At 37.7% G+C, this 115,343-nt stretch carries 83 protein-coding genes, 3 tRNA genes and 2 rRNA genes (2 of these 88 running past the window's edge); 51 read left to right on the top strand and 37 right to left on the bottom strand.

The features are described 5' to 3' along the window. Positions 1-673, bottom strand: the beginning of a protein-coding gene (locus tag AAY42_RS06525; protein WP_055393484.1) for a SusC/RagA family TonB-linked outer membrane protein. It extends 2,381 nt beyond the left edge of the window; only the first 673 of its 3,054 coding nucleotides appear in the window; it begins with the start codon at positions 671-673; its stop codon lies beyond the left edge, outside the window. A 307-nt stretch (positions 674-980) separates the two neighbouring features. Continuing rightward, on the bottom strand, positions 981-5,144 hold the full coding sequence (locus AAY42_RS06520; RefSeq protein ID WP_055393482.1) for a hybrid sensor histidine kinase/response regulator transcription factor: 4,164 nt from the start codon (positions 5,142-5,144) through the stop codon (positions 981-983). A gap of 310 nt (positions 5,145-5,454) precedes the next feature. Between AAY42_RS06520 and AAY42_RS06515 the strand changes: the two genes are divergently transcribed. Further along, complete coding sequence (locus AAY42_RS06515) at positions 5,455-6,597, top strand: formylglycine-generating enzyme family protein (RefSeq protein WP_055393481.1); 1,143 nt, start codon at positions 5,455-5,457, stop codon at positions 6,595-6,597. Between the two features lie 116 nt (positions 6,598-6,713). Here AAY42_RS06515 and AAY42_RS18405 read toward each other — a convergent pair whose 3' ends face one another. Next, positions 6,714-7,007: an EF-hand domain-containing protein gene (locus AAY42_RS18405; protein ID WP_055393479.1), complete on the bottom strand. Its 294-nt coding sequence runs from the start codon at positions 7,005-7,007 to the stop codon at positions 6,714-6,716. A 541-nt stretch (positions 7,008-7,548) separates the two neighbouring features. On the opposite strand from AAY42_RS18405, the gene AAY42_RS18125 reads away from it, so the two are divergent. The 23 genes from AAY42_RS18125 (at position 7,549) to AAY42_RS06400 (ending at position 37,198) form a co-directional block, all read left to right on the top strand. After that, positions 7,549-7,758: a hypothetical protein gene (locus tag AAY42_RS18125; RefSeq protein ID WP_139063672.1), complete on the top strand. Its 210-nt coding sequence runs from the start codon at positions 7,549-7,551 to the stop codon at positions 7,756-7,758. Beyond that, positions 7,755-8,657, top strand: coding sequence for a ThuA domain-containing protein (locus AAY42_RS06505; protein WP_055393477.1), 903 nt, complete (start codon positions 7,755-7,757; stop codon positions 8,655-8,657). The genes AAY42_RS18125 and AAY42_RS06505 overlap by 4 nt, the downstream gene beginning before the upstream one ends. 28 nt (positions 8,658-8,685) lie before the next feature. Then, the gene (locus AAY42_RS06500) at positions 8,686-11,097 is read left to right on the top strand and encodes a peptide-binding protein (protein ID WP_139063670.1); all 2,412 of its coding nucleotides are present in this window, start codon (positions 8,686-8,688) and stop codon (positions 11,095-11,097) included. A gap of 151 nt (positions 11,098-11,248) precedes the next feature. After that, a complete protein-coding gene (locus AAY42_RS06495; RefSeq protein ID WP_222836834.1) occupies positions 11,249-12,805 on the top strand; it encodes an outer membrane protein assembly factor BamB family protein in 1,557 nt (518 codons plus the stop codon). A gap of 10 nt (positions 12,806-12,815) precedes the next feature. Beyond that, positions 12,816-13,736 carry an alpha/beta hydrolase gene (locus tag AAY42_RS06490; protein WP_175288736.1) on the top strand — a complete coding sequence of 307 codons (921 nt, stop codon included), beginning with the start codon at positions 12,816-12,818 and terminating at the stop codon, positions 13,734-13,736. 208 nt (positions 13,737-13,944) lie between these two features. Continuing rightward, positions 13,945-15,558 (top strand): sulfatase family protein, encoded by a 1,614-nt coding sequence (locus AAY42_RS06485; protein WP_101956439.1) that lies wholly within the window; start codon positions 13,945-13,947, stop codon positions 15,556-15,558. A gap of 7 nt (positions 15,559-15,565) precedes the next feature. Continuing rightward, positions 15,566-17,134, top strand: a complete 1,569-nt coding sequence (locus AAY42_RS06480) for a sialate O-acetylesterase family protein (RefSeq protein WP_222836833.1) — start codon at positions 15,566-15,568, stop codon at positions 17,132-17,134. Between the two features lie 70 nt (positions 17,135-17,204). After that, positions 17,205-18,731, top strand: coding sequence for a sulfatase family protein (locus AAY42_RS06475; protein ID WP_082433560.1), 1,527 nt, complete (start codon positions 17,205-17,207; stop codon positions 18,729-18,731). Between the two features lie 34 nt (positions 18,732-18,765). Next, positions 18,766-20,574: an arylsulfatase gene (locus AAY42_RS06470; RefSeq protein WP_055393473.1), complete on the top strand. Its 1,809-nt coding sequence runs from the start codon at positions 18,766-18,768 to the stop codon at positions 20,572-20,574. Between the two features lie 73 nt (positions 20,575-20,647). Continuing rightward, the gene (locus tag AAY42_RS06465; protein ID WP_055393471.1) at positions 20,648-22,123 is read left to right on the top strand and encodes a sulfatase family protein; all 1,476 of its coding nucleotides are present in this window, start codon (positions 20,648-20,650) and stop codon (positions 22,121-22,123) included. Positions 22,124-22,177: 54 nt separating this feature from the next. Continuing rightward, positions 22,178-23,005, top strand: coding sequence for a 3-keto-disaccharide hydrolase (locus tag AAY42_RS06460; protein WP_055393470.1), 828 nt, complete (start codon positions 22,178-22,180; stop codon positions 23,003-23,005). Continuing rightward, positions 22,983-23,729 carry a ThuA domain-containing protein gene (locus AAY42_RS06455; protein WP_055393468.1) on the top strand — a complete coding sequence of 249 codons (747 nt, stop codon included), beginning with the start codon at positions 22,983-22,985 and terminating at the stop codon, positions 23,727-23,729. Before AAY42_RS06460 ends, AAY42_RS06455 begins: the two co-directional genes overlap by 23 nt. Before the next feature lie 149 nt (positions 23,730-23,878). Beyond that, the gene (locus AAY42_RS06450) at positions 23,879-24,742 is read left to right on the top strand and encodes an AraC family transcriptional regulator (RefSeq protein WP_055393467.1); all 864 of its coding nucleotides are present in this window, start codon (positions 23,879-23,881) and stop codon (positions 24,740-24,742) included. 108 nt (positions 24,743-24,850) lie between these two features. Next, entirely contained in the window at positions 24,851-26,191 is a 1,341-nt protein-coding gene (locus tag AAY42_RS06445) for an L-fuconate dehydratase (protein WP_055393465.1), read from the top strand. Beyond that, positions 26,181-26,954: an SDR family NAD(P)-dependent oxidoreductase gene (locus AAY42_RS06440; RefSeq protein ID WP_055393464.1), complete on the top strand. Its 774-nt coding sequence runs from the start codon at positions 26,181-26,183 to the stop codon at positions 26,952-26,954. Before AAY42_RS06445 ends, AAY42_RS06440 begins: the two co-directional genes overlap by 11 nt. Positions 26,955-26,970: 16 nt before the next feature. Further along, positions 26,971-27,825, top strand: a complete 855-nt coding sequence (locus AAY42_RS06435; RefSeq protein ID WP_055393462.1) for a fumarylacetoacetate hydrolase family protein — start codon at positions 26,971-26,973, stop codon at positions 27,823-27,825. Next, on the top strand, positions 27,825-28,655 hold the full coding sequence (locus AAY42_RS06430; RefSeq protein WP_055393460.1) for an amidohydrolase family protein: 831 nt from the start codon (positions 27,825-27,827) through the stop codon (positions 28,653-28,655). The genes AAY42_RS06435 and AAY42_RS06430 overlap by 1 nt, the downstream gene beginning before the upstream one ends. Before the next feature lie 20 nt (positions 28,656-28,675). Continuing rightward, complete coding sequence (locus AAY42_RS06425) at positions 28,676-30,118, top strand: alpha-L-fucosidase (RefSeq protein WP_082433345.1); 1,443 nt, start codon at positions 28,676-28,678, stop codon at positions 30,116-30,118. 1 nt (position 30,119) lies between these two features. Beyond that, positions 30,120-30,899 carry an L-fucose dehydrogenase gene (locus AAY42_RS06420; protein ID WP_055393459.1) on the top strand — a complete coding sequence of 260 codons (780 nt, stop codon included), beginning with the start codon at positions 30,120-30,122 and terminating at the stop codon, positions 30,897-30,899. Positions 30,900-30,916: 17 nt separating this feature from the next. After that, complete coding sequence (fucP, locus tag AAY42_RS06415; protein ID WP_055393457.1) at positions 30,917-32,227, top strand: L-fucose:H+ symporter permease; 1,311 nt, start codon at positions 30,917-30,919, stop codon at positions 32,225-32,227. 9 nt (positions 32,228-32,236) lie between these two features. Continuing rightward, positions 32,237-32,566 carry an L-rhamnose mutarotase gene (locus AAY42_RS06410; RefSeq protein ID WP_055393455.1) on the top strand — a complete coding sequence of 110 codons (330 nt, stop codon included), beginning with the start codon at positions 32,237-32,239 and terminating at the stop codon, positions 32,564-32,566. Then, complete coding sequence (locus tag AAY42_RS06405; protein WP_055393454.1) at positions 32,563-33,720, top strand: alpha-hydroxy acid oxidase; 1,158 nt, start codon at positions 32,563-32,565, stop codon at positions 33,718-33,720. The genes AAY42_RS06410 and AAY42_RS06405 overlap by 4 nt, the downstream gene beginning before the upstream one ends. A 25-nt stretch (positions 33,721-33,745) precedes the next feature. After that, positions 33,746-37,198, top strand: a complete 3,453-nt coding sequence (locus tag AAY42_RS06400) for a pyruvate carboxylase (protein ID WP_055393452.1) — start codon at positions 33,746-33,748, stop codon at positions 37,196-37,198. 30 nt (positions 37,199-37,228) lie between these two features. On the opposite strand, the gene AAY42_RS06395 is transcribed toward AAY42_RS06400, so the two are convergent. The 14 genes from AAY42_RS06395 to AAY42_RS06330 all read right to left on the bottom strand — a co-directional run bounded on the left by AAY42_RS06395 (position 37,229) and on the right by AAY42_RS06330 (position 61,385). After that, on the bottom strand, positions 37,229-38,503 hold the full coding sequence (locus tag AAY42_RS06395; protein ID WP_055393451.1) for a TRAP transporter large permease: 1,275 nt from the start codon (positions 38,501-38,503) through the stop codon (positions 37,229-37,231). Next, the gene (locus tag AAY42_RS06390) at positions 38,500-38,958 is read right to left on the bottom strand and encodes a TRAP transporter small permease (RefSeq protein ID WP_055393449.1); all 459 of its coding nucleotides are present in this window, start codon (positions 38,956-38,958) and stop codon (positions 38,500-38,502) included. The genes AAY42_RS06395 and AAY42_RS06390 overlap by 4 nt, the downstream gene beginning before the upstream one ends. Then, a complete protein-coding gene (locus AAY42_RS06385; RefSeq protein ID WP_055393447.1) occupies positions 38,942-39,937 on the bottom strand; it encodes a TRAP transporter substrate-binding protein in 996 nt (331 codons plus the stop codon). The genes AAY42_RS06390 and AAY42_RS06385 overlap by 17 nt, the downstream gene beginning before the upstream one ends. A gap of 11 nt (positions 39,938-39,948) precedes the next feature. Next, on the bottom strand, positions 39,949-40,926 hold the full coding sequence (locus AAY42_RS06380; protein ID WP_055393446.1) for a cyclase family protein: 978 nt from the start codon (positions 40,924-40,926) through the stop codon (positions 39,949-39,951). Between the two features lie 223 nt (positions 40,927-41,149). After that, positions 41,150-42,721 carry a solute:sodium symporter family transporter gene (locus AAY42_RS06375; RefSeq protein WP_055393444.1) on the bottom strand — a complete coding sequence of 524 codons (1,572 nt, stop codon included), beginning with the start codon at positions 42,719-42,721 and terminating at the stop codon, positions 41,150-41,152. 15 nt (positions 42,722-42,736) lie between these two features. Continuing rightward, positions 42,737-43,615: an inositol oxygenase family protein gene (locus AAY42_RS06370; protein WP_055393442.1), complete on the bottom strand. Its 879-nt coding sequence runs from the start codon at positions 43,613-43,615 to the stop codon at positions 42,737-42,739. Positions 43,616-43,747: 132 nt separating this feature from the next. After that, the gene (locus tag AAY42_RS06365; RefSeq protein WP_055393440.1) at positions 43,748-47,827 is read right to left on the bottom strand and encodes a hybrid sensor histidine kinase/response regulator transcription factor; all 4,080 of its coding nucleotides are present in this window, start codon (positions 47,825-47,827) and stop codon (positions 43,748-43,750) included. 45 nt (positions 47,828-47,872) lie between these two features. After that, the gene (locus AAY42_RS06360; protein WP_055393438.1) at positions 47,873-49,702 is read right to left on the bottom strand and encodes a metallophosphoesterase family protein; all 1,830 of its coding nucleotides are present in this window, start codon (positions 49,700-49,702) and stop codon (positions 47,873-47,875) included. A 12-nt stretch (positions 49,703-49,714) separates the two neighbouring features. Continuing rightward, positions 49,715-50,785 carry a phosphatidylinositol-specific phospholipase C1-like protein gene (locus tag AAY42_RS06355; protein ID WP_082433344.1) on the bottom strand — a complete coding sequence of 357 codons (1,071 nt, stop codon included), beginning with the start codon at positions 50,783-50,785 and terminating at the stop codon, positions 49,715-49,717. 31 nt (positions 50,786-50,816) lie between these two features. Continuing rightward, entirely contained in the window at positions 50,817-52,106 is a 1,290-nt protein-coding gene (locus AAY42_RS06350; protein WP_055393436.1) for an alpha-L-fucosidase, read from the bottom strand. 60 nt (positions 52,107-52,166) lie between these two features. After that, the gene (locus tag AAY42_RS06345) at positions 52,167-54,488 is read right to left on the bottom strand and encodes a GH92 family glycosyl hydrolase (protein WP_055393435.1); all 2,322 of its coding nucleotides are present in this window, start codon (positions 54,486-54,488) and stop codon (positions 52,167-52,169) included. 4 nt (positions 54,489-54,492) lie between these two features. Further along, the gene (locus AAY42_RS06340; RefSeq protein WP_055393433.1) at positions 54,493-56,556 is read right to left on the bottom strand and encodes a glycosyl hydrolase 115 family protein; all 2,064 of its coding nucleotides are present in this window, start codon (positions 56,554-56,556) and stop codon (positions 54,493-54,495) included. A 120-nt stretch (positions 56,557-56,676) separates the two neighbouring features. Continuing rightward, positions 56,677-58,326 (bottom strand): RagB/SusD family nutrient uptake outer membrane protein, encoded by a 1,650-nt coding sequence (locus AAY42_RS06335; RefSeq protein ID WP_082433343.1) that lies wholly within the window; start codon positions 58,324-58,326, stop codon positions 56,677-56,679. Between the two features lie 14 nt (positions 58,327-58,340). Next, entirely contained in the window at positions 58,341-61,385 is a 3,045-nt protein-coding gene (locus tag AAY42_RS06330; protein ID WP_055393430.1) for a SusC/RagA family TonB-linked outer membrane protein, read from the bottom strand. A gap of 350 nt (positions 61,386-61,735) precedes the next feature. On the opposite strand from AAY42_RS06330, the gene AAY42_RS06325 reads away from it, so the two are divergent. From AAY42_RS06325 to AAY42_RS06315, 3 genes are read left to right on the top strand one after another with little or no spacing between them, the layout of a single operon-like run. Then, on the top strand, positions 61,736-63,124 hold the full coding sequence (locus AAY42_RS06325; RefSeq protein ID WP_055397749.1) for a 3-keto-disaccharide hydrolase: 1,389 nt from the start codon (positions 61,736-61,738) through the stop codon (positions 63,122-63,124). A 5-nt stretch (positions 63,125-63,129) separates the two neighbouring features. Next, a complete protein-coding gene (locus tag AAY42_RS06320; RefSeq protein ID WP_055393428.1) occupies positions 63,130-64,479 on the top strand; it encodes a Gfo/Idh/MocA family protein in 1,350 nt (449 codons plus the stop codon). 48 nt (positions 64,480-64,527) lie between these two features. Continuing rightward, positions 64,528-65,718, top strand: coding sequence for a Gfo/Idh/MocA family protein (locus AAY42_RS06315; protein ID WP_055393427.1), 1,191 nt, complete (start codon positions 64,528-64,530; stop codon positions 65,716-65,718). Positions 65,719-65,724: 6 nt separating this feature from the next. On the opposite strand, the gene AAY42_RS06310 is transcribed toward AAY42_RS06315, so the two are convergent. After that, complete coding sequence (locus AAY42_RS06310; protein ID WP_055393425.1) at positions 65,725-66,396, bottom strand: NUDIX hydrolase; 672 nt, start codon at positions 66,394-66,396, stop codon at positions 65,725-65,727. Positions 66,397-66,532: 136 nt separating this feature from the next. On the opposite strand from AAY42_RS06310, the gene AAY42_RS06305 reads away from it, so the two are divergent. The 6 genes from AAY42_RS06305 to AAY42_RS06280 are packed head-to-tail and all read left to right on the top strand — an operon-like array spanning position 66,533 to position 72,726. Beyond that, the gene (locus tag AAY42_RS06305) at positions 66,533-67,354 is read left to right on the top strand and encodes an SDR family oxidoreductase (RefSeq protein WP_055393423.1); all 822 of its coding nucleotides are present in this window, start codon (positions 66,533-66,535) and stop codon (positions 67,352-67,354) included. A gap of 9 nt (positions 67,355-67,363) precedes the next feature. Then, on the top strand, positions 67,364-68,539 hold the full coding sequence (gene uxuA / locus AAY42_RS06300; protein WP_055393422.1) for a mannonate dehydratase: 1,176 nt from the start codon (positions 67,364-67,366) through the stop codon (positions 68,537-68,539). A gap of 3 nt (positions 68,540-68,542) precedes the next feature. Continuing rightward, positions 68,543-69,961, top strand: a complete 1,419-nt coding sequence (gene uxaC / locus AAY42_RS06295) for a glucuronate isomerase (RefSeq protein WP_313777875.1) — start codon at positions 68,543-68,545, stop codon at positions 69,959-69,961. Continuing rightward, entirely contained in the window at positions 69,958-70,926 is a 969-nt protein-coding gene (locus AAY42_RS06290) for a TRAP transporter substrate-binding protein (RefSeq protein WP_055393420.1), read from the top strand. The genes uxaC and AAY42_RS06290 overlap by 4 nt, the downstream gene beginning before the upstream one ends. A gap of 2 nt (positions 70,927-70,928) precedes the next feature. Next, entirely contained in the window at positions 70,929-71,420 is a 492-nt protein-coding gene (locus AAY42_RS06285) for a TRAP transporter small permease (protein WP_055393418.1), read from the top strand. 1 nt (position 71,421) lies between these two features. Continuing rightward, on the top strand, positions 71,422-72,726 hold the full coding sequence (locus AAY42_RS06280; RefSeq protein WP_175288735.1) for a TRAP transporter large permease: 1,305 nt from the start codon (positions 71,422-71,424) through the stop codon (positions 72,724-72,726). A 149-nt stretch (positions 72,727-72,875) separates the two neighbouring features. Here AAY42_RS06280 and AAY42_RS06275 read toward each other — a convergent pair whose 3' ends face one another. After that, positions 72,876-73,769: a hypothetical protein gene (locus AAY42_RS06275; RefSeq protein ID WP_055393417.1), complete on the bottom strand. Its 894-nt coding sequence runs from the start codon at positions 73,767-73,769 to the stop codon at positions 72,876-72,878. Between the two features lie 167 nt (positions 73,770-73,936). Between AAY42_RS06275 and AAY42_RS06270 the strand changes: the two genes are divergently transcribed. The 4 genes from AAY42_RS06270 to AAY42_RS06255 all read left to right on the top strand — a co-directional run bounded on the left by AAY42_RS06270 (position 73,937) and on the right by AAY42_RS06255 (position 86,360). Continuing rightward, on the top strand, positions 73,937-78,052 hold the full coding sequence (locus tag AAY42_RS06270) for a hybrid sensor histidine kinase/response regulator transcription factor (RefSeq protein WP_082433342.1): 4,116 nt from the start codon (positions 73,937-73,939) through the stop codon (positions 78,050-78,052). Positions 78,053-78,295: 243 nt separating this feature from the next. Further along, complete coding sequence (locus AAY42_RS06265) at positions 78,296-81,352, top strand: SusC/RagA family TonB-linked outer membrane protein (RefSeq protein WP_055393414.1); 3,057 nt, start codon at positions 78,296-78,298, stop codon at positions 81,350-81,352. A 19-nt stretch (positions 81,353-81,371) separates the two neighbouring features. Further along, positions 81,372-82,913: a RagB/SusD family nutrient uptake outer membrane protein gene (locus AAY42_RS06260; RefSeq protein WP_082433341.1), complete on the top strand. Its 1,542-nt coding sequence runs from the start codon at positions 81,372-81,374 to the stop codon at positions 82,911-82,913. A 120-nt stretch (positions 82,914-83,033) separates the two neighbouring features. Further along, positions 83,034-86,360, top strand: a complete 3,327-nt coding sequence (locus AAY42_RS06255) for a CRTAC1 family protein (protein ID WP_245625598.1) — start codon at positions 83,034-83,036, stop codon at positions 86,358-86,360. Position 86,361: 1 nt separating this feature from the next. Here the strand turns inward: AAY42_RS06255 and AAY42_RS06250 are convergent, their stop codons facing one another. From AAY42_RS06250 to AAY42_RS06240, 3 genes are all read right to left on the bottom strand, one after another. Then, positions 86,362-87,537, bottom strand: coding sequence for a glycoside hydrolase family 5 protein (locus AAY42_RS06250; protein WP_055393410.1), 1,176 nt, complete (start codon positions 87,535-87,537; stop codon positions 86,362-86,364). A 188-nt stretch (positions 87,538-87,725) separates the two neighbouring features. Next, positions 87,726-88,793 (bottom strand): alpha/beta fold hydrolase, encoded by a 1,068-nt coding sequence (locus AAY42_RS06245; protein WP_055393408.1) that lies wholly within the window; start codon positions 88,791-88,793, stop codon positions 87,726-87,728. Beyond that, positions 88,774-89,418 (bottom strand): hypothetical protein, encoded by a 645-nt coding sequence (locus AAY42_RS06240; protein ID WP_055393407.1) that lies wholly within the window; start codon positions 89,416-89,418, stop codon positions 88,774-88,776. The genes AAY42_RS06245 and AAY42_RS06240 overlap by 20 nt, the downstream gene beginning before the upstream one ends. A 358-nt stretch (positions 89,419-89,776) precedes the next feature. Between AAY42_RS06240 and AAY42_RS06235 the strand changes: the two genes are divergently transcribed. After that, positions 89,777-90,697 (top strand): helix-turn-helix domain-containing protein, encoded by a 921-nt coding sequence (locus tag AAY42_RS06235; RefSeq protein WP_055393405.1) that lies wholly within the window; start codon positions 89,777-89,779, stop codon positions 90,695-90,697. Between the two features lie 101 nt (positions 90,698-90,798). Here the strand turns inward: AAY42_RS06235 and AAY42_RS06230 are convergent, their stop codons facing one another. Both AAY42_RS06230 and AAY42_RS06225 read right to left on the bottom strand, forming a co-directional pair. Beyond that, positions 90,799-91,503, bottom strand: a complete 705-nt coding sequence (locus tag AAY42_RS06230; RefSeq protein ID WP_055393404.1) for a LytR/AlgR family response regulator transcription factor — start codon at positions 91,501-91,503, stop codon at positions 90,799-90,801. Beyond that, positions 91,500-92,510, bottom strand: a complete 1,011-nt coding sequence (locus tag AAY42_RS06225) for a sensor histidine kinase (protein WP_055393402.1) — start codon at positions 92,508-92,510, stop codon at positions 91,500-91,502. Before AAY42_RS06225 ends, AAY42_RS06230 begins: the two co-directional genes overlap by 4 nt. A gap of 200 nt (positions 92,511-92,710) precedes the next feature. On the opposite strand from AAY42_RS06225, the gene AAY42_RS06220 reads away from it, so the two are divergent. Continuing rightward, on the top strand, positions 92,711-95,095 hold the full coding sequence (locus AAY42_RS06220; protein ID WP_055393400.1) for a TonB-dependent receptor: 2,385 nt from the start codon (positions 92,711-92,713) through the stop codon (positions 95,093-95,095). Positions 95,096-95,230: 135 nt separating this feature from the next. Here the strand turns inward: AAY42_RS06220 and AAY42_RS06215 are convergent. Next, a tRNA-Lys gene (locus tag AAY42_RS06215) sits at positions 95,231-95,303 on the bottom strand. 126 nt (positions 95,304-95,429) lie between these two features. Here AAY42_RS06215 and AAY42_RS06210 point away from each other — a divergent pair. Then, positions 95,430-95,945 (top strand): shikimate kinase, encoded by a 516-nt coding sequence (locus AAY42_RS06210; RefSeq protein ID WP_055393398.1) that lies wholly within the window; start codon positions 95,430-95,432, stop codon positions 95,943-95,945. On the opposite strand, the gene AAY42_RS06205 is transcribed toward AAY42_RS06210, so the two are convergent. Then, entirely contained in the window at positions 95,937-96,434 is a 498-nt protein-coding gene (locus AAY42_RS06205) for a phosphoribosyltransferase family protein (protein WP_055393396.1), read from the bottom strand. The two genes, AAY42_RS06210 and AAY42_RS06205, sit on opposite strands and share 9 nt — an antisense overlap. Positions 96,435-96,470: 36 nt before the next feature. Continuing rightward, positions 96,471-96,842, bottom strand: a complete 372-nt coding sequence (locus AAY42_RS06200; RefSeq protein ID WP_055393394.1) for an RNA-binding S4 domain-containing protein — start codon at positions 96,840-96,842, stop codon at positions 96,471-96,473. A 79-nt stretch (positions 96,843-96,921) separates the two neighbouring features. Between AAY42_RS06200 and AAY42_RS06195 the strand changes: the two genes are divergently transcribed. Beyond that, positions 96,922-97,887 carry an FKBP-type peptidyl-prolyl cis-trans isomerase gene (locus AAY42_RS06195; RefSeq protein WP_139063667.1) on the top strand — a complete coding sequence of 322 codons (966 nt, stop codon included), beginning with the start codon at positions 96,922-96,924 and terminating at the stop codon, positions 97,885-97,887. 49 nt (positions 97,888-97,936) lie between these two features. Here the strand turns inward: AAY42_RS06195 and AAY42_RS06190 are convergent, their stop codons facing one another. From AAY42_RS06190 to AAY42_RS06180, 3 genes are read right to left on the bottom strand one after another with little or no spacing between them, the layout of a single operon-like run. After that, the gene (locus AAY42_RS06190; protein WP_055393389.1) at positions 97,937-98,548 is read right to left on the bottom strand and encodes an outer membrane beta-barrel protein; all 612 of its coding nucleotides are present in this window, start codon (positions 98,546-98,548) and stop codon (positions 97,937-97,939) included. A gap of 51 nt (positions 98,549-98,599) precedes the next feature. Beyond that, on the bottom strand, positions 98,600-99,553 hold the full coding sequence (locus AAY42_RS06185) for a transketolase family protein (protein ID WP_055393386.1): 954 nt from the start codon (positions 99,551-99,553) through the stop codon (positions 98,600-98,602). A gap of 17 nt (positions 99,554-99,570) precedes the next feature. Further along, entirely contained in the window at positions 99,571-100,416 is an 846-nt protein-coding gene (locus tag AAY42_RS06180) for a transketolase (protein WP_055393384.1), read from the bottom strand. 156 nt (positions 100,417-100,572) lie between these two features. Here AAY42_RS06180 and tgt point away from each other — a divergent pair, with 156 nt between their 5' ends. From tgt to AAY42_RS06155, 5 genes are all read left to right on the top strand, one after another. Further along, positions 100,573-101,703, top strand: coding sequence for a tRNA guanosine(34) transglycosylase Tgt (gene tgt / locus AAY42_RS06175; RefSeq protein WP_055393382.1), 1,131 nt, complete (start codon positions 100,573-100,575; stop codon positions 101,701-101,703). Next, positions 101,703-102,785, top strand: coding sequence for an LptF/LptG family permease (locus tag AAY42_RS06170; RefSeq protein ID WP_055393380.1), 1,083 nt, complete (start codon positions 101,703-101,705; stop codon positions 102,783-102,785). The genes tgt and AAY42_RS06170 overlap by 1 nt, the downstream gene beginning before the upstream one ends. 106 nt (positions 102,786-102,891) lie before the next feature. Beyond that, positions 102,892-103,845: an acetyl-CoA carboxylase carboxyltransferase subunit alpha gene (locus tag AAY42_RS06165; protein ID WP_055393378.1), complete on the top strand. Its 954-nt coding sequence runs from the start codon at positions 102,892-102,894 to the stop codon at positions 103,843-103,845. A gap of 167 nt (positions 103,846-104,012) precedes the next feature. Continuing rightward, positions 104,013-105,557: a replicative DNA helicase gene (gene dnaB / locus AAY42_RS06160; RefSeq protein WP_055393377.1), complete on the top strand. Its 1,545-nt coding sequence runs from the start codon at positions 104,013-104,015 to the stop codon at positions 105,555-105,557. Next, positions 105,529-106,848 (top strand): asparagine synthetase B, encoded by a 1,320-nt coding sequence (locus AAY42_RS06155; RefSeq protein WP_417935075.1) that lies wholly within the window; start codon positions 105,529-105,531, stop codon positions 106,846-106,848. The genes dnaB and AAY42_RS06155 overlap by 29 nt, the downstream gene beginning before the upstream one ends. A 16-nt stretch (positions 106,849-106,864) precedes the next feature. Here the strand turns inward: AAY42_RS06155 and AAY42_RS06150 are convergent, their stop codons facing one another. The 3 genes from AAY42_RS06150 to AAY42_RS06140 form a co-directional block, all read right to left on the bottom strand. Beyond that, positions 106,865-107,551, bottom strand: a complete 687-nt coding sequence (locus AAY42_RS06150; protein ID WP_139063665.1) for a hypothetical protein — start codon at positions 107,549-107,551, stop codon at positions 106,865-106,867. A gap of 145 nt (positions 107,552-107,696) precedes the next feature. Next, entirely contained in the window at positions 107,697-108,200 is a 504-nt protein-coding gene (locus AAY42_RS06145; protein WP_055393372.1) for a cupin domain-containing protein, read from the bottom strand. After that, entirely contained in the window at positions 108,197-108,988 is a 792-nt protein-coding gene (locus tag AAY42_RS06140; protein WP_055393370.1) for an HAD family hydrolase, read from the bottom strand. Before AAY42_RS06140 ends, AAY42_RS06145 begins: the two co-directional genes overlap by 4 nt. A gap of 72 nt (positions 108,989-109,060) precedes the next feature. Here AAY42_RS06140 and AAY42_RS06135 point away from each other — a divergent pair, with 72 nt between their 5' ends. After that, positions 109,061-109,483 carry a secondary thiamine-phosphate synthase enzyme YjbQ gene (locus AAY42_RS06135; protein ID WP_055397745.1) on the top strand — a complete coding sequence of 141 codons (423 nt, stop codon included), beginning with the start codon at positions 109,061-109,063 and terminating at the stop codon, positions 109,481-109,483. A gap of 75 nt (positions 109,484-109,558) precedes the next feature. Here AAY42_RS06135 and rplT read toward each other — a convergent pair whose 3' ends face one another. The 4 genes from rplT to thrS form a co-directional block, all read right to left on the bottom strand. Further along, positions 109,559-109,903, bottom strand: coding sequence for a 50S ribosomal protein L20 (gene rplT, locus AAY42_RS06130; RefSeq protein WP_055393369.1), 345 nt, complete (start codon positions 109,901-109,903; stop codon positions 109,559-109,561). A 90-nt stretch (positions 109,904-109,993) separates the two neighbouring features. Continuing rightward, positions 109,994-110,191 carry a 50S ribosomal protein L35 gene (rpmI, locus tag AAY42_RS17930; protein ID WP_073181711.1) on the bottom strand — a complete coding sequence of 66 codons (198 nt, stop codon included), beginning with the start codon at positions 110,189-110,191 and terminating at the stop codon, positions 109,994-109,996. A gap of 45 nt (positions 110,192-110,236) precedes the next feature. Beyond that, on the bottom strand, positions 110,237-110,788 hold the full coding sequence (gene infC, locus AAY42_RS06125) for a translation initiation factor IF-3 (RefSeq protein ID WP_262491960.1): 552 nt from the start codon (positions 110,786-110,788) through the stop codon (positions 110,237-110,239). Between the two features lie 35 nt (positions 110,789-110,823). Continuing rightward, positions 110,824-112,764, bottom strand: a complete 1,941-nt coding sequence (gene thrS, locus AAY42_RS06120; protein ID WP_055393364.1) for a threonine--tRNA ligase — start codon at positions 112,762-112,764, stop codon at positions 110,824-110,826. A gap of 444 nt (positions 112,765-113,208) precedes the next feature. Between thrS and AAY42_RS06115 the strand changes: the two genes are divergently transcribed. From AAY42_RS06115 to AAY42_RS06100, 4 genes are all read left to right on the top strand, one after another. Beyond that, positions 113,209-114,730 (top strand): 16S ribosomal RNA (locus AAY42_RS06115). 90 nt (positions 114,731-114,820) lie between these two features. Beyond that, positions 114,821-114,894, top strand: a tRNA-Ile gene (locus AAY42_RS06110). Positions 114,895-115,021: 127 nt separating this feature from the next. After that, positions 115,022-115,095 (top strand) — tRNA-Ala (locus tag AAY42_RS06105). A gap of 179 nt (positions 115,096-115,274) precedes the next feature. Beyond that, positions 115,275-115,343 (top strand): 23S ribosomal RNA (locus tag AAY42_RS06100) (it continues 2,758 nt past the right edge of the window). The 16S and 23S rRNA genes sit together here with 2 tRNA genes alongside, the layout of an rRNA operon.

Genomic DNA, 115,343 nt, shown 5'->3' with positions numbered 1-115,343 from the left:
TTGTGGTAACAATAATAACTCCATTGGCAGCTCTAGATCCATAAATGGCTGCTGCAGATGCATCTTTCAAGATTTGAACGGATTTAATGTCCGATGGATTTAAAAAATCCATATTATCTGTAAATACCCCATCAATTACAAATAGAGGATTGGAATTGGTTAAAGATGAAACCCCTCGAATTACAATATTGGTCGGAGCACCAGGGCTACCTCCAACTGATTCTACTCTTACACCTGAAACTCTACCGAGTAATAATTGTGATGGATCTGCAACCTGCAATTTGTCCAATCCCTCACCTGACAAAGAACCAATAGCTCCTGTTAAATCAGATTTTTTCTGAGTTCCATATCCGATAACCACAATCTCATCGAGCTTTGCGGCATCTTCCTGCATGGTAATGTTTATTGTGCTGTTATCACCTACTGTTGCTGATTGGGTTTTCATACCGATATACGAAAAGGTAAGAACATCACCAGAACTGGCTTGAATGGTATAATTACCATCAAAATCAGTCTGTGTACCATTGATAGTTCCTTTTACAAGGACATTGACACCTGCAAGAGGAACTCCACTTTCATCGACAATTGTGCCCTGAATTGTGGTCTGTCGATTTTGGGAGAATCCCAAAAGGGAAATGGTAAGTAAAAGAAAAAAGGTTAATTTTTTTTTCATAATCATTTGTTGAGAATTTAGTTGTTAAATAGTCTTGGATGGTTGGACCAAATGTATTTTATAATTAATATTAAGACTTTCTCTTATCACCCATTCCGTTGCTTATTTCTACCATTTGGTTGCCCATTTATTGTGCAAGAAATAAGCAAAGCCTAAATACCATAGGGTTGACATCTCTTTAATAGAAACCTTATGACTAGTGAGTTATAAGGGTTTTGAATCAAACATATTTATCCTTTTTGCCTTTGATGCGGAAAGCAGCAGGGTATCAATCAATACAATGAAACATATAACTGAGTAGGAAGTCCTAGGCCTTTTTTAGATATTCCGAAGGAGACACGCCATGTAATTTTTTAAAGGATGTAGAGAAATATGAATTTGATTCAATACCAATTTGATACATGACTTCTGCCACGTTAAGGCCTTCATTATTTTTCAACAATTCGGCGGCCCTTTGCAAACGATAGTTTCTTAGATAAACATTTGGAATCTGTCCCGTGAGCTGTTTTAATCGCCGGTAAAAATGAGAAGTACTCAATCCTATTTTTGAAGCCAATTCTTCAATCCCAAAATTTGAATTGGAAATATTATTTTCTATAATATCTATTACGTTGCTCAAAAACTCCTTGTCCCTTTTTGAAATCCCAATATCCTTCTTTGGTAGAGTGCTATTCTTTGAAAAATATTCTTTTAATTGGACATTGTTTTGAATGAGCTTTTCAATTCGAAGTTCTAGGTGTTTTATTGAAAAAGGCTTACTTATATATTCATCGGCACCAAATTCCAATCCTTTAATGATATCTTGATTTTCTCCCAAAGCTGTCAACAACAATACGGGAATATGACATGTTGTAGTATCAGATTTTATTTTTTCACAAAACTCAAATCCATCCATTTCGGGCATCATAATGTCGCTAATGATTAAATCAGGTTGTTGCTGCTTAATTTTTTGCAGACCTTCAACACCATTATTTGCTAGGGTAACATTGTAAGTTTCTGATAAAGTACCCATTAAAAATGTTTGCACATCTACTTCATTTTCTACCACCAAAACGGTATGTTCTTTCAAAATTCCGTTTTTAGATACTACAGGTTCTTTCTGAGTTACCTCCGAAGACAAAGGCACCCAGTCTTTAATAAAGGATTTTTCGGAAATAGTTATTACATCTTCATTTTGTTCTTTTGCAAGTCTTGAAGGAATTGTGATGGAAAAACGTGTTTCAATATTGGGATTACTTTTTACGGAAATATCACCTCCCAATAAATCTATCAAGGATTTACAAAAAGCCAAACCTATTCCTCCACCACTAATGTTTCCATTTTTGTTGCCAAGTTGATAAAAGCGTTCAAAGATGTTTTCAAGGTCAGATTCAGGAATTCCTTTTCCTGTGTCTATTACATCAATTTTTATCATTTTTTGACCAGAGACATTGGTTATCCCTGACTCGATACTAATATTTCCACCTGGCGGGGTATTTTTAAAGGCGTTGGATAAAAGGTTGAAAATAATACGTTCAGACTTTTCTACGTCAATCACAATTTCTTCATTCGGGGAATTTATTTTATAGAAAAAGTTGATGTTTTTTTCAATAGCATAATCTTCAAAAGCTTCGGTAGTCGGATACATAAAACCACCCAAGGTATTCTTGCTTAAATTTAGATTAATATGTCCCTGTTCTGCTTTTCTGAAGGTAATTAATTGATCCGCAAGACTAAGAAGCCTTTTTGTGTTCTTTTGTATGATTGCAAGGTACTTGTAATTGTTTTCGTCCGTGTTGTGATTCATCACCTTTTCCAATGGGCCAGCTATTAACGTCAATGGGGTTCTAAATTCATGGGATAGATTGGTGAAATAGCGAAACTTACCTTGATTGATGGTATGTATTCTTTCTTTATCCAATTTTTCATATTTAAGCCGTTGCTTTAAGCGTTCATGCTGCACAAAATAGATAATTATTCCAGCGCAGATGGCAATGGCCAACAGTGAGAATATCAAGTAACTCCACCAAGTCCGGTACCATGGGGGAAGTATCTCTATATTAAGCACTTTTGTTTCCGTACTCCATACCCCATCTCCATTGGCCGCTTTTATGCGTAATACATAGCTTCCAGCAGAAAGGTTTGTATAGGTCACTGTTGTTTTTCCGGTATTCTCTTCTATCCAAGAATCGTTAAACCCATCCAATTTATAGGCAAGCCTATTTTTAGATGGTGCTGAGGTATGTTTAACAGCCACATTAAAAGCCATTATTTGTTGATTTTGGCTTATAACTATATTTTCTGTTTCTGAAATGGATTTTTTTAAGACAAACCTATCATTCAGTTTTGCTCCAATCTCAACCTTTTTATTGTTAATTAATAAATCGGTGATTAAAATTTCCGGCGGCTGGTCATTCAACTTTATTTCTTCAGGTTTAAAAATTGTTAAACCATTTAATCCACCAAAATAAAAGTATCCGGATTTCCCTTTAAAATAGGATGACTGTCTAAAATTATTTTGTGGTAAACCGTCATGTACATCAAAGACATCAACTTTATTATTATCCAAATGAAACCTTACCAATCCCATATCGGTACTTATCCATAATTTTTTGTCTCCCTCTTGAAGAATTCCATATATGGCATCATCGGGCAGTAGATTATTTTTTCTGAAGTATTCCACTTTTACTGGATTCCCTGCATTATCCAGTGACAATCTATTTAATCCACCACCAAAAGTTCCTATCCAAATATTTTGGTCATCACTTTTATGTATGGAGAAAATATCATTATAACTTAGTTTTATTTCCCCCTCTTGTTTATCTGTGATTATAGTATCAAAATCAAATTTTTGTCCATCAAACTTGCCGTGAAATAGACCTTCAGAAGTGCCAAACCAAAATGAATTGTTTTGATCGCTTAAAATGGTCCGAGTTCTCACGAGACCTAAATCGACAACAGAATTGGTTGAAATTGAAGGGTAGTTATGTGCTTCAATTTGTGACCATGGGTTTTCCAAAATCCGAATCTTATTTCCGGCTAGAAGAATATTTTTTTTATCTATTTGATATATATCCCCTGTGTATTGATCTGCGGCTGGGACCTCATTTTCGTTTATTTGTAATTCTTTGAACACATCTTTTTTAGGATTGTAGACAACAACAGTAGAATCCGTCCCAAACCATAAATACCCTCTGTCATCTTCATAAATACGTCTTACAATATCCCCATTGACTAGTGGGAACCTGCTTTCGAGATTCTCAAATTTCAGGTTCTGTACAGTATTTTCATTGACCAAATTGGTACTTCTATAGAGTGGTTTATTATAACCTGATATCCATAGTCTTCCCTTGCGATCTTCAATGATGGATGTTGTTAGGTTATCTGCTATAGAACTTTTGTCATATGGGTTGTTTGTATATGTAAAAAAACGCTTTTGGGTTATATCCAGTTTATTGATTCCTCCTTGGGCTGTGCCTATCCATAGAACATTAAAGTTGTCTTGGAAAATTGCATTGATAAACGGACTACTTAGGCCCAGTTCATTTTTAGGGTCAAAATCAAGGTGCTCAAAAATATCTTCTTCTTGGTTATAGATGAAGAGTCCTTTGTCTATTGTACCAACCCAAATTGAACCAGAATCGTCTTCAAAAATAGTATTGACCATTAAAGGAGAATTGGCAGATTCTTTTGCCGTCGAATCGCCAAAACTTTGTATGACGTGAGCTCGGGTTCTATCAATGGTAATCTTGTGCATTCCCTCAAAAGTGCCTACCCAGAATATATTTTTTTGGTTTAGGATTGATGTAATTTTTTGGTCTTTTAAAAAATTAAAGTGGTGTGCCGCCTTTACGCTTGAAAAATTGCCCAATGAATCTGTTCCAAAAGACAGCTCTTTTAAACCTTTTGAAGTTGCCAGTAATAGCGTATTTTTTTCCTTAAAGCTAAATTCATTGACGGATGCGATTTCAGGTTGTGATTTTAATAGGTTTTCGGAGATCTTAAAAACACCATTTTCAACATCAATAAGATTACAAGTGTATAATTGGTTTTCGCCGGAAAACCAAACTTCCCCATTTGGACCACCACTAATATGGGTTATTTGGATTTCATCAGGTATCGGAACGGTATAGAATTTTTCATACGATGGAACGTATGCGTTTAGTCCAAGGTTTGTTCCAATCCATAGAACACCGTTTACATCATTATGAATATATGTAATACTGTTACTTAGTATTTTGCCATTTGTGTTGGACTGTGTTGTATAGGTCTCAAATTCATAACCATTATACCTGATGAGCCCATTTGGTGTGCCAAACCACAAAAAGCCATATTTATCTTGCTCAATTGTGTTGATTGTGTTTTGATTGAACCCTTCTTTATTGGAAAAACGTTCAAAATTTTGTGCGGAAATAGACCATACACTAAACAGAGTAAATAGCAGTATTTTAAGAGAAAATACCGTTTTTTCTATATTAGAATATTCAATCATAATACAAGATTTCACTTAGATGTAAGGTCGAGGATTCTAAAAAATAGAGAGTTAGAACCACATAAAATATACTACAATTATAATGGAAATTTAATTGTCCGAACAATATAATACTAGTTACAAAATTAACTTTATTCTATTGTAGAGACCCAGAAATGTTGTTTTCGTAAAATACGTTAACGGATAAATATGCGTAATTTTGAATTTGGGGTTGTTCTTTTGAAGGGTGCTTGTTTTTTAAACCCTTCCACTTAAAATAATACCCTTCAGCTTTTAAAATTCATATTTAATTTTCTTTAATAGGTATAGTATGTTCAACACGGTTAAATGGTCTTTTTTGCTATCGTTACTAGTTGTTTTTAGCGGATGTAAGGATAAACAAAAACTAAAGTCAGAAGAGGTAAAACCTACTAATACAGTTGAAGCTACCGAGATTGTTGAGAAGGAAATAGTTCTTTTAAAAGAGAAACCTGAAGGGATGGAAGTTCCGGAAGGAATGGTATGGATTCCGGGAGGCACATTCAATCAGGGGGCGGTACCTCATGATAAAATGGCGATGGGCCATGAGAAGCCGGCGCATAAAGTTTCTGTAAATGGTTTCTTTATTGATATTACGGAGGTAACGAATGCAAAGTTTAAAAAATTTGTAACAGAAACAGGCTATGTTACAACTGCTGAACGGGCCATTGATTGGGAGGTTATGAAAAAACAACTGCCTGAGGGAACACCAAAGCCACACGACAGTATTATGCAGCCAGGCTCGTTGATTTTTAAAAAGCGAAAAAATGGTGTAGCCAATCTTTATGACTTCTCTCAATGGTGGGAATGGCGCATAGGAGCAGATTGGAAACATCCAAGTGGGCCAGGGACTTCAATAAAAGGAAAGGATAATAGTCCAGTAGTACATATAGCTTATGAAGATGCCAAAGCTTATTGCAATTGGGCAGGAAGACGCCTTCCTACTGAAGCTGAATGGGAACTAGCAGCCAAGGGCAACCAAGAAAACACTATTTACTTTTGGGGTGACGATGCCAGTGAACTGTCTAAAAGAGGAAATACATGGGAGGGGAAATTTCCTGTTTCCAATAGCAAATTAGATGGCTTTGAAGGTGTTGCACCCGTAAAGACCTATCCGCCAAATGATTTTGGTCTTTACGATATGGCCGGTAATGTTTGGGAATGGACAGATGATTGGTATAATTCCAAATATTATCAGGAAATGGTGTCTTCCAAAAAAGTTCTGTTGGATCCAATAGGAGCAGATATTCCTTTTAACAAAGACAACCCTTATGCTAAGGAAAAAGTAATCAAAGGAGGTTCTTTTTTATGCAATGCTTCCTATTGCGCCAGTTATCGTATTTCAGCAAGAATGGCCACTAGCTTGGATTCTTCTTTAGAACATTTAGGATTTAGAACGGTCGCAACTGTTGGGATGCTTCAAGAGGGGAACTAATCTATATTTTATCATGGTTGAGAGTTCCCCGTTAGCAATTTGCCTTTTGCGGTAGCATCAATCTTACGATTTAATTCTTAAATCGAGTTTTTGAGGCAAAAAAACTTTAAAAGCGATTATTCTTCTCTTCTTTTAGGTCTTTGTTCATGAAACTTCTTGAACTCATCTAAATCGATAAACCCATCTGAGTTTGTATCAATTTCATCAAATTTTTCAGCAAGTCTTCCTCTTTTCGCCTTACTAGCCTCCTCTTTGCTCAATTTTCCATCTTCATCAGTATCAAGGCGTTCCATAATTTTCTCAGGATCTGGCCTACCTTTTTCTCTATCGGTGTTTTCTTGGGCAACTCCTATAGCTGAGGTTAACAATGCAATGGTAAATAATAACGTGGTAAATGTTCCTTTTTTCATTTCGGTTTTCTTAAGATTTTGTTTTACACCTAATTTGATACAAAATGCACCAAAAGGTTTAATGGGCTAGTGTTTTTTATTTAAAATAGAGTTATATCCTTGAATTTAAATTAGTCAAAGTAAAATAGCATCTTCAAAAAGGTATGGACTACTCTAAATACCTTTTAGTTAAACTAATTATGATAACATATTTATGCAAGATTGTCATTTTACACCAAAGAAAATTATACAATCTACAACCGAGGCAAAAAAAGTATTAGTATTTGTCTTTTTTTTGGTGGTGAAAGACTTTGTCTAGGACTAATTTTATCTTGATAAACCTTAATGATTTAAATTACACAGTTTAGCGTTGGTAAGGCAATAAACTGTTAAAAATAATTAGTAGAGTTAGTTTTATTTGAGTTAGTTATTTTGGAGCGTGTAAAAATACACGCTCCAAATTATTCTTATTAAATCTCAGATGTATTTTTTGGCATAATGTTGAAATTATCCATTGCTGAAAATAACCAAGAAGCACTGTTGTAATTGTAAAGTTTCTTAAATGACAAAAAATCATCAATCACATCAAAGAAAAGACTCTTTGTATGACCATGGTTATTTTCCATTGTTCATTTCCTTAATCCCATGGTACGAAAAGAACAATGAACAAGATTGCCATTATGGTTTGATTGATACTAGGATACGACATGGTGAATGGAAAGTGATTGTCATAGATGCCCCAAGTAGAATAGAACTTTATAAGTTGAAATGAACCTATTTGGAATACATAACCCGATTGTCCTCTCAGTTTTCATATTGTTTTCTAGTTTGGTTATTGGCCAGGAGCGGTCTACAAAGACAAATGTGCTAATTGTTGATGGTTTTAGTAATCATGACTGGAAGCAAACTTCCTATATGGTTAAGACTATTTTGGAAAACAGTGGTTTTTTTGAAGTAAGTATTTCAACCATCCCTCTAGAATCCAAAACATGGAGGCCAAAGTTCAAAAAGTACGATGTTGTAATTCAAAATTCGAATAACATTCACGATAAGAACTTAAGGTGGCCAACAAAAGTTGAAAAAAGCCTGGAGAAATATGTAAAGTCAGGAGGTGGTCTATACATTCTTCACTCAGCGAACAATGCCTTTGCCGATTGGCCAGAATACAATGTAATGATTGGATTGGGGTGGAGAACTGCCAAGGAAGGCGTTGCATTGCAGGTTGAAGAAAGCGGTGAGGTTGCCCAAATACCAATTGGAGAAGGCAAAGCCACATATCATGGCCCCAGAAATGATGAGGTCATAAACATTCTTACGGACCACCCTATCAATAATGGCTTTCCAGAGGCATGGAAAACCCCAGATATGGAGCTTTATAAATACGCTAGGGGTCCTGCTCAAAATCTTATAGTGTTATCTTATGCCAAAGAAGAAAAGACAAATATCAATTGGCCAGTTGAATGGGTGATTGCTTATGGAAAAGGAAGAGTGTACAACTCCAGTATGGGCCATTTATGGAAAGGGGAGACTTATCCGGTTAGCTATCAATGTGTAGGATTTCAAACTACGCTGATTCGAGCCACTGAGTGGTTGGCGAAAGGAAGTGTTTCCTATCAAGTTCCAGATAATTTTCCAAGCGCATCTGAAATAAGCTTAATTGAAAAAAAGTGAGTCAATTCAAAATAAGAGTATAACGTTAATGAAATTTAAAATCAACATAGCATTTGGATTATTGATATTAGCATTTTTATCATGCAATCAAAAAAAATCGGAATTATATGTTTCGGTTAATGGTGATGATACTGCTGTTGGCACAAAGGAACAACCAATACGGACCATCGAAAGGGCAAAGGATATGGCATCATCCCTAAAGGGAAAAGTAGATATTGTTCTTCAGGATGGTACTCATTATCTATCCAAACCTTTGATTTTTGAAGCCAATGATTCTGGAACGGAAAAATATCCCGTAACCTATAGAGCTGCAAATGATGGTAAGGCGATTATTAGTGGTGGAAGCCTTCTTGAACTGCAATGGGAACCCTTTAGAGATGGAATTTATAAAGCTTCGGTTTCTGCCGATATAAAAGAGATTGATCAATTGTATGTAAATGGTATCAATCAAAGAATGGCAAGATTTCCTAATGCAATAGAAGGTAAAAATGTATTCGATACTTGGGATTTACATCATACAAAAAAACCTGACCCTGAAAATGATCCACTTGAAACCGAACGTATTGCCTCATGGAGCGACCCTACGGGAGCATATTTACATGCCATGCATGCCGCCCTTTGGGGTGATATGCACTGGTTGGTTAAAGGAAGAAAAGATGATGGTTCTCTTGATTTGGAAGGAGGGTGGCAAAACAACAGGCCTTCACCCATGCACCCCAGGTATCGAATTGTTGAAAATGTTTTTGAAGAACTTGATGCTCCCCATGAGTGGTATTTCAATAAAGAAGAAAGAACACTTTATTATTATCCGGAAGTCGATATTGACCTTCAAAATTCTAAAATAGAAGTAGTTCGTTTAAAGAACCTGGTTGAATTTAGGGGAACAAAAGAAAATCCGGTCAGGTTTATCAATTTTGAAGGACTTGTTTTTAGGCACGCGGCAAGAAGTTTTATGGAAAATAAAGAACAATTGCTTAGAAGCGATTGGACAACATATAGAGGCGGCGCTGTAAAATACAATGGAGCAGAAGATTGCATGATTCTGGATTGTGAATTTGATCAATTGGGCGGTAACAGTATTTTTGTAAATAATTATAACCGCAGGCTTACTTTTAAAAGTTGTTACATCCATCATTCTGGGGCAAGTGGTATTGCCTTTGTGGGCGATCCAGCCATGGTGCGGAGTCCATTATTCAGATATGGCCCACAAGATTATGAGAGCATGGATAGAACTCCCGGTCCAAAAGGAGATAATTATCCAGAAGATTGTAGCGTAATAGATTGTCTAATTACCATGACCGGGCGTTTTGAAAAACAAACTTCTCCCGTGCAAATATCCATGTCTTCACGAATTACGGTTAATCATTGTTCTATTTATGATGTTCCACGGGCAGGAATCAATATTAGCGAAGGCACATTCGGAGGCCACATCATAGAGTATTGCGATGTGTTCAATACTGTGTTGGAGACCGGAGACCATGGAAGCTTTAATTCATGGGGAAGAGATCGTTTTTGGACCCCGGACATTGTGGAAACGGCTGCCCAAGTATCAAAAGATTCAACCTTGCCTTTTCTTGATATTCTTGAACCCAACATTATTCGCAATAGTCGATGGCGCTGCGATCATGGGTGGGATATTGATTTGGATGATGGGTCATCACACTATCGAATTTATAACAACTTACTCCTAAATAGAGGTTTGAAAATGCGCGAAGGTTATGACAGAATCGCCTATAACAATATCATTATTAACAATAGTTTACACCCTCATGTTTGGTATCCGAAAAGTGGGGATGTTTTTAAAAACAATATTGTTTCCGCAGCATACAAACCAGCCATTATGAACAGGGGCATTGTAGAAAATGGAAAGTGGGGAAAACAAATAGATTCCAATTTATTTATTACGAATGAAGCGGATAAAACTAAGTTTTTACAAAACCAAACAGATGTAAACTCAATAGTGGGTAACCCTATGTTTTATGATGGGAAAAATGGCGATTTTAGGGTAAAAGAACAATCACCAGCATTAAAAATGGGTTTCAAAAATTTTCCAATGGATGAATTTGGGGTGATATCGGAAAAGTTAAGAAAAATAGCAAAACAACCAAAGATTCCTGAGGTAATGGCAATGGACTTAAACCAGGAAAATGAGGTTTTTGAATTGTATATGTGCAAGGTTAAGAATGTGAAAACGATGGAAGAACGTTCCGCAGCAGGTTTGTCAGCTACGCAAGGAGTTATGTTTATCAGTATTCCAGGCTATTCCAATCCAGGAAGATCAGGTTTTAAGACTGGGGATGTCATCGTATCATATGGTGATATTTTGATTAGGGATTTTAAACATTTGCAAACTATCATTAAAGAAAATCAAGCAGCAAAGGAATTGACTTTTGGTGTAATGCAAAATCAGGAAAAAGTTCTCATCAAACTTGAACTATAACATTTATAATGATACATCCAATTCAATTTTCCAATCTAAAAAGTTTGTGTTCAAATTAATTGAAATGATGATAGCAGGTGGTAATTTAAGGTTGGTTCGAAATTTTTTTGGTTCCCCCTTTTTGATTTGTATGATTTTATGTTTTATACAAATGGCTTGTTCAACACATAAGCAGACAGCCAATAAATCAAATTCAGCATACTGGCCCCAATCTTCTGGCCCCAATGCAAGCTGGGCTGTTGAAACGGATAAGGAGATTCCAAATGATTTCAGTGTGCGAACCGGAGCTAACATACTTTGGACGATGGATCTTCCGGAAGTTGGCCAAGGAGGTATCACGGTTTGGAAGGATAAGATTTTCTTAACGGTAATGAAACCACTTTACAAAGTTCTTGAAAAACAAGATTTAAAGACCAATACTGTCCTTGCTTTATGTATCGATGCCAAAGAGCGAAAAATTCTCTGGCAGAAAGAATTGGTTGGAGCAACTGAAAGTCCATATTTCTATGGATTTAGTGATTCCACAAGCCCTTCTCCGGTTACAGATGGTACGTATGTTTGGTTTTTTAATGCCAGTGGAAAGATTGTCTGTTTTGATATGGATGGAAAACAAATTTGGGAACGAAGCTGGATACCCATTGATCAATTGGATGATGTACATTACCCTTTCAACAAACAATTTGAACCTATTCTTCATGGCGATTTGTTGATCAATATGGAAACCTATTGGAAAAAAGATGGGGTACGGGAATATGGTTGGAACTACCTCTATGGATTGAACAAAAGAACAGGTGAGGAAGTGTGGATTTCAGAAGGAAGCCTTACTCACTATTGTACCCCTACCTTCAACACAACTGAAAGTGGAGTGTCTGCGATGCTAATTGGAAGAGGCGCCCATCACAAGGTGCCAGAATCTCCAAAGGGTTATTCATTGATCGATTTAAATACGGGGAAGTCGCTTTGGAATTATGAAACTGATGAGGGTATGGCAATGTATAACGCTATTTGGACTCCGGAATATGCGCTTTGGTTTACAGAAAGAGAAAACAATGTGCACAAGGTGGACGCGAAAACAGGAAAACTGATTGAAAAAATATCCCTGAGTGAAAATATAAGTATACGAACATATGATGCCATCAATCAAAAGTATCAGCTAAAAGAGAATTTTAGTTTTCAAGATCCCTTCTTTGTTTTCCCGGCTTGGTACACCAACATCATAGTCAATGATAAATGCTATTTCATGTGTTTTAAGAAAAGTGACAAGTACAGGTTGAAAAACGTAAAACCAGAATACTCATTTGGTCGGATCGATCTAAAAACTAAAAAGGTTGAATATCTTGAGGTACCCGTGCAATACGAATTGGTTGATGGGGAAAAGCACTATTTATGGAATGTTGATATAAGAACGGAAACAAGGAATGTACGGGAGCTGGATGTTGCCTTTGACAAACGTTCACAAAGAGATGGTTGGGTCTGGAATTTCAATCCCAACCCAATACTTGTCAATGAAAAGTTGTTTTTTACGACCATGTCGGGATTGGTGTATTGTATTGATACCTCAAGGGAGAAATTTGATGGCGAGTCCTTGTTGAGCATCAGTGACCTTGGGCCAAAAGGAAAAACATGGACCTTGAACACGCCTTCATTTTCAGAAGGAAAAATGTATCATAGAACTAGCAAAAGTTTAATTTGTATCGGTAAAAACTAGAAGAGATAGTATGAAGAATGTATTTAGGGATTATTTGGTTGTAAAATATTACAAGTCTACTGGGGCGCAAATTTTTAGCGCAGTGTTTTTATGGATATTTATGCTCTCTTTTAGCATTCATGGTCAAGATGTACCGGTTGTTGAGGATTTTATTCCTGATCAGGAATTTATATACAAAACAATTGATAGTGTTGATTTGAAACTATATGTTTTCAACCCTGATGGCCATAAATCAGATAATCAAGCACCTGTAATTGTTTTCTTTTTTGGTGGAGGATGGGCTGGAGGTACACCAAAACAGTTTTACCAGCAGTCGGCCTATTTAGCTGAAAAGGGAATGGTAGCTATATCTGCGGATTATAGGGTAAGAAGTCGTAACAAAACAACTCCATTTGAATCGGTGAAAGATGCCAAGTCTGCGGTTCGCTGGATTCGAAAGCACGCTAAGGAGCTGGGCATTGATTCCAATAAAATAGTGGCCTCTGGCGGATCAGCTGGTGGACATATTGCCGCTTGCACGGGAATCATTCAGGGAAATGAGGAAAAAGGTGAAGATCTTTCCATTAGTTCTTTGCCCAATGCAATGATACTTTTTAACCCAGTTCTGGATACAACAGTAAAGCGGTTTGCGGAAAGGGTAGGGGAATCCCGAAAGACTGAAATATCTCCGGTTCATCATGTTAGGAGCGGTTTGGTTCCAAGTATTGTTTTTCATGGCACGGCAGATACAACGGTACCCTTTGAAAATGCCCAACGTTTTACAAGTTTGATGAAGAAAGCAGGAAATGATTGTACTCTGGAGGCCTATGAAGGAAAAGGTCACGGTTTTTTTAACGGGAATTTTTTCAGACCAAAATCAACGGACATCATGCCATATAAAGATACCATGAAAAAAAGTTGGACTTTCTTGATTCAAAGGAAATTTCTATAGCGAAAGTAATTGATGAATCATCTAAAGGGATTACATATAAGAAGATTGAAAAAAGAGTGCCTCATCATTGTTTTTTTAATGATTGCGAGTCTATCTACAAATTGACAGGAGTTGAGGTTTTCAGAAGTTCCCGATAATCATGATCCTACTAATAGATTCTATCTTAAAGCATATTAACAGATTAGTAAAACATCAAAAAAAATAAAAAATGAGATTAATGATACAATTGAACCAACATAAAAAATGGTATATGGTCTTTATCATTTTAAGTTGTGTTTTATTGACCGGTTGTAACTCTCAATCGCAAATTTCTGCAAAGCCCAACATCATTATTATTTATACAGATGATCAGGGGTACGGAGATGTCAGTGCATTGAATCCTGAAGCCAAGTTCCGAACACCCTATATGGATAAACTGGTAAATGAGGGTTTAGCTTTTACAGATGGGCATAGCAGTGATGCTGTATGTACACCTTCCAGATATTCTTTGCTTACCGGACGGTACAGTTGGAGAACCTCCTTGAAAAAAGGAGTACTTGGTGCAGATGGCCCTTGTCTAATTGAGAAAGGTAGAACAACGATAGCTTCTTTACTACAAAAAAATGGATACAACACAGCCATGGTTGGAAAATGGCATCTACAAATGGAATTTGAAGGAAGCAAAGGAAAAGATAGGGATTGGTCCAAACCTTTCAAGGAAGGCCCAATAGATCACGGATTTGACTATTTCTTCGGTATTCCCGCTTCCATGAATTACGGGGTTCTTACCTATTTGGAAAATGACAGGGTATTAGACCCCCCGATTCTTTGGACGAAGAAGAAGAAAGTGACAGATCCCCGTTCTTTTAGGGACAATGCAAACCCCAATGATTATAGAATGACACCGCCTTATAAAGATGAGCGAGGGGAAGGCGGAGGATGGGTAGAGGCCGCACCATCATTTAATGATGAACTAGTACTGGAAACTTTTGCCTCAAAAGCAGTTGACTATATCAATAAAGTCTCTAAAGATGAAAAACCATTTTTTCTCTACTTACCATTAACCAGTCCTCATTTACCGCACTGCACACATCCTGATTTTAAAGGAAGAAGTGAATGTGGCAATTACGGAGATTTTATGGAAGAAACTGATTATAGGGTGGGACAAATTTTGGATGCTTTAAAAGCTAATGGTATAGATGATAATACTCTTGTTATTTTCTCATCAGATAATGGTGCTGAGACAAATTATATTTATCAAAAAGAGACTTATGGACATTATAGCAGTTTACATTTTAAAGGAGGAAAAAGGGACATTTACGAAGGTGGCCATCGGGTACCCTTCTTGATGAAGTGGCCTGATAGGATCAAAGCAGGAAGCAAGATTGATATCCCAGTCTGTCAGTCAGACTACTTAGCTACAATTGCGGACATAGTTGGAGCCAAGTTGCCAGATCGAGCCGGTGAAGACAGTTATAGCCTTTTACCGGCTATACTAGGTAAAAAATACAATGATTCATTGCGAGGACCGGTTATTCACCACTCCGCATCAGGCAATTTTGCAATTCGCGATGGCAAATGGAAACTCAATATGTTTAGAGGCTCAGGGGGGTCACTCAAGCCCACGTTTATTGAGCCAGCCACAGGCGAACCTCAATTTGAACTTTATAATTTAGAAGATGATTCAGGGGAAACCACAAACCTATATTTTGAGCATCCAGAAGTTGTAAAAAGATTAAAGCAAAAAATTTCTGAAATTATAGAAAATGGAAGATCTACCCCAGGTAAGCCACAAGACTATGTTAGGGATAATTGGAATCAGGTTGATTGGATGTCAAAATAGCAAATAGATGGAAATACGATATAAAATAAATAGGAAAATGCTCCATATGGGAACGAAGGGATTATATCTTAAACTTAGTTTTTTAGCACTGTTCATATTTAGCGTATCAGCAATTAATTCTCAGGATTTAAAACCAGCCAACTTATTCTGTGACCATATGGTATTACAAAGGGAAAGTTTGGTGCCCGTTTGGGGAAAAGCATCACCAAAAGAGGTTGTCACTGTAACTTTTGCAGGACAGGTAAAATCAACCAAAGCAGATAAGTATGGAAATTGGATGATTAAACTAGATGCTATGGAAGCATCTAAGACAGGTAACGACATGACTATCTCAGGAAAAAAAGAGGTCGTTATTTCAGATGTAGTGGTAGGTGAGGTATGGATATGTTCTGGGCAATCAAACATGCAGTTTAGCGTAGATAGGGTTCCAGAAGCAAAGGGGTTAATACCATTTGCTGAAAACATTAGAAGCTTTGAAGTGGAAAGAACGGTTTCACTCCAAGAAAAAGAGGATGTATCGGGTAAATGGAGCACTGATTATCCCAATAGCGCCGTTGCTTTTTCATTTGCTTATTTTCTGGAGGATATTTCTAATGTGCCTGTTGGGATTATCCTTTCCGCTTGGGGTAGTTCATCGATAGAGGCATGGATTCCGAAGGATATGACGCAGGAATTACCTCATTTCAAAACAATAATGCAAGAGTTTGACTATGATGTGGATACGAAAAGTCGAATCACTGAAATATTGAACAAACCAAATGGGTGGTCACGGCAAGATGATATTTTTTTACGAAGGCAACCTAACATTTTATATAATGCTATGATGAAGCCACTGGCGCCCTATGCATCTAGAGGTCTTGTTTGGTATCAAGGAGAACGAAACACACGTTACCTTTCCGGTATGCCTAACGTTACAAAAGATAATTGGTTTCATCGGGTAGCTGGAATGAAAGAATACGGGAAAATACTTAACAAATGGATTCTTCGCTATCGTAAAGAGTGGCAAAATGAGGACATGAACTTTATGATTGTAATGCTTCCCGGGTATGGTGAGGGAACTGTCGACAACCCTAAAATAGATCCAGAAAGTCCAACGGCCCAGTCTTGGGCCTGGATGCGTGAATCTCAATTAAAGGTATTGGATTTACCCAATACAGCTGTTGCTAACACCATAGATTTAGGAGATATAAAAAATATTCACCCAACAGACAAGTTGCCCATTGGCCAGCGACTGGCATTGCTCGCTGGAAAGAAAATACTAAGGAATGATATTGTGGTCACGGGACCTATAATGAAAGGAGTTGACATTGAAGGAAATAGTATAGTTGTTCATTATGAAAATGCTAACGGATTGAAAACTACAAATGGCAATGCACCTTCTGGATTTTGGTTATCAGATGAATCAGGAGAATGGAAAGCTGCAAAAGCTGAAATTAAAGGAGAAACTGTAGTATTAAAATCACCAGAGGTAAGCAATCCAAAATATGTACGCTATGCTTTTTCAGGAAAACCTAAAGTCAATCTAGTAAACAGTATGGAATTACCGGCATATCCATTTAGAACTGACCAATTTTAAAAAACTAAGCTTATTACAAATGAAAGTACAAGGAAAAATATATAATACAATTTTACGTAAACGAATCAAAATGAGATTATTCACGCTAGTGATGGTCCTTTTCACCATTGGTTGTAAAACTTCCAGTCCGGAACCACCAAAAAAACCCAATATCATATTCATTTTAGCAGATGACTTAGGGTATGGAGATATTTCAAGCTATAATGAAAACTCAAAAATCCAAACATCCAATATTGATCAACTAGCAGCAGAGGGCGTTATTTTTACTGATGCCCACACAAGCAGTGCGGTATGTACCCCAACGCGATATGGTATTTTGACCGGACGTTACAATTGGCGTTCCACGTTGAAAAAACACGTTTTAAACGGATACAGCAAAGCTTTGATAGATCAAGACAGAAAAACCATAGCCGGTTTCCTAAAAGATAATGGGTATAAAACAGCGGGAATTGGTAAATGGCATTTAGGCTGGGATTGGGCTAACGTAGATGCTGGCAATGATTCAATAGACTACGCACAAAAAGTTAAGAATAGTCCCGTAACACGTGGTTTTGATTATTTCTATGGTTTTAATGGCTCATTGGATATGGCACCTTATGTATGGATAGAAAATGAACAACCTACAATGGTTCCCACAAAAGAGACCGTAAATACGGGGAAACAAGTATGGTGGAGAAAAGGCCCAACTTCAGATGATTTTGTCCATGAACAGGTATTGCCCCATATAACTGAAAAAACGGTTCAATTTATCAATGAGAATGCCAATAAAGAGGAGCCATTCTTTGTATACATGCCTTTACCAGCTCCCCATACCCCTATCTTGCCCACAGAAGAGTTTCTTGGAAAAAGTGGATTGGACAATATTTATGGAGATTTTGTGCTAATGGTCGATTCAGTTGTTGGTGAAGTGATGAAAGCACTGGACCAGCAGGGTATTGCCGAAAATACCATTTTGGTTTTTACAAGCGATAATGGGTGTTCCAATCAGGCGGATTTTGACCAGCTTGCTACAAAAGGACATGACCCAAGTTATGTATTTCGTGGACATAAGGCAGACATCTTTGAGGGAGGTCACCGGGTACCCTATGTGGTTCGTTGGCCAGCCAAAGTGAAACCTGGAAAGTCAGATCAGCTGGTTTGTACTACCGATCTTTTTGCCACCGCTGCTGATGTTTTGGATGTAACCGTTAAAGACAATTTTGCTGAGGATAGCTACAGTTTTTTATCTGCATTGGGAGTTGAATCGACCTTGCCAAAAAGGGAAAGTATCGTTCACCACTCCATTAATGGTTCATTTGCCTATAGAAAAGGGGAGTACAAAGCCATTTTTTGTCCAGGTTCTGGAGGATGGAGTTTTCCACGACCTAATGATGAAGCTATTAAGGATTTACCTCCCTTCCAATTGTATGATTTAAGTAAAGATATTGGAGAGGAAAACAATCTACAGGCTGAGAAACCTGAAATACTTGAACAATACCGAGACGAACTTGCTAAAATTGTGTCTGATGGTAGAAGTACGGAAGGAGCGCTCCAACGGAATGATGGTTCAGAGGTTTGGCCACAGTTAAGTTGGATGACAAGCAAGCAAAAAGAGTAATACTAGTATTTATAAAATTTAACCAGTTTTTAATATGAAAAAAAGCATTCTTTATTTTTTAGGTTTTGTAACACTTTTTTTGTCGTCATGCGCTGAAAAAAAAGTGAAGGAAGAGAAAAAGAAATCCAGACCCAATATAATAGTTGTCATTACAGATGACCAAGGGTACGGAGATTTGGGTCATACGGGCAACCAGATTATCAAAACACCCGCAATAGATAAATTTTCCACAGAGAGTGTCAATCTAACTAATTATCATGTGGGAACTACCTGTGCTCCAACCAGAGCCGGTTTGTTAACAGGAAGAAATTGTAATAGAAACGGAGTGTGGCATACCATAATGGGGGCTTCTATGCTGAATGGTGAAGAAACAACAATTGCAGATGTATTACAGCAAAAAGGTTATAAAACAGGAATGTTTGGAAAGTGGCATTTAGGAGATAACAGTCCGTTTAGACCCCATGAAAGAGGTTTTGATGAAACCTTTTATCATGGTGGTGGTGGTGTGGGCCAAACCCCGGATTATTGGAACAATGATTATTTTGATGACACCTATTTTAGAAATGGAACTCCAGAAAAGAAAGAAGGGTATTGCACAGATGTATGGTTTGATGCAGCGTTGGATTTTATAGATGATAAAAAGGACGAATCTTTCTTCTGCTATCTAAGTTTGAATGCTCCCCATGGACCGTACAACCTACCCAAAGAATATTACGATATATATAAGGATGAAACTCAAATTGATGAAACCCAAAAGCGTTTCTATGGGATGATCACTAATATAGACGACAATTTTTCAAGGTTGTTGAAGAAATTGGAGATTTTGGGCATAGCTGATAATACAATCGTGGTTTTTACTACTGACAATGGAACCGCAAGAGGTTACAGAGTAGATGACAAAACCAATCAAGTGTATGGTTACAATGCCGGTATGCGTGGGAAAAAAGGAAGTGAGTATGATGGCGGACACAGAGTGCCCTTTATTGTCAGATGGCCAGATGGTGGGTTAACTGGAGGTAAAAGCTTAGATCGTTTGGTTGCCCATGTTGATGTATTGCCAACATTCACAACATTGATAGGAGAGGATTTTAATTCTACCAAAACGTTGGATGGCACCGATGTTAGTGATTATCTTTTAGGAAAAGGTGAAGCTCCAAAGCGGTATTTGGTAACGGATACCCAGCGCGTTCCTTGGCCGGTCAAAGGAAAGAACAGTTGCGTAATGGACGACAATTGGAGACTAATTAAAGGGTCTGAATTATATAATATAGCTGAAGATCCAGGACAAAAGAATGATATAGCAGAAGCGTATCCGGACAAAGTCGCTGAGATGAATGCGTTTTATGAAAATTGGTGGGAAGATGTAATCAAGGAAACCAAGTTTTCTGTAATAAATTTAGGCACAAGAAAAACAGACGTACTTACATGCCATGATGCTCGTACCATAGATTTTTATCCACCTTGGAACCAACAGATGATACGCAACGGTAAGCCTATGGAACCCGCTCCGTTTACCGTCAATTTTGTGGAATCAGGAACCTATAGATTTCATTTAAGAAGATGGCCGTCAGAAAGTGGTTTGGCATTGGGTGCGGAACTAAATGATGGAGTCCCAGAGACACTTTATACGGCTCCAATTGCGGACGGAAATCCTATGAAATTTAAAAAGGCATATTTAAAGATTGCAGATAAAAATATGGATGTAAGTGTTGATAATAATGCCACGGCCGCAGTACTGGAAATGGAAGTGCCACAGGGGGAAACGGAACTTTTGGCTTATTTTGATATGGAAGATGGAACACCTTGTAATGCATTTTACATCGATGTGGAAAAGTTAGATTAGAAAGGGACTATAACATCAAATCAAGGTTAATAATCAATCACCAATAATAGTTATTCCCAAAAAACAAAGAAATATGAATAGATTACTAAAATTAGCGTTTTTAATTGTACTGATTCCGCTACTTTTTATCCAATGCAAAACAGAGGAAAAAAAGGCAGAGGAAAAAAAGCGTCCAAACTTTTTATTTGTGTTGGTTGATGATCAATCTCCATTTGATTTGCAAACCTATGACCCACAATCAATTTTAGAGACACCAAATATTAGCAATCTAGCCAATGAGGGGGTAGTTTTTGAAAACGCCTATCACATGGGTTCTTGGTCTGGTGCAGTATGTACTCCATCAAGGCATATGATTATGAGTGGGCGTACCTTATGGCATTTGCCAAATCACGGAAAACAATTTAAAAACCCGAATGCTCCTGATAGTTTGGAGTTGCAGACCATGGGAGCTGTATTTAACCGGGCTGGATATAAAACCATGAGAACCTGTAAAAAAGGAAACTCGTATCCAGCTGCCAATGAACAGTTCACCGAAGTGCACGATGCAACTAAACGTGGGGGCACAGAGGAGACCGGAAGTGCGTGGCACGGCAAGCAAGTTTTGGAATACCTGAATAAGCGTGAAACTGCCCAAGAGGCGGACCCTTTTTTAATTTATTTTGGGTTTTCCCATCCTCATGATACACGCGATGGAACACCAGAACTTCTTGCAAAATATGGAGCGGTAAATCATAAAGATACACTTAACGTTCCCCCAGCTAATGAGAATCAACCTCAATTACAAGACAACTATTTAACAGCGCATCCTTTTTTTCACGGGCATCCGGAACTTAGGGATGAGGAACGCGTAAGCGGTGTTTGGAAAAATAGGGATGAACAGACCGTTAGGAATGAACTTGGTCGGGAATATGCCTGCTCCGAGAACATTGATATTCAGTTGGGGAAAGTACTTAAAAAGCTTGAGGATATGGGTGAATTGGACAATACCTATATTATCTACACCTCAGACCATGGAATGTCAATAGGTAGACATGGACTAATGGGGAAACAAAACCTTTATGAGCACACATGGCGTGTACCCTTTATAATAAAGGGCCCTGGAATAGAAGGAGGAAAGCGCGTAAAAGGAAACTCATATTTGTTGGATGTACTACCTACTTTTTGTGATTTGGCGGGAATTAAAACCCCAGAAACTGTTGAGGGGATTAGTTTAAAACCGGTAATAAATGGCGAGAAAGAGGTAGTTCGGGATGTTATGTACGGAGTATATTCCGGAGGCACAAAACCAGGTATGCGAAGTGTTAGAAAGGGAGATTGGAAACTCATAAAATATGATACCATGGATGGAGAAGTACGGGAAACCCAACTTTTCAATTTGAAAGAAAATCCAAACGAATACCTTCCTGAACATGGAAAAACAGGAGAAATGGAAACTGATTTGGCTGAAAACCCAAAGTACACAGATAAATTAGCCGAAATGGAAGCACTTCTTCTGGAACAGATGAAAGAGCATGATGATCCATACCGGCTTTGGAATCAAGGAGAATGATAGATTAATCTTGCAGCCTTTTCTAAAGGTAGAATCAATAGCAAATCAAATGAGATGAAAATTCAAAAAAACAAGCAACAATTTCGTTTAACCTTTTCCATTTCATTTGGGCTGCTATTGGTAATCCTTGCCAGTGCATTTTCAGAAATCAAGCCAACAAATAGCGGTTCAAGGGTAAACAGCCCAAAGATTGGAACGCAAGATTTGGATAGCGATTTTGTTTCAATTTTTGATGGCAAGACTTTGGATGGGTGGAAAGTCTATGGAAGTCCAGACGATGTTGCTAAAAACTATTGGAAAGTGGAAAACGGCACCATAACCTGCAATACTATTGGAGATAGAGATCATGCAGCCGTATGGTTATTTTATGAAGAAGAACTGTCCGATTTTGAGTTGAAAATAAAGTTTCAAGCGTACAGGGATAGTCCTGGGAATAGTGGTATACAGGTGCGTAGCAGGTTTTACGACGGAGGGGATATCGATGGTCCCCAATTTGATATTCATCCTCCCGGTCCGTTTAGAACAGGACTGCTTTATGATGAATCTGATGGTTACAACAGATGGATATATCCCAGTATGCCTAGCCCAGCCCTTAAGCCTGAAGAAGCAGACAATAATGCTCCATTTTATTATTCAGATGACACTCCATCATGGAACCAACTTCACATTATCTGTAAAGGAACGTATATAAAATCTATACTTAATGGGGTTGTTGTAACTGATTTTGATGGAGAGGGCATATTGAATGATCAGATACATAAAGAGCAAAATGTGGGTATGCATGGAAAGATAGCACTTCAGGTTCATGGTAAAAATGAACTACTAATTAGATTTAAGGATATTCAATTAAAAAAAATAAATGAAAAATCTACAAAAGGATAGTGTAATTTTTGGAGTACTATTTCTAATAGTGTTGTGTTTAAATGCCCAAAATCGTTTCTACGATTATCGTGACCGTAGTCCAGAGAATAAAATACATATACTTTATACAGCCGGTGGTAACTGGCACGATCATTTAGGGGTTGCCGCCGTACTTCGAAGATTTTTGGAAGTACGTCATGAATATTATGTTACGTATACTGAAGACTATGATGTTTTTACGAGACCATTGGACCAATATGATGTAATAATAATGAATGGAATGCCCAAAAGTATGACCTCTGAACAGCTTTCAGGCTTTCTAAATGCTGTAAAGGAAGGAAGGCCTGTCTTGGGCTTGCATTCAGCTACCGCAGCTTTAAGTAAAGATACCATACAGCGAAATGAATATAGCAAAGTATTGGGAGCAGTATTCAACGGACATCCGCCTATCCATAGATTTCCTGTAGAGATCAAGGAGCCTAACCACCCTATCACAAAAAATATAGGGCCATTTGAGATTTATGACGAGATGTACTTTTTTAAACAGCAGCAAGAGGGATCAACCTTGCTTATAGAGGCCGAACATGAAGGAAAGAGAACTGCTGTAGCTTGGGTTAGAAGGCATGGAAAGGGAAAGGTTTTTTATACCTCACTTGGACATGGCGTGGGAGCGGCAACGAATCGCTACTTTCAGCAATTGGTGCTAAACGCATTGGAATGGTTAGTGGATAAAACTCCGAAATGAGATGAAACAATATGCTGAAGTTTGGCTTAAATAAACCGTTTGTAAGAATTTTAGCTTAAAGCCATGTGTTTTGACTTAGAGTTCAGACACAAACCAATGCTTTTTATACATTTGTTAAATTACGTACCCAGGTATTTTAATTCCAATTTATGAAACTTCATTTACTCGATAGATCAAGCATAGTAGATAGATCACTTACGGTTTCACATAACCTTTATCAGAATTTTTTAAGGATATGGCATTTTCATGTTGAATTTGAACTTGTTGTAATAATTCAAAGTTCGGGGATGCGTTTTGTAGGGGACAATATTGAGAAATTTGATGTTGGCGATATTGTTTTGATCGGGAAAAATGTTCCCCATATGTGGTTGAATGATGACAAGTATTTTGAGAAGGATTCTTCACTTGAAGCTGAAGCAATTTCCGTTCACTTTAAAAAAGATTTTTTGGGACCTGATTTTTTGAACGTCCCCGAAATGCAACCTATCGCAAACCTTTTGCACAGAGCGGAACAAGGGGTCAAATTTTTAAATGCAGATGAAAATGTAATAAACGAGTTGAAGATTTTGGTTAATCTTGATCCAATGGCCCAGATAATCAAAATAATTGAAATTCTCAGCCTTCTATCCAAACATAAGGAATACCAGCTCCTTTCCAGTAGTGGCTTTTTAAATTCATTCCATAAGACGGAAAATAGGAGGTTGGACAAAATCTATGAGTACGTTTTTGAAAATTTCAATAGCCCAATTGGATCAGGGGATGTTGCAAAAATTGTGGGAATGAATAAATCTGCATTTAGTAGATTTTTTAAAAAGACCCATAGAAAACCATTTACAAAATATCTCAATGAAATTAGAATCGGGTACGCTTGTAAATTGTTATTGGAAAATAATGAAAGTATCACTTCCATTGCATTCTTATCGGGGTTTAATAACATTTCAAATTTCAATAGACAATTCAAAATGATTAAGGGAAAGTCCCCTTCTTCATATTTTAATTACCACAAAAGTTAAGATTCACTGTTTGTTTTTTTAAGCAAAAAAAGTATCAAAAATGGTATCCTTTTAGGTAGTTTGTAAGCGATAGGAGGGTTAGTTTTGTTTAGTTTAAAATTTAACCAAATGGCAGACTCATTGACGATTACAGAGGTTATTGTAAAGGACATTCGATTCCCAACCAGTAAATCTCTTGATGGCTCGGATGCTATGAATCCAGATCCAGACTATTCAGCAGCATATGTTATCTTAAAAACTGATCATCCTGAAAACATTGAAGGACACGGACTCACTTTTACCATAGGTAGAGGCAATGAATTATGTGTTCAAGCTATAAAATCACTTTCATATTTAGTAAAAGGTAAATCATTGGACAGTTTCACCTCCAATATGGGTGAATTTTGGAAGATGATAACCGGAGATAGTCAATTGCGTTGGCTTGGCCCGGAAAAAGGCGTAATCCATTTAGCCACGGGAGCTGTGGTAAACGCGGTTTGGGACTTGTATGCAAAAATAGAAGGAAAACCACTTTGGAAGCTTTTGGCGGACATGTCTCCAGAAGAATTGGTTTCCTGTATTGACTTCACATACATTACTGACGCCATTACCCCTTCGGAAGCATTACAAATGCTAAAAAACAACGAAGATTCCAAGCAAAAGCGTATTGATAGTTTGTTGGCCAATGGATATCCGGCGTATACTACATCGGCTGGTTGGTTGGGCTATTCAGATGATAAAATGAGACGTCTTTGTCGGGAGGCAAAAGAACAGGGTTTCAAGCATATGAAAATTAAGGTTGGTTCAGATTTGGATGATGATATGCGAAGAGCTGCAATCATTCGAGAAGAGATTGGAGATGATTTAAAATTAATGATGGATGCCAATCAAAAATGGGATGTGGACGAAGCCATTACCAATATGGAATCATTGAAGGTATTTAACCCATGGTGGATTGAAGAACCTACAAGTCCAGATGATATTTTGGGTCATGCTAAAATTGCAAAAGCTGTAAAACCAATAGAAGTAGCTACCGGGGAACATTGTCAAAACCGTGTGATTTTTAAACAATTAATGCAAGCAGGTGCTTTAGGTATTTGTCAGATTGATAGTTGCAGGGTAGGAGGGGTAAACGAAATATTGGCCATTTTGTTGATGGCCGCTAAATTTAAAATACCAGTTTGCCCACATGCAGGAGGTGTTGGACTCTGTGAATATGTGCAACATTTGTCCATGATAGACTATATTGCAATAAGCGGTTCTCAAGAAGATAGGATTATAGAATATGTGGATCATTTACACGAGCATTTTTATGATCCGGTTGTCATTAAAAATGGGGCTTATATGCCACCGAAACTTCCCGGGTATAGTATAACTATGAAAGAAGACTCTTTGAAAACGTATATTTTTCCCAATGGAGAATATTGGAAAAATGAGAAAATAGACAAAACTAGCTTATATGAAGTTTAGCCTAAAAGGAAAAAATGTTTTGATTACTGGAGGTGGAAGTGGTATTGGTAGGGCCATTTCCAAAACCTTTGCCAGTCAAGGTGCTTTTGTACATATTCTAGAATTGAATTTAGAAAACGCAAAAGAAACCGTTGATGAGATTCTCAGTGAGGGAGGAGAGGCTCAAGCCTATGAGTGCAATGTTGCCAAACAGCAAGATGTTGTGTCGGCAGTAAAACCTATTCTAGAAACAAAAGGAGTGGATATTCTGGTGAATAACGCTGGAATTGCGCATATAGGAAATATAGAAAACACTTCAGAATCGGATTTGGACAAGGTCTATGATGTCAATATCAAAGGAGTATACAATTGTATATATGCAGTAATCGACCACATGAAAAAAAATGGAGGTATTATTTTGAATATGGCTTCCATTGCATCTTCAGTGGGCATTTCAGATAGATTTGCCTATTCCATGAGCAAAGGGGCTGTTCTTACTATGACTTATTCCGTTGCCAAGGATTATTTGGAATATGGAATTCGTTGCAATAGCATTTCTCCAGCTCGAATACATACTCCCTTTGTTGATGGATTTATCAAAAAAAACTATCCAGGAAACGAAGAGGAAATGTTTGAAAAACTATCCAAAACCCAACCAATTGGGCGAATGGGAACTCCGGAGGAGGTAGGAAATCTAGCCCTCTATCTATGCTCGGATGAGGCCTCTTTTATTACAGGAACAGATTTTCCAATTGATGGAGGATTTATAAAATTGAATGGTTAATAGAAATAAATAGAATATGAAATTAATCCGATTTGGAAACGCGGGAAAAGAAAAACCAGGAATTGAGTTAAACAATGGGGAACGATTAGATGTTTCGGGTTTTGGGGAAGATTTTGACGAATCTTTTTTTGGGTCCAATGGTATAGATAGACTTGAATCATGGATAGAAGTCCAAACCGAAGAATTACCTAATGTAGATTTGGAAACCAGACTTGGCCCTCCAATTAAAAGACCCTCGAAAATAGTTTGCGTTGGTCTTAATTATGCAAAACATGCTGAGGAAAGCGGAATGGAGCTTCCCAAAGAACCTGTGTTGTTCTTCAAGGCTACATCAGCCATTGTAGGTCCAAATGATGATGTTGTAATCCCAAAAGGAAGTAAAAAGACGGATTGGGAAGTTGAATTGGGAGTGGTCATCGGACAAAAAGCAAGCTATGTAGAAGAAGTAGATGCAATGAACCATGTTGCAGGGTACGTTTTACATAATGATTATAGTGAACGGGAATTCCAACTTGAAAAAGAAGGTCAATGGGTAAAAGGCAAAAGTTGTGACACATTTGCCCCGATTGGACCTTACGTTGTAAGTAGGGATGAAATAGCGGATCCGCATGATTTGGACCTTTGGTTAACGCTCAATGGAGAAACGATGCAACATAGCAACACCTCAGATTTGGTTTTTAATATCCCCCAACTTGTAAGCTATATTAGTCAATATATGACCTTGTTGCCAGGAGATATTATTTCAACAGGAACACCTTTTGGTGTGGGACTAGGATTTGATCCTCCTAAATACCTAAAGGCAGGTGATGTGGTTGAGTTGGGTATAAAAGGTTTGGGTACTTCAAAACAGCTTGCCAAGGCATATAAGTAATGAAAATAGATAGTCATCAACATTTTTGGAAATATGATCCTATTAGAGATAGTTGGATTGATGACTCTATGGAAACTATTCGTAGGGATTTTTTCCCTGATGACTTGGAAGATTTACTGGAACAAAATGGAATTGATGGCTGTGTAGCAGTACAGGCTGACCAATCTGAAAAGGAAACTGAATTTTTATTGCACTTGGCCAACGAAAACAACTTTATAAAAGGTGTTGTTGGTTGGGTGGATTTGTGTGCTTCCAATGTTTCGGAACGGTTGGGGCATTTTTCAAAAAACCCATATTTTAAGGGAGTTAGACATATTCTTCAAGCTGAGAATAACGATTTTATGTTACAAAAGTCGTTTCAGCATGGAATTGAGCAATTGAAACAGTTTGATCTATCTTATGATATTTTGGTATTTCCAAATCAATTGAAGAATAGTATAGCATTGGTAGAACGTTTTCCAGAACAACGCTTTGTGTTGGACCATTTGGGGAAGCCCAATATTAAAGATGGAGAAATGGACAATTGGAGAGCTGATATTGAAGCACTCGCCAAACATCCAAATGTATATTGCAAATTATCGGGAATGGTGACTGAAGCAGATTGGAATAACTGGAAACCACATGATATTTATCCATATATTGAAAAAATAATAAATGCGTTTGGTACAGATCGTATCATGTATGGTTCGGACTGGCCTGTATGTTTATTGGCAGGTAAGTACGATGAGGTATTTGGAATTGTAAAAGAATACATTAGGCAATTGACCAAAGATGAGCAAAATAACATATTAGGAGGTGCAGCAGCCAGCTTTTATAAACTATCGGCATAAATTAATAAGATTCATAGTAAATGAAGTATAATCTAAAACCAATTGCACTACTTTTTTTGATGATATCCCTCTCCTTTTCATGCAAAGAGCAGAAGAAGGAGAACACAGACCAAATGGCATCCGAGGAAATTGCAAAAGTTGATTATCTAAAGGAATCAGATAAGGATTTTGATGCTCGGATGAAGTGGTGGAGAGATGCTAAGTTTGGCATGTTTATTCATTGGGGTGTATATTCCGTTCCTGCAGGAATATATAATGGCGAAGAAGTAAAAGGTATTGGCGAATGGATTATGGAAAAAGGGAAAATACCTGTAGAAGAATATGAAAAATTTGCCAAAAAATTCAACCCGGTAGATTTTGATGCCAGAGAATGGGCAAAGATTATGAAGCAGGCTGGTATGAAATATGTGATAATTACTTCAAAGCACCATGATGGTTTTGCCCTTTGGGATTCAAAATATTCAGAGTATGATATGGTGGATTATACACCCTTCAAAAGGGATATTTTAAAAGAGCTTTCTGCTGCTTGTAAAGAAGAAGGTATTAGTTTTGGGATGTACCATTCCATAATGGACTGGCACCATCCACAGGCACAAGGAAAAAAATATCCAAAATATAACAGTTTGGATAGTACGCTTATAAACCCAGAGTTTCCAGAATACGTGGAGCATTATATGAAACCACAACTCAAAGAACTTATTGAAAACTATGACCCAGAAGTTCTATGGTTTGATGGAGAATGGATTCCTGCCTATACACATGAAATGGGGCTTGACCTTTACCAATACCTTAGAGAACTCAAACCTAGCTTGATTATTAATAATCGAGTGGACAAAGGAAGACAGGGGTACCAAGGAATGAATAGTGATGATAAATATATTGGCGATTTTGGAACACCTGAACAAGAAATTTTAGCAGGAACAGCAGATGTTGACTGGGAGTCCTGTATGACGATGAACGATACTTGGGGATTTAAAACCAATGATCATAATTGGAAGGATGCTGAGGTCTTGATTTTCAATTTGGTGGATGTTGCTGCAAAAGGTGGAAACTATTTACTCAATGTAGGACCAACAGCTGAAGGTATTATTCCAGTACCAAGTGTTGAAAGGTTACAAAAAATGGGAGATTGGTTGAAAATAAATGGAGAGGCCATTTATGAAACCGAAAAGCTTGATAGAAACTACAAAGAAGGTGAAAACTTTCGCTACATTAAGAAAAAAGAAGAAAGCATCTATTATGTTGCTTCTTTTGATAACACTGCAGAAAATATTAAGCTCAATTACGTAAAACCAGCTAAAGATTCCGAAATTATGCTCTTGGGCTACAACAAACCCATAGCATATACTTTTTCAGATATAGATGGATTGTCCATAGAGTTGCCTAAAGAAGCAAAAATTAACTTGGCAGAATCAAGTGCATGGGTATTTAAAATAATAGGTGAAGAAAGGATTATAGAATAGAATGGATTTAGAATTAAAAGATAAAGTTATAATTGTAACCGGAGGTTCCTCTGGAATTGGTAAAGGGATATGTTTAGCTTTAGCTCAGGAAGGAGCCATACTATTCATTCTTGGCAGAAATAAAGAAAATTTAATTGCAACAGTTTCCCAAATTGAAAATGATGGTGGCCAGGCTAGTTATTTCATTGCTGAGCTTACGGATCCTGAGCAGTGTAAAAATGCAGTGAATACTGCAATAAATACATATAAGCGAATAGATGGATTAGTCAACAATGCTGGAATTAATGACTCCGTGGGTCTAGAAAATGGAAATCATGCTGATTTTGTAAGATCCTTGCATCGTAATCTTACCCACTATTACCTTATGGCGCAAAATGCGTTACCAGAATTAAAGAAAAGCAAGGGAGCTATTGTGAACATTGGTTCCAAAACCTCATTCACGGGCCAAGGAGGAACATCAGGTTATGCTGCGGCCAATGGAGGCCGAAACGCACTGACCCGGGAATGGGCTGTGGAATTGCTTCCGTATTCAATTCGGGTAAATGCTCTTATTGTAGCGGAGTGTTATACGCCATTGTATGAAAAATGGATAAAAACATTTGAAAACCCAGAAGAGAAACTAAGCGAAATTACCGATAAGATTCCTTTGGAGAACAGAATGACCACGACCACAGAAATTGCAGATATGGTATCATTCCTGCTTTCAAAAAAATCGAGTCATACAACCGGACAATTGATATTTGTTGATGGTGGGTATACCCACTTGGACAGATCTTTATAAATTAGTAAAAACCAAACATGGAAGAAAACCAAAAACCACCAGTAGTATCAAAAAAAGTAATAATTCCATTTATCCTAATAACGTCTTTATTTGCTCTTTGGGGTTTTGCCAACGCGGTAACAGACCCAATGGTTCAGGCGTTTAAAAAAATATTGGAACTATCAAATGCACAAGCTTCATGGGTGCAAATGGCTTTTTATGGTGGATATTTCTGTATGGCTTTGCCAGCTGCACTTTTTGTAAGAAAGTACTCGTATAAAGTTGGAGTGTTAATAGGTTTGGCATTATATGCGGGAGGTGCTTTGCTATTTTATCCAGCTGCAATAACAGAACAGTTTTGGTTTTTCTGTTTAGGATTATACATTTTAACTTTTGGTCTTGCTTTTTTAGAAACTACGGCAAATCCCTATATTTTGGCTATGGGCGACCCAAGAACAGCCACTCAAAGGTTGAATTTGGCACAGGCGTTTAACCCGGTGGGGTTAATTCTGGGACTTTTGATTGCGCAACAATTTGTTCTTAAAAATTTGCAATCCGATGATATAGAGAACTATTCTGTTTTGGATGAAGCGAAAAAAGCTTTAATCCGTACATCAGATTTAGCAGTAATACGCGACCCATATGTTATACTGGGATTGGTTATCATTGGGGTTTTCATTTTGATTGCGATTAGTAAAATGCCCCAGGCAAAAGGCGATGGGGAAATTCCAAGTATAGGTAAGACGTTTTCTTCACTTTTTTCAAATAAGAAGTATGGTCTGGGTGTGATTGCCCAAATATGTAATGTAGGGGCACAAATTATGTGCTGGACCTATATTTATCAATATGCAGAGGCAATTGGTATAGATAGTGAAACTGCTGCCAACTATCAATTTGCTGCATTTATCCTTTTCTTGGTCGGTCGGGCTATTGGAACATATATGCTGCGTTTTGTTTCATCGGGCAAATTACTTATGTACTTTTCCCTTTTAGCAGGCTTAGTGGCCGTTGGCGCAATCGCAATTGAAGGCATACTTGGGTTATATTGTTTAGTTGCGGCATCTTTTTTCATGTCCTTGATGTTTCCTACTATATATGGCACAGCATTGGAAGGATTGGATGAAGAACAATCTAAAATTGGAGCCGCTGGTCTTGTTATGGCCATAGTGGGAGGGGCCGTAATGCCAGGTTTGCAAGGTTTGATAATTGATGCAGGTGGAACAGGGGTAAACGATACCAAAATCTTAGGTGTGGCGGAAGTTAATTTTTCTTTTGTACTACCTTTAGTGTGTTTTCTGTTGATTGCATTTTACGGTAATAAAGTGCATAAACTACATTTAGGGAAATAAAAAATAATAATGAAACGTCATTGTTTTGCATTGGATTTAAAAGATGATTCTGAATTAATTTTGGAGTATAAAAAATACCATCAAAATGTATGGCCAGAGATTATTGAAAGCATTAAAACCTCAGGAATAGAAAAATTGGATATCTATTTGGTGGAAAATAGGTTATTTATGATAATGGATGTTGATGATACCTTCTCATTTGAAGCAAAACAAAAAAAAGACGAGAATAACCCAAAAGTCCAAGAATGGGAAACCTTGATGTGGAAATATCAACAAGCACTTCCAAAAGCAGAACCGGGAGAAAAATGGAGATTGATGGAACATATTTTTGAATTATGAGCAAGAAATTATCATTAAATACAAACTACCCTTCCATATCCGACTTAAGGGAAAGGGCTAAGAAAAAAATTCCAAAGTTTGCATTTGAGTACTTGGATGGAGGTTGCAACGAAGATGTCAATCTGCATAAAAATACTGCTGAGATTCGAGATGTTGAGTTGTTGCCCTACTATTTGAGTAAACATACTGGGTCTAACATGAAAACCAATCTCTTTGGTCAAACATATGATGCACCTTTTGGAATAGCACCAGTTGGATTACAAGGACTTATGTGGCCCAATTCCCCGGAAATCTTGGCAAAAGCAGCTTTTGAGCATAACATTCCTTTTATATTAAGTACGGTAACCACAAGCAGCATTGAACGAGTTGCTGAAATAACCGAGGGAAAAGCGTGGTTTCAATTGTACCATCCAGCGGAGAATAGTTTACGGGATGATATCATCAAAAGAGCTGATGCTGCCGAATGCCCTGTGCTGGTAATCCTGTGTGATGTGCCAACATTCGGTTTTAGGCCAAGAGATATAAGAAACGGATTGGCCATGCCACCAAAAATGAACATAAAGAATATAATCCAAGTTTTTGGCAGACCACATTGGGCTTTACAAACCCTTAAATATGGACAACCAAACTTTCAGACTTTAAAACCATATATGCCCAAAAACTTGGATTTGAAACAATTGGGAAAATTCATGGACCAAACCTTTTCTGGTAGGCTTAACGAAGAAAAAATTAAGCCTATACGGGATATGTGGAAAGGGAAGTTGGTGTTAAAAGGTGTTGCAAACGAAGCTGATGCAGAAAAAGCCATAAAGTTAGGTCTTGATGGTGTTATTGTATCCAATCATGGAGGAAGACAATTAGACGCCGGTGAATCCACGATTAAACCACTTTCTCGGATAGCGGAAAAATATGGAGATAAAATTACGGTAATGATGGACAGTGGTCTGCGCTCTGGACCGGATGTTGCTAGATCGCTAGCATCTGGAGCAGCATTTACCTTTATGGGAAGATCTTTTATGTATGGCGTTTCTGCATTGGGTAAAAAAGGAGGGGATCATACCATATCATTATTAAAAACAGAGCTTCAACAAGTAATGGAACAAATTTGCTGTGAAAAAATAGAAGATTTTCCAGCGCATTTAATCAAAAAATAAAAATTTTCAGAATTAGAGATTAAACATGGAAATAAAAAAAGTTTTAGTTGCCAATAGAGGGGAAATTGCAATTCGTATTTTTAGGGCCTGCGTTGAAATTGGCTTAAAAACAGTTGGGATTTATACATATGAAGATAGGTACTCCTTACACCGTTATAAAGCGGATGAGTCATATCAGATTGGAGAAGATGCAGACCCCTTAAAACCATACTTGGACATAGATGCGATAATTACAATCGCTAAAAAGAATAATGTTGATGCTATTCATCCCGGGTATGGCTTTTTATCTGAAAATGCCGAATTGGCGCAAAAATGTGCTAACAACGAAATCGTTTTCGTAGGTCCAAAAGTTTCGGTTTTAAAGGCCCTGGGAGATAAAATAACTGCAAAAGAGGTCGCGGTAGCGAATAATGTTCCCATTATCAGAAGTAGTAGCAAAGATTTAGATACTATTAATATAGCTTTAAGTGAAGCTGATATTATTGGATATCCTATTATGCTAAAAGCGGCATCTGGAGGAGGAGGACGTGGAATGCGGGTCATTCGCACTCCTGAGGACTTAAAGAAAGGCTATCCAGAAGCCAAACGTGAAGCCTTGAATGCTTTTGGAGATGATACCGTTTTTTTGGAAAAATTTGTTGAGAATCCGAAGCATATAGAAATTCAGATTGTTGCGGATACCCATGGGAATATTGTCCATCTCTATGAAAGAGATTGTTCCGTGCAACGTCGTTATCAAAAGGTAATTGAATTTGCACCGTCTTTAGGGCTTCCTCAGGAGACTAGGGATAGCCTATATAAATATGCTGTGGATATATGCAAAGCAGTTGACTATAACAATATTGGCACCGTAGAGTTTTTGGTTGATGAAGATGGGAGCATTTATTTTATAGAGGTAAACCCGAGAATACAGGTTGAGCACACCGTTACCGAAATGATTACGAATATCGATTTGGTAAAAGCACAGTTGTTTATTGCTGGTGGATACAAGCTTTCGGATCAACAGATTAAGATAAAGGATCAGGAATCCATCACTATTACTGGATATGCACTACAATGCAGAATTACAACGGAAGATCCAGCCAATGATTTTAAGCCAGATTATGGTGTGGTAACAACCTATAGAAGTGCTTCAGGATTGGGAATTCGTTTAGATGCGGGAAGCATATATCAAGGTGTACGTATCTCTCCCTTCTTTGATTCCATGCTGGTAAAAGTTTCAGCACTGAGCAGGACCTTGGACGGTTCCTGCCGTAAAATGCGTAGGGCATTGGCAGAGTTCCGTATTAGGGGAATCAATACCAACATGGCCTTTTTGGATAATATCTTGAGCCATCCCACATTTAGGGAAGGGAAGGTTACGGTTAACTTTATTAAGAATGAACCAGCACTTTTTGAGATTAAGGAATCTAGAAACCGGGCCAACAAGGTTGTACAGTATTTGGCGGAAACCATCGTTAATGGTAATCCAGATGTAAAAAAGGTAAACCCAGACCACGTTTTTTCAAAACCCATTATACCTACATTTCCCAAAAACGAGCCTTATTCAAAAGGTACTAAAGACTTGTTAACTGAACTGGGTCCCGAGCAATTTGCAGCATGGTTAAAGAATGAAAAAAAGGTTCATTTTACAGATACTACCATGCGCGATGCACATCAGAGTCTTTTGGCGACCCGCATGCGTACTACAGATATGTTGAAGGTTGCTGAAGGTTTTGCAAAGAATCACCCAGACATTTTCAGTATGGAAGTATGGGGAGGCGCTACTTTTGATGTTTGCTTACGATTCCTTAAGGAAAATCCATGGGAGCGTTTGGCATCATTGCGCAAAGCAATGCCCAATTTATTGCTCCAGATGTTGATTCGTGGTTCAAACGGAGTGGGATATACAGCTTATCCGGATAATTTGATTGAAAAATTTGTGGAACAATCCTGGGAAACAGGGGTGGATGTTTTCCGTATTTTCGATTCGCTCAATTGGATGAAATCCATTGCCCCATGTATTGAACACGTACGGAACAGAACTCAAGGACTTGCCGAAGCCTCTATTTGTTATACGGGTGATATTCTTAATCCATCCAAAAGTAAGTATGATTTAAAGTACTACATTCAGCTTGCCAAGGATATTGAAAATGCCGGAGCCCATATTTTGGGGGTAAAGGATATGGCGGGGCTTCTTAAACCGGGAGCGGCATATGAGCTTATTTCGGCTTTAAAATCAGAGATTAATATTCCAATTCATTTGCATACCCATGATACCTCGTCCATTCAGGCGGCAATGTATTTAAAGGCAATTGAGGCTGGGGTTGATGTGGTTGATGTGGCACTTGGTGGACTTTCGGGGCTTACTTCCCAACCTAACTTTAATTCGGTAACGGAAATGCTACGTTTCCACGAGCGTGAAAATAAACTTGACACTGAAAAGCTTGCTGAATATTCAAACTATTGGGAAACCGTAAGAAATTATTATTACCCTTTTGAATCTGGACTTAAGGCAGGAACAGGAGAAGTATACTCCCACGAAATTCCTGGAGGACAATATTCTAATTTAAAAGGTCAAGCGATTGCCTTGGGATTGGAAGATAAGTTTCCGGAGGTGACCAAGATGTATGGAGAGGTCAATGAACTTTTTGGGGATATAGTTAAGGTTACACCAAGCTCCAAAGTAGTTGGAGATATGGCACAGTATTTAATCAGTAATGGTTTGACCGTTGAAGACGTTTTGGAACGTGGAGAGACTATTTCCTTTCCGCAATCGGTAATCAGTTTCTTTAGAGGAGACTTAGGACAACCTGTTGGTGGTTTTCCAAAAAAGCTTCAGAAAATCATTTTAAAGGATGAAAAACCCTATACGGATAGGCCAAATGCCCATCTGGAACCTATAGACTTTGACAAGGAATTTAAAGCGTTCAAACGAAAATTTAAGAAAGGAATGGGTCGTGATTTGCAGATAACCGATTTTCTTTCCTATAAATTGTACCCAAAAGTTTTTCAAGATGCATATGATCACCATGTACTCTATGGAAATGTACTGAACATACCGACCAAAAATTTCTTCTACGGCATGGATGTAGGAGAGGAGATTATGGTTGAAATTGACCAGGGAAAAAACATTTTGGTGCAATTGCAATTGGTTGGAGAACCTGACAGTTCCGGTAACGTGAACCTGTTCTTTAAAGTGAATGGCCAGTTGAGCAACGTCATTGTTAAGGATAAGTCCATTAAAGTTGAGAAAAAGGAGAATGTAAAAGCCGATACTTCCAACCCAAAGGAAATAGGGTCTCCATTGCAAGGGTTATTGTCAAATGTTCTTGTAAAGAAAGGTCAGGAAATAAAGAAAAATCAGCCTTTATTCATTATTGAAGCCATGAAAATGGAAACCACGGTTACCGCTACAGAAGAAGGAATTGTGGAGCGTATTCAATTGACATCTGGTTCGCTAGTAAACAGCGATGATTTGATTCTGGTTTTGAAATAGGAACAGTTTATTAGATGCTAGGACTTTGTTCTAATCCATAAATAATTTAGGCAAGAACAATGAAATCTCAGGGAAAAGGGTAACGAGAATTAAAACCAGGAATGATATCCCCAGAAAGGGAAGACTGGATTTACTGACCTCGGTCATTGAAACTTTTCCTATGCTTGATGAAACAAATAAACAGATACCTACTGGTGGTGTTGTCAAGCCAATCATAAGATTGAGCACAGCGATTACCGCAAAATGAATTGGGTCTACTCCAACGGCCAATGCAACTTTCAACAAGATTGGAAAAAGAACCAATAGTGCTGCAATGGTTTCCATAAAGGTTCCCACGAATATCAACAATATGTTTATCAAGAGTAAGACCACAAATTTATTGTTTGAAAAATCAAGTATCCCTTCGGAAATTACTTGAGGAAGTCTTTCTGTAAGCAAGATCCAGCCAAATAAATTGGCAAATCCGATTAAGACCATCAGTGAGGCAGAGGTCTTCATCGAATCCAGAACAATGTGCTGAATATTTTTTAGGTTGAGTTTTTTATAAACGAATGTGCCTATTAGCAATGCATATAAAACAGCTATAATTGAAGCTTCGGTAGGGGTGAAGATGCCACCAACAATTCCAAAGAGGATTATAAAAGTCATTAAAAGTGACCAAAATGTATCTAAAAAACCTTTGGCTACCTGCTTAAAACTACTTCTTGGGTGTTTTGGATATTTTCTTTTTTTTGAGATGTAATACGCAACTCCCATCATTCCCATACCCAATAATAAACCTGGAATAGCTCCTGCAAGGAACAATCGGCCAACAGACAAACCACTTAATGTTGCAGCTATGATCATAGGGACACTAGGAGGAATAATTGGCCCAACGGTGGAAGATGAGGCTGTTACAGCACATGAAAAACCAGCCTCATAGCCTTCTTTTTTCATGGCTGGAATTATAACAGCACCTATACTTGCCGTATCGGAAATGGCTGTTCCAGAAATTCCAGCAAAGAGCATGGAAGTTCCAATATTTGCCAAAGCCAACCCACCTCGAATATGCCCCATAAGGTGATTGCAAAACGCTATGATTTTTTCCGTTAACCCTCCTGCATTCATCAGATTTCCGGATAAAATAAAACCAGGGACGCTCAGAAGAATAAATACATCGATTCCAGAATACATCTTGGCTGGAAGTATAACTAAAGGTATTCCCTTTACCAGAACATAGGCCAAACAGGATATTCCCAATGAAAAAGCAATTGGAAACCTGAGGACAAGACAAACAATAAAAACTAGTATCAGAACTGCTATCATTTGGTTTTTTTGAGGTTGGTTTTTAAACTGTAAAATGCATAAATGCAAATAGATAAAGACATTACAACAATACTTGTAAATGCAATGGCCATGGGTGCACCCAAGCTAGGCGAACTTTCAGGGATTCCCAAAGCAACGTACTGCAATGCAAAAATCCCAACAATAGAAAACAGCACAAAAATTGAGAGGGAAATGAGGACATCTACGATTTGTTGGTGTTTGGTTTTTAATTTGTTGTAAAATATATCCAAACTCACATAATAGTCATCCTTCATTGCCAATCCAGCTGCAAAACTCATTGCATACACAAAAAAGAAACGTGAAGCTTCCTCTGTCCAAGACGGTGCGCTATCCATTAAAAACCTTGCATAAATTTGTGTCAATGTTGCACTTAAAAACCCAAAGGTGCTAACAAGGGTTCCAAGTTTCAGTATGCGTTCAATGAGTTTTTTCATCTCTTTGCTTTTTCATTTCTTGAACTTGGTAGTATATTTTTTTCATTTCTGGAGACAAGCTATTAAATAGGGCATCACTACACTTCTGGTTAAAAGCATCTTTGTCAACCTCAATAAGGGTCATTCCCTTGTCTTTCAACTCTTGCTGTACACTTTTTTCATTGTTGATAAAAAGTCGATGTTCATAGTGTACCATTTCGGCAGCGCACTCGTCAAATATTTTCTTTAGGTCATCAGGAAAAGATTGATATTGCTTTTCACCAATTACAGGATAGGTCCAGCTTACAACATGTGCTGTCAGGTTAATATATTTTTGCACCTCTGAAAATCCCGCGCTATTGATCATTGCAAAAGGATTTTCTTGAGCTTGAATGGTTCCTTGCTGCAAGGAGGTAAATACCTCAGAAAATGCCATGGGAGTTGGTTTTGCTCCTAAGGCTTCCCACGCTGTTACAAATGAGGGTACACTTGGAACACGTATAATAAGGCCTTTTAAATCATCTGGATGCTTGATGGCTCTATTTGAGGTAAGGTGCCTGGGTCCTCTCTGAAAATACCCCATGGTTCTTAACCCAGTTTTGGTTCGCATTTCACTATCAATCTTTTGTCCGATAGGACCATTGATAAGGTTTTGCATGTCTATGGAATCCCTTAATAAAAAGGGCATTTCACTAAATGCAACAATTTCAATCCAATTGTTAAGCATGGAACCTGTAGTGGTCATGTCTATTACCCCAGCTTGAATAAGCCGAATTGCCTCTATTTCTTTGGCCAGTTGTTCTGAGTGATAATTTTCAACCTTTATTCTACCATTGGAACGCTCCTCTATTTGTGCCGCAAAATATTCAAAGGCTTGGTACCAGGTATGGTTTTCATTGACCAAGTGGCTTGCCCTCAGCAAAAATTCAGGCTCTTCTTTTTCTTGGCAGCCCAAAAAAAAGAAAACGAAAAAAAGGCCAAATAGTGCTATTCTTTGCATGTAATCCTTTACTATTTAATGGCGATGGGACGACCGGGTGAACCCGTTGCTCCCTTAAATCTTATAGGGGTAAAAATGAATAGGAAATTATAAGTCTTATCCGAAGCCAATTCTTCAAGATTAAGGTTTTCCAAATTAAAAACGCCATTTTGAGCGATCAGAAATTGGTGTACGGGAGCTTCCAAATCTGAATTTGAATTGGGTATAACCTCTGTCCCAAATTGGTCAGATCCTACCATTGTCACATTTTTGTCCACCACCCATTGAGCAACTTCTAATCCTATGCCTGGTGGATTTTTGTTATACGCTTCTGGGGCATTCCAAAGTGTTGCCCATCCAAATCGAAATAATAGAACATCTCCATTTTCAATATCACTTTCTTTTATCCCTTGTTTTTTAAGAGCACCTTTAACGTCATCAACAGTTACTTCATAGCTATTGGGAAGAACGGTGAGATTTTTATATCCGGCAATATCAATTAGAAAACCTTTGGTAATTATCGGCTTTATATGCTCCACTCCAAGCTTTTTAAGTCCTGCACTATCATATATTTCTTCTCCTGTAAATCCGTTATAATAGACATCTTTGATTGAACCATTATCAAATTTCATCTGAGCGCCAACATGTCCTGGGCCATCAAACTGTGTGCCCACTTGACCAATTTCGGTTATCAAAAGTTCTTCATTAAAGATGAGGTTATTTTCACCTACTGGTCCACCACTTGGTGCTCCTGGACTTCTCATTTCATAGATTCTTTTGCCAAAAAGGGGCATTCCAGCTTCGTAAACTTGTCCAAGTTCATATATCTTTCCAGTTTCTACCAATTTGAATGATTGTACTATTTTTTCAGGAGTAATCCAATTTGATGCTCCGGCTTGATCACCTTCACCCCAGATTGGGTGTGGCCACCAAGGTCCTTCTTCTTTGCTCTGGGCCTGAAGCGCTATGAATGGAATCAATAACACCGCAATTAATAGTGCTTTTTTCATTAAAAATTGTGTTTTGATGATATAAACCTCTTTAAGAGTATATGCGATTGATTTTTAAATCTTTCCACCTTACTTTACTTCTGTTAATCGAGATTGATGATTTTAAATTTAGCCAATTCTAGCCTGACCGTACAAGAAAGTACAAAGTTTGTAACAGATGAATCCCAGACCATTACATTACGATCTTAAAAGAAGATGGTTTTTTTAGCAAAAAAACCTTGATTTATGATAGGAGAATGTAAATTAGAATGGTGAGTGCTATTAAAACTATACCCGAAACATTGACCCATCGCCAGCTTTTATCACTAGTATCTTGTTCAATGGTATCTTCATAGTCTTTACTCGGATACATTTTGGATACCGCTAACATAATAATAAAGTTCAGGACAAACTCTATTCCCCAAAGATGAACAAAATGGATGTTGACTTCTAAGATAAATGTTGCAAGTATGTAAAATGCAAAACCAAAAAACAATCCAGCCTTGGCTCCTTTTGCATTTACCTGTTTAACAAAGATACCGGCCAGGATTACGGAGGAGATTGGAATAAAAAAGATTCCATTCAATTCCTGAAGTAAAAAATAAAGACCATCTGGGGCATAGGCCACTAATGGAGCAACTGCAATAGCAACAATGGCCAATATTATGGATACCATTTTACCATAATAAACCAGTTTTTCATCACTAACACTTTTATTGATCAGCTTTTTATAGATGTCATAACAGAAAACTGTGGATGCAGAATTTAAAACACTGTTGAAAGTACTAAGAACTGCTCCCAAGATTACCGCTGCGAAAAAACCATATAAATAAGCTGGCAATACCTTTTTTACCAACATTGGATAAATAAGGTCTGGTGTTTCGTAGTAAGCGTCTTTAAAATAGTAAAAGGCAATCAATCCGGGCAATACGATTATCAATGGCACAAACAGTTTTAAAACACCCGTATAGATTAGGCCTTTTTGCGCCTCAACTAGGTTTTTTGCCCCAAAGGCTCTTTGGATAATGGACTGGTTCATTCCCCAGAAATAAATTTGGTTGATCATTAGCCCGGTAAATAAAACTGAAAATGGTAATACCGAATCTGGTGCTCCAATAATGTCAAATTTATCTGGAGCAAAATCATATACTGTACTTAAACCATCAAATACATTACCTTTTCCTATTTGGTACAATGCTATGGCCGGAATCAACAATCCACCCAACATAAGGCCTATGCCATTTAACGTATCGGAATAGGCAACTGCTTTTAAACCACCAAAAATTGCATATAAGGAACCAATTACTCCTATTGCCAAAACGGTATATAAAAGGCCTTCGCTTTTGGTAATGTTGAACAGTTCAGAAAAATTAAAAACGCTTTCTATGTTTATTGCCCCAGTGTAAAGAACTATTGGAAGTAGCGTAACTACAAAGGAAAGCATCAATAATAATGCAACAACGGATCTTGTAATTCCGTCAAAACGTTTTTCAAGAAACTCCGGAATTGTGGTAAGCCCCATGCGAATAAAACGGGGAAGAAAAAAAATGGCAGCTATCACCAGAGCAATTGCTGAAGTAACCTCCCAAGCAATGACTATAATTCCATTTTTATAGGAACTCCCATTCATTCCTATCAAATGTTCCGTGGAAATATTGGTAAGAATCATGGAACCTGCAATAATAGGCCCCGTAAGGCTTTTTCCTGCTAAAAAGTACTCCTTTCCAGTTTTAAAATTGTCCTTGCGTAATTTATAAATCGTGTAAAAAATCACGAAAAAAGTAAAACCAAAAAAACCGAGGAGTGTCAATAACATTGGAGTTGTGTTGTCTTAAAACTTCAATGTTTCTGGTAAATATTTTGACACTAAGTCTTGGTAATAGGGTTTTAACGCCTGTGCATCCGGTGGAGTGGGAGCTTTGGAGTATAAATCGTATGGATTGAATTTTTTGACCCATTCGAACATTTCATGATCTTTTTCATTCATTAGGTGGGCATAAGCTCCTTCTTTGTGCTGGGCGTAAAAAGAATGATAACGAATAATATACAATGCCGGGTCCGGTAAATGATTTTTCATAATCTGGTACAAATATTCATCATGTCCCCAGCTCATTTTCACATTGTCCAGACCACAGTTAGGTTCATAGACGCCATATTTGGATGTAAACCTTTCATCTGTACTATCGGGATTGTCTTTAAAGAATTCTGGATATACAATTTTGTCCGAAAAACTGCATCCAACAGGAAAAGTGTCTCCAACAACGGCCCATTGCGGTTCACCGAACAAGCACAGCACTTTTCCAATATCATGAATAAAACCCGTAAGTACGAACCAATCTGGATGGCCATCTTGTTTTATGGCTTCTGAAGTTTGTAGCAAATGCTGTAGTTGATCTAAGTCAATATCCGGATCACTATCGTCAACAAGTGTATTAAGGTATTCAACGGCACCCCAAAGCGACATTTCCTTTTTATCAAACTTTAAAAATTCTTTCTCCTTTTCGCAAACAAAGTCATATGTTTGGAAGGTATGGTTTAAACGGTAGAATTCTTTTACCCCTTCAACCCTTTCAGAATCGACATAGTTTCTGAATTCTTCTTTCTCCTTTGCCGTGGCATCAGGATCAGGATATCTTTCCAATAAACTATTTTCCCAATCATCAACTTGATCCATTGGGTTTTTGTCTGTTGCTTTGGAAGAATTCTTCATAGAATTTTAATTTAATGGTATGTTATTTTAAAACATATAGGTCAATTACTCATAGATAAAATTATAATTTCCTGTAAGAGCTTATATGGAGTATTTTGCCAAAAGCATGGATTGATTTTTATATGAAATGACTTATATAATATCCACTCTTACTTCATCTTTTATAAGTTTACTTGGTGGATATCCAAATTGTCTTTTAAAACATCTACTAAAATATAAAGGATCATTAAAACCAACAAGGGTAGTTACTTCTGAAACATTATACTTTTTGGTCTTTAAAAGAATTGCTGATTTCTTCAAACGTACGGTACGAATAAATTCGTTGGGGGCTAAATCCGTCAGCTCTTTAATTTTTCGATATAATTTAGAGGAACTCATACCTAATTCTGCACATAGAAATGCCGTTGTCAGGTCCGTTTCTTTTAGATTTTTATCGATGAGCTGGGTAACTTTTTGCATAAATTTCTCATCAATTGGAGAATGCGTAAGAAGACTTATTTCACTTTCGGCTTCCACAGAAAATTTGGATTTTAATCCCATTCTGGTATTGATGATATTTACTATCCTGGTTCTTAATAGTGATGGATCAAATGGTTTGACTAAGTAACCATCTGCCCCAACATTAAATCCTTTTACCTTATCTTCATTTTCCGAAAGTGCTGTCAAAAGGATTACGGGTATATGGCTAATAAATTCATCACTTTTAAGTGCGGCACAAAACTCCAAACCGTCCATAACGGGCATCATTACATCTGCAACACATATTATGGGTTTGATCTGTTTACAGAGGCTAAGACCTTCTTTTCCATTTTCTGCACTATAAACCTTGTAATAATCCGATAAGTAGTCTATAAGATAATTTCGAAGCTCGGTATTATCTTCTATCACCACAATTTTTTGCTTTAAATTGACAGAATTAAGTATCTTTTTCTTCGGTTTTACCACTTGTACTTCTTTGGTGATTTGATATGGCAATAGCTCATTGATTTCAAAATCCTCATAGAATTTGCGACTAATGGGAACTTTTATGGTGAATATGGTTCCTTCTCCCGACTTACTTTTAAAAGCTATGCTTCCCTTATGCAATTCAACCAAAGATTTTACCAAGGATAGACCTATTCCTGAACCGGTCGTACTTTCTTTACTGTTTCTAGCTTGATAGAATCTGGAAAAAATATTCTTTTGACTGGCTTCGGGAATACCTATTCCATCATCACTTACCTCAATGATCAAATGTTCAGCCATATCATCACTCAACCCTAAAAACAAATCTACGTTGCCATGATTGTTGGAAAACTTCAAGGCATTGGATAATAAATTGTATAGAATTTTGTCCAGTTTGTCTTTATCAATCCAACCTGAAATAGTTTCGTTTTCACAGTTGAAATTAAAAGAAATATTCTTGTTTTTAGCGAGTTCCTTAAAGGATTCAAAAATACTTTTTGATTGTTCCAAAATATCAATTTTTGATACTTTCAATTGTAGTTCGCCCGTTTGTGCTTTTCTAAAATCCAGTATTTGGGTAACCAGGTTCAATAGCCTGTTGGCATTGTGATGGATCAATTTGGCTCTTGTTTCCTGATACTCGTTCTGGGTTTTACCTGCTTGTTTCAACAGGTCCTTTGCTGGACCTAAAATTAAGGTCAAAGGAGTTCTTAATTCATGTGAGATGTTGGTGAAAAATCTAAACTTCTCATTGTTCAGTTTTTCATTTCGTTCTTGTTTCAGTTTTTCAAGCAGCAAAGCTTGCTTTAGCTTCATCCTATTTTTTAATTCTTTTTTACCAAGAAATATGAGAAGGGCTATTATCAATATAAACAGGAAAAATGCTTTGTAAGTAAACCAAAAAGGTGGCAAAACTCTAATATCGAAACTTGCTGTCTCCCCCCAATACCCATTACTGTTACTGGAGCGGACCTTAAATGTATAGTTGTCTGGATATAAATTGGTGTATTGTACGGTTCTTGAACTATTATTGGCCGAAATCCAATTTTCATCAAAACCTTCCAGCATATATTCAAATTGGTTCAATCGCTCATTTGAATAGGAAGGATTTGAGAACTGGATCGAAAAATTGCGGTTGTTATATTTGAGTGTGACCTCTCTTTGAAAATTTAAATCTTTGTCCAAAACAGTTTGTCCATTGATTTCCATTGCTGGGTATACCGTTTTATTTTGGACTTTAAATTCAGAGATAAAAGGTTTTGGAGACCATTGATTTTCTTTTATGGTGTAGGGTGAAAAATGGATAACACCGTTTTTACCTCCTAGAAATATCTTGGAACCTGCTATGTGATAAAAACCACTTGAGCTGAAAACATCTAACCTATTTCCACTTTTAACATGATAAATATTAAGGGCCCCGCTGCTAGGCTTTAATCGACCAATACTGTTATTCATGTTCAGCCAAAGGTTTCCATTAGTATCCATTACCATATCGGTAATCCATTTCCCTATAAGTTCTTTGGGTTCTTTTATGGCGACAAAATTGTTCAATTCTGGTTTGAAGGTGCTTAGGCCCATCCGAGTAGCAGCCCAAACTTTATTATCGGCATCTATTAGTACATCACTGACATTATTGTGTGGCAGCGATTCTTTATCCTCAGTATTGGATTGGTAGATTATTGTACTCTGGGTAGAAATATCATATGTGACCACACCATCTTCCGTTGCAAACCATAATTTTTTATTTTCCTTGTCAAAAGCAATTTTATTTATAGAACTTCCTTCTGCTATTTTGCTTGTAATGAGAATAGGCCTTAGGCTTTTCTTGTGCAATAGTATTGCTCCCTCTCCAAATGAACCAATCGCCATTCTATTTTGGTCTATACTTTTAAAGGTCAAAACAGGCGAAGATTTAAAACCAACATCTATGATATCAGTTTCCTTGGTCACATAATTATATACCAATACTTTGCCATTCCATAGACCACAATAAAAGATCTTTCCATCTGTGGAATAGATACTGGCTATATCTGAAGTTCTGTTGTAAAGCGGGGTGATTAAGTCATCATCAAAAAGGAACAGGCCATTATGCCGTGTTGCAACTATAAGTTTTTCATCAAAAGTCTTGGAAAACCCTCTAATTCCGGGTGCTTGATTGTCAATATGTTCTGAAATACCCTTGTTTAACTTAAATTGATTTTCATAAGGATCGTATTTATCCAAACCGTCCTCGGTTCCAATCCATAAAACATCTGAAGTATCGAAGTAAAGAGAAGATATCAGGTTGTCCACAAGTGAGGTATCATCCGAAAGAATCGTATAATGCCATTCAAACTTTCCTTTTGCAATATCTTCCAATTGATCACAGACCAACAACCCCCCTAAAGTCCCCAGCCAATAACGCCCTTCCGGAGAACGTGCGATTGATACAAAATATGGACCAACTTGATCTCTAGTATAGCTATCATCGATATAGAGGTTTTCAAAAACATCATTTTCCTTGTCCAATTTGTACAAACCACTTCGGGTGCCTACGAAAATATCTGACTTATGATCTTCGTAGATAAAGTTTATATAAGGATTTTTCTCATTGGAAAAAGGAATAGATAGGGAATACGTTATTGTTTGATCAATTTTCCCATAATTATCAAAGTTGAGTTTCGCAATGGATCTTTTTTCATAGCTGCCTATCCAAATATTGCCCTTTTTATCTTCAAAAATTTCTTTTATGTACTCAAAACCTTCGAGAGGTATTTTTTTGAATTTTTTAGATTCAGGATAGAACCTAAATAGGCCTTGGGTTTTTGTACCGACCCAAACGCTTTTCATTTTGTCTACCAGAACCGAACGAATTTCATGGTCCGTGATACTGTTGGGATTATTTTTTTCAGGCAAGAAGGTATCAAAATTATGGGTTTCTATGTCAAGTTTGGTCAGCCCATTTCTGGTACCTATCCAAAGATTATTGGAATCACTGTCAAACTCAAGAGCTGTAATGTCATCATCGTTTAAGCTATTTTCATTGGAAAAAGAACTTAGGTACGATTTAAATTCATAACCATCAAAACGATTAAGGCCTGAAAAGGTGCCCAACCAAAGAAAACCGTTATTATCCTGGACAATATGACGGACCGAGTTGTGGGACAACCCACTATTATCATTATAATGCTCAAACTTTATGTTTTGTGCATATAAAAAAGTTATGCCACTGATAAACAGTAGAAGGCATACTTGTTTTTTGATTGCAAAACATAATTTGAATAACATACTACAATTTACATTTTTAATAATTAAAGAGCATTCTTTTTAGGATTACAATCGCTCTATTGTATTAGTTTTTAGATTAATCATAAAATTTCCGGATGGATGCCCATGCATCGCCTTATAAAAAATATTGCCCCAAAGCGACATTTCCAAATTTTCACAATTCATCAAGTGCTTGCATACCAATTCATATTGTGCCAATCTTTTGCTACCAATCTTTCCTTTTGCCAATTCTCCTGCGTTTCTCAATTTGTAGAAATCATATACCATATCTAAACCGGTCCATTTATTTAGAGCCATATATTCAGGTTTATTTTTACTGAGTTTGTCAATTGAGGGGATTGACTTGGTGTTCTTTAGTTCCAATTTTAATAAATCATTCCCAGTCGACTTTTCTAATTTTGTGATAAGTTCAGCTGGCCAATCGTTTTTCAAAAAACGTAAGCGTACGAGTTCTTTTAGATGCTGTTCAGTAAAATTGATATAGGTTTTAGATGCTAATATTTCTTTATCCCAAATCGTATTTGTTGCCGATTTTTTTAGATGTTGATGTTCTTGCTCATACAACCGGAAAAGGGAATTGAAATTTGAAACGGAATCCACGACAACAGTCTCTATTTCCATTTCTTCTTTTGAATTGATGGTAAGTATTTTGAAAGCTGGTATATAGCCAGCCAAAGAGGGTGTTTGAATGTTATAGAGTGTTTTTCCGCTTGTGGATTTATGGATTCCCGTATCATTCATATGCATATGACCGCCAAAATGAAGCTGTATTCCTAAATCAGTAAATAATTCTGCAATGGTATCTTTTGGAACTCTATGCATCTGCATCTTGTCCTTCCCAAAAAGCTGCTCCATTTCTTTGGAAGCTCCATCATAAAATTCTACCATGGGATAATGGCTAAAAGCTATCAAAATCTTTTTCTGCTTTTCCGCTTCCAAAGAAACTTTTCGTATCCAAGGTAGTAGATGTTTTTTATGGGTCAATATATTATTATACCCAATACTGGCACTGGAGGTTTCGTTGGTTTTAGAAGAATTGCCACTTGGAATATATATGTTTGCATCTATACCCAATAACCAAATGTCTTTTATAGGTTCCACCAAATAACTGGCATCCGGAATGGAAATCTGTTTTTCATTATCCGAGAATTTTCTTTTTTCCACTGCTGAAATTGAAGCAGCTGCGGTTAATGTATAATTATCATAATCGTACATTGAAAAGGGTGTTTCCCAATACAAAAATTCTTTTTTCGGAAAAAAACCAAAGGATGATAGTTCATTTAAAATCTCTAAATATCCCCATTGTTTAATTTCGGACGAGATTATAGGATGCAATTTATGATTGTTGTTTATAAGAGAGCTATCGCTTAAAATGGCTAGCTCATTGCCTTGAGCGCCTAGAAAATTAGTTTTTCCAGCTTCTCTGCTATAAGGCCTCACAGGATCATGGTTACCGGTGGTCAGAAAAAACTGGATACCATGGTTTACTATATAATCATCTAGTATTTTTTTTAGTGCCTTAATATTTATGGGTTGCCCGTCATCACTAAAATCACCAGGTAAAACAACAAGAGTTATGTTTCTTGAGACAATTTCATCCAAAGCTGTTTTAAAAGCGAAATAATTCTCGTTAAATAATCGCGTTGATCGCAGTTGCGACCCCATTGTTCTTATGGTATTGTAACTACCGGTAGTAGGATTCTTGATTCCCTTGTAATTGGCATCGGTGAAGTTCGCATGAATATCCTGTAGATGCACATCGGCCAAAAAGGCAATTTTGATAGGTTTTGAAATCGTTTTTTGTTCGCTTTTGCATGAGCCAATAACCAAAAAACAGAGAATCTGAATAAAATAAAAGTAAGATCTATTTTTCATTAAGGCTCTCTTTTAATTGTTCATTCTTTCATAGCTGCCGTCCTTAAAAATAATTTGAAACTGCGATGGAAACAATTGTGAGGGAATATAGTAGTCAGTCGATATGACCTGTGCCCCTGAAGCTTTTGCTTTTTCGAATCTGTTATAGTCCATGGTTCGGGCTTCTTTGGTACCTGCATCCGCTCGGGTCCTAATCATATAACCTTTGGTTACTAATTCTTTTATATAATCGAAATCTTTAACAGGGTCGTTAATAATCCGAAAAGCAGCTTCTGGATTACCTTCCGGACTGTTTACAAAAAGCATTCGATTTTTTAATGAGGGATGGTTTTTAATATAGCGGTCGATTTTTTCCTTTTTCTCGTCCAAAACAAAGAGGAATCGACCTTTTACTGAACCCAGTTCTGGCCAACCTTTTTCTAAAATGGCATTTTCCAAGCTTGGAAAATCTCCTCGTACCATATCTGGTGTAATCAATTGCTCTAATGGGAACACACTTTTTATTTCCATATCAATGCTATCAAGAGCGGCAGTTGTGAAGGGTAATGGTTTTTTGGTTTGCGGAACTTGGCTATCCTTTGCATTTATCAATATTATGATCGGAGTGTGGTTTAGATTCTTATCTGACCATTTTTTTAGCTCTTTCAAACCGTTCTTAAAAAGTAGTTGGTGGCTTCTAAAGTCAATATCCTGAACATGGAACATTTTTAAACCAGGCTGTTCCAATATTTTCTTTTCATCAAAGGGCAAAGGCACCGCGCCTCTTTTTTTTACAATTTCTATTCCGCCGGGATTGGCAAATCTTCCACCAAGAGGGTCATGAAAAATATCAAGTTCTAAATTTCTAAGGCCTAAATTCAATTGCTCAGTTAGTGAAGGATGTCCATATTGCAGTGATTCTGCCGTGCGGGAATCATGTTCAAAAAGATATTCCCATAAGGGTTGCTCTATTGGTATTTTATAACTGTTATGACTTCCAATGACCTGAATTTGATTTAAAGCCTCTTTTTGGATTTGGCCTTGACAATTTACCATGACAAGTACACAAAAAGAAAGTAGCATATTGAGGTAATTCTTTTTCATCACTTGTAAGCCTTATATATAAAAATTGATATTATTTTATAAAATCTACATTCGTCAGTTTTACTACAATTGGATTGGGCCAGATTTTATCATTATATAATCTATGAGCTTTACTTATTGATATTTCTAAAGAATTTTCATGTTGCGTAAATGTGGAAATAGGATTGTTTTCTGGCCAATATTCTACTACCAAATCGTTTTGTCCCAATACCGATATAGTAGTCTTCTCTGTAGCTTTCAGGTATTTTATTAAAAAATTCCTGCGGAATCCTTTAAACCAATCTTTTTGACCGGTAATAAAAACATACACAGCATTTTCTTTTTCATTCTGTGTAAACCATAAATCACCATCTTTTATTTTATGGGGTAAAGGGCGAATATTCTTGATAGCTTCATTATTAACAAACGTCCAGAGTGCTACTTCCCTTAAACGTTCTTCTTGTTCAATTGGTAATTCGCCATTCGGTTTTGGTCCTACGTTTAAAAGGAAATTACCCCCTTTTGCGCGAATTTCTATTAGTTTATTGATGAGGTCTGTTCCAGGTTTATAAGTTTCATTTGTTGGTTTATATTGCCATTGCGTACCCATGGTCATACAGGTTTCCCAAGGCCCTTTCATAGCCACATCAGGGATTTTTTGTTCCGGTGTGTTCATTTCACCACGAGTTACAACTACATCCGGGTATTTGGAATGCACGTATTGTACTATTGGTCCTTTTTCAAAAGAATCAAAAAACACCATGTCTATTTTTCCATAATTTGTAAATAACTCATCCAGTTGCTTTAAATCATACGCTAAAAGCTCTGGGTTATCAGTTACCTGACTCATGTGTCGTTTCCTGGAAATTAAGGTTCCTTGTTCATGAAGGAAATGAAAATCTTCAGGTGAAAAATAGATGCCCACTTTAATACCAAACTTCCTTAAGGAATTGAATAACATTTCCGTTATATCTTTTCCGTAAGGGGTGTTCATTATGCTAAAATCTGTTGTCTTGGTATCCCACATACAAAAGCCATTATGGTGTTTAGTGGTAAAAACAACATATTCTGCCCCAGCTAATTTGAACAATCTGGCCCATTCATCTGAATCAAACTTGTTTGGATAGAACGTTTTGGGAAGTTCATTTATATATCTATCCAGATAATCATCTGAAGCTCCTACCATAGAATGGCTTATAACACTGCCCAACTGGGAATCCATGCTCCAGTGAACAAATATTCCAAAGCCCATATCCATAAAATCTTGTTCGAGCGCTGGTTTGTTCTTAAGCTGTCCTGAAAGCGTAAAACCTATTAAGCATAAAAGTGGAAAAAGCCGCATAATGTTATAAATGTTGTTTAATCCTTAAGTTTTGACAATCTATTTATTGTCTGGAAAAAATTATTCAATGGGTTTTGAAGCAACCATTTTAAGCTCAAGTGTACCACCTTTAATAACGTCATGATGGAATATGTGGTAATCATTCAACTGTTCACCATTCCATTGAATTTTATCAATGTACATATTCTCGGAACTATTATTTATGGTTTTGATCTCTAACTTTTCTCCTGGATAATAGTCGTTGTTCAATTGTATGGTTATTTTATCAAAAATAGGACTACCTATTTCATATTTAGGGTTTTCCATAACTCCGCCATTCATTTGAAACATACCTATTTTCATCAATACCGCAAGACTACCCATAAGACCTTGGTCTTCATCACCACTATATCCGGTAGAAGGGGATAAACCACTAAAAACAGATTTTACAACTTTACGCGACCAGTACTGCGAAAGATCAGGTCTTCCCAATTTAGTGAAAATTTGGGCGGTCTGCATGGAAGGCTGATTTCCATAATTAATAGGGATACGACTATATTCTGGATGCATTTCACGATCGTGCGAACTGCCTGCTGTAAAGTGTTGTGCTTCTGAGTTTATAAATTGTGTATTCAGTTTTTCAATTGCTTTTTCAGTTCCTCCCATCAAATAAGCTAAGCCTTTTAGATCATGGGGAACAAACCAAGTGGATTGGGCACCATTGGACTCATTGAACCCATTTTCATAAAGATAAGGATCAAAATCCTCTTTCCAAATACCATCTAGGTTTTTAGGACGCATCCAACCTGTAGAGGAATCATATACATTTTTATAATTCTGGGATCTTTCCATGAAATGGGTATAATCTTCTTCATGATTCAATTTTTTAGCAAGTTGTGCCAATACAAAATCCTGATATGCATATTCCAGGGTAAGGCTAGCGCCATCCTGGTGTATTCCAAATTTACCTTCTGGTATAGGGTAAGGTACATAACCGTTCTTCAAATAGTGGGAAAGCCCACCTCCTAAGTTGGTTTCATGCTCATAGCCTGCTTTTTCCATAATACCACCAAGTATATGGTTCTTTTTTAAGGCTGAATAAATAGTATCTAGATTTTCTGTTACCAACCCTTGTTGAATGGCACTTACAATAAAAGGAGTGCTTGACGCCCCTGTCATTACGTAGGTATAATTACCGCCAGATGGTCCTCTAGGTATAAGGCCGCCATCTTTTTTATATTGTAGAAGAGAATGTACAAATTCCTCTTTAATTTCTGGATATACCAATCCCCAAAGTGTGTTTATGGTCCATTGTGCTCCCCAAAAAGAATCTGAATTATAGTGGTTAAAGGCAGGGGTTCCATCTTCTTTTAAGGGCAATTGGCCTATTCTAAAATTTTCTTGGGTATTGTCGGGGTAAGCTCCGTTTATATCACTTATTATACGGCGCCCTTGCAATGCATGCCAAAGGTCAGTATAGAACCGTCTCCTATCTTTGTATGTTGCTCCTTCAACAGTAATTCTACTCAACAAATTGTTCCACTCTTCTTTGGATTCGTCTACTACTTTATCAAAATCCCAATGTGGTAGCTCTGTATCTAGATTGTTCTTTGCATTTTCAACAGAGGTATATGAAATTCCTATCTTCATTAAGACGGGAATGCTGGATTTCTCCAAATGTAGCATGTAGTTCCCTGTTTGGCTATCGGAATCGACCTCACTAACTGGGGTATTTAATTCAACGTGAAAGAAAATGGTATTGGGCTTTGGTTTTCGTTTGGTGGGTGCAACTACGAACTGGCCGTTCAATTGATTTTCATTTATCTGTGTTACCACACCTTCTTGGGTTTTGCATGGACCCAGTTGTGCATTTAGATTGAAGAGAACGGCATTTTGGGTATTTTTGGGAAATGTATACCTGTGTATTCCGGTACGTTTGGTGCTGGTAATCTCCACTTCAGTGTTATACCGATTTAAATGTACAGAATGATAACCGGGAGAAACTTTTTCGCTGTCATGACTGAACTTTGAATAGAAATCCTTATAAAAAATATTTTTAGTACCATTTTTTATAACAATCGGCATTACTGAAAGACCAGATAACTGCCATCCATGAATATGACTGAATCCTTTGATGGTATCAATTTCGTAGCGATAACCACTTCCCCAAGTACCTTTCAACTGGGTATCTGGACTTAAATTAACCATTCCAAACGGTCGGCTTGCTGAAGTAAATAGAAACCACCTTGAGTTTTCTGTATCCAATTGTGGATAGACCATATCTACTGGCGCTATGCTGGATTCCAGATTAGGTTGAGATACTTTATATGCGGGGCTATTACATGCGTTCCACAAGAGTAGTGAAAGTGTGAACGATATGATAAGTGCCTTTTTTAAAACCATTTGCTTAAATTTTAGTGATTTGGGTTACATTTCGTTCTACTTGATTCAACATTTCTTGGGTAGGAAAACCATTATTGGGCCTTCTGATAGCAGGGTCGTACCATTTCTCCCATTTTGGGTTTTTGTCGCCTTCCAAACGATTCTGATATACTTTGGCCAAATTCTTTTTTGCATCCTCAAGAATAACAAGAGCTTCCTTTAAGTAGGTAACATTACTGGAAGTCTCATATTTTCTTTTCAGTAGTGACATTTGGTGAAGGTTACTTTCAAATAGCATCAAATCGGAATACAATAATGTTGGTAAATACACATATGAATAATAAAACCCATCTTCTTTTGATAATTCCAATCCTTTTTTTGCCTCGGTCAAGGCACTGTCTATGTGCTTTTTGGTGAAGCGCACATGCTCAAGGTCATTTTCTACCCTTTCAAACTCATAGGGCACAGGCGGTTTTCCGGGTCTTTCTATAGGTGAATTTGACAGATAGGCTATGGCTTCACGTATTTCCCATAGATGTTGTACATAACCAATTCTACCAGAAGATTGCGCTTTGTTCAATAACTTCATTGATTTTACGGCATGTACTGCAGTGTTCTTATCAAAATATCGATGCGACCACTCTTTATAATACTGCTCTGCGGAAAAAGTATCTGGATTTTGGCAAACATCACTATAGGCTTCTATATTGAATATAAAAGGTCTAAAGCTCTGACCATTCACCATACAGTATTCATAAGCTCCATAGTCATTAAATATTTTTTTCATTTTGGCCTCCACTTTTTCCGGATACGGATTGTGGACAGTATGATTTAACCAAAAACCTGCATGCATGTAGGTGCCAAACGTGTAGTCATCTGTAGTTTGTGGCAAATGTTCAAAATCGCCAAAACCATCATCTGCCCATGCAATGATCCAGTCTTTTGGTGGCCTGAAGCCATCATTATACATTTGCATGGCATCAGAGTAACAAATTAATGCCTTGGTAGCATCACTTTTATAGGAGTCGACCAAATCATCAAAAACTGTAAACACTTCATTGAATACTTCTATTTTGTCTTCGCCACAGCTACTTTTGTATTCCCAATCCCAAACTTGATTTCGAGGTCTTAGAATAAAAATATCTGTTTTTGCTAATGGAGTTTCTTCAAAATAGTAGCGCCAAGCCTTGATCCAATCTTCTTTATAATCAGCCCAACAACTTGCTTTCTCTTCATCCATGGGATGTATTTGGTAACCCAAAGAAAAATCTACTTGAATTTTCATACCCTTGCTATGGGCATAGTCCATCATCTTCTCTAGGTAGGGAATATCAATTTGATAGTCTGGATGAAGCTCTTGGTATTCTGGACGTAGATAAAATTCCGGTCTCCCCAGCATATCAAAAAATTGAATGGCATTGTATCTGAGTCTGACCAAAGAATTTATCATTTCGGTGTAGCTTTCCCAATCATATTCCAACAATTTTCCCCTGTAGCTGGCCAATTCATCCACATCATTTTCAAAATAACATAAAATGGGTACTTTGGGTGGGGCAATCGTTTTACTATCAAAGGCAAATAAGTCTATTCCATCAATCTTATTAGGTACCTTTCCAGTCCAATATGCCAATGGGTCTATACCCAAAACTTCTTCGGCATAATCGTAAACTGCATATTGCATACCTTGAACATTGGAACCGGCCAATATGATAGCATTTTGTCCACTTTCCAAAATGGACTTTGACCAAATGCCTCCTCTTTGACCTGGATTTTCCTCAGATAGATTTAACAATCCTTCCTTAACCAGATTGCCAATAACTTGATTTGATCCTGTAGTGCCCAGAACGAAGATTGTACCGTTTTTTGGCAATTGACTACCTTCAGAAATAACCAGAATAGTCTTGTCCGTTACTTTTTGAAGATCAACTTTGAAATCGTTTATTGTATTTATTTCGATTTCGCTAGCAGTTTTCCCAAGGACCAAATAGATTTTATTTGATTCGTCATTGGAACATGCTATGTTCAAAAAGAAAAAAAGGACAGCCACTGTAGCGTAGATGCTACTGCTTATGGTTTTATGTATCCCCATTAGTTATAAATGACTTTTCTGATTTCGAAAATGGTTAGACCTCAAATAATATAGGCAGGCAAATGGGCCTGCCTATATTTTGAAATTAACTAAACTAACTCAAACTACTATTTTTTAAACCTAGTATCCTGGATTTTGTAATAACGAGCCATCTGAAAGTTCTAATTCAGAAGATGGAATTGGTCTTAACAAATGAATACTAGAGTCGAAAGTACCATGGTCTATAACATGTGGATTGTATAAATTTATACGTTCTTCCAATTTACCGGTGCGTTTTAACACTGCCCAGCGATTAGCTTCACCTGCCAATTCTAAAGCCCTTTCGTTAAGTATATCGTCTATGGTAACCGAAGCATATTCATTGGCAACTCCTGTTGCCCGCTCCCTAACAATATTTAAATGCATTAGGGCAGATGCCGTATTTCCAGCTCCTAAATAAGCCTCGGCAGCCAATAAATGTGTGCCGGCTACCCTAAAGACAAAGGTATCACGTGCCCCATCCGTAGTCTCATTAAAAATCTCATCATCAAACTTCTTGAAAATAGGGAAATTTGTCCTTTCAGGATTAAGAGAGTACAGGTAATTAACTCCTGGAATATCATCTGGTAAGCCAAATAGATATTGATCAGGTTGATATACCCAATAGCGATCTAACCTTTCTGCTAATTCTGTCGCATCCAATGCAGCTTTTGGATAGTAAACTACCGTATCTCCGGCTACAATTGGATCAGGTGCCGTAGGCTCATCAACATCAGCAAGTATAGCTCTATGGATAGTTGCATCATCCCTAGAATCATTATCTGCAAATAGCGTATAAAAATAGGGAGTGGGCATCATATTGGCGCTACTAAAACCATAGGGTGTTGTTGTTCTGTTTACCCCAGGGTAATTGGCAACTTGGTTCATGAAAATAGAATGTTTGGTATTTACCTGGTCAGTAGTTAATCCTCCTGAACCCCACTGTACTGCAAATAATATTTCATCATTAACCTGATTGTCATAACTAAAGACTTCAGCAAAGGTTTGGCTTCTAATGTCATAAGATCCAATAGCTGCTTCTGCAAGAGTTGCAGCGGTATCAAAATCTGTAGCACTTGCAAACGAAGAATAGCCTCTGGTTAAATAGACCTCTGCCAATACATGTTGTGCCGCTCTTTTAGAAAATCGCCCAGTTTCAGGATTATCCAATAAATCTGGTATTGCGGCTTCCAAATCTGCAATGATTTGTGCGTAGGTTTCTTCTTCAGTACTTCTAGTATAGTCTGATCGAATAGTAGTAGGTTCATCTAATTCCAATACCATACCACCATATTGTTGCACCATATTGAAAAATGCTAAGCCGCGCAATGCTCTCGCTTGCGCAATACCATAAGCTTTTTCACCCAATTTGGAATCGCTCCAGTTAATCTGGTTTTCGTATCTATTAATGGCAGTATTTGCTTTTGAAACAAGATCATAGTTTCTTATCCAAGCACTGCCTCCGGTCCCAGAAGTAAAACCAAAATAATCATTCGTGGTAGAAAATGAATTTAATTCACCCTTAATAGTAAACAAATCAGTTCCCAAAAACTTTAAATTGTAATCTTTATAAATATCCCTTAGGGAGACATAAATTCCAACTACTAATTGATCAGCCGTATTTTCATCAATAAAATTTTCGCTTGTTATATCTGAAAAAATATCTTCTTCAATATAACTATCACATGCATTAAAGGTTATCATACCTATTAGTATGAAACCAATGTGTTTGATTTTTCTAGATAGTTTCATTTTACTCTTTTTTATTAATAGGTTAATTTTAAACCGAATAAGACTGTTTTTACAGCATATGTCATATTGTAGGAATTCTGAAGACCAGTTTCTGGATCAGGACCCAAGTAATCTGTAAACGTAAACGGATTTTGAACATCTAAAGACAGTCGCAAGTTTGACACTTTTAATTTTTCCAAAAGATCTTGTGGAAATTGATATCCTAGACCAATATTTGCAACACGTACAAAAGATAAGTCTTCATAGGTCCATCCAGTTCCTCCATAGTCAGGGGATGTGAAGGTTCCGCCTGGATTATTAGGTGTCCAATAATCTATATCCAAGCTATTGAATGTTGCACGATCCGCAGCTGGTGCAAAATTTTGTAGAAATTCAGAATGCCCATAAGCACCTTGTCTGGTATTTACCTGAACATTAAGCTCCAAATTTTTATAATTAAAGGTATTGGTCATACCTGCAATCCAATCAGGAGAGTTTTGGCCTAACACTACCTTGTCATCTTGGTCAATAACACCATCATTATCTTGATCTACAAACTTGTATTGTCCAGGACGATAACCGTAAGAGTTTGCCTCTGCAGCTTCATCCACTTGCCAAATTCCTTCAACTGCATAATTCCAAATAGCATCAACTGGAGCGCCAATTTTTAAGACCCCGTGGTTTCCAAAAGGAATTTCATCTAAATCACCATCAATTTCCAAAATTTCATTCGTGTTTTTGGTGAAATTGATGCTAGTACGCCATGTAAAATCATTGGTTCTTACATTAATTGTGTTCAGCGTAAGTTCTACCCCACTATTACGAACTGATCCAAAATTACCAAGAGCTGTATCGTAACCGGTAATATCAGATAATGCTCTACCAAGAATACTACCTTCAGTAGTTTTGTTGTAGTATTCAAAGCCTGCACTTAATCTGTTATCCAAAATAGAGAAATCCAATCCAAAGTTATATTCTTTGGAAACTTCCCACGTTAAATCTGCATTTGGTAAACCATCAACTATTTTTCCTACAGTTGAATCATCCCCGAATATGTAATTGGAAGCTCCTAAAAATGCTAATGAACTATAAGCACCTATGGTACTGTCATTACCAGCTTCTCCATAACTTAAACGAAGTTTTAGGTTGTTCAGCCAATCTACGTCTTGCAAAAATTCTTCTTCGCTAGCTCGCCAAGCAAAAGCTGCGGATGGAAAGAAGTTCCACTTATTTCCGGCAGAGAGTTTAGAAGAACCATCATATCTTCCAGTAAAAGTAAATAGGTATCTATCTTTAAAAGTATAGTTTAAACGACCGGCAAAAGAGGCCAAGGTCTGTTTTGAATAAAAACTACCATAGTCATTAGGAACGTCTCCTCCTCCTTGAGTATTGAAGAAAAGATAAGCATCCGTATCAAAATTCCGAACCTGAATATCACTACCTTCCAAATTATTATAGTACAATGAAGTAATCAACGTAGTTTTCAGATTATGGTCATCAGCCAAATCAAAATTCAAATCCAATATGTTATCCCAAGTATATGAGGTGTTGAAATCTGACTCATAATATGATCGTATACGACTTGGGTCGTTACGTGAAGATTTTGTCAACAATCCACGATATTCTCCAAAACGTTGGGCATTGATATTTGGAGCAAATTGCGTTTTAAAATTAATCCAATCGGTAGGCTTATAGTTTAAAAATACATTAGCAATAACATCTAATGATCTGTTATTTACGCGCCAAGCTCCATCAGCATCATAAATTGGATTAACAAAGCGTAAATCTTGGTCATCAGGAAATAAAATAGGGTCTCCATTAACATCGTTTGGATTTACAGTAGGTGCCAATCGTAAAGAACTTCGAAATAGTTCTCTACTACCTTGTTCACGTTCCGATAGTGCCAAATAAGCTTTGATGCCTACGGTAAGTTTATCTGATACCCTTTTTGATATGGAAGCGCTCAAATTATAACGTTCAAACTCTTCAATGCCCATTACACCTTCATCATGCAAATATCCCAGTGAACCATTATATACTAAACCATTACTGCCACCAGACATACCTACAGTGTGACTAGTCTGAACTCCTGTTTGTCTGAAAAGGTCCATCCAATCTGTATATCTACCATTGGCCACATTGCTCGCCTCCTCGTTTGAAACTTGAAATTCAGTGGAACGGTCTATAACTACATTGTTATAGTCTTCTACTGTGCCCGTACCTGCCCATGCTCTTGCCCTTAATACGTCATCTACAAAATTAACGTATTCAGGACCGTTAAATAAGTCTGGAATATTAGTAGCTGAACGCAAACCAAATGAAGCATCATATGTAAAAACAGTTTTACCTTCAATACCATTCTTGGTTGTTATAATGACAACCCCATTTGCACCACGTGATCCGTAAATTGCGGTTGCAGAAGCATCTTTTAGAATATCCATTTGTTGAATATCGGCCGGATTCAATACATTGATATCCTCAAAGAAAATACCATCTACCACATATAAAGGTTTTGAAAGGTCATCGCTAAGATTATCACTAATACCATCACGACCGGCGTTGGTATTTGTAATTACTGTATTACCCCTTATTTTTATGGAAAGTGGCGCTCCAGGTTTAGAGCTTAAGGCTCGTACATCAACACCGGCTACTCTACCTTGTATGGCTTGTCCAATGTCTGTCTTTCGCTGTTCGGTTAATGTTTCGTTGCTTACTGAAGCAACAGCTCCGGTAAGGTCACTTTTCTTTACAGAGCCATAACCTATGACTACCACTTCATCAAGACCAGTTGATGAGGTTGCTAATTGCACGGAATAGTTTGAAGATCCGTCCAGAACAATTTCTTTGGTTTCGAAACCGATATATGACACTACAATAGTAGCATCACTACCTGATACGGAAATACTAAAATTTCCATCAAAATCAGTTACGACTCCATTAGTGGTTCCTTTTTCTTGCACATTGGCTCCTGGTAATGGTACGTTTTGATCGTCAACCACAACTCCAGTAATTTGGGTTTGGGCTAAAGAACCAGACGAAACCGCGAATACCAATGTCAGTATTAAAAGTTTCAATTTCATAATTATACAGTTATTAGTTTTTGATAAAATTATGTTAACTCCAACTTGAAATGATGGACATATCTTTCGGAAATATGGACAAATTGTTTAAGCCATAACAAATAAGTTTAAAAAATATACATAAGTAATTGTTTATCAATTGATTGAAAAATAAATTTGAATGACAACATAATTTTAAGGTTTATTTTAACCACAAACATTACTTAAATTAGCTTGGCATATGTGAAAAACAGGGGCAGTAAATTTGTAGTCCGAATGTGAATTAATCCATGTTTTTGAATGGTTTATCCATTTGTAATATTTGGTATTCTGGTAAGTTTAAAAGTTTATTTATCAACTTATATATAATTATGAAAAATCCTTTTTTTGGTGTAAAAACAGCGCTAGTTTGTTTGGGGCTGTCAATTTTTGGTTGCTCAGAAAACCCTAAGGACAATGCTCCTTGGGTAGATTTATTTGATGGTACTTCTTTAGAAGGTTGGACCCAAAAAGGGGGCAGTGCATTATATGAGGTTAGGGATGGAACAATAGTAGGTAGTACGGTTCATGATACACCAAATTCTTTTTTGACATCCAATAAAATGTATAGCGATTTTATACTTGAACTGGAATTTATGGTAGATTCTTCTATGAATTCAGGAATACAAATACGAAGCAATAGCTATCCTCATTACAGAAATGGCAGGGTTCATGGATATCAGGTGGAAATTGATCCTTCCGACCGTGCTTGGAGTGGTGGAATTTATGACGAATCCAGAAGAGGTTGGTTAAATCCATTAACAGATAATCCCGAGGCCCAAAATGCATTCAAACAAAATGATTGGAACCATTATCGCATTGAAGCCATAGGTGATACCATAAAAACATGGGTGAACACTATTCCGGCATCACATCTTGTAGACGAGAAAACAAACAACGGATTTATCTGTTTGCAAGTACACAGTATAGGTCCAAAGAAGAAGGAAGGGACAGAAATCATATGGAAAAATATTAAGATAATTACGGACAGTGTTTCAAAATATAGTAAAAAAAGTCCTATTTCGCCCATAATTACCAAAAACAAGTTAACCATTGATGAGAAGAAAAAAGGATGGAAACTATTATGGGATGGAAAAACAACAGATGGATGGAGAGGCGCCAGATTGGATGAGTTTCCAGGCCAAGGTTGGGAAATTAAAGATGGTGAACTTACAGTTTTATCATCGGGTGGTGAAGAGTCAGCCGCAGGCGGTGATATAGTTACCAAAGAATTATATGGCGATTTCGAACTAAAAGTGGATTTTAAATTAACGGAGGGAGCAAATAGCGGAATTAAATATTATGTTGATACGGATATCAATAAAGGGCCAGGTTCATCAATAGGTTTGGAATATCAAATTCTTGATGACCAACGGCACCCAGATGCCAAACTGGGAAATCATGATGGTAGTAGAACAGTGGCATCATTATATGATTTAATCCAAGCTGATATCAACAAACCCATAAACCCCATTGGAGATTGGAATACGGCACATATTATTTCGAAGGACAATCATGTGGAACATTGGCTCAATGGAGCAAAAGTGTTGGAGTATGAAAGAAAGAGCGAAGATTATCGGAAACTAGTTTCAGAGAGTAAATATGTAAAATGGCCCAATTTTGGTGAATCCGAAAAGGGACACATATTATTACAAGATCATGGAGACCATGTATCATTCAAAAATGTAAAAATTCGACCTATCAATAATATAAAAGAGTAAGCAATATGAGTTCAAATAGAAGGGAATTTATTAAGAAAACGGCCATTGGAGCAGTAGGTGTTACACTGGGATCATCTAAGGTTAATGCCATGTCCGCTAAGAGTTATTCAAATATTATAGGTGCTAATGATAGGATCAATGTTGCAATCCAGGGGCTGGGAAGAAGATATCAAGCCTTTCTTGGCGCCATTGCGGATAAAAAAAGTAACGTAAAATTACTTTATCTGTGCGATGTGATGAAAAGTCAGAGAGATAGAGCAGCAGAAGTAGTATCAAAAGCTTTGAGCAATAAGCCTGCTTTAGAAAATGATATCAGAAAAGTAATCAATGATAAAGATGTTGATGCCATTTTTATGGCAACACCCGATCATTGGCATGCACCAGGAGCTTGTATGGCAATGCAGGCAGGGAAACATGTGTATTTGGAGAAGCCTTGCAGCCACAATCCCCGAGAAGGTGAATTATTGGTGGCGTATCAAGAGAAATATGACAGGATTGTTCAGATGGGGAACCAACAACGCTCTTCAGCACAATCACAAGAAATTATCAATGATATCCACAACGGGATAATTGGAGATGTCTACAATGCCATTGCATTTTACACCAGTAAAAGAGGACGGGTACCTAATCAAACAAAAACAAATCCACCAGAAGGATTAGACTGGGAGTTGTTCCAAGGACCTGCTCCAAGAAGGGAATACACGGATAATACTTGGGATTATAATTGGCATTGGTACGGTTGGGATTATGGAACTGCAGAAATGGGAAACAATGCTACCCATGAACTAGATATTGCGCGCTGGGCCTTAAATGCGAAATATCCTGAAAGTGTAGCGGTGAATTCTGGAAAATTCCATTATAAGGATGATGGATGGGAAATGTATGATACAATGGAAGCTACCTTCAAATTTTCAGGAAACAAAACAATTCAATGGGATGGTAGAAGTAGAAACGGTTATGATAAATATGGAGCAGGAAGAGGAACCATTATCTATGGATCCAAAGGATCCGTTTTTATAGATCGAGATGGGTATAAGTTGTTTGATTTGAAAGGTGCAGTAATCAAGGAAAATATTTCTAAAGGTATTGAAGCAGGCAACTCCCTTGGAGGGGGTGGAGGCCTTTCAACTATGCATACGTTAAATTTCTTTGATGCAATTAGAGGAAAAGCTGAATTAACATCACCTATAGAACAAGGTGCAATTAGTCAAATGCTCACGCATTACGCCAATATAGCCCATAGAATTGACGATTCCTTTGAAGTTGATGAAAGTACGGGCAGAATATACAATAGAGAGGCAATGAAACTTTGGTCAAGAACGTATGAGCCCGGTTGGGAAATTAAACCGGTATAGTTATTGATAAACTTCTTACTTTTAACAATCTCATTTATTAAGTAGTACATGAAAAGGAGAGATTTTGTTGCCACAACCGGTTTTGCTGCTGGTTCAGCTTTATTTTCGACCAGTGTTTTAGGACAGTTGTCCAAGCTTTCAAATGCAAATGATACGTTGCAAATCGGTGTAATTGGAACAGGAGATAGAGGTAACGGGTTGATACCCTTACTCAACAAAATTAAAAATGTTGAGGTCGTTGCTTGTTGCGATGTTCTTCCCTTTCGTCTTGAAAAGGGGATTTCCGCAGTTAGCGGAAAGGCCATGGCCTACAAAGACCATAGAAAATTACTGGACAATAAGGATGTGGATGCCGTGCTCATAGCCACACCTTTTAGTACGCATTCTAAAATTGCGATTGATGCCATAGATGCAGGAAAGCATGTATTTTGTGAAAAGACCATGGCCAAGGGTTATGGAAGTATAAAAGATTTGGTTGCCAAAGAAGAAGCTTCAAATGTTGTTTTCCAAACGGGACATCAATACCATAGTTCCAAACTCTATGTACACGTTGTTGACCTTATAAGAAAGGGAAAAATAGGAAAAATTCAAGCTTTTGAATGTCAGTGGAATCGTAATGGGAATTGGAGACGTCCGGTACCAAGTCCAGAATTGGAGCGAGTTGTAAACTGGAGAATGTACCGAGAATTTTCAGGGGGTCTTTTGGCTGAATTATGTTCGCACCAAATAGATTTTGTGAACTGGGTTTTGGAGGCACTTCCGGATACCGTGATGGGTGTAGGAGGTGTTGATTATTGGAAAGATGGTAGGGAAACCTATGATAATATTCATTTAATCTATAGCTATCCTAATGGAGTTAAGGCAAAATTCACATGTCTAACCGCCAATGCCAAAGACGATTATAAAATAAGGGTTTTTGGAGACAAGGGAACCATTATCCTGGATTATGCAAAAGCCTGGTTTTACCCCGAAGGCAAGATGAACAAAAAGATGGGTGAGGTCGATGGTGTTTCAGGAGCCACCATTGGTTGGGACGAAGGAAAGGGAATACCCATTAAAGTAGAACACACAGAGCCTACAGAACAGGCATTGATTGATTTTAGGGATAATATTATACAATCCAAAATACCAATTTCCAATGTCAAGACAGGTGCTAATGCGGCTTTATGTGTTCAAATGGGACTTGATGCCATGTACAATCAAGAAATCATTCATCGAAAGGATATCGAAGGACTGTAAAACTAATTACTGATTCTTATATCGATATAGAAATGGTCCGCCCTTTATCCCGGATTTTTTTTCACCCGTATTCAGTAGAATATCCATTTGAAATATCCGCTTTCTAAAGTTGCGCTTGTCCAATTGTAACCCAAGAATATTTTCATATAAATTTTGTAATTCGGGCAAAGTGAATTTTTCAGGGAGCAATTTGCCAACGATAAGTCTATCCTTCAAATTGTTTTTAAGAAAATTGTGGGCATCATGTATGATTTGTCTATGGTCAAAACCCATTTTTTCAGGAATATTATCAATGTCGAACCAAGAAATTTCCTCAACATTACTTTTTAGTGTCAATGGATGGTTTTCTGGTTGTACCAAAGCGTAATATGATACTGTTATAACCCTTTTTAAAGGATGTCGGTCAGGAGAGGTATAAACTTTGACTTGTTCAAAATGGATTTCCCTAAATCCGGTTAGGGAAAACAATACTTTGTTGGCACAGCCTTCCAATGTTTCTTCTTTTTCCATTGCTCCTCCCGGTAGCATCCAATGGTTTGTATAGCCGCCTACAGAGCGTTTTGTAAGTAAAATTTTCAATTTGTTGTCCAGATATCCGAATACGGCAATATCTGCAGTCACAGAACATTCAAATGAATCCGGTCTAACCTGAAAATTGTGGAGTTGTTTCTTTTTCATTGAGGGTGAAAATAGTAATGATTTTTTAATTTGTCGATTGTCAATAAAAACCTTAATTTAGTAACTGTGTATAAAGTACACAGAATAATAATTGTATCAAAAATTATTACTGAATTTTTACTTGAAAAATCAAAATATGAAAAAGAATTTATTTGATATTTCATCAAAGGTCATATTGATTACTGGCGGAGGAGGCGTTCTTGGCGGCAGCATGGCAGAATACTTATTGGGCAACGGTGCAATCGTGGTCATTTTGGATTACAAACAGGACATTGTGGATGCTGCAGTGGATAGACTTAAAAAAGTTAGCGACAGGGTATCTGGTTTTGTGTGTAATGCATTAGAGGAGGAGAGCCTTCAATCTGTTTCCGATGCCCTTGTCAAAGAAAATGGCAGAATAGATGTGTTGATCAATGCAGCCGGAGGAAATATGCCTGGAGCAACCATCGGTGTGGATCAGTCAATTTTTGATGTTAATATTGAACATTTCAAAAAAGTTGTCGATTTAAATCTATTTGGCTCCATTCTTCCTTCATTGGTATTCGGAAAAGAAATGGTGAAGCAAAAAAAGGGGGTGGTTATCAATATTTCGTCAATGACGGCACAAAGTGCAATTACACGGGTAGTGGGCTACTCAGCTTCAAAAGCTGCCATAGACAACTATACCAAATGGCTAGCAGTTGAATTGGCTTTAAAATTTGGAGAAGGACTACGTGTGAATGCTATTGCACCAGGGTTTTTTATTGGAAATCAGAATAGGGATTTATTAATTAATAAGGAGGACGGTTCATATACTGAAAGAGGTGATACAATTATTAGGAATACACCTATGAAACGTTTTGGAGAGGCGGATGAATTGAATGGATCAATTCACTATTTATGTTCGGATGCTTCAAAATTTGTTACAGGAACCGTACTTCCAATTGATGGAGGTTTTAGTGCATTTAGCGGAGTGTAAAATAGTAGTATGGAACAGACATGGAGATGGTACGGGCCAAATGACCCGGTAAAGTTATTAGACGTTAAACAAGCAGGAGCTACAGGAGTGGTTTCAGCCCTACATCATATTCCCAATGGTGAAATATGGACAGTGGAAGAAATTACAAAGCGTAAAAAAATCATAGAAGATGCAGGACTAAGGTGGAGCGTTGTGGAAAGTATTCCAGTTCATGAAAACATTAAAACACGTTCTGGAGAGTTTCAGGTTTATATTGAAAACTATAAGACCAGTATAGAGAATTTGGCAAAATACGGTATTCATATTGTGTGCTATAACTTTATGCCCGTCTTGGATTGGACACGAACCTCTTTGGACTATGAAGTAAAAGATGGTTCTAGGGCCTTACGGTTCGATACAACTGCATTTGCCGCTTTTGAACTATACTTGCTTAAAAGACCAGGCGCGGAAACAACATACTCAAAGGAACAAAAGGAAGAAGCAAAGGTTTATTTTGATGACCTTTCAACTGACGAAAAAGAAAAACTGGTTAAAAATATTATTGCGGGACTTCCAGGAGCAGAGGAAGGGTATACTTTGGAACAGTTTCAAGATATTTTGGATACCTATAAAGAAATTGACGCCCAAACCTTAAAGGAAAACCTGGTTTGTTTTTTAAAGCAGATCATTCCCGTGGCATCTGGCAACAATGTAATGATGTGCATTCATCCAGATGATCCTCCATATCCTATATTGGGATTGCCACGTGTTGTGAGTACCGAGGAAGATTATGCCCACCTTTTTGAGCAAGTACCGGATATTTCAAATGGAATGACGTTTTGTACCGGTTCCTTAGGAGTACGGGCCGATAATGATTTAGTGGGGATTTTTAAAAGATTTGCGGATAGAGTTCACTTTTTACATTTAAGAAGCACCAAAAGAGACCGCAAAGGAAACTTTTATGAAGCCAATCATTTGGAAGGAGATGTGGATATGTACAGTGTTGTAAAACACATATTGTTGGAACAAAAAAGAAGGAAAGCAGAAGGCAGGAAGGATGCCCAAATCCCTATGCGACCAGATCATGGACATCAAATGTTGGATGATCTTCACAAAAAGACCAATCCTGGCTATTCGGGTATTGGTAGGTTGCGTGGATTGGCAGAATTAAGAGGATTAGCTGTCGGAATTTCTAAAAATCTATAGTACGTGGGCCAAATACAATCAAAAATATTCATCACAGACAATTTTTTGCTCAACTCAAAAGAAGCCGAAACCTTGTACCATGAGTATGCAAAACAAATGCCTATTATTGATTATCACAATCATTTATCCCCACAAGAGATTGCAGAAGATAAACCAATAGGAAATATTACCAAAGCTTGGCTAAGTGGGGACCATTATAAGTGGAGGGGAATGCGTGCGAATGGTGTGGAAGAAAAATATATTACAGGCGATGCGTCTTTGGAAGATAAGTTTGTAAAGTGGGCAGAAACTGTTCCGTATACCCTTAGAAATCCACTATTTCATTGGACCCAGTTAGAGTTGAAAAGGTATTTTGATATTGATACTATTTTGCAGCCAAGCTCGGCAAAGGAGATTTATGGTGAAGCAAATCAGATATTGGCATCTAAAACCCCAGCGCAATTGTTGGAAGAAATGAATGTTGAAGTAGTTTGTACAACGGACGACCCAACAGACGATTTAAAATATCATAAGCAAATAGCTGAAAAAGGATTTTTCACGAAGGTATTTCCAACCTTTCGTTCCGATAATTTGTTTTTGATTGGACAATCAGAATTCCCAGATTATGTAAAAAAACTAGAAAGCACGGTTTCGCATAATATAAAAGATTTATCCACTTTCTTGCAAGCTATTGACCAAAGGTTGGCACATTTTCACAATCATGGATGTCGCCTTTCCGATTTTGGAATTGGTGATGCATTGGCCATGGAAGAATTTACTTTGGAAGAAGTCAGGGAGATTTTTGAAAAAGCATTAAAAAAAGGCTTGCTCTCAACCATTGAAATAAACAAGTATCGGACTTGTATTTTTTTACACCTCAGCAGGAAATATCACGAAATGAATTGGGTGCAGCAATTTCATTTAGGGCCTATTCGGAATAACAATAGTCGTTTGCGAAAAGAAATAGGTGCCGACGTAGGCTGTGATTCTATAGGGGAATATCCAATGGCTTCGTTTTTGTCAAAACTTTTTGATTCACTTGATGCAACCAATCAACTGGCAAAAACAATTACATACAATTTAAACCCATCCCAAAATGAAGTTTTTGCGACGATGATGGGCAACTATAGCGAATCTGGAGTTCCAGGAAAAATGCAATGGGGGTCAGGATGGTGGTTTTTGGACCAAAAAGACGGAATGGAAAAACAGCTCAACACCCTATCCAATATGGGACTGTTGAGTCGATTTGTGGGCATGCTAACGGATAGCCGTAGTTTTTTATCTTTTCCACGGCATGAATATTTTAGAAGGATTTTATGTAATTTGATTGCTCAAGATGCCATAGATGGATTAGTGCCCCATGACATCCCTTTTTTGGGTAAGATGATACAGGATATCTGTTATAACAATGCTTCAAATTATTTTGATTTTAAGAACGTATGAGGTATACATTAATTCTATTGGTTTTTAGCGCATTACTTTCCTGTAAAGAGGAAAAGGCTGGCGAGACGCTTTATTTTGCCCATAGCCTACCACAATCGCATCCTGTGCATAAAGGAGCCTTGAAATTTAAGGAGGTTTTGGCCCAAAAATCTGGAGGTAAACTAACGGTGAAGATTTTCCCAGATGCACAATTGGGTTCAGAACGCGAAGTGCTCGAATTACTTCAAATAGGTAGTTTGGCCATAACAAAAGTAAGTGCGGCAACACTTTCAAACTTTGTTCCTGAATATGAAGTTTTAGGGGTGCCGTATCTTTTTCGGAACAAAGAACACCAAAATGCAGTACTTGATGGGGAGATAGGAAAATCAATTTTAGAAAAAGGAAGCAAGTTTTGGTTGCGTGGACTTTGTTACTATGATGCGGGTAGTAGAAGTTTTTACACGAAAACAAAACCGGTTAGGAAACCAGAAGATTTAAAAGGCCTTAAAATACGTGTTATGAACAATCAAATGGCCATAAACATGGTCAATGCCCTCGGAGGTTCCGCAACGCCAATGGCCTATGGTGAATTGTATACGGCCATACAGCAGGGGGTAGTGGATGGTGCTGAGAACAATCCACCATCTTTTGTATCATCAAATCATTATGAGGTAAGCAAATATTACACAATTGATGAGCATTCCGCAGTTCCAGATGTGGTTTTGATAGGAACAAAGTTTTGGGACAAACTTTCTGAACAAGAAAGAAAGTGGGTAGAAGAAGCTGCGATTGAATCAGCCGAAGCACAAAAAGAATACTGGCAAGCATCCGTAGAAGAATCTATGGCAAAAGCTATAGAAGCAGGAGTAGAGATTATCATTCCAGACAAGTCCTTATTTGCAGATAAATCTAAATCTGTTTTAGAAGAATTTCAACGAACCCATCCCGAATTGGCCGAATTGGTGCGTCAAATAAAAGCCAAATAATCATGAAAACCTTCGATATAATTTTTAATAAAATCAATAAAACCCTTGAGGTGTTACTTGTCATAATATTTGCAATCTTGGTATTGGATGTTGCTTGGCAGGTATTTTCAAGATATGTTTTGAATCGTTCATTTTCATTTACTGAAGAATTGGCACGTTTCTCATTAATCTGGTTGTCCATTTTGGGTGCAGCCTATTTAAATGCAAAAAGGGAACATTTATCCATGGATTTCTTATATAAAAAACTCTCGGAGGGCAAGCGTAAAAAAGCACTGTATTTCATTGAAATGTGCATTTTTCTGTTTGCACTCATAGTTATGGTCATAGGTGGGTTTAATTTGGTTTACACCACCTTACATTTAGAACAGCTGTCCGGAACATTGCGGGTCCCATTAGGTTATATCTATGCGGTACTTCCTATCAGTGGAATACTCATTATGAGCTTTGCGCTTTACCACATTTCCAAAATATATACTGACCAAATAAAAGAATGATATGAGTATTGAAGTACTGAGTATTATAGTATTGTTTGTTAGCTTTTTTGTGCTTTTAATGATGAAAGTACCGGTGGCGTATAGTATAGGAATTTCAACCACCTTAAGCTTATTATTGAATATAGATAACTTACCGGGCATTACAACCATTGCGCAGCGAATGACCACTGGGATAGATAGCTTTGCCCTTTTGGCAATACCATTTTTTGTTTTGGCCGGTGAAATTATGAAACGAGGTGGCATTGCAAATAGGCTGATAAATTTCGCCAAATCTTTGGTGGTGAGCCTTCCGGGAGGATTGGCCTATGTAAATGTATTGGCATCAATGCTTTTTGGAGCCATTTCTGGCTCCGCTATTGCGGCCACTTCCGCAATTGGAAGTATAATGACAGATAGAATGGAGGAAGAAGGTTTTCCTCGGGAATTTAGCGCTTCGGTCAATATTACCTCATCAACTACCGGATTACTAATTCCACCAAGTAATATTTTGATTGTATATGCGCTTGCCAGTGGCGGAGCAGCATCAGTGGCAGCTCTTTTCATTGCAGGGTATTTGCCAGGTATTTTATTGGGTGTTGCCTTGATGGGCTATATTGCTTTTGTTGCCATAAAGCGCGATTTTTCCAAAGGGGACCGTCTGCCATTTATACAAATATGGACTTATTTTAGAAAGGCATTTTTTAGTTTATTGTTATTGGTCATAGTTGTGGGCGGTATTGTGGCTGGAATATTTACAGCTACTGAGGCTTCCGTCATTGCGGTGCTTTATGCAGCAGTTTTAGCATTGGTCTACGGAGTCATCAAAACCAAGGATTTCCCATCTATATTATTGACAAGTGCAAAAACTACGGCCGTGGTCATGTTTTTAATTTGTACCTCAATGGCTATGTCATGGTTGTTCTCATTTGAGGGCATACCGGAATTGATGAGTACTTTTTTGCTAGATCAGTTCAGCAATAAATTTATTATTTTCTTGGTAATCAATGTCATACTTCTAATCATAGGTACCTTCATGGACATAACTCCGGCAGTGCTTATTTTTACCCCAATTTTTCTACCTGTGGTTATGGAACTGGGCATGGATCCTGTTCATTTTGGAATTGTATTGGTACTAAACTTATGTATAGGACTCTGCACGCCACCAGTTGGTACGATATTGTTTGTGGGCAGCGGAGTGGCCAATGTGTCGGTATCACAAGTTATTAAACCGTTACTACCCTTTTTGGCTATAATGGTAATTGTATTGCTTCTAATCCTTTATATTCCTCAAATTACTATGATTTTACCAGACCTTTTTGGTCTTTAAAATAGTTTAGTGAATAATAAGGAAATAGCGATTGATTTAAAATGATTTTTGGGAATTAGAACTTTCTTCCAGTCTTTTTATCTGGCAACCATTTTATTAAGTATCATATCCTGTAGGGCTAAAAAACCTTAAACCAAGATGGGATTACACTACGGACAAACACCCACATCATCTAAATAGAAGGTTCCAGATACGTCATCTCCAGGGCCAATAAACATTTGAACCCTAATATATTGTCCTGTTGGAACAAATGACGCGCCATCCAAGACACCAAGGGCACCATCAGAATTACCTGTAAAGCCTGCAATTGCATTAACAAAATCAAATCGCATTTCTTCCCACCCAGTACCGGTGTGAATCAAAGTCACTTCAACTTCACGTTCTGTTTCGTTATTTGGGTCTTGTTGCATACTTAGTCTAATAGGCACTTCAACATTCGACCAAAATTTTAACCTTACAATCTTATCTTCATCACTAAAATCAATAGGAGCTGAATTTTGAATTCCGAACCCATCAAAATTGCCACCACCATCTTGTACTATTTCCAACACATTTGAAGCTTCTGAATTGGCTCCAGAAATATCTGGATTCGCAACTACTTGAAGTTCTACACCATTGAATCCAAAAGAAAACGCACCGTCATTACCGTTGTCCCATGTAAGTGGTGAACTTAAAATTTGTGCACAAGGGTCAGCAGGAGGTATTACCTCAAATTGTTGTTCAGTAACAGAATTATTGGGAGCGATGGCTCTAATGGTTACAAAGAAATTATCATCAGCTTCAGGATAACTAAATGTAACTTCTTGCTGTATACCTATAAGCATGGCGGTATCACCGGGAAGTCCGGATATAACTTCAAATGCTGTTGCTCCAATTGCCGTAGGGCTTACGGTAACCGAAAAAGGCGGTTCCATATTATTGAATTGAACATTGGCTTGAACTTCGGATGGAGCGGGGCCTTCCATCAAAATAGCATCAAATCCAGCCTCTCTATCACAGGAAATTAAGGAAATACACATTATTCCAAGAACAAACAGTCGCATAATCGATTTTCTTTAAATTTATCAGAACAATATAACTTATTACTTCTTTTGAAAAAGGGATTACTATTTTTTTGAAGGGCGTTTGCAACATTTGAGACTTAAAATGCTACAAATTTTATTTTGGCTAGAACTAAATTGCGTTTTCTTCGGGATTCAATTCAATATGGATGATAAACGGTAAATCAGATTACTCCACTCTTTTTAAGCTTACGCTCCTATTTATATTTTTTATACATATAATAGGGGTCCATTCTCAAACGGATTTTGAATCGCTTGAGTTCAATATGGTCAAGGAGAATATATTCCAGCGCCCTATTACCACAATGATAATGGATAAAAATGGTTTCATATGGATTGGAACAGATGGTGCAGGGTTATACAAGTTCAATGGTTTTTCCTATACCTATTATGGGCACGATTTAAAAGATGTAAACAGTATCAACAGTAATTCCATAAATTCTTTATTCCTTGATGCCACGGGACAGCTTTGGATAGGTACAGATGCAGGACTGTGTGTATATCAAGAACAACAAAATTCGTTCAAACGATTTACAACAGGAAGTAATGGTAATGCTGGCAATAATTATGTTAGCATTCTATGTTTTGTGCAGTATGAAGAAAGATTTCTTGTAGGAACTTATGATGGAATAAAAGAGTTGGATGTACAAACCGGTTCGCTCCAGGATTATGGATTGACAGGATTTGCAATTTTAGATTTACAATTTTCCTCGAAAGGAAACTTATATATAGCTTCAAATCAGGGATTGAAGTTAGAGCAGTACCATCAAAGAGGACAGATTGAGAATATACCCTTAATAAATCAAGAAACGGGACAGTATATAACCAATTTACATTTGGACGAACGTGAGAACCTATGGGTAGGTACCCGGAGGAGTGGAACGTTTAAAAGAGATTTAAAAAAAGTAAGTATTCCTTTCTCTAAATTGGATATTGTTGAGAGTGCCACAATGGCTATTACCAGTGGTATGAACCATGTTTTTGTTGCCGTGGAAAATGAAGGATTGGTTATTTTGGATATGACCGGAAGAGTTGTGAAAGAGTATCGCTATAATGTCCAAGATAGCCATACCATTGGTTCTGATTCTGTTTGGTCTCTGCTATTGGATACTGAAAATCGGCTCTGGTTGGGTTACTATGAAAATGGATTAGGTTTTTTTGATGAACATCATAATAAATTTAAATCAATACAAACAGAAGACGTTGGGAACAGTATCTATAGTAACGATATAAAGGCATTTGCAAAAACTGAAGATGGAAAAGTTTGGATAGCCCAAATCAATGGAATAGATATTCTTAATACAAATACAGGTGATATTACCAATGTGTATGGAACAACCGATTCGGAATACAAAGGTTTAAAAAAAGGACTTTACGTTGAAGATATTTTTGTTGACAGCAAGGAGAATGTATGGATAGCTACTTGGGGAGGAGGGATCTTCTTTTTGAAACAAGGTTCCAAAACCTTTGTGAACTTCACAAAAGAGAATACGGATGGTGTTCTTAAAACGGATAAGGTGAGATGTTTTACGGAAGATGGTAATGGAAAAGTTTGGATAGGTTCCTTTTTGGAAGGGGTATATTATTTTGATTCAAAAAAGGGAAAAATACAAGTCCCCAAAGGAGGGTCGTATGCCAATTCAGAAGTTGTTAGTAAGGATATTAAGGCCATTTTTTATGATAGCTATGGCGTTATTTGGGTTGGTACTACCTCGGGGCTTTATCATATTGAAAATAAGGATGACAACGAATATAGTGTTACCGCCCATAGCAATGCGATTTCATCTAAATTTGCCGGTCACCCAAGCTCCAGTCGTATATTGGATATTTTTGAAACCCAAGATGGAACCGTGTGGTGTGGAACCAATGGTGGTGGCCTATTTTTCTATAAAAGAGAAGAACAGAATTTTGGACGATTGGAGTTGGAAGATCATGACCTTACCTATGTCAATGCCATATTTGAACCTTTTAGAAACGAACTCTGGGTTAGTAGTAAGCAAGGAGTCCTAAAAATAGATCGCGAAACAAGCAAAGTGGTTCAGTTTACTACCCATGACGGACTTTTAGAAAATTTCCTTACTGATCGTGCTGTAATAATGGATGATAACAATCTATTCTATCTAGGGACCAAGAGCGGTATAAATATCATAGAACCCCAGAATATTGTCTACAATCCATATTTGGCCAAGCCTTATCTGAAAGATGTCAAACTTTTCAATAAGAAAGTCAACCAAAAAGACAAGAACAGTCCCTTGGATGCCTCAAAGGAAACAAATATAATTACGCTAAAGCATTACCAAACGGTCTTGACCATCGATTATGAGGCAATAAGTTATACGAGACCGGAAAAGAACCAGTATGCTTATTTTTTGGAAGGCTTTGAAAATACCTGGAACTATGTAGGTTCAAAAACAAGTGCCACATATACCAATTTAGAATCTGGAGATTATACGTTTAAGTTAAAAGCATCGAACAATGATGAAATTTGGAATGATGCATCAGTCATATTGAAAATCCAAGTATTACCTCCTTGGTGGAAAACCATATGGGCGTATTTGCTTTACGTTCTGTTTTTTGGTCTTTTAGTGTTCTCCATAATGCTTTTTTACAGAAAGCGAGTGAATGAAAGAAATACCTTTAGACTTGAACGAGAGCGAAGAAAGCAAAGGGAAGAGCTCCAACAACAAAAACTTCAATTTTTCACAAATATTTCGCATGAATTTCGAACCCCACTTACTTTAATCATCAATCCAATAAAGGAATTAGTTGATTTTAACGAAACTGAGTTTTCCAGATCAGTGCGTCAAAAACATCATATAATCCATAAAAATGCAGAACGCCTTTCCAGATTGATCAATGAACTGATGGATTTTAGGAAGTTACAATCCGAAAAACTTCAATTGAAGGTGAGTCAGTTTAACATAGTAAAACAAACAAAAAATATACTTAGTTTCTTCAATGAAGAGTCCAAAAGAAGGTCAATGCGACTAGATTTAAAGTATGACAATGTTAATCTAGATGTATGGGGCGATAGTGGAATGCTTGATAAAATTTTATTCAACTTATTATCCAATGCTTTTAAAGTAACCCCTAATGAAGGCCGAATACTTATAAGCATAGTCGCCGGGAAGAAAAAAGTATTGCCTTTAGTAAGTAAGGAAACACCAATTCCAGTGATAGAAATAAGCATCAAAGATAACGGTCCGGGAATAGACCAAAAGGATTACAAAAAGATATTCAAGAGATTTTATCAGATTAGTGAATTGAACAAGTCGTACTACGGAAGTACAGGTGTTGGTTTGGAAATGGTAAAGAGTTTTATTGAACTGCATAGAGGTGTCATAGAAGTTGAGAGTGAATTGAGTAAGGGTTCAATTTTTAAAGTATTCATACCCTATGGTAAAGAATTCTTTAAGAGCACCGAATATCCATCAGCACAAAAAGATGAGCAAATGGTGCTGTCCGATACTGAGACGAAATCTGAACCTAAGACCTATAAGATCGAAGAAATTTTATCCAAAAAAACATTGAAAAAGAAGTTGCTGATCGTAGAAGACAATGTTGATCTTCAAGACTATCTAATATCAATTTTTGAGGAAGATTATGAGTTGATTTTGGCATCTGACGGTCAGGAAGGTTGGCTTAAAACAATGGAACATCGCCCAGATATTATTATCACCGACATCATTATGCCGCTAATGGATGGGATAGAATTTAGTAAAAAAGTGAAAAACGACCCAAACTTGAACCATACTCCAATTGTAGTACTAACGGCAAAGGACCTGACCAAGGACAGAATAAAAGGAATGGAGGCAGGAGCAGAGGCCTACATTGTAAAACCTTTTGATAAGAAGGAACTAAAGGTCGTTTTGGAACAATTACTTTTGAAAAAGGATCGTTTGTTGGAACAATATGCAAATGTGCCACAAGAAAAAAAGGAAGCGGATTACGACAACGATTTTATCCACAGAGTGGTTGCCTATGTCCAAGACAATATTGAAAATTCTTCTCTGAATGTTGAAAAGTTGTCTTCCCATCTTTGTTTGAGCCGCAGCCAGGTCTATCGAAAAATAAAAAGTCTAACTGGGTTATCTCCCATTGAATTTATTAGAAGGGTTAGACTGGAAAGGTCTAGAACACTTTTTCAAAACGATAAGAACCTTAATGTTAGTGAAGTGGCCCATAAAGTTGGATTTTTATCAGCTTCGTATTTTACGGTTTGCTACAAAAAACAATTCGGGGAACTTCCCAAAAGTGGAAAATAGAGTTGTTGAAGCCTGAATTTTCTAAGTAAAAAACAGAATGTAAATATCCATTATATCTACTAAAACCCTTTGTTATTAAGGGGTTGACTTCAAATGCAACATATGAAATATTTATTGCATCAAATAGAATGCCCTTAAGCCATCCTTAAATATAACTTGCGTAGAGCCAAATTTTATCAATGTCCAAAATGCATGGATACGTAAAAAATTTAGCCTGAAATTAAATCTAAACTAATTTGAAAAATGAAGCTAAAGAAGTTATTTTTTATTCTTTTCTTGGTCGTAACGGGTCAAGCAATAGGGCAATTGGTTACGGGAACAGTTACTGCTGATGGGCCCTTGCCCGGAGCATCTGTTTTTGTAAAGGGAACTCAAATAGGTGTGGTAACCGATTTTGATGGTAAGTACACACTTGATAAGGTAAAAAACGGGGATATTTTAGTGTTTTCGTACATAGGTTTCAAAGCCAGAGAAGTCACTTATACGGGTCAAGAAGAAATAAATGTTGAACTTGTTGAAGACTTGGTCAGTTTGGATGAGGTGGTTATTGTAACCTATGGAACACAAAGGAACACACCAGTTTCCGTAGTAAAGGCTGAAGCCTTGAGTGAGTTTCCTACTACAGATATTGGTCAGGCTTTACAAGGTAGGGCTGCTGGTGTCAATATTACAAATGGAGGTTCGCCGGGATCCCAAACTTTAGTTCAGATTCGCGGTGTGAACACTTTTGGAGACGGCACTCCGCTTTATGTGGTAGATGGAGTTTTTACCAACAGCATCAACAGTATTGATTTAGGAAGTATCGAAAAGATTGACGTTTTGAAAGACGCTGCTTCCCTTGCCGTTTACGGTTCAAGAGGTACAAATGGTGTTATTCTCATCTCCACAAAGAAGGGTAGGGAGGGCAAAGCTTCGTTTAAAGTAGAAGCATCTTCAGGAATTCAACAATTTAACAGACGGTACGATCTTCTAAACACGGAACAGTACATTCAGTTTTTAAGAGAAGTTAATGCATTGGCGGGTCAAAATGGTGGACCTGACTTTCCTGTGGAGAGGATTAATGAAAACCCTCTGTTTGATGGTAATGGTGTGGATACGAATTGGCAAGACGCTTATTTTCAAACGGCACCTATGTATAATATAAACGGTAATGTAAATGGCGGAAGTGAAAGAGCGAAGTTTAATTTAGGTTTTTCCCATCTAGACCAGGAGGGTGTATTTATAGAAACAGGTTTTACACGTACAACGTTAAATGTAAATACAGATGCCAATATTTCCAATTGGCTGGATATTGGACAAACACTTTCTTTAGCCCACAGTAGAACGAGATTTCCAGAGCGCGAAGGGGGTAGAGATCCCTTGCAGAATATTATAGGTCAGGCTCCTTATGTTCCAATAATTACGGAGAACGGTCTTTTCGGTGGCACTAATTCAAGTGATTTAAACGATTCCAGAAATCAAATCAGAATACAGGATAACCAAGATAACCTAACAAGATTTTCTTCTGCTATTGGAAGTATTTATGCAAAATTCAAATTGGCCAAAGGACTTTCATTTAGGTCTCAATATGGTTTAGATGCCAATTTATTGCTTCAAGATAATCAAATAAGGGCCTACGCGGAAGATGGAGGCAGGTTTGCAAATCCAACCAATTTTATCAGTAAAACAAGACAAACGATAACACAACAGGTTTTTACCAATACCTTGGCTTATGATAGGGATTTTGACAAACACTCCATCAATTTGTCTGCTGTGGCTGAACAAGCGCAGATACGTTTAGAATCTACATCTATATCGGATAACAATGAACTATCTTCAGAAATACCCGAAGCTTTTTCTCCGAATGCGAGAGCTACCTCATTCTCAGTTCCAGAAAATCTTAATTCCATTCTTTTCCTTGGTGGTTACGAGTTTGATAACCGATACTCCATAAGCGGCTCAGGAAGACGTGATACTTCATCAAGATTTGCACCTGAAAATGCATCGGAATGGTTTTTTTCAGGAGCATTGGGGTGGAATGTTTCCAATGAACCTTGGTTCGATGTAGATGCCATAAATAGTTTAAAATTAAGAGCAAGTTATGGGGAAACAGGTAATAACAGAACAGGGAATTCCGTCAACCAGTTTCTACCAACACTTGGCTTAAACCTACCTACTTCTTTAGATGATGAAACGTCATCTGGGATTAGTCCAAATAACGCTGCAAATCCCGATTTGAGGTGGGAAACACAGATCAAGCAGAACTATGGCCTAAATATGGGGTTCTTGAATGATCAGATTCAGTTTGGCGTAGATTATTTTAAAAACCGAAGTGAAGATCTTTTAATACCGGTTGAACTGCCTGCCTCATCTGGAATTCCGGGAAACTCTAGTACTGGATCTACAGTAATTAGAAATGTGGGCGTGGTAGAAGTAGATGGCTTGGAGTTTACTTTGGGCTACAATGATTATGAAGGTGAATTTAAATGGAACTTTTGGGCAAATTTGACTACCTCCGAAAGTATCGTGGAGAGCCTCGGAACTTCTGGGGAACCCATAGAAAGGGCTACGTTGAACCCTCCTTTTGATTCAGCATTGAATAGATTGGCCGTAAATGAGGCACCTTTTCACTTTTTCGGTCTGGTAGCTGATGGCGTTTTTTCTACCCAAGAACAAATAGATGCCGAACTACCAAATAATAATACTTCAGCGGTACCTGTTCAACCTGGTGATGTAAGGTTCATAGACATTAGTGGAGATGGCCTAATTGATTTGGAGGATAGAGCTGTTATTGGAGATCCCAATCCAGATTTCACGTATGCCATCAACTTTAGGGCAGAGTATAATGGCTGGGACTTTGACATTTTGTTCAATGGCGTACAAGGTGTAGATGCATTTAATAGTAACATATTTTATTTGGAAGGACTGGATAACGGCCTAAACTATGGAACACGAATTATACGCAGATGGCAAAATCCAGGAGATATCACTGACATACCTCGGTTTCGGTTTGGATCTAACATTAACAATGCGGTATCTTCAAGATACGTGGAAGATGCTTCTTACCTAAGACTTAGAAATGTTACTGTTGGATATACTTTTCCAAATGCATTAATCAATAAATCTGGGAATGGCATTATAAAAAAGATGCGCTTGTATGTTCAAGGACAGAACTTGCTGACATTTACCAACTATACAGGACTAGATCCTGAAATAGCTCCATTTTACAATGCACAAGGGTTGGTAGATGGTTTGGGAATCGATAGAAGTGCCCAACCAAGACCAATTACCGTGTTAAGTGGTATTCAAATAGAATTTTAGATTGATAAAAATTGTAAAGATGAAAAGAATCAGTAATTATTTTTTAAAGAGCATACCACTGTCTTTAATGTTATTGTTTGTGGCTTGCGATGATGAAGTTCCTGTTGAAAACACAAATGCTTTGAATCCCGAAATCTTTTTCGAATCCTTGGCTCAGGTGGAAGCAGCAGTTAATGCGTCATATAATCAATTCCAAGTTCTCTATCAACGTAATGGATATATTTTTCCAGATGCCATGTCAGATGAAGTGGTTTCCAGTGGCGATCCAAATTTCGCACCCTTCAATAGGTTTGAGTTAAACGCAACTCTTGGAGGTATTGCGCAGTACTGGACGGCATGTTTTAACGGTGTTGGTGCCTGCAATTTTGTAATTGGTAATGAAGAAAGGATGAGAACCAATACGGCAACAAATGATTTCTCGCAAGCAGATGTCGATGATGCTTTGGGACAAGCTTATTTCCTTAGAGCACTCTATTATTTCCATTTGGTAAAACGATTTGGAGGAGTACCACTGAAAACAGATTTGGCGACTGCGCTTGATGATACACCTAGAGCAACGGCTGATGCAGTTTATGGGCAAATCATAGCCGATTTACAATTATCTACCCAGCTTACTTTTCCTAAAGGAACTACAGAAGTAGGGCGAGTTACTAGGGAGGCAGCTTTTGGTTTGTTGGGCAAAGTGTATTTGCATAGGGAAATGTATACTGAAGCGCAACAGGCATTTAACAACATAAACAATCATAGCTTACTTCCTTTGGAAAATTATAGGGATAACTTTAGCGAAACTGGCGAGCATAATGATGAATCTATGTTTGAAATAGGATATAATGGTGAAGTAGGAACGGAGTCAGAACGTTGGGCACAAACAGGAGTGGGAACGTCAGAAGTAACATTTCACTCTCAAGAATATGCGGGATGGGGCAACGCTAGACCTTCTTCCAAGGTAATTGCCGAATTTGAAGATGATGACCCTAGATTTGATATTGCCATTCTAGAGGATGGTACCAGTTATGGACCTGGAGATGCGTTTGAATTTCCTTGCCCTGGATGTGGAGGTGGACCGGTATGGTATAAGTTTTCACAGTTGTATGATGAAGAAAGTGTTTCAGAGAACAGTAGTGTGAACGTTAGGATTATGAGATATGCAGATATTATCTTAATGCAAGCTGAAGTTGAATTGAATTTGGGGAACAATACAGGTGCTGTGGATTTACTCAATCAGATAAGAGATCGCGCCGAGATGCCAAGATATGGAACCGCCACTATGGATGCCCGTGGTTATCCCGTAAATACAACAGAACAAATCTTTGATGCCATTGTTCACGAAAGATTTGTTGAACTCTGTGCAGAACAAGTGCGATTTGATGATTTGATAAGATGGAATTTGGATGATCAAGAACTTTCCATTTTCCCAGATCAAAATTTCAATAACCCTGATGAATCCCTCAGAACAGTAAGAGTATATGATCCAACTGTCCATAGGGTAATGCCCATACCACAAAATGAAATAGACAGTAACACGGAAATTGGACAAGGAGACCAGAATCCTGGATATTAAAAGTTGAGTTAGTTAATTTAATTTAAATGGGCGAAAATTTTTTTTTCGCTCATTTATTTTTTTATTAGTAGAGTTGGATAGCACTATTGGGAGTATGTATAAAATAAAGAAAGTATGTTGATGAAATTTTTACTGACAATTTTCAGTGTAGGTATGTTTTTTGGCTGTGTCAATGTTGACCATAAAAACACTCAAACTTCTGGTAAAACCACAGAAAACAAAATTTTCACAAAACTAGAATCCAAAACCACGGGGATAACCTTTAAGAATCAACTTGTAGAAAACGACACCCTAAACTATTTTACCTATCCCTATATATACATGGGAGGTGGGGTCTCTGCCGGGGATATCAATAATGATGGTCTAACCGATCTTTTTTTTACGGGCAATACGGTGACTAACAAACTTTACCTTAACCATGGAGACTTGGTGTTCAAGGACATTACTTTGGAATCCGGTATGGGAGGAGATCAAAGATGGTATACGGGAACAACAATGGCAGACGTAAATGGAGATGGACTATTGGATATTTATTGTTTGGTGGCCGGCCAGTCCGGAAACAAACAAAACCAACTTTTTATTAATCAGGGAGACAATACTTTTAAGGAAATGGCAGTTGATTTTGGATTAAATGATGCTGGAAATAGTGTTGATGCTACTTTTTTTGATTTTGATCAAGATGGGGATTTGGATGTGTATGTCGCCAATTACCCTATAACCCCATTTGAATATAATAGCTTTCATTACAAAATGCGAATGGATAGGGTTACAGATTTAGAAACCGATAATCTGTATAGAAATGACGGTGGGCATTTTACAAAAATCACGGAATCTTCAGGTGTTAAACTATATAGTCTTTCCTTGAGCGTTACGGCTTCAGATCTTAACGAAGATGGTTGGACGGATCTGTATGTATCAAATGATTTTGGCACACCTGATTGTCTGTACATCAATCAAAAAGATGGAACCTTTAAGGACGAGATAAAAAACGCAACCGCGCATACCTCATTTTATGGAATGGGAGTAGATATTGCCGATTTTAATAACGATGGTTTCCTGGATATTGTCCAAATGGATATGGATGCCGCATCAAACCGAAGGTCAAAGGCAAATATGGCCAGTATGAACCCGGAATTATTTGCAAATATTGAACGTGTGGGATTTCAATACCAATACATGCAGAACACGCTACAAATAAACACGGGGTTTGAACACCAAGGCATTCCAAAATTTAAGGATATTTCCAGACTTGCCGGTATTTCATCCACAGATTGGAGCTGGGCTCCTTTATTGGCCGATTTTGATAATGATGGTTATAAGGACCTATTCGTATCCAATGGCACCCGCAGGGAAATTAACAATAAAGATTACTTTGAAAATCTAAAAGGAGAAAAAAAGCATAAGGATAGTTTATTGGACAAGAGTCTCCGTATTCCATCTGAACCAATTGATAATTACGTTTTTAAAAACAATGGAGATCTTACCTTTTCAAAAAGCAATAAGGAATGGGGAATTGAGGACAAAGGTTTTTCAAACGGGGCAGTGTATGCGGATTTGGACAATGATGGTGATTTGGAATTGGTTACAAATAATATAGATAGTGAAGTCTCTATTTTTGAAAACCATAGCTCTGATACCAACAATCATATTACCTTAAGCTTAAAGGGTGAATCAAAAAATCAATATGGTTTGGGGGCAAAGGTTCACTTATATTATGATGAAACACATCAGGTTCAAGAAGTCACTTTGAGTCGAGGTTTCCAATCCTCAGTAGCGCCAAAACTACATTTTGGGCTGGGTAAAGATGAGGTGGTTGACAGTCTTATCGTAATATGGCCCAATCAAAAGATACAGAAATTAACAGAGGTGGGGGCTAACTCTAGCTTGGTGTTGGATTTTGAAGAGGCAAAGAATACAATTGATGGGCGAATGGCAAGTAAGGGTAACCATCTGTTCCAAAGTAACCCAGATACCTTGGCACTCTATAAGCATAAGGAGAACACCTACGATGATTTTAAAAACGAAATTCTTCTACCGCATAAAACTTCCCAATTTGGCCCCGGTTTGGCAGTTGGTGACTTAAATGGCGATGGCTTGGAAGATTTCTATATCGGAGCAGCATCAAAATATCCAGGGGGAATGTTCTTCCAGACGCCAGATGGTTCTTTTGAACAACAAAAATTAAAGATTTTATTGGAAGATAGAAATCACGAAGACATTGGCTCTCACATTTTTGACGCTGATAATGATGGCGACAATGATCTCTATATTGTAAGCGGAGGGAATGAGTTTGGTCCAAATTCGCCAATGCTTCAAGACAGGCTTTACATCAATCAAGGAAATGGTAGTTTTACTAAAGGTGCAAATGCACTGCCCAAGATATTTATTAGTGGTAGTAGGGTATACGATTGTGATTTTGACAAAGATGGGGATCAAGATTTATTTATAGGAGGAAGATTGATGCCTGGAAACTACCCTTACCCAGCATCAAGCTATATTCTTGAAAATATAAGCACATCCGGTTTTCCCAAATTTATTAATGTAACGCAGAAAATTGCCCCTGAATTTGATAGATTGGGATTGGTAACATCGGCACAATGGCTGGACTTCGATAATGACGGTTGGAAAGATTTGGCTATTACCGGAGAGTGGATGAAAGTTAGGCTTTTCAAAAATACAGGAACAACCTTTAAAGAAATTACGGAAGAGGTTGGTTTATCCAATACCACAGGCTGGTGGTTCAGCCTTAAAGCTGATGATATTGATAATGATGGCGATATAGATTTAGTCGCGGGCAATCTTGGGGATAACTACAAGTATAAGGCCAATGGCAATGAAACTTTCGATGTTTTTTTAAATGATTTTGATGGAAATAGAACCAACGATATTGTTTTGAGTTATTACAATGAAGGAGAGCAATACCCGGTAAGAGGAAGGGAATGCTCTTCGCAACAAATACCATCAATCAAAGAAAAATTCAAAAATTATGATGCTTTTTCCAAAGCTACTTTGTTGGATGTATATGAGGAAAAAAAATTGGAGGGCAGTATTCACTATAAAGTTTCATCTTTTAAAAGTGCGGTTTTCGTGAATGAAAATGGAAAGTTCATAAGGAATGATTTACCGATAAGGGCCCAAATAGCACCGGCAAACCAAATTTTGATTGCAGATTTTGATTTAGATGGCACAAAGGATATCGTTCTTGGGGGTAATCTATATGCTTCCGAAGTAGAAACACCCAGGGCAGATGCAGGACATGGAACATTTTTAAAAGGAACCGAAAACAAAGATTTCCAAGCACTTGCCCCAAAAGAAACCGGACTTTATATGGATGGGGATGTTAAGGACTTATCGGTAATTTCAATAAAAGGAAAGCAATATATTCTAATCGCAAAAAACAACGATTTTTTAAAATTTATTGCAGTAGAAAATAAAGTGGCATTTTAGTTTAATTATTGGCTTGTACAATAATATCTGCTATCTCACCAAATGGCCAAGTCAAAGTTTGCCTATCAAATATAGCGAGACCATCGTTTGATACACCTGTATTTCCATTATCCCACCAGATATTTGCGAAACCTCTCTCAGCCGCAGCTTGGGCATAATAGGATGCATGGTCCAAACGATCTTCTAGATTGTTCTGGTTTCCGGAACTCCACTCACCCAATACAACAGCTTTGCCGTTATCTACAAACTTTGTTTTAATTCTGTCCATCTCAGCAGCCAATTGGGCTTTATCCTCATCTGTTCCCCAAGTATTGTCTGTTCCCTCCAAAGTGAATGGAAATGGAAAGTAAGAATGAAGCGAAATTATTGTTCTGGGATCATTATTTGGAATTATCAAATCATCCATCACCATAGGTATTGTACTAGCTGCATAAGTGGAGATCATAATCTGTCTAAAGCTGTTGTTCCCTCCGGTAGCTCTTATCGCGTCTAAACTTACTTTATGGTATTGGTTTACCATGTCCCTTCCCTCCGCAGTTCCTCCCGACCATTCTTCCGGCGTATTCTCATATCGGGGTTCGTTCAAGGTTTCAAAAATGACATAATCACTATAGTTTTTGAATCTATTGGCAATTTGTGTCCATAATTTGGAAAGCCTGTCCTTTACTTCATCACCCTTTTCGTATGTTGGGATAATCCAAGGATCATCATGATGTACATTGATGATTACGTACATATTATTTGCCCTTCCATAATTTACCACTTCCTCAACTCTGTTCAACCAACTTTCCTCAACTAGGTATGAAGGCGCTGGGCCTTGATGGAAACTCCAAGTAACAGGAACCCTTAGAGTGTTAAATCCTCGCTTGGATACTTCATCAATCATAGACTTTGTGGTTACAGGATTGCCCCAAAAAGTTTCGTCGGGGCCTTCAACATCAAGACTATTTCCCAGATTCCAACCCGTTTTCATTTCAGCTACAATTTCAACAGACGAAACATTTCTAATCACCCCATCATCAAATTCACTGGCTGCAGTATCTCCTTCATCGGGATTATTTTCTTCGGGTTCTTCTTGAACTGTATCATCTGCTGGAATAATAGTTAAACTCCCAGATTCGGAGCCGCAGGAAATGATAAATGTAAGTAGAGCAAAAACTAATGGGAAACACTTCATCTTGATAGTAACTTTTGTTTTCAAATGTAGCTAAAGAAGCGTTTGTTGGATATTTGGGATGATGTAAAAACTAGAAGAAATGTAGCATATGTTGTTTTAATGATTAAACTTTAGTCCGAGTAAAAGTAAAATCAACCAGAACTAGTTCTATTTCTATACCTAAAAGATAAATTTAGTATTGGTTTTAACTATTCATATTCGTTGATAAAATCGATTACCTCGTCCGCAAACAGGTCAGGTTCATGGTTCATAATTGTATGACCTGAGTTTTGAAAAATGACTAATTTTTTTGAGGTGGAACCTAATCCATCAAAGGCATCTTGAGCAAATTTGGGAGGCACTACCATATCATATTTACCCCAGAGCACCAAAGATGGTATGGTGATTTCATCAAGCCTGTCTTTGAAGGACAGGTCTTTGAAAATACCTTGATCTCTAACTAAAATAGATTGTGTCTTATTAGCGTTCCAAGCTACGGTTAAAACATTATTTTTGAAAAAAGTATTGATTACGAATTCACCTTGAATTTTGCTTCTGGTTTTATTGATAAGTCTGTCATCTTCTAGTTTTTCTTCTGCTTTGCTGGCTTCCTTGTTCATAGTGTAAAAATCATCATCAGAATATGTATCTGTGTTCAGTCCATCTATTTTGTTTTTTACAGCTTCCCAATAGGTGACATTGTTTTCCAGAGCAATCTGTTCGTTGGCCACTCTTCTAAAATTCTTTGGGTATTCAAAAAAAACACCACTGGAATCATGGGCGCCCCCGATTTCAATCCATCCTTTGAATACATCTTGATTCTTTAATAAAACTGCCGTTCCCAAAGTTCCTCCCCAACTATGACCCATTAAAAAGAATTTAGAATCATCTCCGTATTTATGCTGTATTACTTTTACTAAAGCCAGTATATCTTCGGCCATAATTTCTATGCTGATACCATCCTCAGAATATTTGCCTTGGGACATTCCAGAACCCCGTTGATCATAGTACACAACAGCGCATGTTTTTTCAATTTCACTTTTGATGGTTCCTGACCTATAGGATAGCCCATTTCCTCCAGGACCACCATGCAGAATAATTAGAAATACTTTTTCCGATGCATTGCCATAAATGTGTGCTGGCATATCAGCTCCTTTATGGCGCACATATAAAGTGTCGCTCAAATCACCAACATCATCTTGCGTGCAGGAAAGAACAAAGAGGACTGATACTAATACGGAAATTGTTTTCTGAATTTTATTGATTATCGTTTGCATATTTTTTTTTCTTTTTCAGGTTAAAGCGGAAGCCATATTCTATTGCAATTGAAGGTAAGGAGCCTGTGTTATATGGAGTTCGGAGCATGTAAGTAACGTTTAAATACCTGCCAGTTAACTTTCTGCCTTTACGCCATTTCCCAAAACCAAATGAAAGGGATGGAGCATAATAGTTTCTGCCGGGAAGGAAGACTTTGTCTACCTCGTCGCCAGATACTTCATAGGTCTCTGGTAAAAATGCACGATATATCCCTAAAGGGTTAAATTGTATATTTATCTGCTTTCCCTTAGTGTTGGTCCTACGCCACAAAATCCCATAATTGGTAAAGACGCCGAGTTCTGTTCTCGGATCCCAACTTACACCGAATGTTCCATTCAACAGCCATTGTTTAATGATGATCTTTTTTCTTCGTTTTTTTGCTTTAACTCGCACTTTTTCGGTTAAAAGATATTCAGCTCCAACTGTAAGGCCAGGGTTCCAATAGTAATTTCCATAGTAACCTGCCCTAAATTCTGTTCTATCAAAAAATCCAAGAGTAGAAAGAGAATTTTCTGAATCGGATAGATTTTGGGCAGGTGATTTACCGCACCATAGGCACAGAAGGGCAAAACAATATTTGTTCATTTTTTGATTTGATGATGAAACCCAAAAGTACTTGTAGGTTTGACCAACTCATTTGTCAAAAAATCATTTTTTTAAGAAGTGCGGTAGCAGATAAAATATCGCAACCCAGTGATAAAAGAATTTTGCTGATATAGTAACCTTGAAATTATCTTGGACCAATAGATAAAAGTAGTTTGGAAGATTACATATTTTCATCAAAAAGTCAACATTAAACAACTAGTTGAAAAGTCAGGTAAAAAAGAACACTGAGAAAAAATAGATTTCAAGCAACTATTACCTGTTCGTGTATCTTAGCTATATGTTATTATTAAGTGTAACTTTTGTAAGGCTTGTACACTGATTTGAAAAGAATAAGAAAATGTCTCTCAATTATAAAGATAGATACTATAACCATTTTGAAAAGCGAGATGGAAAAAACCCGCCTAAGTTCGAGAAGGATAAAAACTATATGATGCGATTTGATGCCCCGTTGTCGCATTTTAAATTTGAGGATAACAATCTTACCATAATATATTTTAAGGATGGTGTAGGGGAGTTGCAGTGGAAAAATAAACGAATTAAAGTAGAAGCTAACAAATTTATTATTACCAACCCCAGTATAGGCTGGGAATACGTTAATGAAAGACAAGGTTATATCGATGTTTTAAGTTTGGTGATATGTGATGCCCTTAGAGAACAATTCAATTATTTTGTTTCAACTTCTCAAGTCAGATTATTGGATAACCCATTTCACAGTATTTCGAACCAAACCTATTTTATGGAACAAATGTTCGGTGCCAACTATTATAGATCTGGTTGGCTATTGCAATCTATCTATAGGTTAAGCAACAATATAGATTATGCGCAAACCTGTCCTGAAGAACTTTCCATTGATGTATTACAAACTATTTATAATGATCAATACAGAGGATATGGTTTGGCAACCCATATTGCATCAAAAAAACCTTCTACTAAACTAGAAACGTTAAAGAGACTGTTGCGGGCAAATGAATATATTCAGGATAATTTGATGAACCCGATTTCTTTGGACGAGCTATCACGTGTATCAACACTTTCTAAATATCATCTTTACAACTCTTTTAAATTAGTTTACGGCAAAACACCACATCAATACATCAATAGTTTAAAAATAAAAAAAGCACAAAAAATACTGCAAAATCAAAAGCTTTCGGTTAGTGAAGTGTCCGACTTATTTGGTTTCAGTGATCTTGCAGTATTCAGTAAATTATTTAAAAAAGTATATGGAAAGCCACCTTCTTACTACTTGCTTTCAAAATAATGGTATGTTCTTTTATTGTTCAAAATCAGTAAGCTAAAAGAGGTTTATAAATCAAAGACTTTTGTTTAATGTCTTTCTTTTCGTAATTTTTTTATAGAATTTTATTTTAAAATAGTCTTCATGAATTCTTCTTTATAGGCCCTTCCAATAGGTAGTTTGAAGCCTCCGAGAAGGTATACTTGATTTCCGACAATTTTTTCTATTGATTCTGCATTTATGATATGTGATTTATGGATACGTTGAAACTGGTTACTTGGCAGATTTTCCAACCAGAAGCGAAGAGGTTCGTTGGATAGGTGCTTTTTAGTCTCAGTCACAATTTCAGTATAATCAGAATCTGCTGTAATATGCTGAATGTCTTCAATATAGATTTTGATATGCTCGTAGCCCGACTTGATGTAGATTTCCTTTCTAAATTGTGCTGAATCTGCATCATACTTGTTCGTGGACGCAATTTTCTTTCTTTCTGATACCTTTGATACGGCCTTAACAAAACGTTGAAACGAAAAAGGTTTTAACAGATAATCGACAACGTTGAATTCATAGCTTTCAAGTGCATATTCCGAGAATGCAGTTGTTAAAATGATGTTGGGCGGATTGCCCATGGTCTTTAAAAAATCAATGCCAGAAAGTTTAGGTAGGTGTATGTCAAGAAAAATTAGATGCACCGTTTCGCTTTTCAAAAATTCCATGGCTTGTATCGCATCTGAAAAAACACCCTTTAATTCTAAAGAATCTACGTTCTCAATATATTTCTTTAGGATACGCTGCGCAGGAGGCTGGTCTTCGATTATGATACAGTTCATAAACGGTTTATTTTACTTAATTCCACCGATAAGTTGACCTTGTACCTGTTCCTATCTTCTTTAATTTCAAGATGATGTTTGTTTGGATAAAGGAGCTGTAAACGTTTTTTTACATTTTCGAGTCCAATTCCAGCATCTACACTATCAAGACCTTCAATAGGCTCATGATTATTGTCGCATACAAAATGTAACATATTGGCCTTCATGTGTAGCTTCATGTCAATCTTTATGTTTTCGCTCTGTCCGGCTTGACTGTGTTTAAAGGCATTCTCAATAAAGACTATCAAAATTAGTGGGGCAATCTTGTATCCCGTTTCCACATTTTGCACATCGAAATGAACCATGCCTCTATTTTCAATTTGTAATTTGCTCAACTTAATAAAGTTATGCAATTGCTCAATTTCTTTTTGAAGTGGCACAAATTTTTCTTTGCACTCATACAACATATACCGCAACAATCCGCTGAGTTCCAGAATAATTTCAGGAGTTTTCGGTGAGCCTTCAAGGGCATAGGAATACAGATTGTTAAGATTATTGAACAAAAAGTGTGGATTTATCTGAGACCTCAAAAATTGAAGCTCACTTTCTTGAACCGTACCTTTCAAAGCTTCTATCTGTTCTTGCTTTTGTAGGGCATCCCACCCAAACTTAAATCCGGAGAGAATGGTAATTACGGGTAATACCCCCAACAGTGAAAAAAATACTCCAGGAAACGATTTGGCCCTCCTGGTACCTGGAAAGAAGAGTTGCTCAAGGAGCAATTCTTCCAACAGAATAACTATAGCGACCATCAAGAACACGAATGTGAAAAATTGCCAATATTTCCTCTTGTACAGAAAACGGGGCATCAGCCAATACCCTATAGCAGCGGCGGCAAGTACATAAGTACTGAAGAAAGCCAATTGGTGTCCATGAAATCCTGGGTTTTCCCTATCAAATGAATAGAACAGAAATACCAGTACAAGAAGGACCGATTGAAAAACAAGTTCTCTTTTTGATATTAGCATTCGAATATGATTCAACCAAAAGTATCCCTAACAATGTAGTAAAATAAAATAAAAGCCGTAAACGACGGTTTTTGGTCTTTAAACAACGATTTATAAATGCAACTGCCTAACTTGTTGGTTGGGGGAGAAGGTGTGTCGTTCATGGGAAACTATTTTAACGCTATGTCTTTTTATTGAAAATTTGAATAAAAACGGAAAACATGAATTTGGCCGTGAAATATTTTTTGCTATCGAGTATAACCCTTTTTCTTTTTGGCGCGATTGGAAATGCACAACAGTGGAGTACTACATTTAATGGTAAAGTAGTAGAAAAATCTTCTGGGTTACCTGTTGCTTTTGCTACAGTTGCTGTCGTGGACAATGAAACCAAAAAGGCAATCGATGGGACCACCACTTTGGACGATGGCACATTTTCTTTGAAAACCAATGTCACTGACTGTTATATTGAAATCAGTTTTTTAGGCTTTGAAACGAAAGTTTTGCAGGTGCCAGATACAAAAAACAAGCAAAATGACTTGGGTACCATAGAGATTTCTGAAGATGCGCAGAAGCTTGCAGAAGTGGTCGTTCAGGGTGAAGTTTCACAGACCGTTTTCAAACTTGACAAACGTGTATTCAACGTCGGAAAGGATTTGAGCACTACAGGTGCCAGTGCCCTTGAGGTATTGAACAACGTTCCATCAGTGAATGTAAATATAGAGGGGCAGATCAGTCTTCGGGGCAGTCAAGGTGTTCAGGTATTGATCAACGGAAAACCTTCTATATTGACCAGTGATGAGAACAATGCACTTGGTACCATTACCGCTGATATGATTGATAGGGTAGAGGTGATTACCAATCCTTCCGCAAAGTATGATGCAGAGGGTACCTCAGGCATTATCAACATTGTGATTAAAAAGGAAGAACAAAAAGGATTAAATGGTTCCATTTCGGTGAATAGCGGTGCGCCCAATAACCACAGTGTCGGAATTAGTCTTAATCGAAGAACCGAGAAATTTAACCTGTTCACACAGCTTGGAGCTGGGTACCGCGAGTTGCCCAATGAGATTACAGTGCGCAATACCGATCTGACCACAGGCAATGTTGTTCTATCCAACGGCGAAGAATTCAGGAACGAAGAATTTTACAATTTCATACTGGGAACGGATTACTATTTCAGTCCCACAAGCGTACTCACACTTTCAGGAAATTTTGCTTTGGAGATTGAAGATCAGCCATCGACCACCAATTTTACAGCGTTGGACGGATTGGGAGACTTGACATCGCAGTGGGAGCGAACTGAGGTAACCGAAGCTCGAAACCCAAAATTTCAATATGAATTGCAGTACAAAAAGGATTTTGAAGATGATGAAGACCATGATTTGCTGTTCAGTGCGCTAGGAAATTTCTTCGGGAAGGACCAGAGCTCTGAATTCCTGGATAGTACAGTTTCAGGAGAAGATCGTGATGCCGAACAAAACACCCGCACTAATTTCCAGGAATCTGTTTTTACCTTCAAACTGGATTATACCAAACCTTTTTTAGATAAGTTTTCCGTTGAAACTGGAGCTCAGTATATTCTTAACGATGTCAGTAATGACTTTGAAGTGGAAAACCTTGAAAACGGCGGGTTTGTTGTTGACCCTAGTCTAACAAACATTTTTGAATTTGACCAAAACGTATTAGGTGTTTATGGAACCACCGCATATGAAGGTGAAAAATGGGGATTGAAAGCGGGCTTACGAGTTGAAAATACTGAAGTTGGGACTTTACTTGTAAATACGGATGAGTCAAATGACCAAAACTATACCAATCTTTTTCCAAGTGCACACACATCGTACAAGTTTTCTGAAAAGGTTTCTTTGCAAGCAGGTTATTCGAGGAGAATTTATCGTCCAAGACTATGGGATTTGAATCCATTCTTCAACATTCGAAATAATTTCAACATTAGACAGGGCAACCCAGATTTACTTCCTGAGTTTACCGATTCTTATGAGGTGACGGGTATTTTCTTTGTAGGTAAGACACCTTTGAACTTGGGACTATATCATCGATATACTAATGATATTATTGAACGAATTTCTTTTTTTGAGGATAATGTAAACATCACCAGACCGGAAAATATTGGAACGAACAATGCCTGGGGTATGGAGTTTAACACTAAATACAGTCCGGTCAAATGGCTAACGTTCAATCTTGATTTCAATTATAATACCTTTTCCCGTCAAGGTAGTTTTGAGGAAACCGTATTCGACTTTAGTGCAGATCAGTGGTCATCAAAACTGTTGACCAAAATAAAAATGCCTTGGGACATTGATTTTGAGACCACTGGAAACTACCAATCAGCTTACCAAACCGTGCAGGGAGAGATAAGCGATATTGCATTTTTGGATTTGGGAATTAGAAAGAAAATACTGAAAGGTAAAGCAGTCTTGAACATGAGTGTCCGAGATGCATTTGCGTCACGGATTCAAGAAAACCAAATCGCGCAGAACGATTTTGAAGTTTTTAATCGAAGTTTTCGCGCGCGGTTTGTGTCCTTCGGTTTCAGCTATGGGTTTGGCAAAGGTGAAGCGATGCAGTATTCCGGAGGAAGGAGAAGATGAAGATTTAGATGATATATTAATAGTACGCAACGTTTCAGGTTGTCCACGCATATTTTATCAAACAAAATTATTCCCCTAAAAACAGAAAACCCCGCCAAAACTACTGGCAGGGTTTTAATTCCATTAAATAATTTGTGACCTGACTGGGGCTCGAACCCAGGACCCTCTCCTTAAAAGGGAGATGCTCTACCAACTGAGCTATCAGGTCAATAAAAAAACAAAAGCGCCAAAAATGCTGCGCTAAGCGGGTGCAAATATAATATCAATAATCTATTTTGCAAGATGATTTAATGATAAATTTGTGTTTTTTTAAAATCATCTTTAATTCTTAATAATGAAAGTAGTTTTGATAGGTTATATGGCAAGCGGAAAGTCTTCTATTGGTAGGCTGTTAGCCAATGACTTGGATATTGGGTTTATTGATTTGGACGAGTATATTGAATCCGAAATGCAAAAATCAATCACAACTATTTTTTCAGAAAAAGGCGAGATTTTTTTTCGAAAGCTGGAACACGAAATGTTGGATAAGGTCTTACATGAAAATGAATCCGTAGTTCTTTCAACCGGAGGAGGTACCCCATGCTATGGTGAAAATATGAAAACGATCCTTAACAATTCAGATCATTCAATTTATTTGCAATTACCTGTTTTAACGTTGGCCAATAGAATAAGTAATGAAAAAGACCAGAGACCTTTGGTAAAGAATATTGAAAACAAGGACTTACCTGAATTTGTTGGAAAACATCTTTTTGAAAGAAGGCAATTCTATGCCCAAGCAAAGCATATTCTGGATTGTGAAGGCAAGACTATTGAAGAATTAGTATCAGAATTGAAGTTGTTACTACTCTAAATAAACGATATCATTTTTAGGCTTAAATTCTACTTTAATATGTTCATTTAACGAAGTGGACAACGAAATTCCCTTATAATCTGCTTTTACCGGATACTTTTTATGGTTTCTATTTACCAACACAGCAGTTTTTAATTGTTTTATAGGTGTTTTAAGAAAATGGTGTACGCCATAAATTAATGTAGTGCCCGAATTTAAAACATCATCCACAAGGACAACTGACTTATTTTTGTATTCTTCTTCTTTGATAGAAGTACTGACCCCACTTTCTAGTGGATTTTTCTTGTCCATTTGTATTTTACACAATACAATATCAGCTTCAGTTATTTTTCTAAGCACAGCAGCTATTTTTTTTGCAAAAAGTAAACCACCCCCATCAATACCGGCAATAATAATTTCTTTCTCGTCAACATTCGCTTCGTAAATTTGATAAGCTATACGGTTTACGGTATGCCGAATTTGATCGTTGTTAAGTATCTGATTGTTCATAACAGGGAATGAAGATAAACAAAGATATAAAACAGATTATTCAGATTCATCCAAATACCCATCAATATCCCTTCTGTCCTTTTTTGTAGGCCTCCCCACTCCTTTTTTTCTGTAGTGGTCCTTCGCTAGTTTAAGCAGGTCATTATGTTCAAACGCTTCTTTAGGAGTAGTGTCTTTTCTATAAATGTCAACCAGCTTGGCCCCAACCCGACTTTCAGGAATATCCAAAACGGTAAGCTGATGTTCAATTTGGTTTTTTCGCACAAGAATTTTGTCCATGGGATATACCTCTCTAGATGGCTTTACTACAGCTCCATTAATTCGTACTTGGCCTTTTTTAACAGCAATGGCGGCAACGTTTCTTGTTTTAAAGTATCTAATACACCAAAGGTATTTGTCAATGCGCATAAACTCTGCAAATCTTTGTTAATGAAATAAGCAAAAATAACGGAAAATTGTATCTTGCGCAGCTAAATAAACATACTTAATGAAGTACAAGGTTTTTGTCTGCTTGATAATGAGTGTAGTAATCTTTTCATGTAAGAATGATGATGATTTGGAGGTTATAGCAATTGAAGCTAGTCTACTAAGTGAAGTTTCACCGGAGGATGATGCGGAAATTATAGAATTTCTTCAAACGCATTTCTATAATTATGATGAATTTGCAGCACCTCCAGCCGGTTTTGACTACAAAATACGCATTGATACTATTGCTGGGGATAATACCGATAAAATAGCACTAATTGACAGGGATGAACTTAAGTCTGCATCTGTTAATGTGTCTTCAGATGCTTTTGGTTTGGACGATGGGGAAGAAAACGTTGAACACACCTATTATTATTTGGAAGCAAGAGTAGGCGGTGGAGGTAGCCCAACTTATGCCGATTCTACCTTATTGAGATATCGTGGTACTTTGTTGGATGGTACTCTGTTTGATGAGAACCAAACTTTCTCTTGGCAAGAACTTCCATTTACCATAAGGGGCTACGCACAGGGAATCTCCAATTTTCATGCGGGTACAGAAGACCAAATAGTGGAAAATGGAGATGGAACCATATCGATTGCCAACAGTGGTATAGGTATGTTTATCCTACCATCTGGACTTGCATACTTTAACAGTTCTCCATCTACGCTAATATCTGCATACTCTATTTTACTTTTTGAGGTTGAAATAGGTGCTTTTATTGAAAATACCGATAATGACAATGATGGAGTTCCGTCTATATTGGAAGATTTAAATGGGGACGGTAATTTGAACAATGATGATACCGATGAAGAGGATGAACTAAATAATTTTGGTTTTTCAGTACCAAACTTTCAGGATGGTGATGATGATGGCGATGGGGTTTCTACCAATGATGAAATTACAGACGATGATGGAAATATAATCTTACCATACCCAGATGCGGATGGGGATGGCACCCCGGATTATTTGGATCCGGATACAAACTAAAAAAAGCCTGCTTTAAGCGGGCTTTTTATTTTTATATAAATATCGTTTCTTATAACTTCAAGGAAAGTGCAAAAATAACTTGGGATGGTCTAGAATCAACTCTACCTGAAATATCAGTAATGTTATTTCCAATAAATTCAGCTTCATTTTCGGAGAAACCTCGTTCATAGCGAACATCGACTCCAATTTTACCTAGATTAACCCCGACGCCAACATTAAGGCCAACTGAAAAATCATTTTCAACATCTTCAACTTCCAAATCTCCTAAATCGTTTTTAAGGGTGTATTGAAAGGCAGGACCTGCAAAAACATGTAAAGGGCCTATAAGCTTATAACCCAATAGCACTGGAAGATCTATTTTTGAAATATCATAATCATTGGAAGCTCCGTCAACATTATAGCTACTCTTTGTTTTAGAGTATACAAGTTCTGGACGAAGATAGATTTTTGGAAAATCCAGTTTTCCCCAAAAACCTACATGATATCCGGCTTTACCTTCGGCGCCTTCAACAATGTTTTGTCCTGCATCACCAACAGAGCCAATTAAATCACCGTTTTTGTTGTAGCTAAGTCCGGCTTTAATACCAAATCCTGAACCGCTTTGTGCAAATACAGCAGACCCCATTAAGGTCAACACTGCAACTAGAAATGTTTTTTTCATAAGTGTTTCGTTTTAAAAGATTGAAGAATATCAAAGATGATACCGAAAAAATTATTTTCGTTTCAACACTTTTAAAACGGCTGCTTCAATGGCTTTATTGTTCAGGCCATATTTATCCATAAGTTGTTCCGGTGTTCCACTTTCACCAAAAGTATCCTGTGTTGCCACAAATTCTTGGGGAGTAGGATAATGGGTAGCCAATACGCGGGAGACACTTTCCCCAAGACCACCAAGAAAATTGTGTTCTTCAGCGGTAACCACACAACCGGTCTTTTTTACTGAGTCCAAAATAGCCTTGTCATCAAGAGGCTTAATGGTGTGTATATTGATCACTTCTGCTGAAATCCCTTGATTTTCCAAATTTTCTGCGGCTAGTAGCGATTGCCAAACCAAGTGGCCTGTTGCAATAATAGTTACATCCGTACCTTCATTGAGCATCAGTGCTTTCCCAATTTCAAACTTTTGATCTGCTGGCGTAAAGTTTGCCACTTTTGGTCTACCAAAACGTAGGTAAACGGGTCCATCATGCTCTGCTATGGCCAGAGTTGCTGCTTTAGTCTGGTTAAAATCACAAGGATTGATAACCGTCATTCCAGGCAACATTTTCATTAGTCCAATGTCTTCCAATATTTGGTGCGTTGCCCCATCTTCACCTAAGGTTATCCCAGCATGCGAAGCACATATTTTCACATTTTTATCAGAATATGCGATGGATTGGCGAATTTGATCGTAGACTCTTCCTGTTGAAAAGTTGGCAAATGTTCCTGTAAATGGAATTTTTCCACCAATGGTCAGACCAGCGGCTATTCCCATCATGTTGGCTTCTGCTATTCCAATTTGAAAAAAGCGTTCTGGATTTTCATCAATAAAGGTTTGAATCTTTAAAGAACCTACCAAGTCGGCACAAAGGGCAACCACATTGGGATTTGTTCTTCCTAATTCCGTCATTCCAGCTCCAAATCCGCTTCGTGTATCGTTTTTTCCTTGATCAGTATATTTTGTCATGATAGTTTTCTTCAGAATTAATAATCGCCTACAGTTTCAGGGTTTTGAGCCAATGCCGTTTCCAATTGTTCGTCGTTGGGAGCTTTACCGTGCCAAGCATGGGTATGCATCATAAAATCAACTCCATTACCCATCATAGTGGTCATTATTATACAAACAGGTTTTCCTTTTCCTGTTCTACTTTTTGCCTCATTTAAGCCTTCTATGACTTGCTTTAAATCATTACCGTTTTCAATTTCCAAAACATCCCATCCAAAAACCCTAAACTTTTCGGCAACGTTGCCCAATGGCAACACATCATCTGTTGATCCATCTATTTGTTGTCCATTTAAATCGATAGTGGCAATATAATTGTCTACCTTATTTCCGGCGGCATACATAATGGCTTCCCAATTTTGCCCTTCCTGCAATTCTCCATCACCGTGTAGGCTATAAATTAAATGATTGTCTCCATTCAGCTTTTTAGCTAAAGCGGCACCAATAGCTACCGACATACCTTGACCCAATGAACCAGATGCAATGCGAACCCCAGGAAGACCTTCATGTGTTGTGGGATGACCTTGCAAACGAGAATTTATTAACCTAAAAGTGTTTAATTCCTCAACGGGAAAGTATCCTCTTCTTGCCAAAACACTATAAAAAACAGGGGAGATATGACCATTGGAAAGAAAGAAAAGGTCTTCGTCTTTTCCATCCATATCAAAACCATCTTTTAACTCCATAATTTCATTGTACAGTGCAACAAAAAATTCGGTACAACCAAGAGAACCTCCTGGATGCCCTGAATTTACTTTGTGCACCATTCTTAAAATGTCCCTTCGTACTTGGGTCACTAAATCCTGTAATTCTTGAGCGTTTGGCATTGTATTGATTTTAAGGCTTCAAAAGTAACCGCATTCACTTTGTTAAACAAGCACTTACTCATTATTTTACGAAACACTTTTCGTAAGTAAACTTTATTTTTTTGTTAAGGCTTTGTGGAAATGAGATGGCTATATTTGCGGTTTTAAAATTAAGTATTGGAATTTACCCTAAAACAAAAGGATAGTAAGAGCAAAGCAAGGGCTGGAGAATTGTCTACAGACCATGGTACCATACAGACACCCATTTTTATGCCAGTGGGTACTGTAGCATCTGTAAAGGGAGTGCATCAACGTGAATTAAAGGATGAAATAAACCCAGATGTTATACTCGGAAATACATATCATTTGTATTTACGTCCGGGAATTGAAATTTTGGAGCAAGCTGGCGGACTGCATAAGTTTATGGGTTGGGATAGAAATATTTTAACTGATAGTGGAGGGTATCAAGTGTATTCCTTGTCAGGTAATAGAAAAATAAAAGAAGAAGGAGTAAACTTTAAATCCCATATTGACGGATCAAGTCATTTTTTTACTCCAGAAAATGTGATGGAAATTCAGCGTGTCATTGGAGCAGATATTATTATGGCTTTTGATGAATGTACGCCTTATCCATGCGAGTACAACTATGCCAAAAGATCTATGCACATGACCCATAGATGGTTGGATAGATGTATTTCCCATTTGGAAAAGCTTCCATTTAAATATGGATATTCCCAGAGTTTTTTTCCAATTGTACAAGGCTCAACATACAAAGATTTGCGAAAGCAGTCGGCGGAATATATTGCATCCGTTGGGGCAGAAGGAAACGCAATTGGAGGGCTTTCCGTTGGGGAACCTGCGGAGGAAATGTATGAGATGGCCGAAATTGTCTGTGACATTCTACCAGAAGATAAACCAAGATATCTAATGGGTGTTGGGACACCCATAAACATTTTGGAAAATATTGCCCTTGGTGTTGATATGTTCGACTGTGTTATGCCTACTCGCAATGCACGAAATGGAATGTTGTTTACCGCTCACGGTACCATCAACATTAAAAACAAAAAATGGGAGGCAGATTTTTCACCTATTGATGAAATGGGCATCACATTTGTGGATACCGAATACTCAAAAGCATATTTGAGACATTTGTTTGCTGCAAATGAATATTTGGGCAAGCAAATTGCTACCATTCACAACCTTGGTTTTTACCTGTGGTTGGTACGTACGGCAAGAGAGCGTATTTTAGCTGGGGATTTTCAGGAATGGAAAACTAATATGGTACAACAAATGGATAAAAGATTGTAATGCTTACCATACTTGATAAATATATTCTTAAGCGTTATCTGGTTACCTTTTTAGGAATGCTATTACTATTTGTGCCTATTGGAATCATGGCCAATTTGGCGGAAAAAATAGGAAAGATTATAGATAATGAAGCCCCTTTGAGCGAGGTCATTGTGTTTTATGGGAACTTTACTTTGGTAATCGGAAACTTGTTACTTCCTATATTTTTGTTCTTATCCATTATCTTTTTCACCTCCAAACTGGCCAGTAATACTGAAATAGTTGCCATTTTAAGTTCGGGCGTATCATACACCCGTTTTCTAAGACCTTATTTTATCGGTGCGACCTTTGTGGCCATCCTCATATTTATGATGGGAATGTTCATTGTGCCGCATGCTAGTATTGGTTTTAATGAATTTGAATACGAATACTTTAAAAAAGGAAGGAAAGATAGGGTTACCAGCAATATATTCAATCAGCTGAACGGAAGCGATTACATTTATGTGAGCAGTTTTGACCCCAATAGGAAAATTGGCTACAATTTTACCTACGAGCATTTTGATTCAATCAAGAAGCTTGATTATAAAATTTCAGCTACGAATATTCGATGGATAGAGAAGGATAGCATCTATAGGTTGACAAATTATGAAAAAAGAAGGCTTAAGAATGATGTGGAGATTATACAGACCAAAAGAAGATTGGATACCCTTTTCACCTTTAAAATAGAAGATCTTACCCCGGTTTCCTATGTTGCAGAAACCAAAAATTTATTTGAACTGGATAAGTTTATAGAAGACCAGAAACAAAAGGGAGCTTCCAATATAAATGCATACATATTGGTAAAATATAAAAGATGGGCGCTGCCAATCGCTGCTTTTATACTTACAATAATAGCAGTAGCGGTTTCTTCCGTAAAAAGGAGGGGAGGCATGGGCTTAAACCTAGCATTTGGAATTGGAGTTGCCTTTATCTATATCTTTTTTGACAAAGTATTTGGTACCTTGGCAGAGCAGTCTGGTTTTTCACCTTTATTGGCAGTAGTTATCCCCAATCTTATTTTTGGCACCTTTGCAGTTTACATGTTGATTAAAGCCAAGCGATAACTGCAAAGTATTTTTTATAAGCGTAAATAGTGTTTGTTGTGTGCATAGATATACTTTAAGTTTTATATTTGTTCCCATCAAATTTTCTGAAAAAAACTAACTTTTCATGGAGTATCTAGATTTTGAACTTCCAATCAAAGAACTTGAAGACCAACTTCAAAAATGTATGGTCATTGGAGAAGAAAGTGATGTTGATGTAAGCGAAACATGTCAACAAATTGAAAAGAAGCTAGTAGAAACTCGCAAAGACATTTATAAAAATTTAACTGCTTGGCAAAGGGTGCAATTATCCAGACACCCCAATAGGCCATATACCATGGACTATATCAATGCCATTTGTGGGGATACGTTTCTAGAACTTCATGGGGATAGAACTGTAAAGGATGATAAGGCAATGATCGGAGGTTTAGGTAAAATCGGAGATCAAAGCTACATGTTCGTGGGTCAGCAAAAAGGATACAACACAAAAACCCGGCAGTACCGAAATTTTGGGATGGCCAACCCTGAAGGGTATCGAAAAGCTTTAAGGCTAATGAAGTCTGCTGAAAAATTTGGAATACCAGTGGTCAGTTTCGTGGATACTCCAGGTGCTTATCCCGGTATTGAAGCAGAAGAAAGAGGACAAGGAGAAGCCATTGCACGCAATATTTTGGAAATGACACGACTGAAAGTGCCTATCATTGTTATAATAATTGGTGAAGGAGCTTCAGGTGGTGCATTGGGAATTGGAGTGGGTGATAAGGTGTTGATGTTGGAAAATGCGTGGTACTCCGTAATATCTCCTGAAAACTGCTCATCCATTTTATGGCGAAGCTGGGAATACAAGGAAAAAGCAGCTGAAGCTTTAAAACTTACTGCTTCGGATAGCAAACGAATTAAGGTGGTTGATGAAATTATAAAAGAACCCGTTGGGGGAGCACATTCCAACAGGAAAAAAACTTTTGATACCGTCAAGAATAAAATTTCTTCCCATTTTGAAGAACTCAAAAAGTTATCACCAAAAGAGTTGGTGAAAACCAGAATGGAAAAATATGCAGAAATGGGTGTATTTAACGGGTAGTCACCGTTTTCTAGTACCCAATATTTTTTATCAGTTTTTTTTCTCAAATATTTTACTGTTATTAACAGATATTTTTAGTTATCAACATTAATTTTGTTGAACAACTGTGAACATCACGGTTGGCAAATTTAAAGTTAACTAAAGGTTAATTACCTACTTTAGCACTCATGGATAAGCCTAGCCCAATTATTGGACATAAAGTTGACAAGTCTACTCTCATCAACTTGGAAAGAGGGAAAATACCTCCACAAGCAGTTGATTTAGAGGAGGTTGTGCTTGGCGCTATGATGATTGATAAAAAAGGAGTGGATGAAGTAATAGATATCTTACATCCAGATGCTTTTTATAAGGATGCCCACCGTTATATTTACGAAGCCATCTTTAAATTGTTTGAATCCTCTGAACCAGTGGATTTATTAACCGTTTCTTCCCAATTGAAGAAGGACGGACGTTTGGATACAATAGGAGGGGACTTTTATTTGATAAAATTGACTCAAAAAGTAGCTTCTTCAGCACATATTGAGTTTCATGCTCGAATAATACTTCAAAAGTATATTCAAAGAAGTCTTATAAAAATCTCCAGTGAAATTATTGAGGATTCCTATAGTGAATCCAAAGATGTTTTTGATCTTTTGGACAATGCCGAGGCTAAATTATATGAAGTCACCCAGGGTAATTTAAAACGCTCCGCGGAGACGGCCCAAAATTTGGTCATTCAAGCTAAAAAGAAAATAGAGGAGATTTCAAATAAGGAAGGTTTAAGTGGAATTCCTTCTGGCTTTGATAAACTGGATAAATTAACATCGGGCTGGCAACCAAGTGATTTAATTATTGTTGCTGCAAGACCGGGTATGGGTAAAACAGCACTTACACTTTCCATGGCAAGAAATATTGCTGTGAATTCTGAAATTCCAGTAGCATTTTTCTCTTTGGAGATGTCTTCTGTACAATTGATAACACGATTAATTTCTTCGGAAACTGGGCTTTCATCTGAAAAATTGAGAACCGGTAGATTGGAAAAACATGAGTGGGAACAACTGAATGTTAAGGTAAAAGCGTTGGAAAAAGCGCCCTTATTCATTGATGATACACCATCACTTTCTATCTTCGATTTACGCGCAAAGGCTCGACGTTTAGCTTCTCAGCATGGTATAAAACTTATCGTAATTGACTACTTGCAGTTGATGACTGCAGGAGGAAGTCAAAAAGGCGGAAATAGGGAACAGGAAATTTCTACAATTTCCAGGAACTTGAAAGCGTTGGCCAAGGAACTTAGTGTGCCGGTCATTGCACTTTCCCAATTATCACGGGCTGTGGAGACCAGAGGCGGTAGTAAGCGCCCAATACTTTCAGATTTAAGGGAGTCCGGAGCAATTGAACAAGATGCAGATATTGTGTCGTTCATTTATCGTCCTGAATATTACAAAATTGATGAGTGGGATGATGAGGAACGTACCCCAACCCAGGGTCAGGCAGAGTTTATTGTAGCAAAACACCGTAACGGTGGATTAGATAATATTAGGTTAAAGTTTATCGGAGCCTTGGGTAAATTTGATAACTTGGATGATTTTGATTCCCCATTCGAATTTCAATCGAAGATGAATGCGGATGAAGAAAACCCATTTGCTACGCCAAATCTTCCCAATGCCAATGAAGCTTTTGGTAGTGCAATGAACAGTGACGATGACCCAGATAATGACGTGCCATTTTAAAAAGATTATTTTTTTGTCACCTCGAGCGCAGTCGAGAGGTCTCCTTCTTCTTTTTTTCTTTTTCTTTTTTTTGAAATCAACAGCTTCTGTAATCTTGATTCCTATGGATGCAGAGAGCCAAGAAAACCATTTAAAAGCGTATGGAATTACATATTGGGTACTTTCCAAACAACAAAAAGTACAATGGTTGTTAAATTACAGGGGTGGCTCTTTTTTGTTACCTGATGGAGATGCTATACGTAAGGAATGTCAGATTCGTGGCGTTTCGTTTGAAGTATTGTCAGATGGTCAAGCAGAAACTATTTTAGATGAAATAGGGAGTCCGTCTAAGAATCAGGAAGCGGTGATTTTGGAGAAAGCACCAAAAATAGCGGTGTACTCACCCAAAGGGAATCAACCTTGGGACGATGCGGTAACCATGGTATTGACTTATGCTGAAATTCCATATGTTACAATTTATGATGAGGAGGTATTGAATGACAAGTTGGCCCTATACGATTGGTTGCACTTACACCATGAAGATTTTACGGGCCAATACGGTAAATTTTATGGCGCATACAGAGCAGCACCTTGGTATATTGAAAACAAGAAAAACGCTGAAGAACTTGCTTCCAAACTTGGATATTCCAAAGTATCCGAGGAAAAACGGGCCGTGGCTTTAAAAATTAGGAATTATGTGATTGGCGGTGGGTTTATGTTTGCCATGTGCTCCGCAACGGATAGCTTTGATATTGCTTTGGCGGCTGAGAACGTTGATATTTGCGAACCCATGTTTGATGGTGACCCTTCGGATGCCAACTATCAGGGTACATTAAATTATGGTAACACTTTTGCTTTTACCAATTTTGTTTTGGAGCGAAATCCGTTACGCTATGAGTTTTCTTCAATCGATATGACGAATAAACGAAGAAATGTTCCAAAAGAATCGGATTACTTTTCATTAATGGAATTCTCCGCAAAATGGGATGCCGTACCTACAATGCTTACGCAGAACCATACTGCTTTGGTAAAGGGGTTTATGGGACAGACCACATCTTTTACTAGGGAAGAAGTGAAACCTACGGTGATGGTACTGGGAGAAAATAAGCTCAATGGGGAGGCCCGTTATATACATGGTATAAAAGGAAAAGGGTTTTTTACTTTTTACGGAGGGCATGATCCTGAAGATTACCAGCACAGGGTAGGGGATCCAAAAACTGAGCTGGAATTGCATCCAACATCACCTGGATATCGCTTAATTTTAAACAATGTGTTGTTTCCGGCAGCTAGAAAGAAGAAACAAAAGACCTAGAGAAATCTCTAAGATTCTACAACTGTGTTATTCCAATATTTACAAATACTGCATCCAATGGATTACCGTTGTTGTTTACAACATATCTAAATCGTACTTCATCATTTGCACTCAAAGGATAGATTATGGTACCAGAAGTGCCCCACCAATCCCTACTGGGAAGTGAAGCGAATCCGCGCGTTAGATATCCTCTTAAAGTATTGTTTATAAAAACACCAATTATATATTTTGTATCCCCAGCTGGCATGTCCCTTACTGAAAAAGCAGCACTCATAAAATAAGTGCCTGCCTCTTGTACCCTTATTCTCCCATTACCCAAAGTTTGAAAGATACCTCCAGTGTTATTAAGCTCATGGGTGACATTTACTGGAAGGTCATAGTATTGGTTGGTGCTGTTGACAATAAGATTGTTGTTGCCATTGCTTGCCCTATTAAGCACCAAAGCTTTACTGGTGTTACTTGGGGCAATCCAATTAGAACCTTCAAAAAAATTAAGTTGTTTGGTGTCTTCATTATAAATAAGCATCCCTTCTTCTGGATTGGTAAGATTGTTAATCTCCGTTTGACTAGCTTCGTGAACTTTAATCAAATCTCCTGCAGAAGGTACCTGCCCCCAACATTGCATTATGCATAAGAGGGATACTATAAAAAATGGCCCAAAATTTTTACGCACACCTGTTTTAAAGGAGACGAGCTGGAGCATACTTTGTTTGTTTTCAATAAAACTAAAAGAGGTGAGTGGGTATTACAATAAATTGTTGTGAATAACCTGATTTTCAATGTTATTCGTAAAAGAACAACTATTTTATAGCTACTCTAAATCTTGTAGTTGTAGCATAAATACAATTTTAGATTCGAGTAAGCTTTCTTATAAGGGCCTCATGTTTTGGAAATTTTTCAAGTAGGTTTTTTTGGGAGGGAAGTTCAAAATCTTCAAAATCAAAACCTGGGGATACAGTGCAACCCACAAAGGAATAACTATTTGGGTCTATTGTTTTTGCGGCAAACCAGTGGTTTCCGGGAACAACAAATTGGGGTACTTGCCCTTCAGTGAAATTGGCACCAATGATTTGTTCAGAATACTCACCGTCCTCTGAAATAATATATAATTTAATGGGTGACCCTGAGTAGAAATGCCAAATCTCATCCTGTTTTATTTTGTGAAATGCAGAAAAAGTGTCCGAAGTCAACAAAAAATAAATGCAAGTGGAATAGTTTCGTTTGCCATGGTAATTCAAATCAAGCGATTTTGAATCTATTTCACCAACGCTTCTGTACGTTTCTTTAAAATAGCCACCTTCTGGATGTGGGCTTAAACTGAACCTTTCTATGAGTTCTTCAATTTTGCTCATATCAATTTTTCTAAAATCCGTTCCACTCCAAAGTCATTATTGCTGGACGTTTCAAATTTGGAAACTTTTTTCACATTGGGGTGGGCATTGGCCATGGCAAAACTATATTCTGAAAGTCGAAGCATTTCCAAATCGTTATTGTAGTCACCAAAAACCATAATCTCATCTGAGGCAACCCCATAGGTTTGCATTAGCTTCTCCATCGCATACCCCTTATGTGCATTTTTGTGTGAAATATCAACCCAATTAGAGCCAGAATTTTTCACTTTTAAAGAGTCTTCCAAGTGCCTTACTGATGGATAAATATACTCTTCTGCATTTTCAAAGTGATAAATGGCAATTTTTAAAATTTCATCATCAACTAGTGATAGATTTTCTACAATCTTATATTTTGAAAAAAATTCACTAAGGCTGCCAAGGCACTTGGTAGAGGAAGTATGTAGAAAAGCAATGTCTTTACTGCACAGAATGGGATGTATATCTTCTTCCGAAGCAAACAGTTCTAGAATGGGGTCTATATTGTTTCTGGAAATCGGGGTGGTTAATAAAACTTCTTCTTGTTTCTTTACCAAAGCCCCATTTTCGGCAACAAAAATTACATCATCCTGTATAGTTCTTAATTTATCGACCATACTGTGGTATTGTCGCCCACTTGCAGCTACAAATTGAATATTTTTCCGTTTGAGTTCTTCAAAAATTTCAAAGAAACGATTACTCACTTGGTGATTGGAGTTTAACAATGTGCCATCCATATCGGTGACCACCATTTTAATCTTTGATAAGTCCATTATATATTTTAGAAATGCAAAGGTATGCGTTGCGTAGGGAATGATGTAAAGTTTGTATTAATTTCGTCAATTATGAAGTACTATCAATCTGAACTACAACTTAGGGCCTTCAAACGAGGGTTTCATTTAATAACTGATACTATACTGGAGTCCATTCCGGAAATTGGAAAGATACGCATAGGAATGTTACAGGTTTTCATCAAACATACTTCTGCCGGATTAACAATAAATGAAAATGCCGATCCAACAGTGCGTGTTGATTTTGAAAGCCATTTTAATAAAATGGTTCCCGAAAACGAGCCACATTACATTCACACATATGAAGGTGCTGATGATATGCCGGCGCATATAAAATCGTCGCTATTGGGAAGTTCGGTTCAGATACCGATAACGGACGGAAAGTTGAATCTAGGAATTTGGCAGGGTATTTATTTGTGTGAGCATAGAAACAATGCTTCCGGTAGGTACTTGGTGCTAACTGCTTTTGGAAATTAACTGAACCTATAACATGTAAAAATCCCGCTCAATTGAGCGGGATTTTTATAAGCGGGGTAAAGTTTATGTTAACTCTTATTTTACTCTTTCAACAATTGCTTTAAAAGCATCTGGATGGTTCATTGCCAAATCGGCTAAAACTTTTCTGTTAAGTTCTATCCCATTGGACTTTACCTTCCCCATAAATTGAGAGTAAGACATTCCGTGTATTCTGGCTCCTGCATTAATACGGGTAATCCAAAGTGAACGGAAAGTACGTTTTTTGTTTCTTCTATCGCGGTAGGCATAGAGCATTGCTTTTTCAACCGCGTTTTTGGCTACTGTCCAAACGTTTTTACGTCTTCCAAAGTAACCTTTGGCTTGCTTCATCACTTTTTTTCTTCGAGCTCTAGAAGCAACTGAATTTACTGATCTTGGCATAATGTTTCATTTTTTTGTAGTAGGCGGTCAATTTTTGACACTTTTAGAGCCTAACTCCAGGGTTAGTAATTAATGTACCGAATTGAACAATTATTTTAATCGCAATTGTTCTTTAATACTGTTAACATCTGACTCATGTACTAACGTAGAGTGTGTCAACTTAAGCTTACGCTTTTTAGACTTTTTGGTCAAAATATGACTCTTAAAAGCGTGCTTTCTTTTGATTTTACCAGAACCTGTAAGCTTAAATCGCTTTTTGGCACTGGATTTTGTTTTCATCTTAGGCATTTTCTCCTCTTTATATATTATTGCTGAATAGTTTCAGCATCCCGCTTATTTTTTACTGGCTTTGGGAGCTAAGAACATGGTCATTCGCTTACCTTCCAGTTTTGGCATCTGTTCTACTTTTCCTAATTCTTCAAGCTCTTGTGCCAATTTCAATAATAAAATTTCACCCTGATCCTTATAAACTATGGATCTTCCTTTAAAAAAAACATAAGCTTTGAGCTTAGCTCCGTCTTTTAAGAATTTTTCAGCATGTCTCTTTTTAAACTCATAATCGTGGTCATCCGTTTGTGGGCCAAATCGTATTTCCTTTACAATTACCTTGGTCGCTTTTGCTTTCAGCGCCTTGTCACGTTTCTTCTGCTCATAAAGAAACTTTTTATAATCTATGATCTTACAAACTGGAGGAATGGCTTTTGGAGAAATCTCCACCAAATCCAATTCCAACTCGTTAGCTTTAACCAAGGCTTGCGCTGTTGGATAAACACCAACTTCCACATTATCTCCAACAAGTCTAACCTCTGGAGCTATAATATTTTCATTGATTTTATGAGGGTTTTTATTTTCCCTTCTAGGTTGGGGCCTAAATCTTCTTCGTATTGCTATGACGTATACTTTTTAATTAAACTAAATTTTTAGAACGACTTTAAGGTACTATTTATTTCAGTAGATACCAAGTCTGAAAACGTATTGATGCTAATACTACCAAAATCCTCTCCTCCATGTCTTCTAACTGAAACATTTTCAGAGGTTTCCTCCTGCTCACCAACTATGAGCATGAAGGGGATTTTTTTAAGCTCAGCTTCACGGATTTTTTTCCCTACCGTCTCATTCCTATTATCAATGAGCGCGCGAATTTCGTGATTTTCTAAAGAATTCAAAACTTTTTCAGCATATTTTTCATGTTTCTCGCTGACAGGCAATATTATAGCTTGAACAGGAATGAGCCACAAGGGGAAGTTTCCGCCCGTGTGTTCCAACAATAATGCTACAAAACGCTCCAGGCTTCCGAACGGAGCACGGTGAATCATTACTGGCCTATGTAATTCATTATCACTTCCTTTATAGGTAAGATCAAAACGCTCGGGAAGCGTATAATCGACCTGAATGGTGCCAAGTTGCCACTGTCTACCCAAGGCATCCTTTATCATAAAATCCAACTTAGGGCCATAAAATGCAGCTTCACCACTTTCAATGATATAATCGAGCCCTTTCTCATCCGCAGCTTCTATAATTGCCTTTTCAGCATTGTCCCAATTTTCAACAGAGCCAATATACTTTTCTGGTTTGTTTAAATCTCGTACCGAAACTTGAGCCGTAAAGTTTTCAAACCCTAAAGAACCCAAGACATAAAGTGTCAAGTCTATAACATTTTTAAACTCTTCGTTAATTTGGTCTGGCGTGCAAAAAATATGTGCATCATCTTGGGTAAAACCTCTAACACGTGTTAAACCATGCAATTCCCCACTTTGTTCATACCGATACACCGTACCAAACTCGGCATAACGCTTTGGAAGGTCTTTATAGCTAAAAGGACTACTATTATATATCTCACAGTGATGCGGACAGTTCATGGGTTTTAATAGAAATTCCTCATCGTCCTTTGGAGTGTGAATGGGTTGAAAGCTATCTTCACCATATTTGGCATAATGGCCAGAGGTAACGTAGAGTTCCTTTTGTCCAATATGAGGGGTAACTACCATTTCGTACCCTGCTTTCTTTTGTGCTTTTTTCAGGAAATCTTCAAGGCGCTCCCTCAAAGCAGCACCCTTGGGAAGCCATAGCGGAAGTCCTTGCCCAACTTTTTTGGAAAAAGTGAACAATTCCAGTTCTTTTCCCAACTTTCTATGGTCCCGTTTTTTTGCTTCTTCTAAAAGTTCTAAATATTCAGTAAGTTCCTTTTGTTTTGGAAATGAAATACCGTAAACCCTTGTAAGTTGCTTGTTGTTTTCATCTCCTCTCCAATAAGCGCCTGCAACACTTAATATTTTAATTGCTTTGATGATTCCAGTATTTGGAATATGACCACCCCTACATAAATCTGTAAAAGAACTATGGTCGCAAAAGGTAATAGTGCCGTCTTCCAGATTTTCAATAAGTTCTACCTTATATACATTATCCTGCTCTTTATAATATGAAAGGGCTTCAGCCTTTGAGACACTTCGCATTTTATAATCATGTTTGCCTCTTGCAATCTCTATTGCTTTCTTTTCAATAGTAGGAAAATCTTTTTCTGAAATTGATTGCTCTCCAAAATCTACATCGTAGTAAAACCCATTTTGTATGGCTGGACCTATAGTAAGTTTTACGCCAGGGTACAATTCTTCAATTGCTTGTGCAACAACGTGGGAAGTGGAATGCCAAAAAGCTTTTTTACCTTCATCATTGTTCCAAGTATACAGGGTGAGCGTACCATCTTGGTTAAGGGACGTAGTGGTTTCTACAACAGTATCATTGAATTTTGCCGAAATAACGTTTCTGGCTAACCCTTCACTTATGCTTTTGGCAATCTCCATTGGAGTAGTGCCCTCAGAAACTTTCTTTATTGCGCCGTCTGGCAATGTAATTTCAATCATTTTGTTCTCCTTCTTTTGGATGGTGTGCAAAGATAGTATGTTGAGTTGATGCCTACAATAGTAATAGAGAGTTCAATTGATAGAAGGCTTTTAGTCAAGTGCTTATCAAATTATAATGTAAATTGAACAGTATATGTGTAGTAATATTTTCACTATGTTTATCGTAAAGTGTTGGTATACAATAAATTGTATTTTTTTTGATTTTTTTTTCGAATTTGTTTTGTGGTATCATTTAAACCTCTCTATATTTGCACCCGCTTAGCTGATAAGGCTGGGTTTTAAAAGGGGATAGAAAAGGTCTTTTTCGGGCCGGTTTTTTTTCTTTTTGAATAGGAAGAAGTTCATTTGACATATTGTATAGACAGCGTAAAAGAGAATAACAAAGAACCATTTTGATGCAGGGACTTGGGAATTGTTTTGGGAGTTAAGAATATTTAACTTTTTACAATGAAGAGTTTGATCCTGGCTCAGGATGAACGCTAGCGGCAGGCCTAACACATGCAAGTCGAGGGGTAACATTTGTGCTTGCACAAGATGACGACCGGCGCACGGGTGCGGAACGCGTATGGAACCTGCCCTTGTCAGGGGAATAGCCCAGAGAAATTTGGATTAATGCCCCATGGTATCCATTTGCCACATGGCATATGGATTAAAGATTTATCGGACAAGGATGGCCATGCGTACCATTAGTCAGATGGTGAGGTAACGGCTCACCATAACTACGATGGTTAGGGGCCCTGAGAGGGGGATCCCCCACACTGGTACTGAGACACGGACCAGACTCCTACGGGAGGCAGCAGTGAGGAATATTGGACAATGGGCGGGAGCCTGATCCAGCCATGCCGCGTGCAGGATGACTGCCCTATGGGTTGTAAACTGCTTTTATACGGGAAGAAACCCATCTACGTGTAGATGGCTGACGGTACCGTAAGAATAAGGACCGGCTAACTCCGTGCCAGCAGCCGCGGTAATACGGAGGGTCCGAGCGTTATCCGGAATCATTGGGTTTAAAGGGTCCGTAGGCGGGCCATTAAGTCAGGGGTGAAAGTCTGCAGCTCAACTGTAGAATTGCCTTTGATACTGGTGGTCTTGAGTCGTTGTGAAGTGGCCGGAACATGTGGTGTAGCGGTGAAATGCATAGATATCACATAGAACACCGATTGCGAAGGCAGGTCACTAACAACGTACTGACGCTGATGGACGAAAGCGTGGGTAGCGAACGGGATTAGATACCCCGGTAGTCCACGCCGTAAACGATGGATACTAGCTGTCGGGACCTCGGTCTCGGCGGCCAAGCGAAAGTGATAAGTATCCCACCTGGGGAGTACGTTCGCAAGAATGAAACTCAAAGGAATTGACGGGGGCCCGCACAAGCGGTGGAGCATGTGGTTTAATTCGATGATACGCGAGGAACCTTACCAGGGCTTAAATGTAGTGTGACAGGGGTAGAGATACCTTTTTCTTCGGACACATTACAAGGTGCTGCATGGTTGTCGTCAGCTCGTGCCGTGAGGTGTCAGGTTAAGTCCTATAACGAGCGCAACCCCTACCGTTAGTTGCCAGCATGTAAAGATGGGGACTCTAACGGGACTGCCGGTGCAAACCGTGAGGAAGGTGGGGACGACGTCAAATCATCACGGCCCTTACGTCCTGGGCCACACACGTGCTACAATGGCCGGTACAGAGGGAAGCCACCACGCAAGTGGGCGCGGATCTATAAAACCGGTCACAGTTCGGATCGGGGTCTGCAACTCGACCCCGTGAAGCTGGAATCGCTAGTAATCGGATATCAGCCATGATCCGGTGAATACGTTCCCGGGCCTTGTACACACCGCCCGTCAAGCCATGGAAGCCGGGAGTGCCTGAAGTCCGTCACCGTAAGGAGCGGCCTAGGGCAAAATCGGTAACTAGGGCTAAGTCGTAACAAGGTAGCCGTACCGGAAGGTGCGGCTGGAACACCTCCTTTCTAGAGAAAGACGACCGGACGATGTCCCGTCCTTTCATCGGGGTGGTCCTTGTTTTTCTTTTATGCTGTCTTATAATATGTTCACCAAAGAGTCTCATAGCTCAGCTGGTTAGAGCGCTACACTGATAATGTAGAGGTCGGCAGTTCGAGTCTGCCTGAGACTACTGTATTGCGGTCTTATGGCTGCTTACGTTCATTAAATATTGAAGGAAATTCTAGAAGTTGGGCAACCATGGGTTGACAGGTTACAATTAACTGCAGACTGTTAACTGTGAGCTGCCGCCTAGAAATGGGGGATTAGCTCAGCTGGCTAGAGCGCCTGCCTTGCACGCAGGAGGTCATCGGTTCGACTCCGATATTCTCCACAAGGGCGTAAAAGCTGTCCACGGCATATTTTTTTGCCAGTGGCGGCCCGCCACAAGTTCATTGACATATTGGGACGGAGCGTGATGGTTTATACCATCATGGCGAAGTCAAAAAAGAAACACGAAGTAGAATAGAATATAATAAAGGATTACGAGGGCATTTGTACTTAGGTACAGGTGCGACAAGCAAAATAAGGGCGTATGGGGGATGCCTGGGCTCTCAGAGGCGAAGAAGGACGTGATAAGCT

It is taken from the genome of Flagellimonas eckloniae (genome assembly GCF_001413955.1).
Lineage (GTDB): Bacteria > Bacteroidota > Bacteroidia > Flavobacteriales > Flavobacteriaceae > Flagellimonas > Flagellimonas eckloniae.
This window is presented reverse-complemented; position numbering and strand designations above follow the sequence as displayed.

Excerpts from the sequence above, each read along its gene's own strand:
- AAY42_RS06520 (WP_055393482.1), bottom strand. The coding sequence starts at position 5,144 with ATGATTGAATATTCTAATATAGAAAAAACGGTATTTTCTCTTAAAATA.
- AAY42_RS06515 (WP_055393481.1), top strand. The coding sequence starts at position 5,455 with ATGTTCAACACGGTTAAATGGTCTTTTTTGCTATCGTTACTAGTTGTT.
- AAY42_RS18405 (WP_055393479.1), bottom strand. The coding sequence starts at position 7,007 with ATGAAAAAAGGAACATTTACCACGTTATTATTTACCATTGCATTGTTA.
- AAY42_RS18125 (WP_139063672.1), top strand. The coding sequence starts at position 7,549 with ATGACAAAAAATCATCAATCACATCAAAGAAAAGACTCTTTGTATGAC.
- AAY42_RS06505 (WP_055393477.1), top strand. The coding sequence starts at position 7,755 with ATGAACCTATTTGGAATACATAACCCGATTGTCCTCTCAGTTTTCATA.
- AAY42_RS06500 (WP_139063670.1), top strand. The coding sequence starts at position 8,686 with ATGAAATTTAAAATCAACATAGCATTTGGATTATTGATATTAGCATTT.
- AAY42_RS06495 (WP_222836834.1), top strand. The coding sequence starts at position 11,249 with ATGGCTTGTTCAACACATAAGCAGACAGCCAATAAATCAAATTCAGCA.
- AAY42_RS06490 (WP_175288736.1), top strand. The coding sequence starts at position 12,816 with ATGAAGAATGTATTTAGGGATTATTTGGTTGTAAAATATTACAAGTCT.
- AAY42_RS06485 (WP_101956439.1), top strand. The coding sequence starts at position 13,945 with ATGAGATTAATGATACAATTGAACCAACATAAAAAATGGTATATGGTC.
- AAY42_RS06480 (WP_222836833.1), top strand. The coding sequence starts at position 15,566 with ATGGAAATACGATATAAAATAAATAGGAAAATGCTCCATATGGGAACG.
- AAY42_RS06475 (WP_082433560.1), top strand. The coding sequence starts at position 17,205 with ATGAGATTATTCACGCTAGTGATGGTCCTTTTCACCATTGGTTGTAAA.
- AAY42_RS06470 (WP_055393473.1), top strand. The coding sequence starts at position 18,766 with ATGAAAAAAAGCATTCTTTATTTTTTAGGTTTTGTAACACTTTTTTTG.
- AAY42_RS06465 (WP_055393471.1), top strand. The coding sequence starts at position 20,648 with ATGAATAGATTACTAAAATTAGCGTTTTTAATTGTACTGATTCCGCTA.
- AAY42_RS06460 (WP_055393470.1), top strand. The coding sequence starts at position 22,178 with ATGAAAATTCAAAAAAACAAGCAACAATTTCGTTTAACCTTTTCCATT.
- AAY42_RS06455 (WP_055393468.1), top strand. The coding sequence starts at position 22,983 with ATGAAAAATCTACAAAAGGATAGTGTAATTTTTGGAGTACTATTTCTA.
- AAY42_RS06450 (WP_055393467.1), top strand. The coding sequence starts at position 23,879 with ATGAAACTTCATTTACTCGATAGATCAAGCATAGTAGATAGATCACTT.
- AAY42_RS06445 (WP_055393465.1), top strand. The coding sequence starts at position 24,851 with ATGGCAGACTCATTGACGATTACAGAGGTTATTGTAAAGGACATTCGA.
- AAY42_RS06440 (WP_055393464.1), top strand. The coding sequence starts at position 26,181 with ATGAAGTTTAGCCTAAAAGGAAAAAATGTTTTGATTACTGGAGGTGGA.
- AAY42_RS06435 (WP_055393462.1), top strand. The coding sequence starts at position 26,971 with ATGAAATTAATCCGATTTGGAAACGCGGGAAAAGAAAAACCAGGAATT.
- AAY42_RS06430 (WP_055393460.1), top strand. The coding sequence starts at position 27,825 with ATGAAAATAGATAGTCATCAACATTTTTGGAAATATGATCCTATTAGA.
- AAY42_RS06425 (WP_082433345.1), top strand. The coding sequence starts at position 28,676 with ATGAAGTATAATCTAAAACCAATTGCACTACTTTTTTTGATGATATCC.
- AAY42_RS06420 (WP_055393459.1), top strand. The coding sequence starts at position 30,120 with ATGGATTTAGAATTAAAAGATAAAGTTATAATTGTAACCGGAGGTTCC.
- fucP (WP_055393457.1), top strand. The coding sequence starts at position 30,917 with ATGGAAGAAAACCAAAAACCACCAGTAGTATCAAAAAAAGTAATAATT.
- AAY42_RS06410 (WP_055393455.1), top strand. The coding sequence starts at position 32,237 with ATGAAACGTCATTGTTTTGCATTGGATTTAAAAGATGATTCTGAATTA.
- AAY42_RS06405 (WP_055393454.1), top strand. The coding sequence starts at position 32,563 with ATGAGCAAGAAATTATCATTAAATACAAACTACCCTTCCATATCCGAC.
- AAY42_RS06400 (WP_055393452.1), top strand. The coding sequence starts at position 33,746 with ATGGAAATAAAAAAAGTTTTAGTTGCCAATAGAGGGGAAATTGCAATT.
- AAY42_RS06395 (WP_055393451.1), bottom strand. The coding sequence starts at position 38,503 with ATGATAGCAGTTCTGATACTAGTTTTTATTGTTTGTCTTGTCCTCAGG.
- AAY42_RS06390 (WP_055393449.1), bottom strand. The coding sequence starts at position 38,958 with ATGAAAAAACTCATTGAACGCATACTGAAACTTGGAACCCTTGTTAGC.
- AAY42_RS06385 (WP_055393447.1), bottom strand. The coding sequence starts at position 39,937 with ATGCAAAGAATAGCACTATTTGGCCTTTTTTTCGTTTTCTTTTTTTTG.
- AAY42_RS06380 (WP_055393446.1), bottom strand. The coding sequence starts at position 40,926 with ATGAAAAAAGCACTATTAATTGCGGTGTTATTGATTCCATTCATAGCG.
- AAY42_RS06375 (WP_055393444.1), bottom strand. The coding sequence starts at position 42,721 with ATGTTATTGACACTCCTCGGTTTTTTTGGTTTTACTTTTTTCGTGATT.
- AAY42_RS06370 (WP_055393442.1), bottom strand. The coding sequence starts at position 43,615 with ATGAAGAATTCTTCCAAAGCAACAGACAAAAACCCAATGGATCAAGTT.
- AAY42_RS06365 (WP_055393440.1), bottom strand. The coding sequence starts at position 47,827 with ATGTTATTCAAATTATGTTTTGCAATCAAAAAACAAGTATGCCTTCTA.
- AAY42_RS06360 (WP_055393438.1), bottom strand. The coding sequence starts at position 49,702 with ATGAAAAATAGATCTTACTTTTATTTTATTCAGATTCTCTGTTTTTTG.
- AAY42_RS06355 (WP_082433344.1), bottom strand. The coding sequence starts at position 50,785 with ATGAAAAAGAATTACCTCAATATGCTACTTTCTTTTTGTGTACTTGTC.
- AAY42_RS06350 (WP_055393436.1), bottom strand. The coding sequence starts at position 52,106 with ATGCGGCTTTTTCCACTTTTATGCTTAATAGGTTTTACGCTTTCAGGA.
- AAY42_RS06345 (WP_055393435.1), bottom strand. The coding sequence starts at position 54,488 with ATGGTTTTAAAAAAGGCACTTATCATATCGTTCACACTTTCACTACTC.
- AAY42_RS06340 (WP_055393433.1), bottom strand. The coding sequence starts at position 56,556 with ATGGGGATACATAAAACCATAAGCAGTAGCATCTACGCTACAGTGGCT.
- AAY42_RS06335 (WP_082433343.1), bottom strand. The coding sequence starts at position 58,326 with ATGAAACTATCTAGAAAAATCAAACACATTGGTTTCATACTAATAGGT.
- AAY42_RS06330 (WP_055393430.1), bottom strand. The coding sequence starts at position 61,385 with ATGAAATTGAAACTTTTAATACTGACATTGGTATTCGCGGTTTCGTCT.
- AAY42_RS06325 (WP_055397749.1), top strand. The coding sequence starts at position 61,736 with ATGAAAAATCCTTTTTTTGGTGTAAAAACAGCGCTAGTTTGTTTGGGG.
- AAY42_RS06320 (WP_055393428.1), top strand. The coding sequence starts at position 63,130 with ATGAGTTCAAATAGAAGGGAATTTATTAAGAAAACGGCCATTGGAGCA.
- AAY42_RS06315 (WP_055393427.1), top strand. The coding sequence starts at position 64,528 with ATGAAAAGGAGAGATTTTGTTGCCACAACCGGTTTTGCTGCTGGTTCA.
- AAY42_RS06310 (WP_055393425.1), bottom strand. The coding sequence starts at position 66,396 with ATGAAAAAGAAACAACTCCACAATTTTCAGGTTAGACCGGATTCATTT.
- AAY42_RS06305 (WP_055393423.1), top strand. The coding sequence starts at position 66,533 with ATGAAAAAGAATTTATTTGATATTTCATCAAAGGTCATATTGATTACT.
- uxuA (WP_055393422.1), top strand. The coding sequence starts at position 67,364 with ATGGAACAGACATGGAGATGGTACGGGCCAAATGACCCGGTAAAGTTA.
- AAY42_RS06290 (WP_055393420.1), top strand. The coding sequence starts at position 69,958 with ATGAGGTATACATTAATTCTATTGGTTTTTAGCGCATTACTTTCCTGT.
- AAY42_RS06285 (WP_055393418.1), top strand. The coding sequence starts at position 70,929 with ATGAAAACCTTCGATATAATTTTTAATAAAATCAATAAAACCCTTGAG.
- AAY42_RS06280 (WP_175288735.1), top strand. The coding sequence starts at position 71,422 with ATGAGTATTGAAGTACTGAGTATTATAGTATTGTTTGTTAGCTTTTTT.
- AAY42_RS06275 (WP_055393417.1), bottom strand. The coding sequence starts at position 73,769 with ATGCGACTGTTTGTTCTTGGAATAATGTGTATTTCCTTAATTTCCTGT.
- AAY42_RS06270 (WP_082433342.1), top strand. The coding sequence starts at position 73,937 with ATGATAAACGGTAAATCAGATTACTCCACTCTTTTTAAGCTTACGCTC.
- AAY42_RS06265 (WP_055393414.1), top strand. The coding sequence starts at position 78,296 with ATGAAGCTAAAGAAGTTATTTTTTATTCTTTTCTTGGTCGTAACGGGT.
- AAY42_RS06260 (WP_082433341.1), top strand. The coding sequence starts at position 81,372 with ATGAAAAGAATCAGTAATTATTTTTTAAAGAGCATACCACTGTCTTTA.
- AAY42_RS06255 (WP_245625598.1), top strand. The coding sequence starts at position 83,034 with ATGAAATTTTTACTGACAATTTTCAGTGTAGGTATGTTTTTTGGCTGT.
- AAY42_RS06250 (WP_055393410.1), bottom strand. The coding sequence starts at position 87,537 with ATGAAGTGTTTCCCATTAGTTTTTGCTCTACTTACATTTATCATTTCC.
- AAY42_RS06245 (WP_055393408.1), bottom strand. The coding sequence starts at position 88,793 with ATGCAAACGATAATCAATAAAATTCAGAAAACAATTTCCGTATTAGTA.
- AAY42_RS06240 (WP_055393407.1), bottom strand. The coding sequence starts at position 89,418 with ATGAACAAATATTGTTTTGCCCTTCTGTGCCTATGGTGCGGTAAATCA.
- AAY42_RS06235 (WP_055393405.1), top strand. The coding sequence starts at position 89,777 with ATGTCTCTCAATTATAAAGATAGATACTATAACCATTTTGAAAAGCGA.
- AAY42_RS06230 (WP_055393404.1), bottom strand. The coding sequence starts at position 91,503 with ATGAACTGTATCATAATCGAAGACCAGCCTCCTGCGCAGCGTATCCTA.
- AAY42_RS06225 (WP_055393402.1), bottom strand. The coding sequence starts at position 92,510 with ATGCTAATATCAAAAAGAGAACTTGTTTTTCAATCGGTCCTTCTTGTA.
- AAY42_RS06220 (WP_055393400.1), top strand. The coding sequence starts at position 92,711 with ATGAATTTGGCCGTGAAATATTTTTTGCTATCGAGTATAACCCTTTTT.
- AAY42_RS06210 (WP_055393398.1), top strand. The coding sequence starts at position 95,430 with ATGAAAGTAGTTTTGATAGGTTATATGGCAAGCGGAAAGTCTTCTATT.
- AAY42_RS06205 (WP_055393396.1), bottom strand. The coding sequence starts at position 96,434 with ATGAACAATCAGATACTTAACAACGATCAAATTCGGCATACCGTAAAC.
- AAY42_RS06200 (WP_055393394.1), bottom strand. The coding sequence starts at position 96,842 with ATGCGCATTGACAAATACCTTTGGTGTATTAGATACTTTAAAACAAGA.
- AAY42_RS06195 (WP_139063667.1), top strand. The coding sequence starts at position 96,922 with ATGAAGTACAAGGTTTTTGTCTGCTTGATAATGAGTGTAGTAATCTTT.
- AAY42_RS06190 (WP_055393389.1), bottom strand. The coding sequence starts at position 98,548 with ATGAAAAAAACATTTCTAGTTGCAGTGTTGACCTTAATGGGGTCTGCT.
- AAY42_RS06185 (WP_055393386.1), bottom strand. The coding sequence starts at position 99,553 with ATGACAAAATATACTGATCAAGGAAAAAACGATACACGAAGCGGATTT.
- AAY42_RS06180 (WP_055393384.1), bottom strand. The coding sequence starts at position 100,416 with ATGCCAAACGCTCAAGAATTACAGGATTTAGTGACCCAAGTACGAAGG.
- AAY42_RS06170 (WP_055393380.1), top strand. The coding sequence starts at position 101,703 with ATGCTTACCATACTTGATAAATATATTCTTAAGCGTTATCTGGTTACC.
- AAY42_RS06165 (WP_055393378.1), top strand. The coding sequence starts at position 102,892 with ATGGAGTATCTAGATTTTGAACTTCCAATCAAAGAACTTGAAGACCAA.
- dnaB (WP_055393377.1), top strand. The coding sequence starts at position 104,013 with ATGGATAAGCCTAGCCCAATTATTGGACATAAAGTTGACAAGTCTACT.
- AAY42_RS06155 (WP_417935075.1), top strand. The coding sequence starts at position 105,529 with ATGACCCAGATAATGACGTGCCATTTTAAAAAGATTATTTTTTTGTCA.
- AAY42_RS06150 (WP_139063665.1), bottom strand. The coding sequence starts at position 107,551 with ATGCTCCAGCTCGTCTCCTTTAAAACAGGTGTGCGTAAAAATTTTGGG.
- AAY42_RS06145 (WP_055393372.1), bottom strand. The coding sequence starts at position 108,200 with ATGAGCAAAATTGAAGAACTCATAGAAAGGTTCAGTTTAAGCCCACAT.
- AAY42_RS06140 (WP_055393370.1), bottom strand. The coding sequence starts at position 108,988 with ATGGACTTATCAAAGATTAAAATGGTGGTCACCGATATGGATGGCACA.
- AAY42_RS06135 (WP_055397745.1), top strand. The coding sequence starts at position 109,061 with ATGAAGTACTATCAATCTGAACTACAACTTAGGGCCTTCAAACGAGGG.
- rplT (WP_055393369.1), bottom strand. The coding sequence starts at position 109,903 with ATGCCAAGATCAGTAAATTCAGTTGCTTCTAGAGCTCGAAGAAAAAAA.
- rpmI (WP_073181711.1), bottom strand. The coding sequence starts at position 110,191 with ATGCCTAAGATGAAAACAAAATCCAGTGCCAAAAAGCGATTTAAGCTT.
- thrS (WP_055393364.1), bottom strand. The coding sequence starts at position 112,764 with ATGATTGAAATTACATTGCCAGACGGCGCAATAAAGAAAGTTTCTGAG.